Origin of the sequence: Pseudarthrobacter polychromogenes (assembly GCF_014644495.1) — a bacterium.
Taxonomy (GTDB): domain Bacteria; phylum Actinomycetota; class Actinomycetes; order Actinomycetales; family Micrococcaceae; genus Arthrobacter; species Arthrobacter polychromogenes.
In genome coordinates this window covers 1-113,421 of sequence record NZ_BMKU01000003.1, presented here as the reverse complement: position 1 = coordinate 113,421, position 113,421 = coordinate 1, and the positions used below count along the sequence as shown (strand labels likewise).

Annotated in this window: 105 protein-coding genes (1 of these 105 only partly in view); 46 read left to right on the top strand and 59 right to left on the bottom strand. The window is 66.6% G+C overall.

The genetic code is table 11. From position 1 onward, the window contains the following. The 3 genes from IEX43_RS06055 to IEX43_RS06045 form a co-directional block, all read right to left on the bottom strand. Nucleotides 1-940, bottom strand: partial view of a helix-turn-helix domain-containing protein gene (locus tag IEX43_RS06055; protein WP_188809531.1) — the 5' portion only. The gene continues 416 nt to the left of window position 1, outside the view; the window shows 940 of its 1,356 coding nt (coding positions 1-940); it begins with the start codon at nt 938-940; its stop codon lies off the left edge, out of view. Nucleotides 941-1,128: 188 nt separating this feature from the next. After that, on the bottom strand, nt 1,129-2,589 hold the full coding sequence (locus tag IEX43_RS06050; RefSeq protein WP_377102815.1) for an FAD-dependent oxidoreductase: 1,461 nt from the start codon (nt 2,587-2,589) through the stop codon (nt 1,129-1,131). Between the two features lie 53 nt (nt 2,590-2,642). Continuing rightward, nucleotides 2,643-3,641 carry a DNA topoisomerase IB gene (locus IEX43_RS06045; RefSeq protein WP_188809530.1) on the bottom strand — a complete coding sequence of 333 codons (999 nt, stop codon included), beginning with the start codon at nt 3,639-3,641 and terminating at the stop codon, nt 2,643-2,645. 105 nt (nt 3,642-3,746) lie between these two features. On the opposite strand from IEX43_RS06045, the gene rarD reads away from it, so the two are divergent. Together rarD and IEX43_RS06035 are read left to right on the top strand one after the other, a co-directional pair. Further along, the gene (gene rarD, locus IEX43_RS06040; RefSeq protein WP_188809529.1) at nt 3,747-4,793 is read left to right on the top strand and encodes an EamA family transporter RarD; all 1,047 of its coding nucleotides are present in this window, start codon (nt 3,747-3,749) and stop codon (nt 4,791-4,793) included. Next, nucleotides 4,790-5,935, top strand: a complete 1,146-nt coding sequence (locus IEX43_RS06035) for a phytase (protein ID WP_188809528.1) — start codon at nt 4,790-4,792, stop codon at nt 5,933-5,935. Before rarD ends, IEX43_RS06035 begins: the two co-directional genes overlap by 4 nt. A gap of 83 nt (nt 5,936-6,018) precedes the next feature. Here the strand turns inward: IEX43_RS06035 and gabT are convergent, their stop codons facing one another. Both gabT and IEX43_RS06025 read right to left on the bottom strand, forming a co-directional pair. Continuing rightward, nucleotides 6,019-7,389, bottom strand: coding sequence for a 4-aminobutyrate--2-oxoglutarate transaminase (gene gabT / locus IEX43_RS06030; protein ID WP_188809527.1), 1,371 nt, complete (start codon nt 7,387-7,389; stop codon nt 6,019-6,021). A 44-nt stretch (nt 7,390-7,433) separates the two neighbouring features. After that, nucleotides 7,434-8,864: a gamma-aminobutyraldehyde dehydrogenase gene (locus IEX43_RS06025; protein WP_188809526.1), complete on the bottom strand. Its 1,431-nt coding sequence runs from the start codon at nt 8,862-8,864 to the stop codon at nt 7,434-7,436. A 168-nt stretch (nt 8,865-9,032) separates the two neighbouring features. On the opposite strand from IEX43_RS06025, the gene IEX43_RS06020 reads away from it, so the two are divergent. Next, a complete protein-coding gene (locus IEX43_RS06020) occupies nt 9,033-10,469 on the top strand; it encodes a PucR family transcriptional regulator (RefSeq protein WP_188809525.1) in 1,437 nt (478 codons plus the stop codon). Nucleotides 10,470-10,494: 25 nt separating this feature from the next. Here IEX43_RS06020 and IEX43_RS06015 read toward each other — a convergent pair whose 3' ends face one another. After that, a complete protein-coding gene (locus IEX43_RS06015) occupies nt 10,495-12,090 on the bottom strand; it encodes a CYTH and CHAD domain-containing protein (RefSeq protein ID WP_188809524.1) in 1,596 nt (531 codons plus the stop codon). A gap of 143 nt (nt 12,091-12,233) precedes the next feature. Between IEX43_RS06015 and IEX43_RS06010 the strand changes: the two genes are divergently transcribed. From IEX43_RS06010 to IEX43_RS06000, 3 genes are all read left to right on the top strand, one after another. Then, on the top strand, nt 12,234-13,508 hold the full coding sequence (locus tag IEX43_RS06010; protein ID WP_188809523.1) for an MFS transporter: 1,275 nt from the start codon (nt 12,234-12,236) through the stop codon (nt 13,506-13,508). Nucleotides 13,509-13,513: 5 nt separating this feature from the next. Beyond that, nucleotides 13,514-14,194 (top strand): FadR/GntR family transcriptional regulator, encoded by a 681-nt coding sequence (locus IEX43_RS06005; protein WP_188809522.1) that lies wholly within the window; start codon nt 13,514-13,516, stop codon nt 14,192-14,194. A 117-nt stretch (nt 14,195-14,311) separates the two neighbouring features. Then, nucleotides 14,312-15,544, top strand: a complete 1,233-nt coding sequence (locus tag IEX43_RS06000; protein WP_188809521.1) for an AI-2E family transporter — start codon at nt 14,312-14,314, stop codon at nt 15,542-15,544. Nucleotides 15,545-15,707: 163 nt separating this feature from the next. On the opposite strand, the gene IEX43_RS05995 is transcribed toward IEX43_RS06000, so the two are convergent. Continuing rightward, a complete protein-coding gene (locus IEX43_RS05995) occupies nt 15,708-16,244 on the bottom strand; it encodes a hypothetical protein (RefSeq protein ID WP_188809520.1) in 537 nt (178 codons plus the stop codon). 153 nt (nt 16,245-16,397) lie between these two features. Here IEX43_RS05995 and IEX43_RS05990 point away from each other — a divergent pair, with 153 nt between their 5' ends. Genes IEX43_RS05990 through IEX43_RS20210 form a run of 3 tightly spaced genes read left to right on the top strand, consistent with a single transcriptional unit; the run spans nt 16,398 to nt 18,818 of the window. Next, nucleotides 16,398-16,688, top strand: coding sequence for a hypothetical protein (locus IEX43_RS05990; protein ID WP_188809519.1), 291 nt, complete (start codon nt 16,398-16,400; stop codon nt 16,686-16,688). A 3-nt stretch (nt 16,689-16,691) separates the two neighbouring features. Further along, on the top strand, nt 16,692-17,519 hold the full coding sequence (locus tag IEX43_RS05985) for a DUF1206 domain-containing protein (RefSeq protein ID WP_188809518.1): 828 nt from the start codon (nt 16,692-16,694) through the stop codon (nt 17,517-17,519). Nucleotides 17,520-17,549: 30 nt separating this feature from the next. Further along, nucleotides 17,550-18,818, top strand: coding sequence for an SRPBCC family protein (locus tag IEX43_RS20210; RefSeq protein ID WP_229666337.1), 1,269 nt, complete (start codon nt 17,550-17,552; stop codon nt 18,816-18,818). Nucleotides 18,819-18,938: 120 nt separating this feature from the next. Here the strand turns inward: IEX43_RS20210 and IEX43_RS05975 are convergent, their stop codons facing one another. From IEX43_RS05975 to IEX43_RS05945, 7 genes are all read right to left on the bottom strand, one after another. Next, nucleotides 18,939-20,405 (bottom strand): FAD-dependent oxidoreductase, encoded by a 1,467-nt coding sequence (locus IEX43_RS05975; RefSeq protein ID WP_188809517.1) that lies wholly within the window; start codon nt 20,403-20,405, stop codon nt 18,939-18,941. A gap of 99 nt (nt 20,406-20,504) precedes the next feature. Next, nucleotides 20,505-21,776: a uroporphyrinogen-III C-methyltransferase gene (gene cobA / locus IEX43_RS05970; protein WP_188809516.1), complete on the bottom strand. Its 1,272-nt coding sequence runs from the start codon at nt 21,774-21,776 to the stop codon at nt 20,505-20,507. 91 nt (nt 21,777-21,867) lie between these two features. After that, nucleotides 21,868-22,314 carry an SRPBCC family protein gene (locus IEX43_RS05965; protein WP_188809515.1) on the bottom strand — a complete coding sequence of 149 codons (447 nt, stop codon included), beginning with the start codon at nt 22,312-22,314 and terminating at the stop codon, nt 21,868-21,870. 219 nt (nt 22,315-22,533) lie between these two features. Next, nucleotides 22,534-23,481 carry an ABC transporter permease gene (locus IEX43_RS05960; protein WP_188809514.1) on the bottom strand — a complete coding sequence of 316 codons (948 nt, stop codon included), beginning with the start codon at nt 23,479-23,481 and terminating at the stop codon, nt 22,534-22,536. After that, the gene (locus IEX43_RS05955) at nt 23,471-24,196 is read right to left on the bottom strand and encodes an ABC transporter ATP-binding protein (protein ID WP_188809513.1); all 726 of its coding nucleotides are present in this window, start codon (nt 24,194-24,196) and stop codon (nt 23,471-23,473) included. Before IEX43_RS05955 ends, IEX43_RS05960 begins: the two co-directional genes overlap by 11 nt. Nucleotides 24,197-24,223: 27 nt before the next feature. After that, a complete protein-coding gene (locus IEX43_RS05950; RefSeq protein ID WP_188809744.1) occupies nt 24,224-25,348 on the bottom strand; it encodes an ABC transporter substrate-binding protein in 1,125 nt (374 codons plus the stop codon). A 201-nt stretch (nt 25,349-25,549) separates the two neighbouring features. Beyond that, a complete protein-coding gene (locus IEX43_RS05945; protein WP_188809512.1) occupies nt 25,550-26,716 on the bottom strand; it encodes an RtcB family protein in 1,167 nt (388 codons plus the stop codon). 97 nt (nt 26,717-26,813) lie between these two features. Here IEX43_RS05945 and IEX43_RS05940 point away from each other — a divergent pair, with 97 nt between their 5' ends. After that, the gene (locus IEX43_RS05940) at nt 26,814-27,245 is read left to right on the top strand and encodes an SRPBCC family protein (protein ID WP_188809511.1); all 432 of its coding nucleotides are present in this window, start codon (nt 26,814-26,816) and stop codon (nt 27,243-27,245) included. Between the two features lie 13 nt (nt 27,246-27,258). On the opposite strand, the gene IEX43_RS05935 is transcribed toward IEX43_RS05940, so the two are convergent. The 6 genes from IEX43_RS05935 to IEX43_RS05910 form a co-directional block, all read right to left on the bottom strand. Further along, nucleotides 27,259-28,038 (bottom strand): hypothetical protein, encoded by a 780-nt coding sequence (locus IEX43_RS05935; protein WP_188809510.1) that lies wholly within the window; start codon nt 28,036-28,038, stop codon nt 27,259-27,261. A gap of 231 nt (nt 28,039-28,269) precedes the next feature. Continuing rightward, the gene (locus tag IEX43_RS05930) at nt 28,270-29,679 is read right to left on the bottom strand and encodes a sulfate adenylyltransferase subunit 1 (RefSeq protein ID WP_188809509.1); all 1,410 of its coding nucleotides are present in this window, start codon (nt 29,677-29,679) and stop codon (nt 28,270-28,272) included. Continuing rightward, a complete protein-coding gene (gene cysD, locus IEX43_RS05925; protein WP_104184443.1) occupies nt 29,679-30,626 on the bottom strand; it encodes a sulfate adenylyltransferase subunit CysD in 948 nt (315 codons plus the stop codon). Before cysD ends, IEX43_RS05930 begins: the two co-directional genes overlap by 1 nt. Next, the gene (locus tag IEX43_RS05920; RefSeq protein WP_188809508.1) at nt 30,623-31,336 is read right to left on the bottom strand and encodes a phosphoadenylyl-sulfate reductase; all 714 of its coding nucleotides are present in this window, start codon (nt 31,334-31,336) and stop codon (nt 30,623-30,625) included. Before IEX43_RS05920 ends, cysD begins: the two co-directional genes overlap by 4 nt. Before the next feature lie 134 nt (nt 31,337-31,470). After that, on the bottom strand, nt 31,471-33,216 hold the full coding sequence (locus IEX43_RS05915; RefSeq protein WP_188809507.1) for a nitrite/sulfite reductase: 1,746 nt from the start codon (nt 33,214-33,216) through the stop codon (nt 31,471-31,473). Between the two features lie 54 nt (nt 33,217-33,270). After that, nucleotides 33,271-34,152: a sirohydrochlorin chelatase gene (locus IEX43_RS05910; protein ID WP_188809506.1), complete on the bottom strand. Its 882-nt coding sequence runs from the start codon at nt 34,150-34,152 to the stop codon at nt 33,271-33,273. 61 nt (nt 34,153-34,213) lie between these two features. Between IEX43_RS05910 and IEX43_RS05905 the strand changes: the two genes are divergently transcribed. Together IEX43_RS05905 and IEX43_RS05900 are read left to right on the top strand one after the other, a co-directional pair. Next, a complete protein-coding gene (locus tag IEX43_RS05905; RefSeq protein ID WP_188809505.1) occupies nt 34,214-34,870 on the top strand; it encodes a trimeric intracellular cation channel family protein in 657 nt (218 codons plus the stop codon). Nucleotides 34,871-34,933: 63 nt separating this feature from the next. After that, entirely contained in the window at nt 34,934-35,359 is a 426-nt protein-coding gene (locus IEX43_RS05900; RefSeq protein WP_066278208.1) for a hypothetical protein, read from the top strand. 140 nt (nt 35,360-35,499) lie between these two features. On the opposite strand, the gene IEX43_RS05895 is transcribed toward IEX43_RS05900, so the two are convergent. From IEX43_RS05895 to IEX43_RS05880, 4 genes are all read right to left on the bottom strand, one after another. Then, entirely contained in the window at nt 35,500-36,321 is an 822-nt protein-coding gene (locus IEX43_RS05895; RefSeq protein WP_188809504.1) for an endonuclease domain-containing protein, read from the bottom strand. Between the two features lie 461 nt (nt 36,322-36,782). Beyond that, complete coding sequence (locus IEX43_RS05890; protein ID WP_188809503.1) at nt 36,783-37,883, bottom strand: polyprenyl synthetase family protein; 1,101 nt, start codon at nt 37,881-37,883, stop codon at nt 36,783-36,785. Further along, nucleotides 37,880-39,211, bottom strand: coding sequence for a geranylgeranyl reductase family protein (locus IEX43_RS05885; protein WP_188809502.1), 1,332 nt, complete (start codon nt 39,209-39,211; stop codon nt 37,880-37,882). Before IEX43_RS05885 ends, IEX43_RS05890 begins: the two co-directional genes overlap by 4 nt. 3 nt (nt 39,212-39,214) lie before the next feature. Next, nucleotides 39,215-39,991: a demethylmenaquinone methyltransferase gene (locus IEX43_RS05880; RefSeq protein WP_229666336.1), complete on the bottom strand. Its 777-nt coding sequence runs from the start codon at nt 39,989-39,991 to the stop codon at nt 39,215-39,217. 137 nt (nt 39,992-40,128) lie between these two features. Between IEX43_RS05880 and IEX43_RS05875 the strand changes: the two genes are divergently transcribed. The 6 genes from IEX43_RS05875 to IEX43_RS05850 all read left to right on the top strand — a co-directional run bounded on the left by IEX43_RS05875 (nt 40,129) and on the right by IEX43_RS05850 (nt 46,645). Next, on the top strand, nt 40,129-41,532 hold the full coding sequence (locus IEX43_RS05875) for an isochorismate synthase (RefSeq protein WP_188809500.1): 1,404 nt from the start codon (nt 40,129-40,131) through the stop codon (nt 41,530-41,532). 245 nt (nt 41,533-41,777) lie between these two features. Further along, on the top strand, nt 41,778-42,578 hold the full coding sequence (locus tag IEX43_RS05870; protein WP_188809499.1) for an ABC transporter substrate-binding protein: 801 nt from the start codon (nt 41,778-41,780) through the stop codon (nt 42,576-42,578). A gap of 150 nt (nt 42,579-42,728) precedes the next feature. Continuing rightward, a complete protein-coding gene (locus tag IEX43_RS05865; RefSeq protein ID WP_188809498.1) occupies nt 42,729-43,520 on the top strand; it encodes an amino acid ABC transporter permease in 792 nt (263 codons plus the stop codon). 12 nt (nt 43,521-43,532) lie between these two features. Next, entirely contained in the window at nt 43,533-44,336 is an 804-nt protein-coding gene (locus IEX43_RS05860) for an amino acid ABC transporter ATP-binding protein (RefSeq protein WP_188809497.1), read from the top strand. Between the two features lie 414 nt (nt 44,337-44,750). Then, nucleotides 44,751-45,800, top strand: a complete 1,050-nt coding sequence (locus IEX43_RS05855; RefSeq protein ID WP_229666335.1) for an aminotransferase class I/II-fold pyridoxal phosphate-dependent enzyme — start codon at nt 44,751-44,753, stop codon at nt 45,798-45,800. Further along, nucleotides 45,797-46,645, top strand: a complete 849-nt coding sequence (locus IEX43_RS05850) for a VOC family protein (RefSeq protein ID WP_188809496.1) — start codon at nt 45,797-45,799, stop codon at nt 46,643-46,645. The genes IEX43_RS05855 and IEX43_RS05850 overlap by 4 nt, the downstream gene beginning before the upstream one ends. 19 nt (nt 46,646-46,664) lie before the next feature. On the opposite strand, the gene menD is transcribed toward IEX43_RS05850, so the two are convergent. The 3 genes from menD to IEX43_RS05835 all read right to left on the bottom strand — a co-directional run bounded on the left by menD (nt 46,665) and on the right by IEX43_RS05835 (nt 51,977). After that, nucleotides 46,665-48,515: a 2-succinyl-5-enolpyruvyl-6-hydroxy-3-cyclohexene-1-carboxylic-acid synthase gene (gene menD, locus IEX43_RS05845; protein ID WP_188809495.1), complete on the bottom strand. Its 1,851-nt coding sequence runs from the start codon at nt 48,513-48,515 to the stop codon at nt 46,665-46,667. 170 nt (nt 48,516-48,685) lie between these two features. Next, nucleotides 48,686-50,755: a PhoX family protein gene (locus IEX43_RS05840; protein WP_188809494.1), complete on the bottom strand. Its 2,070-nt coding sequence runs from the start codon at nt 50,753-50,755 to the stop codon at nt 48,686-48,688. Between the two features lie 220 nt (nt 50,756-50,975). Continuing rightward, nucleotides 50,976-51,977, bottom strand: coding sequence for an o-succinylbenzoate synthase (locus IEX43_RS05835; RefSeq protein WP_188809493.1), 1,002 nt, complete (start codon nt 51,975-51,977; stop codon nt 50,976-50,978). A 134-nt stretch (nt 51,978-52,111) separates the two neighbouring features. On the opposite strand from IEX43_RS05835, the gene IEX43_RS05830 reads away from it, so the two are divergent. From IEX43_RS05830 to IEX43_RS05820, 3 genes are all read left to right on the top strand, one after another. Then, the gene (locus tag IEX43_RS05830) at nt 52,112-52,465 is read left to right on the top strand and encodes an ArsR/SmtB family transcription factor (RefSeq protein WP_188809492.1); all 354 of its coding nucleotides are present in this window, start codon (nt 52,112-52,114) and stop codon (nt 52,463-52,465) included. After that, the gene (locus IEX43_RS05825; protein WP_229666333.1) at nt 52,462-52,962 is read left to right on the top strand and encodes an SRPBCC family protein; all 501 of its coding nucleotides are present in this window, start codon (nt 52,462-52,464) and stop codon (nt 52,960-52,962) included. Before IEX43_RS05830 ends, IEX43_RS05825 begins: the two co-directional genes overlap by 4 nt. A 75-nt stretch (nt 52,963-53,037) precedes the next feature. Further along, a complete protein-coding gene (locus tag IEX43_RS05820) occupies nt 53,038-53,943 on the top strand; it encodes a phosphatase PAP2 family protein (RefSeq protein WP_188809491.1) in 906 nt (301 codons plus the stop codon). A 337-nt stretch (nt 53,944-54,280) separates the two neighbouring features. Here the strand turns inward: IEX43_RS05820 and IEX43_RS05815 are convergent, their stop codons facing one another. The 8 genes from IEX43_RS05815 to IEX43_RS05780 all read right to left on the bottom strand — a co-directional run bounded on the left by IEX43_RS05815 (nt 54,281) and on the right by IEX43_RS05780 (nt 59,790). Next, entirely contained in the window at nt 54,281-54,973 is a 693-nt protein-coding gene (locus IEX43_RS05815) for a class I SAM-dependent methyltransferase (protein WP_229666332.1), read from the bottom strand. A 5-nt stretch (nt 54,974-54,978) separates the two neighbouring features. After that, entirely contained in the window at nt 54,979-55,422 is a 444-nt protein-coding gene (locus IEX43_RS05810) for a DUF302 domain-containing protein (RefSeq protein WP_188809490.1), read from the bottom strand. Nucleotides 55,423-55,526: 104 nt separating this feature from the next. Beyond that, on the bottom strand, nt 55,527-56,012 hold the full coding sequence (locus IEX43_RS05805) for a hypothetical protein (protein WP_188809489.1): 486 nt from the start codon (nt 56,010-56,012) through the stop codon (nt 55,527-55,529). Beyond that, on the bottom strand, nt 56,012-56,656 hold the full coding sequence (locus IEX43_RS05800; protein WP_377102809.1) for a signal peptidase I: 645 nt from the start codon (nt 56,654-56,656) through the stop codon (nt 56,012-56,014). Before IEX43_RS05800 ends, IEX43_RS05805 begins: the two co-directional genes overlap by 1 nt. Next, nucleotides 56,646-57,254 (bottom strand): hypothetical protein, encoded by a 609-nt coding sequence (locus IEX43_RS05795; RefSeq protein ID WP_188809488.1) that lies wholly within the window; start codon nt 57,252-57,254, stop codon nt 56,646-56,648. Before IEX43_RS05795 ends, IEX43_RS05800 begins: the two co-directional genes overlap by 11 nt. 42 nt (nt 57,255-57,296) lie before the next feature. Beyond that, the gene (locus IEX43_RS05790) at nt 57,297-57,860 is read right to left on the bottom strand and encodes an alternate-type signal peptide domain-containing protein (RefSeq protein WP_188809487.1); all 564 of its coding nucleotides are present in this window, start codon (nt 57,858-57,860) and stop codon (nt 57,297-57,299) included. Nucleotides 57,861-58,082: 222 nt separating this feature from the next. Then, the gene (locus IEX43_RS05785) at nt 58,083-58,985 is read right to left on the bottom strand and encodes an LssY C-terminal domain-containing protein (RefSeq protein WP_188809486.1); all 903 of its coding nucleotides are present in this window, start codon (nt 58,983-58,985) and stop codon (nt 58,083-58,085) included. A 157-nt stretch (nt 58,986-59,142) separates the two neighbouring features. Next, on the bottom strand, nt 59,143-59,790 hold the full coding sequence (locus IEX43_RS05780; protein WP_188809485.1) for a TetR/AcrR family transcriptional regulator: 648 nt from the start codon (nt 59,788-59,790) through the stop codon (nt 59,143-59,145). 142 nt (nt 59,791-59,932) lie between these two features. Here IEX43_RS05780 and IEX43_RS05775 point away from each other — a divergent pair, with 142 nt between their 5' ends. After that, complete coding sequence (locus tag IEX43_RS05775; RefSeq protein WP_188809484.1) at nt 59,933-61,045, top strand: flavin-containing monooxygenase; 1,113 nt, start codon at nt 59,933-59,935, stop codon at nt 61,043-61,045. Here the strand turns inward: IEX43_RS05775 and IEX43_RS05770 are convergent. From IEX43_RS05770 to IEX43_RS05760, 3 genes are all read right to left on the bottom strand, one after another. After that, nucleotides 61,011-61,715 carry an esterase/lipase family protein gene (locus IEX43_RS05770; protein WP_188809483.1) on the bottom strand — a complete coding sequence of 235 codons (705 nt, stop codon included), beginning with the start codon at nt 61,713-61,715 and terminating at the stop codon, nt 61,011-61,013. The genes IEX43_RS05775 and IEX43_RS05770 overlap by 35 nt on opposite strands. Nucleotides 61,716-61,730: 15 nt before the next feature. Continuing rightward, entirely contained in the window at nt 61,731-62,948 is a 1,218-nt protein-coding gene (locus tag IEX43_RS05765; RefSeq protein WP_188809482.1) for an MFS transporter, read from the bottom strand. 108 nt (nt 62,949-63,056) lie between these two features. Further along, entirely contained in the window at nt 63,057-63,491 is a 435-nt protein-coding gene (locus IEX43_RS05760) for a hypothetical protein (protein WP_188809481.1), read from the bottom strand. A 321-nt stretch (nt 63,492-63,812) separates the two neighbouring features. Here IEX43_RS05760 and IEX43_RS05755 point away from each other — a divergent pair, with 321 nt between their 5' ends. Then, the gene (locus IEX43_RS05755; RefSeq protein WP_188809480.1) at nt 63,813-64,157 is read left to right on the top strand and encodes a hypothetical protein; all 345 of its coding nucleotides are present in this window, start codon (nt 63,813-63,815) and stop codon (nt 64,155-64,157) included. Here the strand turns inward: IEX43_RS05755 and IEX43_RS05750 are convergent. After that, nucleotides 64,079-66,043 (bottom strand): hypothetical protein, encoded by a 1,965-nt coding sequence (locus IEX43_RS05750; protein ID WP_188809479.1) that lies wholly within the window; start codon nt 66,041-66,043, stop codon nt 64,079-64,081. The genes IEX43_RS05755 and IEX43_RS05750 overlap by 79 nt on opposite strands. 180 nt (nt 66,044-66,223) lie before the next feature. On the opposite strand from IEX43_RS05750, the gene IEX43_RS05745 reads away from it, so the two are divergent. The 3 genes from IEX43_RS05745 to IEX43_RS05735 all read left to right on the top strand — a co-directional run bounded on the left by IEX43_RS05745 (nt 66,224) and on the right by IEX43_RS05735 (nt 67,821). Then, entirely contained in the window at nt 66,224-66,553 is a 330-nt protein-coding gene (locus IEX43_RS05745; protein ID WP_066280925.1) for a hypothetical protein, read from the top strand. A gap of 210 nt (nt 66,554-66,763) precedes the next feature. Next, nucleotides 66,764-67,090 (top strand): ArsR/SmtB family transcription factor, encoded by a 327-nt coding sequence (locus IEX43_RS05740; protein WP_188809478.1) that lies wholly within the window; start codon nt 66,764-66,766, stop codon nt 67,088-67,090. Then, nucleotides 67,078-67,821, top strand: coding sequence for a cation transporter (locus IEX43_RS05735; protein WP_188809477.1), 744 nt, complete (start codon nt 67,078-67,080; stop codon nt 67,819-67,821). The genes IEX43_RS05740 and IEX43_RS05735 overlap by 13 nt, the downstream gene beginning before the upstream one ends. Here IEX43_RS05735 and IEX43_RS05730 read toward each other — a convergent pair whose 3' ends face one another. The 5 genes from IEX43_RS05730 to IEX43_RS05710 form a co-directional block, all read right to left on the bottom strand. Continuing rightward, entirely contained in the window at nt 67,822-68,043 is a 222-nt protein-coding gene (locus IEX43_RS05730; RefSeq protein WP_188809476.1) for a hypothetical protein, read from the bottom strand. A gap of 133 nt (nt 68,044-68,176) precedes the next feature. After that, nucleotides 68,177-68,389, bottom strand: coding sequence for a helix-turn-helix domain-containing protein (locus IEX43_RS05725; RefSeq protein WP_188809475.1), 213 nt, complete (start codon nt 68,387-68,389; stop codon nt 68,177-68,179). Further along, nucleotides 68,389-68,868: a DUF2975 domain-containing protein gene (locus tag IEX43_RS05720; RefSeq protein ID WP_188809474.1), complete on the bottom strand. Its 480-nt coding sequence runs from the start codon at nt 68,866-68,868 to the stop codon at nt 68,389-68,391. The genes IEX43_RS05725 and IEX43_RS05720 overlap by 1 nt, the downstream gene beginning before the upstream one ends. Before the next feature lie 77 nt (nt 68,869-68,945). Beyond that, nucleotides 68,946-70,136, bottom strand: a complete 1,191-nt coding sequence (locus IEX43_RS05715) for a type II toxin-antitoxin system HipA family toxin (RefSeq protein ID WP_188809473.1) — start codon at nt 70,134-70,136, stop codon at nt 68,946-68,948. After that, complete coding sequence (locus IEX43_RS05710) at nt 70,129-70,335, bottom strand: helix-turn-helix transcriptional regulator (protein ID WP_409372347.1); 207 nt, start codon at nt 70,333-70,335, stop codon at nt 70,129-70,131. The genes IEX43_RS05715 and IEX43_RS05710 overlap by 8 nt, the downstream gene beginning before the upstream one ends. Nucleotides 70,336-70,850: 515 nt before the next feature. On the opposite strand from IEX43_RS05710, the gene IEX43_RS05705 reads away from it, so the two are divergent. Genes IEX43_RS05705 through IEX43_RS05690 form a run of 4 tightly spaced genes read left to right on the top strand, consistent with a single transcriptional unit; the run spans nt 70,851 to nt 75,551 of the window. Next, a complete protein-coding gene (locus IEX43_RS05705) occupies nt 70,851-71,786 on the top strand; it encodes an ABC transporter ATP-binding protein (protein WP_188809472.1) in 936 nt (311 codons plus the stop codon). A 5-nt stretch (nt 71,787-71,791) separates the two neighbouring features. Then, a complete protein-coding gene (locus IEX43_RS05700) occupies nt 71,792-73,045 on the top strand; it encodes an ABC transporter permease (RefSeq protein WP_188809471.1) in 1,254 nt (417 codons plus the stop codon). A gap of 34 nt (nt 73,046-73,079) precedes the next feature. Then, nucleotides 73,080-73,844: an SDR family oxidoreductase gene (locus IEX43_RS05695; RefSeq protein WP_188809470.1), complete on the top strand. Its 765-nt coding sequence runs from the start codon at nt 73,080-73,082 to the stop codon at nt 73,842-73,844. Between the two features lie 42 nt (nt 73,845-73,886). Beyond that, entirely contained in the window at nt 73,887-75,551 is a 1,665-nt protein-coding gene (locus tag IEX43_RS05690) for a sensor histidine kinase (protein ID WP_188809469.1), read from the top strand. A gap of 62 nt (nt 75,552-75,613) precedes the next feature. Here IEX43_RS05690 and IEX43_RS05685 read toward each other — a convergent pair whose 3' ends face one another. Beyond that, entirely contained in the window at nt 75,614-75,853 is a 240-nt protein-coding gene (locus IEX43_RS05685; protein ID WP_188809468.1) for a hypothetical protein, read from the bottom strand. A 274-nt stretch (nt 75,854-76,127) separates the two neighbouring features. Between IEX43_RS05685 and IEX43_RS20435 the strand changes: the two genes are divergently transcribed. Next, on the top strand, nt 76,128-76,262 hold the full coding sequence (locus tag IEX43_RS20435) for a hypothetical protein (RefSeq protein ID WP_268238362.1): 135 nt from the start codon (nt 76,128-76,130) through the stop codon (nt 76,260-76,262). Nucleotides 76,263-76,285: 23 nt separating this feature from the next. On the opposite strand, the gene IEX43_RS05680 is transcribed toward IEX43_RS20435, so the two are convergent. Beyond that, the gene (locus tag IEX43_RS05680) at nt 76,286-77,077 is read right to left on the bottom strand and encodes a TIM barrel protein (RefSeq protein WP_188809467.1); all 792 of its coding nucleotides are present in this window, start codon (nt 77,075-77,077) and stop codon (nt 76,286-76,288) included. Further along, a complete protein-coding gene (locus IEX43_RS05675; RefSeq protein WP_188809466.1) occupies nt 77,074-78,195 on the bottom strand; it encodes a Gfo/Idh/MocA family oxidoreductase in 1,122 nt (373 codons plus the stop codon). The genes IEX43_RS05680 and IEX43_RS05675 overlap by 4 nt, the downstream gene beginning before the upstream one ends. A gap of 106 nt (nt 78,196-78,301) precedes the next feature. Between IEX43_RS05675 and IEX43_RS05670 the strand changes: the two genes are divergently transcribed. The 3 genes from IEX43_RS05670 to IEX43_RS05660 all read left to right on the top strand — a co-directional run bounded on the left by IEX43_RS05670 (nt 78,302) and on the right by IEX43_RS05660 (nt 81,609). Continuing rightward, nucleotides 78,302-79,312, top strand: coding sequence for a LacI family DNA-binding transcriptional regulator (locus tag IEX43_RS05670; protein WP_188809465.1), 1,011 nt, complete (start codon nt 78,302-78,304; stop codon nt 79,310-79,312). Between the two features lie 156 nt (nt 79,313-79,468). After that, nucleotides 79,469-80,725 (top strand): glycoside hydrolase family 26 protein, encoded by a 1,257-nt coding sequence (locus IEX43_RS05665; protein ID WP_229666353.1) that lies wholly within the window; start codon nt 79,469-79,471, stop codon nt 80,723-80,725. A 137-nt stretch (nt 80,726-80,862) separates the two neighbouring features. Then, nucleotides 80,863-81,609 carry an ANTAR domain-containing protein gene (locus IEX43_RS05660; RefSeq protein ID WP_229666331.1) on the top strand — a complete coding sequence of 249 codons (747 nt, stop codon included), beginning with the start codon at nt 80,863-80,865 and terminating at the stop codon, nt 81,607-81,609. Between the two features lies 1 nt (nt 81,610). On the opposite strand, the gene IEX43_RS05655 is transcribed toward IEX43_RS05660, so the two are convergent. Beyond that, nucleotides 81,611-83,305 carry a S8 family peptidase gene (locus tag IEX43_RS05655; RefSeq protein WP_188809464.1) on the bottom strand — a complete coding sequence of 565 codons (1,695 nt, stop codon included), beginning with the start codon at nt 83,303-83,305 and terminating at the stop codon, nt 81,611-81,613. Between the two features lie 792 nt (nt 83,306-84,097). Between IEX43_RS05655 and IEX43_RS05650 the strand changes: the two genes are divergently transcribed. After that, the gene (locus IEX43_RS05650; protein WP_229666330.1) at nt 84,098-85,897 is read left to right on the top strand and encodes an S-layer homology domain-containing protein; all 1,800 of its coding nucleotides are present in this window, start codon (nt 84,098-84,100) and stop codon (nt 85,895-85,897) included. Between the two features lie 202 nt (nt 85,898-86,099). Beyond that, nucleotides 86,100-88,628 (top strand): polysaccharide pyruvyl transferase family protein, encoded by a 2,529-nt coding sequence (locus IEX43_RS05645; protein WP_188809463.1) that lies wholly within the window; start codon nt 86,100-86,102, stop codon nt 88,626-88,628. A gap of 17 nt (nt 88,629-88,645) precedes the next feature. Here IEX43_RS05645 and IEX43_RS05640 read toward each other — a convergent pair whose 3' ends face one another. Further along, nucleotides 88,646-90,673: a S8 family peptidase gene (locus tag IEX43_RS05640; RefSeq protein WP_229666329.1), complete on the bottom strand. Its 2,028-nt coding sequence runs from the start codon at nt 90,671-90,673 to the stop codon at nt 88,646-88,648. 336 nt (nt 90,674-91,009) lie between these two features. Here IEX43_RS05640 and IEX43_RS05635 point away from each other — a divergent pair, with 336 nt between their 5' ends. The 3 genes from IEX43_RS05635 (at nt 91,010) to IEX43_RS05625 (ending at nt 94,252) form a co-directional block, all read left to right on the top strand. Then, the gene (locus tag IEX43_RS05635; protein WP_172801451.1) at nt 91,010-91,186 is read left to right on the top strand and encodes a hypothetical protein; all 177 of its coding nucleotides are present in this window, start codon (nt 91,010-91,012) and stop codon (nt 91,184-91,186) included. Then, on the top strand, nt 91,186-92,088 hold the full coding sequence (locus IEX43_RS05630) for a F510_1955 family glycosylhydrolase (RefSeq protein ID WP_188809461.1): 903 nt from the start codon (nt 91,186-91,188) through the stop codon (nt 92,086-92,088). Before IEX43_RS05635 ends, IEX43_RS05630 begins: the two co-directional genes overlap by 1 nt. Before the next feature lie 388 nt (nt 92,089-92,476). After that, complete coding sequence (locus tag IEX43_RS05625) at nt 92,477-94,252, top strand: EAL domain-containing protein (RefSeq protein WP_188809460.1); 1,776 nt, start codon at nt 92,477-92,479, stop codon at nt 94,250-94,252. Here IEX43_RS05625 and IEX43_RS05620 read toward each other — a convergent pair. Next, a complete protein-coding gene (locus tag IEX43_RS05620; protein WP_188809459.1) occupies nt 94,230-94,562 on the bottom strand; it encodes a hypothetical protein in 333 nt (110 codons plus the stop codon). The genes IEX43_RS05625 and IEX43_RS05620 overlap by 23 nt on opposite strands. A 316-nt stretch (nt 94,563-94,878) precedes the next feature. On the opposite strand from IEX43_RS05620, the gene IEX43_RS05615 reads away from it, so the two are divergent. Then, nucleotides 94,879-95,583 (top strand): TetR/AcrR family transcriptional regulator C-terminal domain-containing protein, encoded by a 705-nt coding sequence (locus IEX43_RS05615; protein WP_188809458.1) that lies wholly within the window; start codon nt 94,879-94,881, stop codon nt 95,581-95,583. 181 nt (nt 95,584-95,764) lie between these two features. Here IEX43_RS05615 and IEX43_RS05610 read toward each other — a convergent pair whose 3' ends face one another. Further along, nucleotides 95,765-97,009, bottom strand: a complete 1,245-nt coding sequence (locus tag IEX43_RS05610; protein WP_188809457.1) for an acyltransferase family protein — start codon at nt 97,007-97,009, stop codon at nt 95,765-95,767. Nucleotides 97,010-97,332: 323 nt separating this feature from the next. Between IEX43_RS05610 and IEX43_RS05605 the strand changes: the two genes are divergently transcribed. After that, nucleotides 97,333-98,226: an App1 family protein gene (locus IEX43_RS05605; protein WP_188809456.1), complete on the top strand. Its 894-nt coding sequence runs from the start codon at nt 97,333-97,335 to the stop codon at nt 98,224-98,226. Between the two features lie 87 nt (nt 98,227-98,313). Here the strand turns inward: IEX43_RS05605 and IEX43_RS05600 are convergent, their stop codons facing one another. Together IEX43_RS05600 and IEX43_RS05595 are read right to left on the bottom strand one after the other, a co-directional pair. Then, nucleotides 98,314-98,871 (bottom strand): ANTAR domain-containing protein, encoded by a 558-nt coding sequence (locus tag IEX43_RS05600; RefSeq protein WP_188809455.1) that lies wholly within the window; start codon nt 98,869-98,871, stop codon nt 98,314-98,316. 182 nt (nt 98,872-99,053) lie between these two features. Continuing rightward, nucleotides 99,054-99,191 carry a hypothetical protein gene (locus tag IEX43_RS05595; RefSeq protein WP_188727134.1) on the bottom strand — a complete coding sequence of 46 codons (138 nt, stop codon included), beginning with the start codon at nt 99,189-99,191 and terminating at the stop codon, nt 99,054-99,056. A gap of 226 nt (nt 99,192-99,417) precedes the next feature. On the opposite strand from IEX43_RS05595, the gene IEX43_RS05590 reads away from it, so the two are divergent. The 3 genes from IEX43_RS05590 (at nt 99,418) to IEX43_RS05580 (ending at nt 102,154) form a co-directional block, all read left to right on the top strand. Continuing rightward, complete coding sequence (locus IEX43_RS05590; protein WP_229666327.1) at nt 99,418-99,645, top strand: three-helix bundle dimerization domain-containing protein; 228 nt, start codon at nt 99,418-99,420, stop codon at nt 99,643-99,645. Nucleotides 99,646-99,708: 63 nt separating this feature from the next. Continuing rightward, nucleotides 99,709-100,092, top strand: coding sequence for a hypothetical protein (locus tag IEX43_RS05585; RefSeq protein ID WP_188809454.1), 384 nt, complete (start codon nt 99,709-99,711; stop codon nt 100,090-100,092). Next, the gene (locus IEX43_RS05580; RefSeq protein ID WP_188809453.1) at nt 100,085-102,154 is read left to right on the top strand and encodes a matrixin family metalloprotease; all 2,070 of its coding nucleotides are present in this window, start codon (nt 100,085-100,087) and stop codon (nt 102,152-102,154) included. The genes IEX43_RS05585 and IEX43_RS05580 overlap by 8 nt, the downstream gene beginning before the upstream one ends. 63 nt (nt 102,155-102,217) lie before the next feature. On the opposite strand, the gene IEX43_RS05575 is transcribed toward IEX43_RS05580, so the two are convergent. The 3 genes from IEX43_RS05575 to IEX43_RS05565 form a co-directional block, all read right to left on the bottom strand. Then, complete coding sequence (locus IEX43_RS05575) at nt 102,218-103,150, bottom strand: lipid kinase (RefSeq protein ID WP_188809452.1); 933 nt, start codon at nt 103,148-103,150, stop codon at nt 102,218-102,220. A gap of 163 nt (nt 103,151-103,313) precedes the next feature. Continuing rightward, the gene (locus IEX43_RS05570) at nt 103,314-104,252 is read right to left on the bottom strand and encodes an alkaline phosphatase family protein (RefSeq protein WP_229666326.1); all 939 of its coding nucleotides are present in this window, start codon (nt 104,250-104,252) and stop codon (nt 103,314-103,316) included. Between the two features lie 322 nt (nt 104,253-104,574). After that, a complete protein-coding gene (locus tag IEX43_RS05565; RefSeq protein WP_188727126.1) occupies nt 104,575-104,712 on the bottom strand; it encodes a hypothetical protein in 138 nt (45 codons plus the stop codon). Between the two features lie 148 nt (nt 104,713-104,860). On the opposite strand from IEX43_RS05565, the gene IEX43_RS05560 reads away from it, so the two are divergent. Further along, complete coding sequence (locus tag IEX43_RS05560; RefSeq protein ID WP_188809450.1) at nt 104,861-105,598, top strand: GAF and ANTAR domain-containing protein; 738 nt, start codon at nt 104,861-104,863, stop codon at nt 105,596-105,598. 14 nt (nt 105,599-105,612) lie between these two features. Here IEX43_RS05560 and IEX43_RS05555 read toward each other — a convergent pair whose 3' ends face one another. Continuing rightward, nucleotides 105,613-106,428 carry an MBL fold metallo-hydrolase gene (locus IEX43_RS05555; protein WP_188809449.1) on the bottom strand — a complete coding sequence of 272 codons (816 nt, stop codon included), beginning with the start codon at nt 106,426-106,428 and terminating at the stop codon, nt 105,613-105,615. Between the two features lie 207 nt (nt 106,429-106,635). Here IEX43_RS05555 and IEX43_RS05550 point away from each other — a divergent pair, with 207 nt between their 5' ends. After that, nucleotides 106,636-107,169, top strand: coding sequence for a hypothetical protein (locus IEX43_RS05550; protein ID WP_188809448.1), 534 nt, complete (start codon nt 106,636-106,638; stop codon nt 107,167-107,169). 219 nt (nt 107,170-107,388) lie between these two features. Here IEX43_RS05550 and IEX43_RS05545 read toward each other — a convergent pair whose 3' ends face one another. Beyond that, on the bottom strand, nt 107,389-109,122 hold the full coding sequence (locus IEX43_RS05545) for an S-layer homology domain-containing protein (RefSeq protein ID WP_188809447.1): 1,734 nt from the start codon (nt 109,120-109,122) through the stop codon (nt 107,389-107,391). Nucleotides 109,123-109,314: 192 nt separating this feature from the next. Continuing rightward, nucleotides 109,315-113,130 carry an S-layer homology domain-containing protein gene (locus IEX43_RS05540; RefSeq protein ID WP_229666325.1) on the bottom strand — a complete coding sequence of 1,272 codons (3,816 nt, stop codon included), beginning with the start codon at nt 113,128-113,130 and terminating at the stop codon, nt 109,315-109,317. Nucleotides 113,131-113,421: the final 291 nt, after the last annotated feature.

Genomic DNA, 113,421 nt, shown 5'->3' with positions numbered 1-113,421 from the left:
GGGTCATGGTGGAGCCGTCGCCCGGGTACAGGAGGACGCTGAGTTCCTCGGCGCTCAGTCCTTCGGGGTGCGAGCTCAGCAGGGCGAGGATTTCGCTGTGCCGGGCGGACAGCACCACGGTTTTGCCTTCGATGCTGAGGAGGGCCTGGTCGCGGCCCAGCAGCTGGAGGCTGTTGCGGTACAGGCTGCCTTCCTTCGCCCCTGCCCCCGGTGACCGGGAAGCGCTGCCCTGGCTCCGCCGTCGCGCGGGCCTGCTGGCCAGCGAGGCAGCCAGCTGCAGCCGTTCAACGCGCAGCTGCGCCTGCGCGGCGGCCACGGTCGCCTCGACGAGCGACAACGTGTGGGGTGCCACCGCCGTGGCCGTACCGGTAATGTCCACCACACCCAGGACGGCACCGGAATCCGGATCGTGGAAGGGAACAGCGGTGCAGCTCCACGGATGGACCGTCCGCTGGTAGTGCTCGGCACCGGAAATCTGGATGCCGCGGCCCAGGGCCAGGGCGGTACCAGGCGCGCTGGTGCCAACGGTGGCTTCGGACCAGTCGGCGCCCGGGACGAACATCATGCCCTCGGCCCGGCGCTGCAGCGCGGGGTCCCCGTCAACCCACAGCAGCCTGCCCACTTCGTCGCCCACCGCCACCAGCAGGCCGCTGTCATGGCTTGGCTGCACCAGGAGTTTATTGATCACCGGCATGATGGCGGCCAGGGGGTGCTGCCTGCGGTAGTCGTCCAGTTCGTCCAGGTCCATGGCCAGCGGGGCCGCCGGGTTGTCCGGATTCGCCTTGAAGCCTGCCGACCGCTGCCAGGATTCGCGGATCAGTGTACGCAGGCCGGGCAGCTCAGGCGCATCGGCGAACGTGCCGCCGTCGAGCTGCTCGTGCGCGGCCAGGGCGCGGAGCTGCAGCGACTCGCCGCCGCCGGGCTGGGTGAGGTTCGTCATCGAACTCCTGGTTGCTGCAATCCGTCTGCAAGGGGCATGGCCGCATGCTGCCGGCCAAGGGGTGGTGGCCATTCTAGCGCGGCCCCCCTCCCCCACCTAGCCCTCGAGTTTTTGTCCACTTATGCAGGGTTAAAGGGCCTTTAACCCTGCATAAGTGGACAAAAACTCCAGCTGGGGGGCGGGGTGGGTCAGCCGCGCGAGATGCGGATCATCTCCTCGCGCGGCACCACCTTGATGCGTTCCCGGACCACGTGGTCCAGGCCCTCCGGACCGGTCCAGGCCGCGCCGAGCTGTGCCTCGTGGGCGTCCAGCCTGTTCCAGCCCTCCCACGTGGTGTATTCGATGCCACGCTCTTCCAGCAGGTCGATGATGGCCTGGGGATCGGGATTCTGGGCCGGCGGCAGGGAAAGCCTGTCCTCAAGCAGGAAGCCGATGGTCTCCAGGGCGTCGCCCTTGGTGTGGCCGATCAGGCCCACCGGTCCGCGCTTGATCCATCCGGTGGCGTAGATGCCCGGCACCGGGTTACCCGCGGCGTCGAGCACGCGTCCGCCTTCGTTGGGGATGACGCCCCGCTTGGCGTCATACTCCAGCTCATCCAGGGCGGACCCGTGGTAGCCGATGGCCCGGTAAACCGCCTGGACGGGGTACTCGATGTACTCCCCGGTGCCTTTCACATTGCCGGTGCCGTCAAGCTGCATGCGCTCGAACTTGATGCCGCCCACTTTGCCCGGCGCCTCGGCGTCGGCAAATATTTCCACCGGGCTGTGCAGGAAATGCAGGTGCAGCCGCCGGGATGAGGGGTTCTCCGACTCGGTGTGTTCCTCAACCAGCCAGTTGGTGAGGGTGTTCACCATGGTCTTGATCTGGTTGTTGCTGCGGATGGCTTCATCGGAGGCTTCGTCGAATTCGAAGTCTTCGGGGTAGAGCACAATGTCCACGTCGTTCATGTGGCTCAGTTCGCGCAGCTCCAGCGGCGTGAACTTCACCTGGGCTGGGCCTCGCCGACCGAACACGTGCACGTCCGTGACCGGGGAAGACTTCAGGCCGGCGTAGACGTTGTCCGGGATCTCGGTGCTCAGCAGCTCTTCGGGGTGCTTGACCAGCATCCGCGCCACGTCCAGGGCCACGTTGCCGTTGCCGATCACGGCGATTTCCCTGGCGTCCAGCGGCCATTCGCGGGGCACGTCCGGGTGGCCGTCATACCAGGAGACGAAGTCCGCGCCGCCGAACGAGCCCTGCAGGTCGATGCCGGGGATGTCCAGGTCCGCGTCCTTGATGGCGCCGGTGGAGAAGATCACGGCGTCGTAGAAGGCGCGGAAGTCGTGGAGGGTGAGGTCACGGCCGTAGGTTACGTTGCCCAGGAACCGGTTGTCGCCGCGGTCCAGGACCTTGTGCAGGGCATTGACGATGCCCTTGATGCGGGGGTGGTCCGGAGCCACGCCGTAACGGATCAAGCCGTAAGGCGCCGGGTAGGCCTCGAAGAGGTCGATGCTGACCTCGAAGTCGCCGTCCTTGACCCCGCTGGACTTGGTCAGGATATCCGCAGCGTAGACGCCCGCCGGTCCCGCGCCCACTATGGCAACGCGGAGGGGGCGGGAAGAGGTGGTTTCGCTGTGGTTGGACACCGGAAGCCCTTCTGAACTGATCATCTGATGCATGACGTCGCGCCGAACAGGTAGCGCACAGTCCCTTATTCTAGGCCTCAGCCGCTTTTCGCCAGCGGAACCACGTCGCCTTCCCGGTACAGCAGCGCCCGGAGCTCGGCTTCGGCGGAGTCCGGGCGTTTGGGGTCGATGGTTTCGCCCTCGTGGTAGTGGTCCAGCACGCGCGGGTCCACGTAGCTCTTGCGGGCGATGGACGGGGTGTTGCCCAGCACCTCGGACGCGTCAATCATGGCCCGGCTGATGGCGCGCTTGCGCTTGGCGGCCGTCCGCTGCGGGCCGGTCCGTGCCAAGCTGGCGGCCGCAGCCGCGGTTCCGCGCAGGGTCCGGAAGTCCTTGGCGGTGAAGTCCGAGCCGGTCCGCTCCTTCACGTAGGCGTTGATGTCCGCGCTGGTGACGGGACGCCAGCGCCGGCCCTCCTTGTACGCCAGGAGCCTGGCGTTCCCCCCGCGGCGCTTGAGCAGGCGCAGCAGGGCGGCGAGGTCAGCGTCGCGGATTTCCGATTCCCAGTCCTTGCCGCTCTTGGCCGGGAAACTCAGGTGGACCCGGTCCTTGCGTACCTGCGCATGGGCACACAGCAGGGTGGCCAGCCCGTGGCTGCCGTTCTCGTTCGTGTACCGTTCGGACCCCACCCGCAGGGACCCGCTGTCCAGCATCCTGAAAGCGCCGGCGAGGACCCGCTCGCGCGGGAACCCCTCCCCGCGCAGGTCCATGGTGACCCGGCGCCGTGCGGCGGGCAGCGATTCGGCCAGCTGCAGGGCGCGGTCGAACTTGACCCGGTCCTTCCGCTCCCTCCATTCCGGATGGTAGATGTACTGGCGCCGGCCCACGGCGTCCAGCCCGGTGGCCTGGATGTGCCCGTTCTCAAACGGGGCAATCCAGACGTCGGTCCAGGCGGGCGGGATGCCAATGCTCTCCAGCCGGTCCCGGACAGGGCCGGCTGGCAGCGTTGAACCGTCGAGGTCCCGGTAGCTGAAGCCCTTGCCGGCGGCGACACGGCGGTAGCCCCGGCCTGCGGCGTTGCTGCGGCGGAGCCTCACAGGGCCGTGCCCGGCCGCTTCACGAAAGTCATGAAAGCAAGCCTACTGACTATTTCCCGGATTGCATGTCCTGCCGGCTGGAATACCTGCCACTGAGGTGGTGTTATGGGTTTCGTGCCCTCTCCCGACGGATCGTCCTCCCCCAGCGCCCCGGCTCCCGCGGCTGCCGCCGGCGCTTCTTCCCCGGCAGCGGGCCCCAAGGCAGTGGGCCGCAAGGCAGCGGGCCCCAAGGCAGTGGACAAGGAGACGACGGCGGGAGTCCTCTTTGGCATCGCCGCCTACGGGCTGTGGGGGCTGCTCCCGCTGTACTTCTTTGTGCTCATGCCGGCCGGCGCCGTCGAGATCGTGGCCAACCGGGTGGTGTGGTCGCTGCTGTTCTGCGCACTCCTCATCACAGTTACCCGCGCCTGGTCCGCCCTGGCCCAGGCCCTCCGGAACCGCGCCGTGTTCGGTTCCCTGGCGCTGGCCGCCCTCCTGATCGCCGTCAACTGGCTCACCTACACCTACGGAGTCACCACGGGACAGGCTGTTGAGGCGTCCCTGGGCTACTTCATCAACCCTCTGGTGTCCGTGCTGCTTGGCGTGTTTGTCCTGAAGGAGAAGCTGCGGCCGCTGCAGTGGGCCGCCGTCGGCATCGGGTTTGTGGCGGTGGGCGTCCTGACCTATTCCTACGGCAAGCTCCCGTGGATCGCACTGACCCTGGCGTTCAGCTTTGGCCTTTACGGTTTCGTCAAGAAACGGGTGGGGCCGCGGGTGGACGCCGTCACGAGCCTCAGCGTGGAAACCATGGTGCTGGCCCCCTTCGCAGCGGCCACCATGATCTTCCTGGCCGCGACCGGAACCGACACCCTCACCACGCAGGGTCCCGGCCATTTCTGGCTCCTGGTGGCGTCCGGGGTGATCACCGCGGTTCCGCTGCTGTTCTTCGGCGCTTCCGCCCGCAGGCTGCCCATGACCACCATCGGCCTGCTCCAGTACTGCGCTCCCGTCCTGCAGTTCATCATTGCCCTCGTGGTGTTCAGGGAAGCGATGACCGTGGACCGCTGGATCGGGTTCGGCGTGGTGTGGCTGGCCCTGGCCGTCCTGACCGTGGACATGCTGGGGACGGCGCGCAGGAACTCGGTGGCCAAACGCGCAAAGCGGGGCACATGACATCTCCTTCCGCGGGAAACACCAGGCGTACTCGCATCCGGATCGCCGTCGCCGCGCTCCTCGCGCTTGCCGTCCTGGCGGCGCTGGTACTGATCACCAGCCTCCCGTCCGGGGACCAGCCGCCCGGACCTGCCAGCCCTGAACCTTCCCCGCCCACCACATCGGCACCGGCCCCGGCTGCAGGGGGACCCGCGGTAGAGACGTCCAGCTTCTCGGGGTCAGGAGACGTGGCGGATGACGCGGCCATCTGGGTGGACCCTGCCAATCCGGCCAACAGCGTGGTGATCGCGGACAACAAGGCAGACACGGGCGGGGGAATCGGTGTCTTTGGGATGGACGGCACAATGATCCATTTCCGTCCGGACGGGAAGATCGGCAACGTCGACCTGAGGACAGGGTTCCCGCTGTCCGGGGAAGCGGCCGTGCTGGTGGGCGGGAACAACCGGACGGACGACACCCTGGCCCTGTGGACACTGGACCCACAGACCCGGGAACTTACACCCGTTGGGGCGGGCAGCATCAGGACGTTCGCGCCCAACTACGGCTTCTGCATGTACCGCAGCAGCGCCAGCGGCAAGTTCTACGCCTTTGTCACCCCGAACGAGGAAGGGCCCATCCAACAGTTCGAGTTGGTTGACGACGGCGAAGGCCGGGTGGAGGCGGAGCTCGTCAGGGAGCTTCCGGTCAGCAGCATCACGGAAAGCTGCGTGGCGGACGACGAGCTGGGGCACCTCTACGTCGCGCAGGAGGACGTCGGCGTGTGGAAGTACAACGCCGAACCCGATGCTGGTAAGCAACGGACCGCCGTGGACAAAGCAGGCGCAGGGCGGCTCGTGGCAGACGTGGAGGGGATGGGCATCAGCTACGGCCCCGGCGGATCAGGCCACCTCTTCGTGTCCAGCCAGGGCGACTCCACCATCGCCGTCTATGAGCGCTCCGGCGACAACAAGTTCGTCAAAAAGTTCAACGTCGGCGGGAACGGGGATATCGACGGCGTGTCCGGAACCGACGGCCTGGACGTGACGGCGCTGGACGCAGGACCGCAGTTCGAGCAGGGACTTCTGGTGGTCCACGACGAAGCGAACAGCGGCGGGACAACGTCCAACCTGAAGTACATTCCGCTTGCATCGGTTTTGGAGTAACAAAAACCCCAGGCCCCGGAAGCATGCGCTCCGGGGCCTGGGGCTGTGTGCGCCCTTGCGGGGGCGCTGGTTCCCTATGGCTGTTACGCGTTGGCCCTGATGGCGGCGGCGAGGACGTCCAGGCCGTCGTTGAGCAGGTCATCGGTGATGACCAGCGGCGGCAGCAGACGGATCACGTTGCCGTAGGTTCCGCAGGTCAGGATGATGACGCCTTCCTTGAGGCAGGCAGCGGCAACGGCCTTGGTCAGTTCCGGGTTGGGTTCCTTGGAGCCGGCCTGGACCAGTTCAATGGCCAGCATGGCGCCGCGGCCGCGGATGTCACCGATCACCGAGGAGCCGGCACCGCCGAGCTCGGACTGGAGCTCGCGGAGCCGGCCGGTGGCGAGTTCCTCGATGTGGCGGGCACGCCCGTTGAGGTTGTACTCCTCCATGGAGCCGATGGACGCAAGGGCAGCGGCGCAGGCAACCGGGTTGCCGCCGTAGGTGCCGCCCAGGCCGCCCGGGTGGACGGCGTCCAGCAGGTCTGCCCGGCCGGTGATGGCGGACAGCGGCATGCCGCCGGCGATGCCCTTGGCCATGGTCAGGATGTCCGGGACAACGCCCTCGTGGTTGACGGCGAACCATTCACCGGTGCGGCAGAAGCCGGACTGGACCTCGTCCGCGATGAAGACGATGCCCTTTTCCTTGGCCCAGGCGGCCAGTGCAGGGAGGAAGCCCTCGGCCGGGACGATGAAGCCGCCCTCGCCCTGGATGGGTTCGATGATGATCGCGGCAACCTGGTCCCCGCCGATCTGCTTTTCGATCATGGTGATGGCGCGCTTGGCGGCCTCGGCACCGGTGATCTCCGGGTTTTCCTCGCGGTAGGGGTAGCTCATGGGCATGCGGTAGACCTCGGGCGCGAACGGGCCGAAGTTGGTCTTGTACGGCATAGCCTTGGCGGTGAGCGCCATGGTGAGGTTGGTCCGGCCGTGGTAGGCGTGGTCGAAAGCCACGACGGCGTCGCGTCCGGTGGCGAGGCGGGCCACCTTGACGGCGTTCTCCACGGCCTCGGCGCCGGAGTTGAAGAGGACGGTGCGCTTCTCGTGGCTGCCCGGGGTGAGGCGGTTCAGCTGCTCGGCCACGGCCACGTAGCCCTCGTAGGGGGTGACCATGAAGCAGGTGTGCGTGAAGTGCTCCACGGCTTCCTTGACGGCCCCGACGACGGCGGGATCGGACGCGCCCACGCTCGTCACGGCGATGCCCGAGCCGAGGTCGATGAAGGAGTTGCCGTCGACGTCGTGGATGATCCCGCCGTCGGCGTCCGCAACGTAGACGGGGACGCTGGAGGCGACGCCGGCGGCGACGACTGCCTTGCGGCGTTCCGTCAGTGCCACGGACTTGGGGCCGGGGAAGTCAGCCTGGACCCGGCGCTTCTGCTCCAGGCGGAAGGTGATGTCTGATGCTGTGGTGGTCATGGGAAGGCCTTTCTTTGAAGCCTGGGGTTTGCTGCGGTGGGGAATTAGGAGTCGAGGGCGGACATCACGTGCTTGATGCGCGTGTAGTCCTCCACGCCGTACATGGAGAGGTCCTTGCCGTAGCCGGACTGCTTGAAGCCGCCGTGCGGCATCTCGGCGGTGAGGAGGATGTGGGTGTTGATCCAGACGGCACCGAAGTCGAGGTCCCGGCTGAGCCGCATGGCCGTGCCGTGGTTGCTGGTCCAGACGCTCGAGGCCAGGGCGTAGTCCACGTCGTTCGCCAGCTCAACGGCCTCTTCCTCGGTGCTGAACTTCTGCACCGTGATGACGGGTCCAAAGGTTTCTTTCTGCACGATGTCGTCGGTCTGTTTGGCGCCGGTGACGATGGTGGGTTCGAAGAAGTAGCCCTTCTCCCCCGCCCGGTGGCCGCCGGTGACAATCTTGCAGTTGTCCGGAAGGTTCTCCACCACGGAGCTGACGGCGTTGAAGTGGTTGATGTTGTTGAGCGGGCCGAAATAGTTGTCCTCGTCGTTCTGCGAGCCCGTGTGCAGGGTCCTGGTGTGCTCCACCATGGCCGCCACGACGTCGTCGTGCACGGAATCCTCCACCAGCACCCGTGTGATGGCAGTGCAGTCCTGCCCGGCGTTGAAGAACGCGAATTCGGCAATCGCCGCCGCGCTCTTCTTGATGTCGGCGTCCTTGAACACAATGGCCGGCGCCTTGCCGCCCAGCTCCAGGTGCGCGCGCTTGAGGCCCTTGGCCGCCCCCGAGGCCACCGCGATGCCGGCGCGGACGGAGCCGGTGATGGACACCAGGCCGGGGACCTTGTGGTCCACCATCATGGCGCCGGTCTCGCCGGTGCCCAGCACTACGTTCAGGACGCCGGCCGGGAAGATTTCACCGGCCAGGCGGGCCAGCACCAGGGTGGATTCAGGCGTGGTGTCCGAGGGCTTCAGCACCACGGTGTTGCCGGCGGCCAGGGCGGGTCCGATCTTCCAGATGGCCATCAGGAACGGGTAGTTCCAGGGTGCCACCTGGGCCACGACGCCGATGGGCTCGCGGCGCACGTAGGAGGTGTGGCCTTCGAAGTATTCACCGGCGGACTTGCCCTCGAGGATGCGGGCCGCGCCGGCAAAGAACCGGAGCTGGTCGGCGCCGGCGGCCACTTCCTCCGAAGCGATCAGCGAACGCACCTGTCCGGTGTTGCGGTGCTGGGCCTCCACGAGTTCATCGCTGTTGGACTCGACGGCGTCGGCGAGCTTGAGGAGCATGAGCTGCCGCTGGCCCGGGGTGACGTGCTTCCAGGTTTTGAAGGCGTCCTTCGCCGCGGTCATGGCAGCGTCCACATCGGCCTGCACCGAGACGGGCGACTGCGCCACGACCTCGCCGTTGGTGGGGTTCACGATGTCCAGCAGGGCGGTGCCGGCAGGAGTGACGAACTTCCCGTTGATGAAGTTCTGCAAGGTTTGGACCACGGTGTGCAACCTCTTTCGTTGGGGCCGTCCGCGCCCGGGCTGAATTCAGGGCGGAGGGATGGAACTGCCTAGAGCCTATGCCAGCACCCCTGCCCAGTGAATAGCCACCTGCACACCCTTCCTGAACCTGTTTAGTGCGGTTGCCCAGCACCCCTTTATCCTTGATCCATGGCCATTTCCCTCGCCGCCCTCCTGGGTGTGAACTCCCTGAAGCTGACCAAAGCCGGGCTCGCGGAAACCACCTGGCACCAGGACATCAACTGGGTGGCAGTGACCGAACTGGAGGATCCGCACCGCTTCATCAACGGCGGCGAACTCATCCTCACCACCGGCCTGCGCCTGCGGTCCGCCCCGGAACAGCGGCGCTTTGTCCGGCAGGTGCAGCGGGCCGGCGCGGTGGGCATCGGCTTCGGCGTGGGGCTCTCCCACGAGACGGTCCCCCCGGCCCTGCTGGCGGAAGCCAACCGCTGGGGACTGCCCGTGGTGGAGGTCCCCTACGAGACGCCCTTCATCGCCATCGGCAAGCTCGTGGCCGATGCCCAGTCTGCGGACCACTACGCAAAACTTGAACGGCTGATCGCCGGGCACCAGGTGCTGGCACGGGCGCTGCTCACCGGCGGCGGGCTCGCCGAACTCCTCAAGCACCTGGGCGGCATGCTGCGCACCGACGTTGCCCTGACCCAGTTCACGGCACAGCTCTACAACAGCAGCAGCGAACCTCCCTCAGCGGACACCTGGTCCTCCTACCCCGTCCCCACCGGCCGGCGGGACGCCTGCACCCTGTGGGTCCGCCAGCCATTCGAGGATTCAGGCATCATCGGCTACGCCCAGAACCTGATCAGCGTGGAGCTGAACAACATGGTCAAGCAGCGCCAGGCCCAGCGGGCATTGTGCGGCCAGGTCCTCGAGGACGTGATCCACGGGGCCCTGGAAACCAGCGAGGCCCAGCGGCGCCTGGCGGGCGTGGGCGTGAACAGCACCCGCAAGAACGTGGTGCTGCTGGCCGTCTCCGCCGCACACAACAAAGCCCTGGTGAGCACCTCGGTGCCGCGCGAACTGGAGAACGCCGTGGCCGCCGTCGTGGGCAAGGACCTGGTGCTGGTAATTAATGACGACGGCGGCGGCGCACCTGCGCTGGCCCGCAAGCTGAGCGACCACCTCGCCGAGGCGGGCCTCCATGCGACCATCGGAATCGGCGGGGCGTACACCAAGCCGAACGGCCTGCGCTGGAGCTACTTCGAGGCCCGGGATGCCGCCAGCCACGGTTTGCCCGTCAACGAACCCGAGCGGCTGAGCCTCACGTCGCTGCTGCTGGCCAGCGAGGACGTGCCGCTGGCTGACATGGCCAACGAGTCCCTGAACCCGCTGCGTACCTTCGATGCCGCACACGGTTCGGAACTGATGACCACTCTGGAGAGCTACCTCAACAACAACGGCTCGGTGGCCGCCGTCGCGGAGGAACTCACGCTGCACCGGAACACGGTCCGCTACCGGCTGGCGCAGATCACCGAGCTGACCGGGTACGACCCCGCCGTCACCACGGACCGGGTCCAGCTCTGGCTGGCCCTGGCCGTGGCCCGGCTGGGCGCGCGGCAGGGCAAGTAGCCTCGGCGCCGGGAGCGCCCGGGGCCTAGAGAACCCCGCGCCGCAGCAGCTCGCGGGATTTCCTGCGCACTTTCAGGTACTTGGCCTCGGCCGCGGCCATCTCTTCGGCCTGGAGCGTGCGCAGCGCGGTCAGCGCCGCCGCCTCCGGGGCGGCCATTTCAGTGTCCGAACCGATGGCGCCCAGCAGGTCGCGGGCTATCACGGCGTCGTGGAAGTCGCCCAGGATCTTTTGCTGCCGTTGCGCCGCCTTGGCCACTTTCCGGGCGCGCTTGCCGCGGACCAGGGCCGCCGTTTCCGCCACGTGCCGGAGCCGCTTGGCATCCTTGCGTACCTGGTGGAGGGCGTTTTCGTGGTCCGTCCCACGCCTGGCACGCGTTGCCGCCTTGTGCGAGCGCCGCAGCCGCCTGGCGGACTTGTCCACTGCTTTCGCGGACTCCCGGCGGCCCCGCGCCACGGCCTCCGACCGGACCGGTGGGGCGTCCCGGAAGGCCTCGAGGTCGTCCAGAAGCCGGAAGTAGCGGTCCGAACGCAGTGCCTCCTGCAGATGCCGGTACCCGTCGTCGAACGCGCCGCCCACCTTGCGCTCCACCCGGTCACTGGCGGCGGCAACCCCATGGGACGGCGGCAGTTCACCCAGGTGCCCGCGGAGCCTGTCCAGCAGGACCTCGGCGTCCCGCGGGCCGCCCAGCACCTGGCCCAGCCACTTCAGTTCGTCCCGCATATGCCGCACCGGGCGGGCGGAGTAGAGCTTGCGGTAGGCCGCGAGCGCGGAACGGATCCGCCGGACCGCTGAGCGCATGTTGTGCACGGACTCGGGTTCCTCCAGCCGGACCCCCGGATCCTGGGCCAGGATTTCATGGATCTGCGCGGCGACATACACGGTGACGACGGCGGCCGCTGGCGCTTTCTTGCCGGCAGCAAGGTCCGGGGTGCTTCCGTCCGGGGTGCCGCCCTGCTGGGTGCTTTGGCCGCCCGCTTCGCCCCCGAGGGCGCGGGCCAGCTTGGAGGCGTGGCCCGCAGGGCGGGCGCCGGCCTGCACCAGCAGTTCCTCAGCCGGGGCAAAGAGCCCGGGCCCGCCGTGGACAAGTTCCAGTTCCCACTCGCGCCACTGCTGCTGCCCGCCGGGCCCGGCGCCTTCTCCTTGTCCCGGGTGCAGGCGCTCCGCCGTCACGCGGTCATCGGCCAGGTCCGCCAGGTGCACGCCGTCCTCGCCGTAGAGGGCGTGGGTGGTGCGCCGGGTCTCGAGCCGGACCACCGGTGCCACGGCCGCTCCGCGGAGGTACGCCTGGATGTGGACCAGCAGGCTGTCCGGCACCACGCCGGGCTGTCCCAGCGGGGCATGCAGTTCCCGCCGCTGCTGGGGTTCTGTTGCGGTGCCGCCGGATTCCAGCGGCGGCAGCTTCAAGTGCCAGCCTGCGTCGGTTCCGCCCGTGCGGCGGCGAAGGGTGATCCGCCGGGACGCGAGGATGTGCCGGGCGGTGTCGAAGTACACGGCTTCCAGGACGGCGGTGTGGGGTGCCCCCGTCCTGGCCACGCCGGTAACTCTGTCCAGCGCGGGCACGGCGGCGGCGTCGTCGACGTCGTACTTCTTTTCGATCTCAAGTCCCTGCGAAGCCTTCACAAGCTGTCCCTTCCGCATCCGCGCACGGGTCCGGACCATGGCGTCCGGGCTCCCGCTGGCAGTCTATTGCCCTCCGCCGCGGAGCCGGGAGAGCTTGGCCACAGAACTGTAAACATCAAACGTCTAACCTTTAGGCTTGAGGGATGTCCGCCCCGCACCCTCCCGCCGCCCAAGCGCCGTCGGCCCCTGTCCCGGCCGCCGCAGCACCCGTCCCCGCCCTGGCAACGGGCCACGCCAAGCCCCGGTCCGCCGTCGTGTTCGGCGTCATTGCGCTGGTGCTCATCGGGCTGAACCTGCGGGCGGGCATCACCGGAGCGTCGGCACTGCTGCACGACCTGCAGTCGGTGCTGGGTTACGGCACGCTGGTGGCTGCCATCATCCCGTCCATTCCAACGCTGTGCTTCGCGCTTGCCGGGGCAGGCACGTCCTGGCTGACGGGCCGGCTGGGTGTGGAGAAGGCGATCCTGGTGGCCCTTGCCATGCTGGCAGGCGGACTCCTCCTGCGCGGCATTCCCGCCACCGGCATGCTGGTGGCCGGCAGCGTGCTGGGCATGTCCGGCCTGGCCGTCTGCAACGTGGCCATGCCCTCCTTCATCCGGGAACACTTTGCCCACCGGACGTCCCTGATGACCGCCGTCTACACGGTGACCATGACCACGGGCGCCACCGTCACCGCCGTCGCGGTGGTACCCCTGGCGCAGGCACTCGGCTCGCCCTCGGCCGCCGTCGGCGCCATTGGCATCACCGCCGTGGCGGCGCTCCTGGGCTTCCTTCCCGTGGCGCTGCACGCGCACCGGCACAGTCCCCGGGCAACAGGGCGCCGGATCTCCCCCTGGCCGCTGCTGCGGACCCGCAAGGGACTGCTCCTCACCGCGATCTTCACGCTCCAGGCCCTGCTCGCCTACGCCCTGCTGAGCTGGTTCCCGTACATGCTGACCACCATGGGCCTGAGCGCCGCGGACAGCGGGCTCATGTTCGGGCTGATGCAGCTTGTCTCCGTCCCGGCGGGCATGGTGCTGATCGCCATCGGTTCCCGGCCGCGGATGCTGCGGCCTGCGTTCTACCTGGTCAGCATCACCATGGTGGCCGGGCTGGCATCGCTGCTGGCCCTGCCGGTGGGGCTGGCCGCTGTTCCTGCCGCCCTGCTGGGGTTTGGCCTGGGCATCTTCCCTCTGGTGATGGTGATGATCAGCCGCAGCGGGGTGAGCACCGCGGAAACCACGGCGCTGTCCACGCTGGCGCAGTCCACGGGCTACCTGCTGGCCACCCTGGGGCCGTTCGGCATGGGGCTGCTGCACAGTGCCACCGGCGGCTGGACCCTTCCCCTCCTGCTCCTCCTTGCCCTGGCGCTGGCCCAGATCGTGGTGGCGCACCTGATCACGGGCAAGGCCATGACCAACGCGGTGGGAAGGAAGTAGCAGCCATGGCACTGAGTCCTTCCGCCCGCCCCCCGCTCGCCGACGAGGTCACTGCCAAACTGCGCGCCATGGTGCAGTCCGGCGAATGGCCCCTTCACCAGCGCATCCCGTCCGAACCTGAGCTGATGGCCGGCCTGGGGGTCTCGCGCGGCACCCTCCGCGAAGGCATCAAGGCCCTCGCCCACAGCGGGATGCTGGAGGTGCGGCGCGGCGACGGCACCTATGTCCGTGCCACCAGCGAACTGTCCGGCGCCGCCCGGCGCATGTACCAGGACCACACCGAGCAGCACATCCTGGAAGTCCGGCTGGGCCTGGACACCCAGGCTGCCCGCCTGGCGGCCCGCCATGCCACGGCCGACGACGTCACGGCCCTGCGTGCCCTGCTCACCGCCCGGGACCAGGCCTGGACGCGGGGAGACTATGAGGCGTGGGCGCGGGCGGACTGGGGGTTCCACGAACGGGTGGCGCAGGCCTCCGGCAATCCCCTGCTGCACGAGCTGTACCTCAGTTTCGGCAGCGCCTTCCACCAGGACCTCCTTAAGCAGCAGCGCAGGCCCGGCTTCGACGGCCGGCCGCACGAGGGCCACGACCTCCTGGCGGATGCCATCGAAGCGCGGGACGAGGACGCCGCCGTCGCCACCGTTGACCGGAACCTGAACTCCTGCGCGGAGTGGCTGGCCGGATAGTGCGGCTTTGGGGTTTCTTCAGGGCTTAATCGGTCAGTAGGCTTACTATCTGAAGAAGGTAGTCCTGCGCGCCACCCATCACGGCGCTGCAGGCACCGCTGACGATGAGGAGTTTCCATGGCGCGATCATCACGCCTGACCGACCACCAGTTGGGCAAAGAGCCCGCGCAACCGGCAGGAACGGATTCACCCGGGACGGACTTGGCAGGGACTCCGCACGCGAAGCGGCCGGCCACCAGGGTCCCGCGGGACATCAAGTCCCCCTCCCAGCTGTGGGGCGACGGTCTGGGCAGGGTGGGCATCCGTTCGGCCCAGATACTGCTGATCCTCACCGTGGCGGTGGTCTCCGTTTACGCCTTGATGCAGATCAAGCTCCTGGTGATTCCCATCCTGATAGCGCTGATCCTGGCCGCCGCGATCGGCCCGTTCGTGAACATGCTCCGCCGCCGGGGAATGCGCGGCGGACTGGCCACGGGCATCGCGTTCATCGGGCTTTTGCTCGTATTGGGAGGCGTTGGCACGGTGATCTACTTCTCGGTCCGCAGCCAGTGGGCCGAGCTGGCGCAGCAGGCGTCGTCGGGACTGGACGAGTTCGAACGGTTCCTGCTGACAGGCCCGATTCCCATCGATCAGCAGCAGCTTGCCGAGGCACGGCAGGGGATCATCGACTTTGCCACCAGCAGCCAGGTGCGCTCCGGCGCCATCACCGGCCTGTCCATGGTCACGGAGTTCATTGCGGGCGCCAGCCTCATGGTCATCATCCTGTTCTTCTTCCTCAAGGACGGGGCCAAGATCTGGAACTTCTTCCTGCGCCCCTTCAATGGTGCCCGCGAAGCGAAGCTGCGCCGGGTGGGCAGCCGCACCCTTGAGGTCCTGGGCGGCTACGTCCGCGGCACCGCCATCGTGGCCCTGGTGGATACCGTTGCCATTGGCACGGCACTGCTGATCATGCAGGTGCCGCTGGCCTTCCCGCTGGCCATCATCGTTTTCCTCGGCGCCTTTATTCCGCTGGTGGGTGCAACGGTGGCGGGCATCCTCGCCGCCCTCGTGGCCCTGGTGGCGAACGGGCCCGTGGTGGCCCTGATCGTGGTGGCCGTGGTGATCGCGGTCAACCAGCTGGAGGGCGACCTCCTCCAGCCGGTGGTCATGGGCAAGTCGCTCCAGCTCCACGCCCTGGTAATCCTGATGGCCCTGACGGCCGGCACCATCCTGGCGGGCATCGTCGGCGCGGTCCTGTCCGTGCCACTGGCGGCCGTCACTTGGGCCATCATCCAGGTGTGGACGGCCGAAGACCCGCACCTCGAGGACATGAACCCGGACCTCCCGCCGGCCGGCACCAAACCGATCTAGCCTCCGGAGTTTTTGTCCAGATATGCAGGGTTGAAGTGCGTTTTGGCCTGCATATCTGGACAAAAACTCAAGCGCAGGGACAGAGTACGACGACGGTCCGGCACCTGGGTGCCGGACCGTCGTCGTGCGTCTGTTGCTTCGGCTGCGGGGCAGCCCTGCGGCGTTAGGAGCGGAGGCCCGCGAACACGTTCTTGGGCCGCTGCATCTCGCCGTGCTTGGCGCCAAGGACGATCACGGCGCCGGCGAAGGCCGGGATGGCCCACTGGAGCATCTTCAGCTGCTGCTGGGCGGCCTTCAGTTCGTCGGAAGCGTCCGGCCGGGGTTCAGTGGCACCCTCGGCCCCTTCGGCAGCCAGCTTCTCCACCTTCTTGCCCAGGATGCCGGAGTACAGGGTCACCGCGGCGCCCACCACGGTGACCGCGGTCTTGATGACGGTGTCCCTCGCCACGCCTTCCTGCTTGGCGATGCGGCCCTTGTTCTCCCAGGCGATGGCGAGGTCCGCCACCAGGTGCGAGGCAAATGCTGCCGTCTGGAACGGCGCCCACTTCATCCAGCCGGCGCTGGAGAGCCGCGTCCGCTCGGACGGGTCCTTCGCCTCCGCTGCCGCACCGTTCAAGCCGACGGCGCCCATAAGGGACCCGCCAAACCAGGCTGCTGCCGTGAGATCGTGAACTGAACGGGCAATAAGATTTCCTGCCATGGTGTGCATTCCTATCGTTGAGCTGCCTAAGATCCCGCGCCTGCGGACTTCACTTGCCGTGTCCCATCAAGGTCATGGTCCGCCTATGGTAAGCACACTTACTAATGTTACGAAAGCCCGTCTTCCACGGGCGGAACGCGTAATATCGTGGCCATGGGAAACACAGGGACGCTGTTCGGCTGGGCATTTGGTGATCCGGCGCGGGAACAAGAAGACGCATACGTAGGAAACCTGCAGGACGAGGCGTTGGCCAATGCCCGGGAAACCGCAAAGGCCAGAGGGGTTTCCGTCGTGGCTGACTCCCAGGTGTTTACGGTCCTCAGTGCCGACGACTCCCTCGTGGAACTGGACAACGCGCCGGGCAAGCTTGTGGTCCGCTGCACCGTGCACGTGGAGGGACCGGGTGCTGACAAGCTGCGTGCCGAAGGGCCCATGAACGGCTGACGGATGTCGGACGGGGATTCCACCATCAGCCAGGCCGCCGACGCCGTCGAGCAGGCCTCCAACCACCCCGCCCTGGACGTCCTGGCCCGGGCCGGCTTCGCCGTCATGGCCCTGCTGCACGTGATCATCGGCGCCATCGCCATCGCCGTAGCGTTCGGACAGCCCGGGGAAGCGGAACCTACGGGCGCCATCGAGCAGCTGGCCGCGAACCCATGGGGCCCGGCGGTGATGTGGTCCTGCGTGCTGGCATGCTTCGGCCTGGGGTTGTGGCAGGCGAGCGAGGCAACCCTCCGCGCACGCCCGCTGCCGCGGAAGGAGCGGCTGTCCAAGCTCATCTCCTCGGGCTTCCTGGCCATCGCCTACACCAGCGTGGGGCTCAGCTTCGCGGGCTTCGCCGTGGGGATGCGCGGGGACTCCGGCGAAAGCACCCGGGATTTCAGCGCCTCGTTGATGGCGACGCCGGTGGGGCTCTGGGCACTCGTGGCCCTGGGCCTGACCATCATCGGCATCGCCATCTACTTTGTGGTCAAGGGGGTCCGGCGCGGATTCAAGGAGGAGCTCTTCCACTTTGACGGCACCCGGCGCGGCAGGCTGATCGACACCCTTGGCGTTGCCGGCCACATCGCCAAAGGGGTAGCACTGTTCCTCACCGGACTGCTCTTCGTGATCGCCGCCGCCAAGCACAACGCCGAGGAGTCCACCGGGCTGGACGGCAGCCTCAAGGCTTTGCGAGACCACCCGTTCGGCCCGACCCTGCTGGTGGCCATTGGTGCCGGATTCATCGCCTACGGAATCTTCGCCCTGATCCGGTCACGGTTCGGCCGAATGTAGTTCCGGCCCGTTTCGGGGTACGAAGGAACCATGACCCACTCCGCAGCGAAAGACCAAACCCCCGGCGGCCATGGTGCCGCACCGGGAGACGCAACCCCCGCCGTCACGGAGGCGGCCGGCCGCGCCTTCGCCGCCATGTTCCGGGTGCTGAAGCTGGCCCGGCCGGACCGTCCCATCCACCCGCAGGGCATCGGGCTGGCAGGACACCTGACCAGGGCCGGCAGCTCCGGGGCAACAAGCGGACTGGAGTGGCTCGATACGCCCGGCATCGACTCTGTCAGGGCCCGGTTCTCCCGATCCGTTGGGCTGCCGCAGCAGCTTCCGGACGTCCTGGGCCTGGCCCTCCGCGTCACGCCGTCCTCCGGTGTCATCACCGACGTACTGTTTGCCTCCACCGGCTGGCTGCTTCCCGGCAGGTTCCTGCTCCAGCCGAAACTGGACGTTGCCAGCGCCACCTTCACAACACTCATGCCGTACCGGGGCGGCAAAGGACCGGTGCTGCTGGGGCTGCGGACCAGCGAGCTGCCGGCCGGGCCACTCACATCCGGGGAATGGGTGCTGGTCCTCTATTGGGCCAAACCCACGGGACCCTGGCGCGAATGCGGCGAACTCCGCCTGCGGGCAGAACCGGAACCGGCGGATACTCCCCTTCGATTCAATCCCCTCGAGAACCAGCCGCCGGGAGCCCAGACCTACGCCTGGACCCGCCGCCTGAGGGAACACTCCTACCGGGCAGCGCAGCGGCCGGCACCTCCCGCCGTCGTACATTCCGCCGCTGCCTCATCCGCAACCGCATCATCCCCACCCGCAGGCCATACGCCGGGCGGGACGAGCCTCGCCGCTACAGAAAGGAACACCATGTCCACCGTGTCCCAGCTGTTCAACTCCCCCGCCGCCGATGTGTGGAGGGTCATCGCCGACGGCTGGCTCTACTCCGGCTGGGTAGTGGGCACCTCCCGGATCCGTGCCGTGGACGACCGGTGGCCGGAAGCAGGCTCACGCCTCCACCACTCCGTGGGCGGCTGGCCGCTGGTGATCGACGACAGCTCCCAGGTGACCGCCGTCGAGCCGGGCCGCCGGCTGGAAGTGGTGGCCCGGGGCTGGCCGATGGGCGAGGCGAAGGTCGTCATCACGCTGGAGGACCGTGGCGGGCAATGCCAGGTCACCATCTCCGAGGACGCCGTCCGCGGTCCGGGAAAGCTGATGCCCAAGTTCCTGCGCGATCCCCTGATCGCTGTGCGGAACCGGGAAACCCTGCGGCGGCTCGAGCTGATGGCAGCAGGCGGGGCCGGGAAATAGCCCGGCAGGGTTAACGAAGACCCCAGTGTCAAAGCCCACCTCAGGGTTAACTCACTCCGGGGCCCTGCGTGCCGGTCCATCAAAGGACTGGCACGCAGGGCCCCGGGGGTGTGAGTCTGCCTAGACCTGCGCGGCCACGCCGTCGCGGGAGATGTCCACCATGTCCTCGCGCGGCACCACCTTGATGCGCTCACGCTTGACCTCAACGCCGTGCGAGCCGCCGGCCTCGGTGGCGGCTGCGCCGAGGGCCAGTTCGTGGGCATCCAGCGCCAGCCAGCCTTCCCAGCTGGTGAACTGCACGCCGCGGGCGTCGAGGAGTTCCACCACAGCCTCGGCGTCGGGAACAGCGGCAACCGGCAGGTTTTTACGGTCCTCCAGCAGGTACGTCACGGTCTCCAGGGCGTCGCCCTTGGTGTGGCCGATGAGGCCCACGGGGCCGCGCTTGATCCAGCCGGTGGCGTAGATGCCCGGCACGTGGGTGCCGGCGGCGTCCAGGACGCGGCCGCCGTCGTTAGGGATGACACCCTTGGTGTGGTCGAATTCGATCTCCGGCAGGGCCGAACCGAAGTAGCCGATGGCGCGGTACACGGCCTGGACCGGGTAGTCCACGAACTCGCCGGTGCCGCGGGCGTTGCCGGTGCCGTCAAGTTCAGTGCGCTCAAACCGCATGCCGGCTACCTTGCCCGGGGTCTCGGCGTCGTCATAGATCTCCACCGGGCTGTGCAGGAAGTGCAGGTGCAGGCGGCGGGAAGCCTTCAGCTCGGAGAGGTCCTCGGGCTGCTCGGCGATCCAGTTGGTGAGCGTGCCCACCATGGTCTTGGTCTGGTTGTTGGACTGGATCTGACGGTCGGATTCCTCGTCGAACTCGAAGTCCTCCGGGTACAGGATGATGTCCACGTCCTTGGAGTGGGACAGCTCGCGCAGCTCCAGCGGGGTGAACTTCACCTGGGCGGGGCCACGGCGGCCGAACACGTGCACGTCCGTGACGGGCGAAGCCTTCAGGCCGGCGTAGACGTTGTCCGGGATTTCTGAGACCAGCAGGTCGTCGGCGTGCTTGGAGAGGACACGGGCCACGTCCAGGGCCACGTTGCCGTTGCCGATTACGGCGATTTCCTTGGCGTCCAGCGGCCATTCGCGGGGTACGTCCGGGTGGCCGTCGTACCAGGAGACGAAGTCGGCGCCGCCGAAGGAGCCTTCCAGCTCGATGCCGGGGATGTTCAGGTCCGCGTCCTTGATGGCGCCGGTGGCGAAGATGACGGCGTCGTAGTGGGTGCGGAGGTCCTCGATGGTGAGGTCTGTGCCGTAGTCCACGTTGCCGAAGAACCGGATGTCGCCGCGGTCCAGGACCTTATGCAGGGCGTTGACGATGCCCTTGATGCGGGGGTGGTCCGGGGCCACGCCGTAGCGGATCAGGCCGTAGGGTGCCGGGTAGCGGTCAAAGAGGTCGATGCTCACGGTCAGCTCGCCGCTCTTGACGGCTTCGCTCTTGGTGAGGATGTCGGCGGCGTAGACGCCTGCCGGGCCGGAGCCCACGACGGCGACGCGCAGCGGACGTTCGGCAGAACCTACGGTGGTGCTTGATGACACGGCTGTGTTCCTTTTTCTTCGTTCCGTCCCAACTGGGTAGCGCTAAGTGTCGTTTTAGGGGCTCATAACGACACTTGGCGCTACCTAGTTGGGTGGTGGCTAGGTGGTGAGGACTCGGGGCTTGCTGGTGCGGGGGCTGTTCGGGGTGGTGGTGCTGTAGTCAGCGGTTTTGAAGTGCGACGGCGCGAAAGGGCTCACGCGCACAACGTCGCCGATGACAATGACTGCGGGATTTGCGACGCCGGCGGCTTCCGCCTGGTCCGCAATGGAACCAAGCGTGCCAATCGTCACGCGCTGGTCCGGCAAATAGCCGTTTTCCACGATACCAACTGGCGTCCCGTCAGGCAGCCCGGCTTTGCCCAGGGCGGCCGCGGATTCGCGCAGCTGGCCAACGCCCATCAGCAGGACAATCGTGTGGTCGGCCCGGGCGGGGACCTCGGAGAGCTCCTCGTGCCCGGTCACTACGCTGAAGCCCTTGGCCAGGCCGCGGTGCGTGACGGGTATTCCTGCGGCCGCGGGGACTGAGATTGCGGACGTGACGCCGGAAACCACCTCAACCTCTACGCCGTGCTGCCGGCAGTATTCGGCCTCTTCGCCTCCGCGGCCCAGGACGTAGGGGTCGCCGCCCTTGAGCCGGACCACGCGGTGGCCGTTCTGGGCTTCCTCGACGAGGATGCGGTTGATTTCGGCCTGCGGCACGGGATGGTGGCCGGGGGTCTTGCCCACTTCGATGATGCGGACGTCCGGTGCCAGCTCGTTGAGCAGTTCACGGGGCCCCAGACGGTCGGCCACTACGACGTCGGCCTGGCCCAGCAGCCGGCGGCCGCGGACGGTGATCAGGCCGGTGTCGCCGGGTCCGCCGCCCACCAGCGCTACAGAACCGCGGTGGGCCCGGCGGCGGCGCAGTGGAAGGTCGCCCGTTTCCAGGGCGGTGGCAACGGCGTCGCGAACGGCCATGGCGCGCCGCGGGTCTCCCCCTGCATTCACTGCGATCTTGACGTCGTCCACGTCGGCAACAGCGGGAGTCCAGGCTGCGGACGCTTCATGGTCGGAGGCGTTGACGCACCAGATGCGCTGCGCCTCGGCGTCGGCCGATACCTGCGCGTCCACGGCGGAATCGCCAGTGGCCGTCTGGACGAACCAGGCGCCGTCGACGTCGGAGGGAAGGTAGGTGCGCGGCTCCCAGGTGAGGAGGCCGGCGTCGGCCAGTTCCTTGAGCGCGGCAGAGGCAACGGGAGCCACGACGGTGACCCGTGCACCGGCGTCCAGCAGCCCCTTGGCGCGGCGGGCCGCAACGGGGCCGCCGCCCACCACCAGCACGGGGCGGCCAAGGAGGCGCAGCGCCGTGGGGTAGATATCCTGAATTGCCATGAATCAACGGTAGGGCGGCGTCACATATGCCAACAACGGCGCAGCAACACCAGTTCACGTAAGGTAACGCTGCGTCACATACTGCGGGCCGTCACTCCAGGCTCGCCAGGAACCGCCCCCGGTCGCGGATGAGCCGCTGCAGGTATGGGCGCAGGACCAGCTTCCCGGCCGCGCGGCCCAGGAGCCCGAACGGCGCCGTGAACACCACCCGGTCCGTCATGATGCAGCCGCCGGGCGTGGCCTCGAATTCGTGGATGTGGCGGAAGGACCTGAACGGGCCGCGGACCTGCTCGTCCGTGAAGCTGCGGGGGATGTCCACATGGGTGACGCGGCTGGTCATGGTGAGCGGAATCCCGAAGTGCCGTGCCCGCCAGGTGACCTCCTGCCCCGCACCGATCAGCCCTGACGTCACCCCGGCCACCGCCCGCTCCCCAGAGCCCTTCTGGGACTCCACGTGGGCGTCGACGCTGCGGGCCAGGTCGAACAGCCGCTCCGGGGGCATGGCTGACGCGGTTCGGCAGACAAAGCTGGTGGTCATGGGGCCAGTCTGCCACTCGGGCCCTGACCATCCGGGTCCCCACCACCCGGATCCGCCGCAAATGCGCAACTTTTGGGCCTCGTGCAGGATGGTGCCCGCGAAACCGCGCGGCGGGGCAGCCCCGGGCGGTCAGAAGTTACGCATTTGCGGCGGCGGACACGGCAAAGCCCGACGGCGGGAGGCGGCGTCGGGCTTTGCGGGGTGCGTAAGGCGGGGCTGCTAGCGGGTGCTGCCGGCCAGGAGCCCGCGGCTGCGGAGGAGGCGCTTCTCGATGGGCCCGAAGACCAGCAGTTCGATCAGGATGCCCACGGCGAGGATCAGCAGGATCGCTGACATCACCACGGCCATGTCGGACAGCTGCCTTCCCTGGTCCAGCAGGGAGCCGAGGCCGAAGCCGATGGTGCCGCCCACGGCGATGATTTCCGCCGCCATGAGGGACCGCCAGGAGAAGGCCCACCCCTGCTTCAGGCCGCCGAGGTAGCCGGGCAACGCTGCGGGGAGGATGATCTGCAGCGCCATCTCCAGGCGGGACGCGCCCAGGACGGTACCAACGCGCCGGTACTGCGGCGGGATCTGGTCCACGCCGGAGATCAGGCCGTTGATGATGGACGGGATGGCGCCCATGAACACCACGAAGTACACGGTGGCATCGGTGAGGCCGAACCAGATGATGGCCGCCGGGACCCAGGCAACCGACGGCAGCACCTGAAGCCCGGAAATCAGCGGACCAAAGGCCCGGCGCAGCGGTGCGACCTGTGCCAGCAGGAGGCCCACGGGCGTGGCGATGGCCACCGAAATGATGAAGCCAACCAGCCCGCGCTGCAGTGACGTCCATACGGATTCCTGCACTTTGCCCTCGCTCCAGAGGACACCCATTTGGCCCAGCACGTCCATCGGGCCCGGCACCTGGTCGCGGCGCTTCAGGCCGAGCGAGACGTAGAACTGCCAGATCAGGACCAGTATTACGAGCGCGGCGATGGGCAGCAGGATGCGGCTCCAGTCGATGCGGTTCTTGCGTGCGGCGTCGGACTGCAGGGAGTCCAGCCCGGATTCGAGTTCCCGCAGGTCCTCATTGCCGGTGGAGGTCCGGGTGAGTGCGGCGTGGATGTGCCGGGGTTCGGCGGGTTCGGCGGAAGCTTCAGCCAGGGGCGTTGGGTTACTTGGCATGGCGGCGGATCTCCTCCCGGAGCCGGGCGGTGATGACCCCGGTCAGCTGGCCGGCGAGTCCGGCGTCGGTGCGGTGTTCCTCGGTGACGGCCCATTCCTGGACCACGCGGCCGGGGCGGGAGGACAGCAGCAGCACGCGCTGGCCCAGCCGGACGGCTTCGCGGACGTTGTGGGTCACAAAGACGATGGTGCGCCCGGTTTCCTTCCAGATCCGCTCCAGCTCATCGTGCAGCAGGTCGCGGGTGATGGCGTCCAGGGCGGCGAAGGGCTCGTCCATCAGGAGCAGTTGCCGGTCCTGCGCGAGTGACCTCGCCAGGGACACGCGCTGCCGCATGCCGCCGGAAAGCTCGTGCGGGCGCTTGTCCCCTGCCGCGCCCAGGTGCACCAGTTCCAGGAGCTCCTGGGCCTTGGTTTTGCGGTCGGCCTTGCCCACGCCGCGAAGTTTCAGTGCCAGTTCGATGTTCTCCCGGGCGGTGAGCCAGGGGAACAGTGCGGCGTCCTGGAACATAAAGGCGGCACCGTCGCTGGGCACCTCCAGGGCGCCCGACGACGGCGGCTCCAGTCCCGCGATGATGTTCAGCAGGGTGGATTTGCCGCAGCCGGAGGCACCGAGGAGGGCAACGAACTCGCCCTGCCCGATGGTGGCGTTGACGTCGTCCAGTACCGGGGCGCCGTCGCCGAAGCGCTTGCCCAGGTGTTCCAGTACGACTGGCATGGTGCCGTCCTTAAGTTGGTGGGTGGATCAGTCCTGGCCGAGGCCGGCTGCTGAAATCTTGGTTGCTGAGACTCCGTTGAGCGGCCGGAGGTCGAAGAGGCCGGTGATGTCGGCCTGCTTGGTGGTGCCGGCCTCGACGCCGTCCTCGAGCAGCCGCGGGTAGCTTCCGGCCAGCGGGTCCAGGGTGAAGGTGATGTTGGCCAGGGACCGGGCCAGGACATCATCTGCCAGGGCTGCCCCGGCCGATTCCTGCAGTGCCGAGTTGATGACGCTTGCCTTTTCCGCGGCGGGGGCCTCGTTCAGCCAGGCCACCGACTCCGCGTGGCCGGCCAGGAGTGCCTTGACGGTGTCCGGGTGGTCGGCGGCGAACTTCTGGTTCACGATCAGGACGGTGGTGGGGAACTCGCCGGGCTTGCCCGTGGCGGTCCCGTCCCAGAGGTCCTTTTCGTCCACCAGCACCTTCGCTCCGGCCTGGAGCACCAGCCGCGAGGCCCATGGCTCAGGCAACCACGCGCCGTCGAGCTTTCCGTCCTGGAAGAGCTTGAGCGTCTGCGCGTTCTCCGTGGGGTTGATGGCCACGTCGCCGCTGCCGTCCACGTTGGTCTGGTACCCCTCGGAGGCAAGCCAGGAGCGGAGGGCCACGTCCTGGGTGCCGCCGAGCTGCGGGGAGGCGAGGGTCCTGCCCTTGAGGTCCGCGGCGGAGTTGATCTCCGGCTTGACCACCAGCTGTGCACCGCCTGCGGCGGCGCCGGCGATGATGCGCACGGACTGGCCCTGGCTCTTGACGAAGGAGTTGATGGCCGGGTTGGGGCCGATGTAGGCGGCGTCGATGGCACCGGCGTTCAAGGCCTCGATGGCCGCGGGCCCGGCATTGAACGTCTCGGTGCTGAGCGCGGTGCTGCCCAGGGCTTCGGCCAGAAAGCCCTGCTTGATGCCCACCAGCGCGGGGGCGTGGGTGACGTTGCCGAAGTAGCCCAGTTTGAGCTCGGCGGCGGGGGTGGGTTCGGCGGCCTGCGCCTCCGTGTTGCGTGAAACGGTGGAGGCCACCAGGGCGCCGACGGCGATCAGCAGGACCAGCCCGATGGCCAGGGCAGCCTCGATGGCACGCTTGCGCTTGGGTACCGCGCTTTCGCCTGCCACGATGCGGGTCATCCCGGGCTTGGAACTAGTCATTGTTTCACCATAGGGAGTGCCCCAAACCCGTTCAATGACGCGGAAACGGGGGGTCACGCGGGTTCATCTAGCGTCATATTCGGACACTGTTCGCCGGGGTCGCCGGAACGGTACCTGCTCGCCGTTCCGCTCCGGCGCCGTGGCACCGTTCCGGCGAACGCGCGCGCTCCAGGTACCGGCTCAGTTTCCCTTGACGTTGACCAGCTGCCGCAGCTTGTGCCGGACGGTGACCAGGTCCGCCGCGTCCTGCATCACGACGTCTATGGGTTTGTAGGCCGCGGGTATCTCATCGATGAACGCCTCCGAGGCCCGGAACTCGATCCCCCGCATGGCCTTCTTCAGTTCGTCGAGGGAGAAAGTTTTTCGGGCGGCGTTGCGGGAGTACTCCCGGCCTGCCCCGTGCGGCGAGGAGTTCAGGGACGCCGCGTTGCCGAGTCCTTCCACCACGTACGACGACGTCCCCATGGACCCCGGAATAAGTCCGGGATCGCCGTGGGCGGCTTTGATGGCGCCCTTGCGGGACACCCAGACGGACTTGCCGTAGTGGACCTCCTGCCGGGTGAAGTTGTGGTGGCAGTTGACCCGCTCAAGTTCCTGCACCGTCCCGCCCACCCAGCGGCCGAACTGGGTACTGACGCGGTCCATCATTTCTTCGCGGTTCAGGAGGGCGAAGTGCTGGGCCCAGTGCAGCTCTGCCATGTACCGGTCGAACTGCGGCGTGCCCTCCTCCAGGTAGGCGAGGTCCGGGTCCGGCAGGTGGATCTGTTTCTTGGCCATCACGTGCTGCGCGACGCCGATGTGATGCTGGGCGATCTTGTTGCCGATGCCGCGGGAACCGGAATGCAGGAACAGCCACACGGCGTCGGCCTCATCGGCGCAGACTTCAATGAAGTGGTTGCCGGATCCGAGCGAGCCCAGCTGGAGGTCCCACTTCTCCACGTACTGTGCCGGGTTGAAGCCGGCTCTCGCGGCCAACTGCTTCAGCTCGGCAATCCGCGGCTCCGCCGTGGCCTGCACCGTCCTGTTGTTGTGGCCGGCAGACAGCGGGATGGCCCGCTCGATGTCCTCGCGCAACCTCTTCCGGTCCTTGGGCAGGTCCTTTAGTGCGTACTGGGTCCGGACGGCGATCATGCCGCAGCCGATATCCACCCCCACGGCCGCCGGCATGATCGCGTGCAGGGTGGGGATGACCGAGCCCACCGTGGCGCCCTTTCCCAGGTGCGCGTCGGGCATGAGGGCCAGGTGCGGGTAGATAAATGGCAGCTGTGAGGTCTTCACCGCCTGCTCACGCGTCTTGTCATCCAGGATCGACGCCCAGTTCAGCAGCTTGCTGTTGATGGCTTCCATGCGGGGCCTCCCACGGGACGGCTGGGGACTAACGTGGTTCCTAGGCTAACCCCGGGCAGACCGCCTGGCCGGTCCACCCTGACAAGGAGACGCACGTATGGTGAACGTCCAGACCTGCATCCTCATCCGCAGGCCGCGCGCGGAGGTGGCGGACTATGCGGCCAACCCGGACAACGCCCCCACGTGGTACGCCAACATCCACAGGTCGCAGCGCCTGACCGCCGGACCGCTGGGCACCGGCTCCAAGGTGGCCTTCACGGCAAAGTTCCTGGGCCGCGAGCTCAACTACACCTATGAGTTCGTGGACTATGTCCCCGGCGAGCGGCTCGTCATGCGGACGGCGCAGGGCCCGTTCCCCATGCAGACCACCTACACCTGGACGGACGACGACGGCGGGACGCGCATGACGCTTGGCAACACCGGGAGCCCCTCGGGTTTCTCGAAGCTGGCGGGGCTGTTCATGGCACCGATGATCCGCCGGGAAACCCGCAAGGACCTGCAGAAACTCAAGACCATCCTGGAGCCATGAGGGGTCTGGAACCCTACGCCGCCTTGCGGTGCAGGCCCCGGGTCTGGTTCCGGCCAGGCCCCGCCTGCGGCTCACGCAGCAGGCGCAGGTTGTACCAACAGAACATGGCGAGCCCCAGGTAGAGGGACAGCTCCATCGCCTCGGCATACTCCGAGATGACGAACGTGGGCTCCGGCCAGATCAGCAGGCGGAACAGGCGGTAGCCGGCGGCCAGCGCGAAGGCGGGCACCAGGCACAGCGGCGGGACCAGCAGGCGCCTGTTCTTCAGATGCTTCCACCGTTTTCCAACGGCAGTCCATACCAGCGGGGCACAGGCGCCGTAGAGGCTCGCAAGGAGCATGGCCGCGGGGACCAGTTCCTGCACGCCGCGGATGTTGTGCACTGTGGTTTCGCCCTGGCGGTTGACCTCGTTGAGGGACTCGGGTGTGGCCCAGCCGAAGATTCGCTGGCCCCAGGAGATCTCCTCGCCCGTCAGGAACCAGACCCCCAGCGTGACAACCCCATAGAGCACAGCCATGCCCCAGCGTTTGGCACGGACCAGGTACACGGTGATGAGGGGCAGGAAGATGCTTGCCGCCAGCAGGCACGCGAACTGCAGCCATTCGACAACGGAGTCCTCGTTAACCAGCCAGAGGTAGAAGTCCTTGAACGGAAGGGTTGCCGCCACCACCACGGCGATGATGAACGGGATCAGTATGAGAAGCCGCTCATGGCGGGGTTCGATCCTCCAGTCCTCGGAGTCTCGCCGGAGATGCTCAGCCGCCCGGGTTTTCCACTCTTTAATGGCCGGCATTATGCCTCCTGAGGTGTTGCGTCCAGATCCAAAGGAAGCTCGTGCCCCCCGTTGACCATTAAGTCGTGGTGGCGCAGCCGCCCGCACGAGTAGCGAGTACTTGCATTTGAACAGGGCAGCACTGATGGCTGCTGCCGGTACTCACCGCCGAAGACAACAAAACCGCGGCCTGTTCGCGGATCCGAACCATCAAGGCCAGGATCTGCGAACAAGCCGCGGTATCAGGGGAAATCAGATGCTGTAGCGCTCGTCCTCGTGGTCGCCCGGGTGGTCCTTGACCAGTCCGGCGGCGAGGGTGTTGCCGTCCAGCGGGTCGATCACCAGGAACGCTCCGGTGCGGCGGTGGTGGAGGTAGTTCTCCAGCGGCAGCGGCGCGGCGAGCCGGAGCTGCGCGTTGCCAATGTCGTTGAGTTCCAGGGTGGACGCCGGTTCCAGCTTGAAGGAGGCAAGGTCAAGCTTGCCGCCGACGTTGCGGACCAAGGCCTGGACGGTGCGGGTGCCGTGCTTGACCAGCACCTTCTGGCCCTCCCGGAGCGGCTTCGGGGACAGCCAGCACAGCGACGCGTACAAATCGGCTGAGGCTTCGCGGACGGTGCCTGCGGCGGCGATGGTGTCGCCGCGGGCCACGTCGAACTCCTCGGCCAGGCGGATTGCCACGGACTGCGGGGCGGCGGCTTCCTCCAGCGAGGAGCCGGCGAAGTCGATGCCCACCACCGTGGTGGTGCGGGGGTCCTGGCCGGGAGTCAGGACGGAGACCTTGTCCCCCACCTTGACGGAGCCTTCGGTGATCTGGCCGGCGTACGCGCGGTAGTCACGGTAGGCCTCCACATCCAGGCCGCCGGCGACGGCGTCCGGAGCCAGGGCGCCCTGCGGCCGGATGACCAGCTGCACCGGGAAGCGGAAGCTCTCCAGGTGGCTTTCCAGTTCATCCGCTGCGGGCAGGGTCTCGAGGACCTCGAGCAGCGCGGGTCCGGTGTACCAGGGGGTACGCTCGGAGCGCTCCACCACGTTGTCGCCGTCGAGGGCGGAAACGGGGACCACCAACAGGTCGGTAATGCCATCGGAACCCAGGCCCAGTTCGCGGCCCACCTGCTGCACGTCGGCTTCGATCTCGCGGAACACGTCCTCGCTGAAGTCCACCAGGTCGATTTTGTTCACGGCCACGATCACGTGTGCAACGCGCAGGAGCTGCAGCACGGACAGGTGCCGGCGGGTCTGCTCCAGCACGCCCTTGCGGGCGTCAATGAGTACGACGACGGCATCCGCGGTGGACGCGCCTGTCACCGTGTTCTTGGTGTACTGCACGTGCCCGGGGCAGTCGGCCAGGATGAAGCTTCGGCGGTCGGTGGCGAAATAGCGGTAGGCCACGTCGATGGTGATGCCCTGCTCGCGCTCGGCACGCAGGCCGTCGGTCAGCAGGGCCAGGTCAATCCCGCCCTTTTCCCCGCCGAAGCCGCGGTCCGCAGAGGTGCGGGCAACGGCGTCGAGCGTGTCAGCCAGGATGGCCTTGGAATCGTGAAGGAGGCGGCCTACCAAAGTGGACTTGCCGTCGTCGACCGATCCTGCGGTGGCGAACCGGAAGAGCGTCGTGGGCAGGCCTTCGGTGAGTGAGCCTGGCGAAATCTCGGAAATCGTGCTCATTAGAAATACCCGTCCTTCTTGCGGTCTTCCATGGCGGCCTCGGAGATGCGGTCATCTGCACGGGTGGCGCCACGTTCGGTCAGGGTGGAGGCAGCGACTTCAACCACAACGTCGGCCACGGTGTACGCGTCGGACTCGACGGCGCCGGTGCAGGACATATCCCCCACAGTGCGGTAGCGGACGGTCTTGGTGATGACATCCTCGTGCGGCAGCGGCTGGGACACCTCGCCCACAGCCCGCCACATGCCGTCGCGGGCAAACACCTGGCGCTCGTGGGCGTAGTACAGGCCGGGCAGCTCGATGTTCTCGCGCTCGATGTAGCGCCAGATGTCCAGCTCGGTCCAGTTGCTGATGGGGAACGCACGGACGTGCTGGCCCACGGTGTGGCGGCCGTTGTAAAGGTTCCACAGCTCGGGGCGCTGGTTGCGCGGGTCCCACTGGCCGAACTCGTCGCGGAGGCTCAGGATGCGCTCCTTGGCGCGGGCCTTGTCCTCGTCGCGGCGGCCGCCGCCAAAGACGGCGTCGAACTTGTTCTGCTGGATGGCGTCCAGCAACGGGACGGTCTGCAGCGGGTTGCGGGTGCCGTCGGCGCGCTCGGCGAGCTCGCCGCGGTCGATGAATTCCTGGACGGAGCCCACCACGAGCTTCAGGCCCAGGCGCTCCACGGTGCGGTCCCGGAAGTCGATGACCTCGGGGAAGTTGTGGCCGGTGTCCACGTGCAGCACGGGGAACGGAACCTTGCCGGGCCAGAAGGCCTTGGTGGCCAGGTGCAGCATCACCACGGAGTCCTTGCCGCCGGAGAACAGCAGGGCGGGCTTTTCGAACTCGGCGACAACCTCGCGGATGATGTGGATGGCCTCGGACTCCAGGGTATCCAGGCTGCTCAGGCGCGTGGAAACGGCAGCGTCAGTCACCTGGGTGGTCTCCTCGGTTAGGTAAGTGCTCATACGTGTAGTCCGCATTCTGTCTTGTCGGTCCCTGCCCAGCGGCCGGCGCGGGGGTCGTCGCCCGGCGCCACCTTCCGGGTGCAGGGCTGGCAGCCAATGGAGGGGTACCCCTGGGAAAGCAGCGGGTTGACGGGCAGGAGGTTGTCGTCCGAGTACTGGACCAGTTGGTCGAACGTCCACGCAGCCACCGGGTTCACCTTGACCAGGCCGTTGGCCTCATCCCAGGTGACCAGCGGGGTGTTGGTGCGGGTGGGGGCCTCGTCGCGGCGCACGCCGGTGAACCACAGTTCGTAGCCGGACAGGGTGCGGCGCAGCGGGGCCACCTTGCGGAGGGCGCAGCACTGGGCGGCGTCGCGGGCGAACAGGTCCTTGCCCAGGAGCCGGTCCTGCTGTTCCACGGTGTTCTCGGGAAGCACGTCCACCACGTTGACGCGGAGGTTCGCGGCCACTTCGTCGCGCGTGGCGTAGGTTTCCGGGAAGTGGTAGCCGGTCTCCAGGAACAGGACGTCGACGCCGGGCATCTGGTCCGCGACCAGCGCCGGGAGGACGGCGTCGGCCATGGAGCAGGCGACGGCGACGGCGGGCAGCTCGAAGTTGCGCTCCACCCAGGCGATGACGTCGCGGGCGGGGGCGTCCCAGCCGAGTTCGGCGGCACCGGCTTCGGCGATGGCCTTCAGCTCTTCGTGCGAGCGGATAGCAGGAACAGGCATGGCGTGTTTGGCAGGCGATGCCGCCCCCGCCCCTCCGCCGCGCGGCTGATCTTCGATCAGCCCAGCGCGCGGCTCCGACAGGCCCGATGCCACTCCCTGGGCGGCATCGCCTGCCAACGGTAGCGCGTGCTTACTCACTGGAGTGCCTCCTCGTCTGCTGCGTGGGCCCATTCGGCGAAGGTCTGGCCCTCGGCGCGCTGGGCAACGAAGGTGCGGACAACGCGCTCCACGTAATCGGGGAGGTCATCGACGTAGACCTTGAGGCCGCGGACGGTGCGGCCCAGGCCTGCTTCCTCGCGCTCGTTGGAAGCCAGCCCGCCGCCCAGGTGGACCTGGAAACCCGGGGAGGGGTCGCCGTCGGGCGTTGGCAGCATCATGCCCTTGAGGCCGATGTCCGCGGTCTGGATGCGGGCGCAGGAGTTGGGGCAGCCGTTGATGTGCAGGGACAGCGCGTGGGGCAGCTGGCCGCTCCCGGCGAGGTCGGCCAGGCGGCGTTCCAGCTCTGCCACTGCCGTGGCGGCGGTGTACTTGGTCTCCACGATGGCCAGCTTGCAGTACTCGATGCCGGTGCAGGCGATGGTGCCGCGGCGGAACACGGACGGCCGGGCGGACAGGCCCAGTGCGTCCAGTTCGGCCACGAGGGGCTCCACCTGGTCCTTCTCCACGTCCAGGACCACGAGCTTCTGGTGCGGGGTGGTCCGCAGCCGGTAGGAGCCGCGGGCCTCGAGGGTGTCCGCGAGCTTGACCAGCGCGGCACCGGACAGGCGGCCGGCCAGCGGGGTAGCGCCGATGAAGAACTTGCCGTCCTTCTGCTCGTGCACGCCGATGTGGTCTCCCGGGGTGGTGGGCTTGGGCGCGGCGGGGCCATCAGCCAGCTTGTAGCCGAGGTATTCGTCCTCGAGGATCTGGCGGAACTTCTCCGGCCCCCAGTCGGCCATCAGGAACTTCAGGCGGGCCTTGGTGCGCATGCGCCGGTAGCCGTAGTCGCGGAAGATGCTGGTGACGCCGAGCCACACGTCGGCGGCCTGCTCAGGGGTCACGAACGCACCGAGGCGCTTGCCGAGCATCGGGTTGGTGGACAGCGCGCCGCCGGCCCAGAGGTCGTAGCCGACGCCGAGTTCCGGGTGGCGAACACCCACCAGGGCGAAGTCGTTGATCTCGTGGACCACGTCCTGGCTGGGGTGGCCGGTGATGGCGGTCTTGTACTTGCGCGGCAGGTTGGACAGCAGCGGGTTGCCGATGAACCGCTCACCCAGCTCCTCGATGAGCGGGGTGGGGTCGATGATCTCGTCCTTGGCAATGCCGGCCACGGGCGATCCCAGGATCACGCGGGGAACGTCGCCGCAGGCCTCGGTGGTGGACAGGCCAACACCCTCCAGGCGGGTCCAGATCTCGGGGATGTCCTCCACGCGGATCCAGTGCAGCTGGATGTTCTGGCGGTCGGTCAGGTCGGCGGAGTCGCGGGCGAAGTCCACGGAGATCTGGCCGATGACGCGAAGCTGTTCGGTGGTGAGGGCGCCGCCGTCGATGCGGACGCGGAGCATGAAGTACTTGTCCTCGAGCTCGTGCGGCTCAAGCGTGGCCGTCTTGCCGCCGTCGATCCCGGGCTTGCGCTGGGTGTAGAGGCCCCACCAGCGGAACCGGCCGTGGAGGTCCTGGCCGGGAATGGCGTCGAAGCCTTCCTTGGAGTAGATGGTCTCGATACGCTCGCGCACGTTCAGGCCGTCGTCTTCCTGTTTCCAGGTTTCGTTGGCGTTCAGCGGCGTTTTGCCGTCCACTTTCCACTGCCCGTGCGGCTTCGCGGCGGGACGGGACGTGCGGGCCGGGCGCTTCGCGGCAGCGGAATCCGCCGACGCTCCAGCTAGAGCTGTATCAGTCATGCATCGACTGTAGGTCCCGCCCGAAGAGCGTCACAAAGGCCCGGAAACGCTAAGTCACCTAGGGAAATATTTCGTCACGAAACGCCGGACAGCCTTGAACAAGCCACCCTGCTGTGCATTTGCGCCCGGTTCCGCGGGCGCCTTTTGGGGGGCCTGTGCGGGCGCGTGCGCGGCTTTTTCAAGTGGCGCGTGGGCGGCGGCTTCGCGGGCTTTTGCGACGGCGGCGTCATACCTGTCCAGCGCAATCTCGGCGAGCACCGGGGACGGCAGCAGCGGTTCGGTCACGACGTCGGCCCCGGCCTTGGCCAGCTGGTCGTGGAAGAAGCCCGGCGCCAGGAGGTAGGAGGCAATCACCACGCGTCCGCCGACGTCGACCGCCCCGGCGGACTCACCCGCCCCGGCACCGCCTTCCAGCTCCTCGCGAAGCATCGCGACGGCGTCGGGCACGGAAGGTTTTGCAGAGGCACCATAGGCGGCCACCATCCGGTTGGACCGCAGCTCCCGGAGCTGGCCCAGCAGCTCCTCGACGCTGACGGCGGCATTGGGGTTGGACGAGCCTGCCGCGGCCAGCACGATTACGTCGTTGTCCGTCACGCCGGCTTCGCGCAGCCGCTGGTCGAGCAGCGCGGCCAGGCGCGGATCGGGCCCCAGCGGCGCGGCTGCCGCACTGCCCGGCCTGCTCTTCACGGCCCGCGCGATGTCCACCTTCACGTGGTAACCCACGCTGAGCAGCAGCGGCACCACCACGGCGGCCTCCCCCTCGGGCAGGCCCGCCACCACGTCCACCAGGTCAGGCTGCTGGACGTCCACATAGGCCTCCCGGACGTCAAGACCGGGGCGGAGTTCGGCGATGGCGGCGCGCAGGGCGTTGACCTCCGCGGCTCCCTGTGTGTTGGACGTCCCATGGGCGCAGGCGATCATGATGGGGCTGTTCATACGGGCTAGCGTAACGTTGGAGCCGCCCTGTCCGCCCTCTTTTGAATTGCCGGGACGCTCCATGACATTCGCCTTTGACAACTCGCCGGTGTGGCTGGATCTGCTGGGCGTCTTCTTCTTTGCGGTGTCCGGGTCCCTGCTGGCGGCCCGAAAGCACATCGATATTGTGGGCTCCCTGCTGCTGGCTTCCCTTGTGGGACTCGGCGGCGGCGTAATCCGGGACATCATCCTCAACAGCGGGCCGCCCGCGGCGTTCACCAACCCGGCCTACCTGGTGCCGCCGGTGCTGGCCACGCTCCTGGTGTACTTCCTGTTCCCCAGCGTCCAGCGCTATACGTCCCTGCTAACCCTCTTCGATGCCGGCGGCCTTGCACTGTTCTGCATGACCGGCACGCTCAAGGCCCTGGCTGCCGGGATGAACCCGGTGGCGTCGGTGCTGCTGGGAGTCACCACGGCGGTGGGCGGCGGGCTGCTGCGCGACATCACCGCCAACGAGGTTCCTGAACTTTTCAACCCCAAGGACATCTACGCGCTGCCGGCCTTCGTGGGCGCCGCGATGACCGCCGGGCTGTGGGTCCTGGGCGTCTTCAATGTGCTGACGGCGACGGCCATCGCGGCTGTGGTTTTCACTTTCCGCATCCTGGCATGGCGGCGCTCCTGGCAGGCGCCGCTGGCCGTTCACGGGTGGCACCGGCGGGGCAGCAATCCCGCGGCCTGACGACGCCTTCGGTGGTGCTCCGCCGTCACTTTGCAGGGCCCGGGATTAGCTAGGATATGAAGCATGACTGACATGTTCCTCGAGAAATTCCGTGCGCTTGTTCCGAAGTATCTCGAAGACGAATGGCAGGCAGAGGACGGGCTGGATCCGGACGAGCTGGACAAGGCCCTGGCCGACCACCAATTCCAGATTCCCCTGGTGCTCCGCGAGTTCTACCTGGCCGTTGGCGGCTGCGAGGACCTGATGGAGGCGTACCACTACTTCTGGGATCCCGACGAGCTCGAGGTTGACGACGAAGGCTTCCTGATGTTCCTCGAGGACGAGGAAGAGGAATACACCTGGGGCTTCCGGGTGGGCGACCTCAGCGTCCCCGACCCCATTGTGTACCGGCGCAACAACGCCCGCGGGCAGTGGAAGTCCGAGGAAGGCACGTTCTCCGAGTTTGTGTTCGACATGTTCGAGTGGGCCTTCGAGGACGACGACAACTAGGGCTTTCCTCTCTTCCGTTTCAGTGTGGCTTCGAGATCCTCCGGCGCCCGCTGAGTTTCCTCACCTTTTGGGGTGCGCGACGGCGTGTCCCCCTCTGATGACGGCGTTTCCCCCGGTTCGCCAGCAAAAACTGGGGAATCTCAGCGGATAACCCGGCCCCGGAGGACCTGCCACACCTCCGCCATGATTCTTTCCGGGTGATGAACCACATCGGCGTACCCGTAGCGTAGTACCGCATATCCGGTGAGGGTGCTGGCGTTGTTCCTGGCACGGTCCTTCTTTACCTGCCGGGGCTCAAGGTGGGTGGCGCCGTCGAGCTCGACGATCAGGAATCCTTCCAGCAGGAAGTCCACGATGCCGATGCCGGGAAGCTCCACCTGTGTCTCCGTGAAAATGCCCGCCGCGCGGAAGAGAATCCGGGCAACCACCTCAATGGGCGAATCGGCGGTACCGTCAACGAGCTCCAGCACGCGCCTGGCTGCACCGTTCCGCTTACCGGGCAGCCGCCCCCGCAGGTAGCCGAGGGTGGTTATCCCCTGCCGCGCTGCACTCTCGACCATGACGGCAGCTTCCATGGCCGGCAGGCAGCGGAGGCTGTGGATCAACACGTCAGTGGTGCTCGCCACCGGCTTTGGTGAATCGGGAGGAATCAGGGAGCCGCGGTGCACCACGGCGTCCGCCGGGCCACGGTGCCGGCACAGGAGGTGGACTTTTGACGGTTCCCTCAACAACCAAAGACGGCGATGTACTGCCGCAGAGGCACAGGTCAGCAGGCCATTGCCCATGACAGCCGCAGTCATGTCGGCCGGGGCGCCAGGCAGTGCCACCACCCCGTGCCGAAGGCGGCGGATGTCACCCACCGCCACCGCATTGCGAACGCTCCGGTCGGTGAATCCAGCCTGCAGCAGTGTGGACGTGCGCGCCACTGAGCCTGCGTACGTGAGAAAGCGGGTGAGGTCCATGGAGCCAGCAGACCCAATCTTCGATGGGGAAGGCAGTGCCTGGAAGGCCTATGTGGACAAAAAATCCTGCTGGATTTCCCCGTCTTTCGAGCTGCCTGTCAGCGGGTCACGGCAACTCGCCGGGTGTTCAGCCGGTTCCCGGCCGAAAGGTGGGGAAACTCAGCGCCGACAAGTCCGTGACACCACCAGTAAATTAGTAGTTGCATCTTGTGACAAAGCTGTCATAGACTATTCACGGATCCGCTAAACGCCTCCGGCGGGTCTGATGCGAACGGAGAGATAGCCTCGGTTCAAAGCAACGTATGACTCGTATCGTTGCTGCGGACCGGGGCTATCCCGTTTTAACGCGACCCATCGACTGCTCCATACCGGTCGTTTTGGCGGGTCAAAAGGGCAGGTACGGAGCAATCGACGCAAAGAAGAAGCCCGGCCCCTTGCATGGAGCCGGGCTGCACGTTGAGTCAGCTGGCGCGGTCCACCACAGCCAGCGCGAAGCTGGACAGCGAATCCTTGACTACGCCTTCGGGCAGCGGCGCGAGGGCGTCGATCGCCTCGTCGGCCCACCGGCGTGCCACCACCCAGGATTCGGCCGTGACGGGATGCTCGCGCAGGCCGGCGACGGCCTCGGCAAGGGCCTCGTCGGAGGTCAGGTCGCCGTCAATAAGCCGGAGAAGTTCGACGGCGGACTGGTCACCGTCAGCAGCGGCCTTGCGCAGGAGCAGCACCGGCAGGGTGGGAACCCCTTCGCGCAGGTCCGTGCCGGGTGACTTGCCGGATTTGACCTTGATGCCCGTGACATCGATGACGTCGTCGGCAAGCTGGAAGGCCACGCCCACCTTTTCGCCGTACTCCACCAGCACGGATTCGTACGCGGGATCGGCACCTGCGAAGATGGCGCCGAGCTGGCCGGAGGCAGCCACGAGTGAACCCGTCTTGTCCGCAATCACCGAAAGATAGTGCTCCACGGGATCCTCATCCGGACGGGGACCCACGGTTTCGTGCAGCTGGCCCAGGCACAGCCGCTCGAATGTGCGTGCCTGGATGCCGAGCGCCCGGGAACCGAGTTCGGACACCAGGATTGAGGCGCGGGCGAAAATCAGGTCGCCGGTGAGGACCGCCACGGAGTTGCCCCAGACCTCGTGGGCGGTGGGTGCACCGCGGCGGAATGGGGCCGAGTCCATGACGTCATCGTGATAGAGCGTTGCGAGGTGCGTCAGTTCCACCACGACGGCGGCCTGCACCACGGCGGGCAGCGACGCGTCGCCAAGGTGTGCACAGAGCAGGGTCAGCAGCGGCCGTATGCGCTTGCCGCCCGCTTCCACCAGGTGGCGCGACGTGGCGTCAGCGAGCGGATCCGAGTTGGCGATGGCTTCGCGGAGTTTCTTCTCCACCCGGGCCAGGTTGGTGGTGATGGCCGGCCCCAGTTCGGCATCTCCGGCGATGGCCGCGAAACCCGCGGGCAGCTGCAGGCCCGTTGCGATGGCGGTGGTATTGAGGCTGGGTTCGGAGTCCGGCAGGCCGTGTCCGGCGTGCGTCCAGCTGTGGTCTGCGGGGTTGGTCACGGGTTAACCCTAACTTTTTGTTGCGGATACCGCTGATTCGAGGCCGCCAGCGTATTGGATGTGGCCGGAACCAGCGATTCCAGGACACGGATCACCCGGTCCTCAAAGCCCTTCGCGGACGGGTCCGTGAGGTTGGCCAGGAGCCGGACCACGAACCGCATCAACACCGGGATGGGCATGCCGGTCCGGAGTGCGAGCTTCATGACCGCAGGCTTGCCGATCAGCACGGCGAACGCCCGGCCCAGGGTGAAGTGGGAGCCCCACTGTTCGCGCACATAGTCCGCGTACCGCGCTAAATGCGCATCGGCGTCGTACGTTCCGCCGGCCGCCACTGAGCGGGAGGAGGCGTCAATGATGAACTCGGCAGCGAACCGCGCGGACTCCATGGCGTAGGAGATGCCCTCGCCGTTGAACGGGGAGACCATGCCGCCGGCGTCGCCCAGCAGCAGCAGGCCCGGCGAGTAGTGCGGCGTGCGGTTGAAGCCCATGGGCAGCGCCGCGCCGCGGATCTCGCCCACCTGGTTTTCCGGCGTGAAGCCCCATTCGGCGGGCATGCCGGCGGTCCATTCGCGCAGGACCTGCTTGTAGTCGAGCTTGCCGAACTCCTTTGACGAGTTCAGGATGCCCAGGCCCACGTTGGAGGTGCCGTCGCCCACACCGAACACCCAGCCGTAACCGGGAAGCAGCTTGCCGTCGCGGCCGGGAAGCTCCAGCCAGCCTTCCATCCAGTCGTCGTCCGTGCGGGGCGAGGTGAAGTAGGTGCGGACGGCGACGCCGAGCGGGCGGTCGTCGCGTTTATGCATTCCGAGGGATACAGCGGTGCGCGTGGAATTGCCGTCGGCGGCGAGGACGACGTCGGCGCTGAACTCGCGTGTCTCCCCCGTCTTGCGTCCGGACTCGTCAAGGAGCGCTGCGCGGACACCGGTGACGCGGCCGTCGTCGTTCCGTATGGCATCCGTGACACTGTGCCGCTCAAGGATGGCGGCACCTGCGGATTGGGCGTGCCGGGCCAGTTCCTCGTCGAAGCCGAGCCGGGTGCGGATCAGCCCGTACTGGGGGAAATCGGAAACCTCGGGCCAGGGCAGTTCGATGGTGCGCCCGCCGGCAATAAGGCGCAGGCCCTTGTTCCGGCGCCAGCCGTCGTTCTCCGGGTGCGGCAGGCCGAGCTTCTGGATCTCGCGTACGGCGCGGGGGGTCAGCCCGTCACCGCAGACCTTTTCGCGCGGGAAGCTGGTCTTCTCCAGGACGGTCACATCCAGCCCGGCCCTGGCGAGGTAGTACGCGGCGGTGGATCCGGCGGGACCGGCGCCGACAATCAGTACCTTCACAGGTCAGCGGACGATGTTGCGGCGCAGTTTGGCCACGGGGCCCTTGTGCGCGGCGATGGCGGCAGCGGCGCTGTCCGGCGTCGATTCTTCGGCTTTGAACGCGCGGTGCACGGCCACGATTCCGCCGGTGAGGTTGCGGTAGGTGACCTTTTCCCAGCCGGACTCCTGCAGCCAGGCGGCAAGGTGGTCCTGGTCCGGCCACGCGCGGATGGACTCGGCGAGGTAGACGTATGCGTCCGGGTTGGACGCAACCTTCGTGGCAATGGCCGGCAGGGCCCGCATGAGGTATTCGGTGTACATGGTGCGCCAGAGCGGAACCACGGGCTGGGAAAACTCGGCAATGACGAGCCGGCCGCCGGGCTTGGTGACGCGGAGCATCTCCTCCAGTGCCTTCTTGGGCTCGTTGACGTTCCGCAGGCCGAAGGAAATGGTGGTGGCGTCGAAGGAGTTGTCAGCGAACGGCAGGTTGGTGGCATCGCCGGCAACAAAGTTGATGTCCGGGCGGCGGCGCTTGCCCACCTTGAGCATCCCGAGGGAGAAGTCGCAGGCCACAACGTCTATGCCCGCATCGGCATACGGCTCGCTGGAGGTGCCGGTGCCCGCGGCCAGGTCCAGGACGCGTTGGCCCTTGCTGGCCTCCATGGCATCCACCACAACCTTGCGCCAGCGGCGCGTCTGCCACAGGGACAGGACGTCATTGACGACGTCGTATTTCGGTGCGACGTCGTCAAACATCGTGGCTACTTCGTCCGGACGCTTATCCAAGGATGCTCGGTTCACCATGTCATTGTCTCAAATGTTCAGGAGCGTCCCGACCAGCCACGGCTCCGGTCCCGCTGAGCCGACGCCCCACCGTCGGAGCCACCTCCACGGCCGCTCCCGGGCCAGTGCACGCGCGGGAGTAGTGTTGTCTCATCATGACGAGCACGTTCCGCACCCTCACAGTCCCCCTGGATGGAAAAGATTTCCCCGGGGGGCTTCCTGCGTTTTTGGTACGGGACGATGTCCTCTGCTGGACCCGGAGGGAAGCCGGGCTGGCTGGCTTCGGCGAGATTGCGCGCTTCACGGCCACCGGCCCCGACCGGTTCCTCGAGGCAGACATCTGGTGGCGGCACCTTGTCCTTGAGGCCGAGGTCGCCGATTCCGTTGAGCTCCCCGGGACGGGCCCCGTGGCCTTCGGCTCCTTCGCCTTCTCCAAGACGTCCGCCCACGAGTCCCGGCTGATCGTGCCGGAGATCGCGGTGGGCGTACGGGACGGGCAGGTCTGGCTGACCCAGTTGACGTTCGACGACGGCCCCCTCACCGAGGACACCGCCCGCGCCGCGCTGGACCGATGGCTTCGGAGCGTTGCGGCTCCTTCGGCAGCGCCTCCAGGAAGGACGACGGCGGCAGCGGACCCTGCCGGGGACGGCACCTTGGGCGCCGTGGCCACGAAGGGGGGCGGCGCCGTCGTACGCCCCCTCCCCCTGGCCGCAGGGGCCACCCTGCATACCGGGTCGCTGAGCGAGGAAGCCTGGATGGCAGCCGTCGAGGCGGGCGTGGCCGAGATCCGGACCGGCGCGCTGGAGAAGCTGGTGCTGGCGCGGGACGTGGTGGCGACTATTCCATCTGGCGTACATGCCGCAGATGTACTGCGCGAACTCGCCGCACGCTACCGGGAGTGCTGGACGTACGGGGTGGACGGGCTGGTGGGGGCCACGCCGGAGATGCTGATCCAGGTGGAAGGACGCACAGCCCAGGCGCGCGTGCTGGCCGGAACGCTGGACCGCCGGGACGCCCACGGCGAGGACGGCCTCCCGATGGATTACGCCACCCGGGTGTTGGCCGGCTCGGAAAAGCAGAGGCACGAGCACGAGATCGCCATCCAGTCCCTGACCACTCAGCTGGCGCCGTTCTCGGAAGCGATGAATGCGCACGACGAGCCTTTCATCCTGGAACTCCCGAATGTGTGGCACCTGGCTTCGGACGTCAAGGCTGAGCTGGCCGAAATCGAGGGCCACGTGCCTACCTGCCTGGCGCTCATCAACGCCCTGCACCCTACGGCCGCCGTCTGCGGAACCCCCACGCAGGTCGCCGGGGCCCTGATCCGGAAGCTGGAACACCTGGACCGGGGGCCTTATGCAGGCCCCGTGGGCTGGCTGGACGCAGCGGGGAACGGCGAGTGGGGCATCGCACTGCGGGGAGCGGTCATCGAGTCCCCGGACACCGTCCGGCTGTATGCCGGATGCGGAATAGTCGACGGCTCCCAGCCCGAGGCTGAGCTCGCGGAAACCTGGGCGAAGTTCCGCCCGATGCTGGAGTCGCTTGGAATCAGCAGCTGACTTCCTCTCTCCCCAACTAGGTAGCGCTAAGTGTCGTTTTGGGGCCTCAAAACGACACTTAGCGCTACCTAGTTGGGCGGGAGTCCGGGATAGGAGACAAATTGTGCCCGTGCGGGCTTGCTTTCCCCTGTGATTTAGTTATCCAATAGTGAAACTTAGTTTCCTGTGATGCACATCTCATAATCGGCGCTACACTATGAACCGATTTAGTACCGCATACTCCCCGCAACAAAAGGTAAGAAAACATGCAGCTCAAGTCCCTGGCCACGGCCAAAATGACCGCCAAGGCAGCAGCAGTCTTCGCCGCCGGCGCCCTCACCCTCACGGCCTGCGGCGGCAGTTCCACCCCCGCAGCCTCCGAAGGCGGCATCCAGCTCATCAACGCCGGCAAGCTCACGGTCTGCTCGGACATCCCTTACGAGCCGTTCGAGTTCGAGAAGGACGGCGAGACGGTCGGCTTCGATGTGGACATCGCCAAGGAGCTCGCCAAGGACTTCGGCGCCGAACTGAGCATCGTTGACAGCTCCTTCGAAGCGATCGAGACCGGCACCGCCCTGACCCAGTGCGACCTGGGCATCTCCTCGATCTCCATCACGGACACCCGCAAGTCCGTCATGGACTTCTCCAGCCCGTACCTCGACGACGACCTGGCCCTGGTGGCCAGCGAGGACTCCGGCATCACCGGCCTGGAGGACGCCAAGGGCAAGAAGGTCGGCGTGCAGCAGGCCACCACCGGCGCCGACTACGCCCAGGAGCAGGGCATCGACGCGCAGCAGTTCGAGGACACCGGCCTCCTGGTACAGGCCCTTGAAGCCGGCACCATCGACGCTGCCCTGGGCAACCAGTCCGTCCTTGGCTACGCCATCAAGGACCAGCCCAAGATCAAGAGCGTTGAGGACTTCGCAACCGGCGAGCAGCTGGGCATCTCCGTCAAGAAGGGCAACACCGAAATGCTGGAGAAGGTCAACGGCACGCTTGAGCGCCTGACCGAGGACGGCTCCCTGGAGACGTTCAAGACCACCTGGTTCGGCGAGACCGCCAAGTAGCCAACAACCGCCAAGTAGTCGCCGTGCAGGCCCGGGGCTCCCCCGCCCCGGCCCCGCCGCGGCCCTGAGAACTACGCAGCCGGGGCCCCGGACGAGCTGTACCGCAGTCCGTCCGGGGCCTCTGCCACGCACAACGAATGTGAGCAACCCATGGCAATGACCGCACGTCAGCGAGCCAGAGTAAGCCTGTATGTCCAGGCCGGAATCTTTGTGGTGGCCATCGCCGCGCTGATACTGGCCACCGACTGGGAGACCATCGGCATCAGCGTCTTCAACTTCGGCAAGATCGGGCCCATGTTCCCGGGCATCTTCGTCACCGGCCTGACGAACACCCTGATCTACACGTTCCTCGGCTTCATCGTGGGCCTCTCCGGCGGCCTGCTTTTGGCCCTGATGAAGCTCTCCAGCTTCCCCCTGTACCGCTGGATCGCCTCCGGCTACATCGAGTTCTTCCGCGGCATCCCGGCGCTGCTGGTGTTCATCGCCTTCGGCTACGGCGTGCCGCTGGCCTTCGGCGTTTCCTGGAACATCACCGTGATCGTCATGGTTTCCCTGGGCATGGTGGCCTCGGCCTACATCGCCGAAACCCTCCGCGCAGGCCTGCAGGCCGTGCCCAAGGGCCAGCTGGAAGCCGCCCGCTCGCTGGGCATGCCGCAGTGGCGGGCCATGATCACCATCGTTATCCCCCAGGCCTTCAAGATCGTCCTGCCGCCCCTGACCAACGAGGTCATCCTGCTCACCAAGGACTCCTCGCTGATCTACGTCCTGGGCCTCACCGCCTCGCAGTACGAGCTCACCAAGTTCGGCCGCGACGGCATCTCCAGCCTGGGCGCAGGCCTCACGCCCCTTCTGGTGGCCGGCGCCTTCTACCTGGTGATCACCATCCCCCTGAGCTTCCTGGCCCGGAAGTTCGAAAGCCGCACCGCGCGGAACAATCGATAGGCAGGGAAGACCATGAACGACGTCGTAAACAACTCCCGCGGCGGAGCTGCCACCATCCAGGCCGCCGGCGTGGCCATCAAGGACCTGCGCAAGTCCTACGGTTCCAACGAGGTCCTCAAGGGCATCAGCCTGGACGTGGCGCCCGGCGAAGTGGTGTGCCTGATCGGACCGTCCGGATCCGGCAAGTCCACCCTGCTGCGCTGCGTCAACCTGCTGGAGCAGCCCAACGAGGGCACCATCCACGTGGGCGGCTTCGAGGCCACCGATCCCGATGTGGACATCGACAAGATGCGCCGCAAGGTGGGCATGGTGTTCCAGCAGTTCAACCTGTTCCCGCACCTGGACGCCAAGCGCAACTGCTCCATCGCCCAGACCAAGGTCCTCAAGCGTTCGCAGGCCGAGGCGGACAAGGTGTCCATGCACAACCTGGAACGTGTGGGGCTCGGACACCTCGCGGACCGTTTCCCGGACCAGCTCTCCGGCGGCCAGCAGCAGCGCGTGGCCATCGCCCGCGCGCTCAGCATGGACCCCGAGCTGATGCTCTTCGACGAGCCCACCTCCGCGCTTGACCCCGAGACCGTGGGCGACGTCCTCTCCGTCATGCGGAACCTCGCCAAGGAGGGCATGACCATGCTGGTGGTCACCCACGAGATGGGCTTCGCCCGCGAAGTGGCGGACCGTGTGGTGTTCATGGACGGCGGCGTTGTGGTGGAGGAAGGCGTGGCCGAGCAGGTCATCTCCTCCCCCACGCAGCCCCGCACCAAGGAGTTCCTGCGCCGCGTCCTGGATCCGACGCACATCGACATCGAGGAGTAGGGCCTCTTCGCTTTCACTTCGCGCAATCCCCGGCGCTGCGGATTCTCCGCAGCGCCGGGGATTTTGTGCGTCACGGGGCAATCTGCGCCTCGCTTTTGAAGGAGGCGTACGACGGCGGCACGCGCCTCCTGTGCAAGCATTTACTTCCGCGGTGGCTGGGAACACAATAGGTCCCATCACAGCCCTGGCTCAGCAGCGCGCTGCCCGTCCGGCCGCCGTCCCGCGCGGTGGCGCACCCAGGAGCGCAGAGATGAATTTCCAGGCCCCACCACCGCAGGCGGCAGTATCCGAACGCGCCGCGCGGCTGGCATCAGTACCCTCGTTCCAGCGCGTTGACTCCTTCATCCGGCGGTACCTCAACGGGGGACAGGACCAGCGCACCGTCTCGACTTCACGTTCGGCAACCCCCACCAGATGCCGCCGGACCGCTACGTCACCACTTTGCGGGATGCCCTGGTTCCCCGTGATGACCAGTGGTTTGCCTACAAAACCAACGTTGGGACGGCGCAGGAAGCGGCCGCGCAATCCCTTGAACGGCTGCTGGATGTGCCCTTCAGGACCGAGGACATCTTCCTTACCACCGGTGGGTTTGCCGCGATTGCGCTGGCGCTCAAGACCGTGGCGGACCCAGGCGACGAGGTAATCTACAGCCTGCCGCCGTGGTTCCTGTACGAGCCGCTGATCCTCGAAGCCGGCCTGGTACCGGTGAAGGTAAAGGTCCATACCGCCACGTTCGACCTGGACCTCGCCGCAATCGACGCGGCCATCACGGAGCGGACGCGGGTTGTGATCGTCAATTCGCCCAACAACCCCACCGGACGGATCTATCCCCCGGAGCTGCTGATCCGGCTCGCCGGCCTGCTGGAAACTGCGTCTGCAAGGATTGGACGGCGCATCTACCTCATCTCGGACGAGGCCTACAACCGCATTGTGTTCGACGGCGCGCGGTTCCACAGCCCGGCGGAGTACTACCCGTACACGCTGCTGGCGTACTCCTATGGCAAGACCCACCTTTCCCCCGGCCAGCGGGTGGGGTATCTGGCCCTGCCGCCGTCCATGCCGCGCAGGGAGGAGATGGCGCCGGCCATCAGCGGCCTGCAGGTGGCGATGGGCTGGGTGTACCCCAACGCGCTGCTGCAGCACGCGCTACCCGAGCTGGAGAAGTTCTCCATCGACGTCGGACAGCTGGAGCGGCGCAGGGACCGCCTGGTGGACGCGCTCGGCAGCATGGGCTACCGCATGCTGCCGCCTGAGGGCACGTTCTACCTGTTCGTCAGCACCCCCGGCCCGGACGATGACGCCTTTACCGAGTCCCTCGCCCGCCGCGGCGTCTTCGTCTTCCCGGGCACGCTGTTCGAGACGCCCGGGTTCTTCCGGATTTCCCTGACAGCCAACGAGGACATGATCGAGCGGAGCCTGCCCACCTTCGAAGCAGCGATCAAGGAAAGCAGGAAAGGAACATGAACGGACGGACGTACCCTCCGGGGGTGCCGTGCTGGATCGACACAACCCAGCCTGACATCGACGCGGCAGCAAACTTCTATGCCGGACTCTTTGGCTGGACGTTCAGGGACGCAGCCCCGGGCGGCGGCGCGGACGGCTACCTGGTGGCCCAGCTGGACGGCGCGGACGTGGCAGGTATCGCCGGCGGCCGCGAAGATACAACGGCCTGGAGCACCTACATTGCCGTCGAGGACGCGGACGCCGCGGTGGACCGGCTGGTTGCTGCCGGTGCCGTGCTGAGGGCACCGGCAACGGATGCCGGAGAGGACGGCCGCAGCGCGGCCCTGGCTGATCCGGAGGGCGTGGAATTCCGTCTCTGGCAGCCGAAGCGGCAGGGCGGGGCACAGTCCGTCAACCAGCCCGGGACCTGGAACTTCAGCGACCTCCATACACGCAGCCCCGAGGACGCCGTGGGTTTCTACCAGGGCGCGTTCGGCTGGCATGTGGACAAGGTGGGCTTCGGGGCGGACGACGCCGGCTTCGGCCTGATGGTCCGCCTGCCCGGGTATGGCGACCATCTTGAAGCGACCGTCGATCCGGAGATCAGGGCACGGCAGTCCGAGTTCGCGGCACCGCCGGGCTTCGCGGACGCCGTCGCCTGGATCGTGCCCATTGGAACCGGCCGGACGCCGCACTGGCATGTCACCTTCGCTGTCGCCGACCGGGACCGGACGGCCCTTAATGCCGAGCGTCTTGGCGGGCGGGTCCTGAGGAATGCAGACACGTGGTGGACCCGCGAGGCCCTGATCCAGGACCCGCAGGGGGCGGTCTTCACCGCCAGCCAGTTCACTCCGCCAACACGCTGACCGGCCAAGGCGCAGGGGCCTACGGCGCCAGCACTCCCCCGACGGCGGCCGCCACGGCTTCCCTGATGCGTTTATGGAGCTGCCGCAGCGAACGGCGGTCCGTGCGGACTTCAACAATGCTGCGCCCCTCGATCGGCCGCGCGAGCGCCTCGGCGAGTGCCGCCGTCGTACTGACCGTGCAATGCCCGACGCCGTACGCTGCGGCAAGTGCCGCAATGTCCACGGAGTGCGGGGTGCCGAAAAGCCGTTCGACGGCGTCGCCGTAGGTTCCGGCCTCACGCACGGCCCCGTGTTCCAGCAGGTCGAAGATGGCCCCGCCGGCGTCGTTGAGGACGACTATCCGCAACGACGGCTGCTCCTCGCCGGAGCCGAGGAGTAGGCCGCCGACGTCGTGGAGGAAGGTGACGTCCCCCAGCAGGACTGTGGTGTCCTGCCGGCCGCCAATGGCGATGCCCGTGGCGGTGGAAATGGTGCCGTCGATCCCGGCGAGGCCGCGGTTGGCGTACACGGTGGCGGCAGGTTCCGGGGCGGGCAGGCCGGCGAGGTCCACGTCCCGGATGCCGTTGGACGAGCCCAGGAGGAGCTGCCCGCGGGCGTGCTTCCACACCAGCGAGCCCACTGCCGGACCACTCGCGGCAGCCTCTGCGGAAAGTATTCCGTCCAGGGAATGCTGGGCAGCTGATCCCGCGAGCAGCCAGGTATCCAGCCATTCCGGTGTACCGCGGCCGGCAAAGTCTGCCAGGTCGGCGAGGCTTTCCAGCGGCAGCTCGATGCGGCGGCCGGGCTCGTACCAGGCCACCGGCACGGGCTGGTAGAGGGCAGCCTGGACATCAGCCCTGGCCAGAAGCGCGGCGACGGGGCGGGACAGGGTGGGCCGTCCGAATAGGACCACGCGTTCAATCGGCATGCCCGAACCGGGACCAAAGTGCTCCAGCAGCAGCCGGTAGGGACCAACCGCGTTGGGACCGAAGCGGGCGTTGGAGGACGGCTCGGCCAGCAGCGGCAGGCCATGGGCCCGGGCGAACGCCTCGGCGACGGGCCCGGCGTCGTGCCCGGCGAGCACGACGGTGCGCCGCTCAGGCAGGTCGGCTGACGCCGGCGGCAGGTTCATGATGAGCGGCTCGGTGCCGATCCGGTAGCGCTGCCGTTCGGCCGCGGGCGGCAGCTCCTCCCCCTTTGACGGCACCAGCGGATCGCGGAACGCGAGGTTCAGCTGGACGGGGCCGGGCGGCAGGTCGGGGAACGCACCGGTGGCGGCGGACAAGCCTGTCTGCATGGCGCGCCGGGGGTCGGTGCCGGCGGCGATATCGACGGCGAAGCGCACCTGCTCGCCGAAGAGGTCAGGCTGGACGGTGGTCTGGTTGGCGCCGGTTCCGCGGAGTTCGTCGGGGCGGTCGGCGGACAGCACCACCAGGGGAACCGCAGCGTGGTTGGCCTCCATCACTGCGGGCATCAGGTTCCCGACGGCGGTCCCGGACGTTGTGAGCACGGCGGCGGGTGATCCCGTGGCCAGTGCCAGGCCCAGGGCCGTGAACCCGGCCGAGCGCTCGTCGATCCGGACCAGCAGGTCCACCCTGCCCTCGGCGGACGCCTCGGCAAGGGCATACGCCATGGGGGCCGAGCGGGATCCCGGCGAGACCACCACGTGCTGCACGCCGCCGTCGACCAACACCCCGACGGCGATCCGCGCCGCGGCCAAGGCACCCAGCCCAGCCCCGGCGTCAGGTGTGGCGCCGTCAGGCGTGGCGCCGGGCGTGGTGTCCGGAGTAGTGCCGGAATCGGTGTCAGGCGTGGCGTCGGGCGTGGTGTCCGGGGAAGGGTCGTTCAGCGAAGTCACCAAACCAGTCTGCCACCCCGGACGCTCTCTCATTTGATGTGGGTTTTACCGGAACGCTCTATCAGCTGATGCGGGTAAACCGGAACGCTCTATCACCTTCCGCCCAGAGCCGGACGTAAAGGTGATAGAGCGTCGCCGAAAAACCGGTGATAAGTGCTAGAGCGTTGGGCCAAACCCGGCGGTAAGTGAGAGAGCGTCGCAGGCTAGCCGCGGAACACCTGGATCACGGATGGGCGCGGTGCGCGTGCCTGGCCGGGTGCCGGCGTCGTGCCTTCCGCTACGTAGTCCGGGAAGAAGGAAACCTGTGCGTCGAAGGTGCCGTCCTCGCCGGGGTGCTGCACCGCAACAAAGACAGAACGCTCCTCGTCGTGGATGATGGGGCCGCAGGTCTCGGCGTCGCGCGGAACGGCCAGGAACTGCTCCACCTTGCCGCGTTCGGCGCCGTCCAGGGTGACCTTGAACAGGCCGTCCGCCCGGCCGATGCCGGAGGGGGCGCCGTCCGTGGAGATCCAGAGGTTGCCCACGGAGTCGAATGCCAGGTTGTCCGGGCAGGAGATAGGCGAGACTTTGTCCACCGGGAAGCCGGAGAAGTAGGTGACATCGCCCTGGGCCGGATCGCCGCAGACCATCAGCAGGTTCCAGGCGAAGGTGGTGGAGGTCTGGCCGCCGGTTTCGGTGATCTCCACGATGTGGCCGTCGCGGTTCTGGTTGCGCGGGTTGACCTCAGTGGCGCCCTCGTTGGACCCAACGCCGCGGTTGGAGTTGTTGGTGCAGGCCACGTAGACCTTGCCGGTGTGCAGGCTGGGTTCCACGTCCTCACAGCGGTCCATCTTGGTGGGGCCAACCTTGTCGGCGGCCAGGCGGGTGTACACCAGAACCTCCTCGACGGTCATGCCCGGAACGGCGGAAGCCCCGTCCACCACCAGCGGCAGCCACTCGCCGATGCCGTCGAAGGCGCCGTCGGCGGGCACAGCCCCGGTTCCGGTGATGTCGGCAGCCGGCGAGTTGCCCGTGAACCTGGCGACGTAGAGGTTGCCCGCGGACAGCAGGGTCATGTTGTGCTTGCGGTCGCCCTCGCGGTACTTGTCCTTCGAGACGAACTTATACAGGTAATCGAAGCGCTCGTCATCGCCGGAGTAGGCCACAACGTGCCCGGACTCGGCGATGATCACGTTGGCGCCCTCGTGCTTGAAGCGGCCCAGCATGGAGTGCTTCTTGGGCATGGAGGTGGGGTCGAACGGGTCAACTTCCACGATCCAGCCGAAGCGGTTCGCCTCGTTCTCGTAACCGGGGTTGCGGGTATCCCATCGCGGCTCATCCAACTCCCACTGGCGGGCAGTCGGCTTGTTGGTGATGCCGTACCGCTTGTCCCCGGCGGAGGTTCCCGGCGCCACGAAGTAGCTCTGGAAGTTTTCTTCGCCGGAGAGGATGGTGCCCCACGGGGTGGTGCCGCCGGCGCAGTTGCCCAGCGTGCCCTTGATGAAGCGGCCGTCAGGGTCCGCAACAGTCTTGAGAAGCGGGGAGCCCGCGGCCGGGCCGGTCAGTTCGTACACCGTGTTGTTGAGGAAGCGGCGGTTGAGCGGCGCACCCTTCACGTAGGTCCACGGCTTGTTCTTGTTCTTGCGCTCCAGCTCAACCACGGACAGCCCGTGCGCGGCAGCCCCCACAGCGCGCATCTGATCTGCAGGCATGGTGGCCGGGAACATGATGTTCTCGTTGGTGTACTCGTGGTTGGCGAAGAGCACCGCGCGGCGGCCCTTGCTGCCCGGGATCTCCAGGATGTCCGTGTAGTCGTTGTTGTAGCCGAACTGCTTTTCCTGCGCGGCGGCCGTCTGGTTGTACAGGTCAAACTCCGGCGCGCCGTTGAAGATCGGGTCACCCCAGCGGATGACCGGCTGCCAGGTGAAGCCCTCCGGGACGGTCACGGCGTCCACGGCGGCATCGATCGACGGGATGGCTGTGAACTGCAGCTTGGACTTGCCGAAGCCTTCCTTCGCTGCCTTGGACAGGCCAGCGGCGTTTGCAGATTCAGGCGAGGTTGCGGCGGATCCCAGGACGACGGCGAGCGCACCGGCGGCGCCGAAGCCAAGGGCGGCGCGGCGGGACATGGTGGCGGAGGCGATGTCACGGAAGTAGCTGTTGGAGCTGGTGTTGCAGACATCGCCGGCGCAGGCGTTGTCGCACTTCAGCGCGCAGGTGACGGCGCTGCGCTTGCCCTTGGTATGGCCGAGCATCGGCAGCAGGGTGAACTTGCGGGCAGTCGTTTCAGACATGGGGGCCTTCCAAGGAATTTCTACGAGGTCCCGCCCACCCTTTCAGCCGGTTTCTACGCGCAGTAGTATGCCGGGTGAAATTCCGGTTAACCGCGCGTGACCTGCAGAAACGTGAGAGAGGGTTTCAGGAAAGCCTGCGTTAAGTGAGAGAGCGTGCCACAAAAACCCGCATCAACAGAGAGAGGGTGCCAGGAAAAGCCGCATCAACAGAGAGAGGGTTTCAGGGGGCCAGGAGCGCGTGGACGCGGCGCAGGCGTGCCAGCCACCAGTCCCGGCGCTCCGGAGAAGCCGCATACCGCTCAAGCAGCCAGGCGTCGGCGGCCGCATCGCGGAGGCGGATGGCGCCGTCGTCGGCCACCAGGGGATCCGTGGTGATGTCCGATTCAAACAGGGACACCGTCCCCAGCCCGCAGGCGTACGGCAACTCGGGCAGGGCGGCCGCCAAGGCCAGGCCAGCGCGGATGCCCACAGAGGTGTCCAGCGCAGAGCTGACGACGGCGGGCAGCCCGGCCTGCGCAACGATGTCCAGTGCGCGCCGCACTCCCCCGAGCGGCGCCACCTTGACCACCAGGAGGTCGGCCGCACCGGCCCGCGCCACGCGCAGGGGGTCGGACTCCTTACGAACGCTCTCGTCCGCAGCGATCAGCACCGGGGTGCCCGCGGCCCGCAACCGGCGGCGGACCTCGGCCAGTCCGTCGATCGTGGGGACGGGCTGCTCGGCGTATTCAAGCCCGACGCCGGCAAGCCGGGTGAGTGCCGAGACCGCCCCGGGCACGTCCCAGCCCCCGTTGGAATCCACGCGGATGGCGGCGGCCGGCAGCGCGGCCCGCACGGCGGCAACCCGGGCGGCGTCGTCGTCGAGGGTTTGGCCGCGCTCGGCAACCTTGACCTTCACGGCGTCCACCCGGCCAAACCGCGCCAGCACCTCCGGCACCCGTCCGGCAGGCACGGCAGGAACGGTGGCGTTCACCGGAATATCGGAACGCAGCGGCACGGGGAACCCCTCCCAGGCAGCCTCGATGGCGGCGGCAAGCCAGCGGGACGCCTCGGCGTCGCCGTACTCGGGGAACGGGCAGAACTCGCCCCACCCGGCCGGGCCCTGCAGCAGCAGCGACTCGCGCTCCGTGATGCCGCGGAACTTGACCCGCATGGGCAGGGACACCACGTGCGCGCCGGCCAGCAGTTCCTCGAGCGCAGGCACCTGGGGCGGGTCGGTTGGCATGGATTCAACTGTACAAGCGGGGGCCGCCGCCCCGGCGAACAGGAAGCCGACGAACAGAAAGCCGGCGAACCCCGCGGAACCTCCAATCGCTGGCGGCCTTCCAATACATATCCATATGGATATACAATGCGACCATGGCACGGGCAGCAACAACCACGGACGCGTTCAACGCGGTAGCTGAGCCCCGCCGCCGGGAGATCCTGGACGCCCTCAGCCTTGGTGAGAGGCCCGTGAACGAACTGGTGGACCTGCTTGGCCTGGCTCAGCCGCACGTCTCGCGCCATTTGCGGGTGCTGCGGGAGGTGGGCGTTGTGGATGTCCGGGATGAAGGCCGGCAGCGGCTGTACCGGCTCAATCCGCAGGCCCTCAAGCCCATCCACACCTGGATTTCCAGATATGAGCACCTCTGGGCGGAGCGCTTCGGCCTGCTGGATGACGTGCTCGCCGGCCTCCAGGAAGATACCCCGCAAGAAGGAGCAGGGCAATGACACAGACAAGCACCATGGACGTGAGCTATCCCGGGGATCGGGAAATCCTCATCACCAGGACCGTGGAAGCGCCCCGGCACCTTGTGTACAGGGCATGGACAACACCCGGCCTCGTCCGGAAATGGTGGGCCGGGCGCCGCGGCGAGATGACGGTGGTGAAAATGGACGTCCGGGAGGGCGGCGCCTGGCGGTACGTCATGGCGGCGAGCGGCGGGTTTGAGGTGGCCTTCCACGGCACGTACCGGGAGATCGTGCCGAACGAGCGCATCGTCCACACGGAGGTCATGGAGACGGCGGGTGTGGGACCGGACAGCGAGGAAGGGGCCGTGGTCAATACGGTCACCTTCAGCGATGCCGACGGCGGCGCCACTTTGGTCAGCATCCGCACCGATGCGGGCAGCAAGGAAGTCCGGGACATGATTGCGCAGTCCGGCATGGAGGGCGGGGTGCGGGAGCAGTTTGAACTCATCGAGGCACTCGCCCAGGCCCTGGAATAGCGATCGCGGCCGCCTCGATGTGCCGGGCCCGCCACGTGCGGCGGGATCCCAGCTTTCTGTGACACCCTTTAAGCGATGACTTTTCAACGGCAGGCAATGAGCAGGGCCGCAGCCCGACCCGCAACGGGGTCGGGCTTCCTGTTCGTGCTGGCCACGCTGGCGTGTGTGGCCGGGCTGGTGGCCACCTACTACTACTTCGTCCAGACCACCACGGGCCAGTTCATCGACGAGTCAGCACTCGTGGAAGCCGTGGAACTCCATGGGCCCGCCGGCAAGGCAACCACCAAGTTCCTGGACCTGCTGCCCACCGTCTCCCTGGTGATGGCCGCCGTCGTGGTCCTGTTCGTGACCGTGATCCGCAAGCACTGGGCTGAGGCAGGGATTGCCGTGGCCGCCTGCATCGGCGCGAACATCGCCACGCAGGTGCTGAAGGACCTCCTGCCGGCCCGCCCGGACAAAGGGGTGGTCACCCTGGAGCTGAACTCGCTGCCCTCCGGCCACACCACGTTGGCGGCGTCGGCGGCGGCTGCGGTGTTCCTGATGGCCTCGCCCCGCTGGCGTCCGATGGCCGGCTTCGTCGGCGGCACGTTCGCCATCGCATCCGGGGTGTCCACGCTGATCAACCAGTGGCACCGGCCGGCGGACGTGGTGGCGGCATTCCTGCTGGTGGGTGCCTTCATGATTCCCGCGGGCTGGCTCATCATCCGGCGGGGGTCCTGGAATGCGTGGGACGGGTTTGGCGGGCACATCGGTTCGGCCCGGCTCTGGCTGACGCTTCCGGTTGCCATCGGACTGGCCTCGGCCGCGGTGGCGTTGTACTCGCTGGCGCGCATCGCCCCGAGCCCGTGGCAGGAGGCCAGCACCACCCACTATTTCTGGGCCGGGATCTCCCTGATTGTGATCGCCGGCTACCTGGCCACGGTTGCCACGACGTCCCTGTTCGCGTACGCAGCACGACGACGTGTCCCGGCAAGGCGCTGAGCCCCCGCAGGCCAGGGAAACCTTGACCAAACCTTGACGCATTACTGGTGAGTATTTTGATGGGCCCGGTGGATAGTAGTGGCTGTCAGGAGACGGGCGGCGGCAGCAGGCAAGCAGCAGGCCATCCAGCCGGATTGGCTTCGCAGCCCATCACTCTCCTGGCGGCGTCTTGAAGTGGGCTCCGCCAGGTAACAACGGCCCCTCGCCCGGCTCCTGGCGGCCGTGAGACGGCGAGCACTTTAGTCCCCCTGCAAGCGGACGCGTGCTCCTCAAACATCCCGGCGCCGCCCTTCCCCCCAATGGCGGCGCCGGGATTTCCACGCTCTCTTGTCCCGGGTCAGGCCCCGGCGGTTGGCCCGGGGTTGACGGCCGTGCCCAGCACATGGGCCAAGGCGGGCGACAACGGAAGGACGGCGAAATTGAAGCGGCGGCTGCCTACCGGAACAAAGCCAGCCTCCCCGATGGCCGCCACTGTGTCCCGGTTTGGATGGCATCCGCCGGCGAACAGCTGCCATGCAGGCGCCAGCAGGTCCTCCACTGCCGCAAGCAGCCTGCTGTCCGAGCGGACGTGCTCGTAGAAAGCGAGGATCCCCCCGGGACGCAGGACGCGCCGGATCTCGGCCAGCACCGGCGCCTGCTCGCTGACGCTGCACAGAACCAGGCTGGACACAACGGCATCCACGCTGGCATCTGCTGCCGGAATCTGTTCGGCTGCTCCGGCACAGACAGTCACGGGCACCGGAGCCGAGACGGCTTTGGCGGCGGCGATGCGCCTGAGGTCGTCGTCCGGCTCGATAGCCAGCACGTGGGTGACGGCCGGCGGGTACAGCGCGAAACCGGAACCGTCGCCGGCGCCGATTTCGACGACGGACCCGTGCAGCCCGGCCAGCAGCTCACGGCGATGTTCGGTAGCGCCGCGGCGGTTCATCTCCTCGACAGCGCGGGCGTAGGCCCGGGCGAAGCGCGGGTGCTGCAGTTCCGCCGGCCCGCGCTCCCCCGCGGGGTCGCTTCGCTGGCCGCCGCCGGTCACGCGTCTCAGTTCGCCGGGCCGGCGCTGCCGCCCGCGCTGACGCTGCCACCAAGGCTGGCGAGGGCCGCGCGGAGACGCGTGTCGGCGTCGTCCGCTACTTCCTTGACCGCCGGGTTGTCACTGAGCTGCACCATGGTTTGCGGATCGATCGCCTGAATGGTGGTTTCGCCGGCGTCGGTGCTGCGGCGGACCACAACGTTGCAGGGCAGCAGGGCACCCATGTCCGGCTCGGCTGCGAGGGCACGGCTGGCCAGATTGGGGTTGCAGGCGCCGAGGATGATGTAGTCGCCAACGGCTGCGGCCGCGTCAGCACCCAGCTTCGCCTCAAAGGTGGCGCGGACGTTGATCTCCGAAAGGATGCCAAAACCCTGTTCGGCCAGGGCGTCCTTGGTCTGCTGCAGCGCCTCGTCCCAGGCAAGCGGAACGGTGATGGTGTGCGTGTAGCTCATGGTGCCTCCTCAGGCGGTTGCTCCTGCTGGTGGGTACTTCGCCATCGTATACCCCCGGGGGTGTTTATGGCTACGGGCAAGGACCGCCTGGGACGCGCCGATGGCTACGCGCAGTAGATCTTGCCGTTGTTAGTGCCGACATCCAGCCTCAAAGCTACTTCAGCGGACGCCGCTGTGCCGTTTGAAAAGGTCGCCGTTGCCCTCACCATCAGCAGGCTCATCGCACGGTTCTCCGCGATGATTTGTGAGTTCTCAGTGAGGATGATGCTTCCCGAAGCACCGGCGCCCGCCACCGTATAGGGCGGTCCGTATGACCCGTCCGGCCTCTTGGCGGAAAGGGTGAGGGACGCGGGAGCGTCGGGCAGGACATAGTTGAGGGCAACCGTTTTATCCGCGTTGTCCATCCTTGAGCAGGCGAACTGCTGGAACGCAGAACCGGGCCAGTTCGCTGCCGCGGTGACGGTCATGGTCGCCGTCGCGCTTTGTTGCCACAGCGCAGACGCTGTAGGCACGCCAAAGCCCAGCAGCACCGTGACTACAAAAGCTCCTACGGCGGCGGACGCGCCCGGCAGGCCGAGAAAACGCCGCATTACCCGGCCTCAGCCACTGCGGCCTGCTTGCGCGATCCGCGCACAGACTTGAAGACCAGGATGGTGCCGTACCCGATTAGTCCTATGGCGGCAAGCGTGGTCCATAGTCCACGGTCGGCGTTGCCAAGTGCGTTGGCAACGAACCCCACCTGGGGAACGGCGTAAAACAGCTTGCCCTTGACCTGGATCTCCCGGACCGGAGCGGCATCGTTGGCGCCGTTGTTGTCGCCCCTGGTGATAAGTGTCTTCTCACCGGCCTGGGTGGCCCCGAAGCCCACAATCCGGTGGGTTTCCACCTCCGGCCTTCCGGAGTAGAGCTGGAACGTGATGACGTCCCCGTACTTGAGCTCCCCGAAAGGCGCCGGCTTCATCACCAGGAAGGTGCCGGGCGGAAATTTGGGTGCCATGGAGTTGGTGAGCACGGTATACGTGTGCGATCCCGTCGCCACCGGCACCACGATCAGGACCAATGCCGCGAACAGCGCAATGAGCATTGCAGCCATGCTTGCCAGGCGTCCCACAAAGGCAAGCGCCTGGGCGCCGGCGCTCCCTTTCTTCGAGTACGACGGCGATGCAGCCTTGGGCGCGTCCGGAACCGCAGCGGCGGCGTGGGCCAGCGGGCGTTCAGTCAGGTCAGCAGCCACCGGGGACCCCGCAGAGTTGGCGAACGGTGAGCGGAAGGGTGATGGCCACTGCTTGTCCTTTCACGGCGGACGGGGCTGATGGGCTGAGGGTCACCTGGAAACACAACACGGTGGAACCGGACTTGGGAACTGCTGATGATGCGAGTCCGGAGGCGCCCAACGGTGCGTATCCGCTGGCGGTGCTGCAGTCTGCTGCCGAGGCTGCGGCCTTCCCGCTGACGGTCACGTACTGGGAGAGTGTCCCGCCGGACAGATTCGCCACTGCGGGCTGCCCTACCGTGGCGACCGTGTTGAACGTTCCGCCGGCATCGGTGCTGTTGGTGACAACCACCCCGCCGTAGACGGAGGTTCCGGGCAGCAGGGCCGCGGCCGGCGTCAGAATCAGGTTGGCCGGCTTGCCGTCCGGGAGGGTCATGGTGGTGGCCTGCCCGGACGGCGTAGCAGTGAGATTGACCGTGAAGGAAGCGGAGGAGACGGTCCCCGGCGCCGCTACTGCGGTAGCGCTCCAGAGGGCGTACGTCCCCTGGACGGTCAGGAGGCCCAGGATCACTGCCGCGCCGATAATGCCCGCCGCCTGCAGTGTGCGCTTGATGCGCATGAGTCCTCCTGGTCATCTTCTGCCTTTGTGGCGGATGGCGGGTTATGCGCCCGCGGGCTTTGGAACCAGTCCGTCGCCTGCTACTACCTGCTGCAGCGTAAAGCCTATGTTGCCGAAGTCGTAGGTTTTGTTGACGTCAGACTGTCCCGAAGTGCCTGAGAGGAACTCGAACGTAATCGTGGCAGTGACCTTCTGGACGTTTGCCGATTGGGTCAGATTGTTCGCGATCGCGGTCCCACCGACCGTGAGGCTCGGTCCGGTGATGGACACATTGTTTGAGGTAAAGCCGTTGGACTCGCCGGTACCGAGGGCCGTGATGCTGGCCGCCATCTTATCGCCGGTCAGCGTGACGTCCACGTCCTGGGTAAAGGTGAGCTTGTCACCTGGGACCACACGGTAGGCGCTAATGTCAGCGATGGTGTTGTTGGCGCGGTCCTTCCATACTCCTGCGGCAGTCTTTGCCACATCCAAGGTTCCGGCCGTGATGGTTCCGGGGGCAGCCGAGACGGAGTCGTTCCAGGCGGCCAGAGTTCCGCTGCCGCCCAGCAGCAGTGCTGCGCCTACTGCGATGGCTGCGGTGCCTTTGATCAGAGTGCTGTTCTTCATGGTGTGTCCCCTCAGACTTTGCGTGTGTGTTTGTGGATCTGAGGACCACTCTGCAAGGCAAATCTCAGGACCTGATAAGGGATTCGATCAAGGTTCGCGCAAGAATAAAGCAGCAGGTCAGACGCCGGTAAGCGCTATCCCACAGCCTGCGTTAAGCCGTAAGCCGACGCCATATAAACGTGTGACTCGGGGTCAAATAGGAAAGTCCTATTCGGACGCACACTAGGACCCCACCACGCCCGGCCGCCCTGGCTCGTACAAATCAATGATGGGCAGGTGCCCGTCGGTTCGGATGGCGTCGCCGCCGCCGTTGCGGTGGTGGTATCCGCTGGAGTAGTTGAGGATGACGTGGACCGACTCCACCGCGTCGGCTGCCTGCAGCGTGGCGATAATGAAATCGCGCTCCTCGTCCGTGCGGTCGGCGATCTTGTGCGTGATCTGGAAGGTGAACAGGGACAGGCCGACGCTCCGGTCGTACGTTCCGGCGCCCACCCAGTCCACGGACAGGCCGCCGGGCAGCATCCATCCGGGCGGGCACTTCCAGAACCGGACGTGGTGCCGCTTGCGCGGATTCCCGTCGATCTCGCGCTGAAATGCGAGGTCCTGCCGGTTGCCGAACACGTAGAGCGAGCTGACGGGGGCGGCCGGATAGCTGCGGCCCAGCACAGTGGAGGTGAGGGTGTGCCAGGCCGTGGCCGGGGTGATGGGGTCGGCCTCCACCCAGCCGGCGGTGCGCATGGCCCGGCGCAGCTCCTCCTGCGTCCCCACCACGGCGAGGTTCACGGGATCGCCAAGGACGCCGTCGCCCGTCCTGGCCCTGCCAATGAAGTAGTCCGGGATGTAGAGGCTGCTCAGGATTTTATGGACGCGCGGCAGCAGCGCGTAGGCCAGGATCAGCCAGACCGGCAGGAATACCCACGCCTGGTCAGGGCCGCGGGAGAGCCGCGACAGAAGGAAAAAGTACATAGCCCAGCCGACCGCGACAGTCACCACCAGGTACAGCACCCGCTGCAGCACCGCCAGGACGGTGGCCCACCGGCTTTGCCGCCGTTCCACCGCGTTGCTGGAGGGTGAGTGGTCGGGCTCCGCCGGAACGGCTGGGTTGCCCTCCAGGCGTGGCGTCATAAAGATGCGTCCTTCCGTTCTTCTGCCGCATACCGCACAAGGCCATCCCGGCAGGCGTGGCCGGTCCTGCATCGAGGATATCGAGCGCATCTCCCCGAGGAAAAACCCCGCGGGGTCAGCAGAACCGGCATATGTGTCCGCGTAACGCGTCGTCCATTCATTCCAGCAGCAGACGGCCCCATGCGTCCGCGAGCCATGCGGCGAACTGCGCCGGGGTCCATCCGCGCTGGTCCACCAGGAGCAGCCAGTACTCAGGCCCGTTCATGCTCCAGACCACATCCGCGAGCTCGGCTGCCGGCCGGTCGTTCCGCAACTCGCCGGTCGACGCGAGATCATCGATGAACTTCCGCATGTTGGCGGCCCGCCGCTCAGAGATCTGCTTCCAGAGCGCATCGCAGTCCCCGTCGGTGACCGCCGCGTCCCGAAGGGCGGCATAGACGGGAGCCAGCCGAGGCTGAATACGGACCAGGGCGTCGGCATAGATGCTGATCTTCTCCGCCGCCGTTGCCGCCCGGCGAAGGCGGCGAACGTAGTCGCGCTCCTCGGCCGGCACAGCCTGCCCCGTGCCCGAAATTGCAGATTCCACCACTGCGCGCAGCAGGTCCGGCTTCCTGCCGACGGCGGCATAGATCGTATCGACGGCGACGCCCGCCCTCCTGCCGATGTCCGCCACAGTGGTCCGGGCGTACCCCTCCGTCACGAACATTTCGTGGGCAGCGGCGAGTATCGCGTCACGTGTTGCGGCCGCTTGTTCCCGCCGCCGGGGCGAGTGGTAGCGGCGTGCTGGGGCATTGACTTCACTCATCGCCAGGCCTAGCCTTAATTCATCCGAATACTCTTCGGATGAATTCTAGCAGGAAGCCCCAGAACCGCGGCGCTGCCGAACAACAAGGCGGCACGCGGCAGGAGGTGCAGCTCAGCGGCAGAGGGCGGAAGGGCAGGGCACCATGTCAGAGCACTTCGATACCGTCGTCATCGGCGGAGGCCAGGCAGGTTTGGCCATGGGCTACCACCTGTCCCGCTTGAAGCGTCCCTTCGTCATCCTGGATGAGAACGCCAGGCCCGGAGACAGCTGGCGCAGCCGCTGGGACTCCCTCCGGCTCTTCACTCCGGCCCGGTACGATGCCCTTCCCGGCAGCCGCTACCCAGGACCACCGTGGTCCTACCCGTCCCGGGAAGAATTCGCTGACTACCTGGACAGCTACGCAGAGAAGTTCCAGCTCCCGGTAACGAACCGCGTCCGGGTCACCAGCCTCAGCCATAACGGGCACAACTTTGTCATTGACGCAGGCGGTCGGGTCTTTGAGGCGGACAACGTGGTAGTTGCATCCGGATGGGACCGGAGGCCCAAAGTGCCGTCATTCGCAGATCTTCTCAGCCCGAACATCCGGCAACTGACGGCGGCAAGCTACAAGAACCCCAACGACCTTGCCCCGGGGTCCGTTTTGGTGGTCGGGGCGGGAAACTCCGGCGCGGACATCGCCCTGGAACTTGCAGTAGCCCGCAAGACCTACCTCTCCGGCAGGCACCCCGGGGAGATCCCCTGGCCCATCGACGCCGTGGCCGCCCGCCCGCTCACCCTCGCCGCCTTCTTCGCCTTCTCGCACATCCTTACCCTCAACACGCCTGCCGGCCGGAAAGCCCGCCCGCAGATCCTTGCCCACAGCGGACCACTTGTCAGAGTAAAGAACCGCGATCTGGTGCACGCCGGCGTCGAACGCGTCCCTAGAACGGAGGGCAGCAAGGACGGCCTGCCGATGCTGGCGGACGGCAGAACGCTGGATGTGGTCAACGTGATCTGGTGCACCGGCTTCCAGCCGGAACTGGAGTGGCTTCATTTGCCTGTTTTCGGCCCCGACGGCGAGCCGGTACACAACCGTGGCGTCGCCCAGGCGCAGGCCGGGCTGTACTTCCTGGGCGCCACCTTCCAGCAGTCGCTGGCGTCATCCATGGTCCACGGCGTAGGCAGGGACGCGGCATTCATTGCCCGGGACATCGCAGCCCCAACGCACCCACGCACGGGCGTCACGGCTCGTCGGGGTTCAGCTGCTCAACGATGATCCGCGCCGTCTCAGGATCACCCAAGATCATGAAGTGCCCGGCAGCGGGCAGCTCGATGTTGGTGGCGCCGGGAAGGACGCTGCCCTCCGGGATGTGCGGATCGAACGGGCCGTAGATGGAGGTGATGCGGCTGTTGATGGCCTCTTCGCGGGCGAGCTCCAGCGTCAGGGCGTTGCGGGGCGAGAAGATCCTCAGGGTGGGCAGCAGCATGTACCTGGCGTAGCGCGATCCCGAAAACGGCGTGCACACGGTGACCATCCGGTCGATCCGCTCCTCGGGGTCCAGCATCAGCATGGTGTACTTGCCGATCAGGCCTCCCTTGCTGTGCGCCACGATCGCAGCGTCCTGCAGCCCCGCTTCCTCGATGTGTTGGGCCACCATCCGCGCCGCCACGGGCACCTCAAGTTTGTTCCGCTGCAGCACCGTGACCACGTGGACGGGATGGCCGGCGTCGTGGATGCACTGGATCAGCGGCATCATGAACTGCCAGTTTTCGTAGACACCCGGAATGATCACCACAGGCCGCCGGTGGCCCTGGTGGAAGGATCCTGGCTGGACCCGCGACAACACTCCGCGGACCTGCCATCCCGCGGCATATAGGTAGTCCTGCAGCCACCACATGGCTTTCCGCAACGGACTTGTCCGAGCGCTCACGCCCCGTTCACTCATCTGTCGAGGATATCCCTAGTAGTTGCGTCGGTGCTTCAGGCGGGGAATAACGACGGCGAACACGGCCGCCGCCGCAAAGCCCAGGATGCCGGTGGCTGAGACCCCCGCGCCCAGGGTGGCAACGGCGGTCACCCCGGAGAGGAGCACTGGACCGGCGGTGGACCCGGCATCAGCCATGAACCGCCACAGCCCCAGGAACTGACCGCGGCCACGGTCCGGCGAAAAGTCCGCCCCGAGGGTCATCACCAGCCCGGAACTGATCCCGTTGCCAAACCCGATCAGGAGCGCAGCCAGCAGCAGCCCCACAAAGGATCCCGTGAGAGGGATCAGCAGCAGCGCTATCCCCATGATCAGCGTGGAGGGGACGGCCACAAACTGCCGGCCTCTCCGGTCCATGAGCTTGCCCGCGGGATAGAACACCAACATGTCGATGGCCCCGGAAAGCCCGTAGATCAGGGAGGCCGAGGTGGCGTCCATGCCCAGGTGGTCCGCCCACAGCGGGATGACCACCTGCCGGGACGAGCGCAGCGCGCTGAGCAGCAGGATGCCCACTCCCAGGCTGAGGAATACGCCCGCGTGGGACGCCGCGACGCTCCGCAGCGTGGGCTCCGGACCCTTGTGTCCGCCGTCGGGCGCTGGAGCAACGGCCAGGTCCGGAATGGTGAGTGACAACAGCGCGGCAGCCGCCATGGCCACCACCCCCACCCAGTAGGCGCCGCTGATGCCGGCGAACTGCATCACGGCCGCGCCCAGGAATGGCCCGATGAACACGCCGATCCGGTTCACCCCGCCCAGGGTGGACAGCGCCCGCGCCCGGAACTCCACGGGCACGGCCTCGGTGAGGTACTTCTGCCGGGCCAGGCCAAACACGGCACCGGACATTCCGACGACGGCCATCGCCGCAGCGAGCAGCCACAGCCCGTCGGGAACCAGCGACGTCAGCCCGGCGGCCGCGAGCGCGAGGCCGGCCGCGACGGCGGCGCCCACGATTGACCAGCGCTCCCCGAATTTGAGCGTGACCAGAGAGGCGGGCAGGTTGAAGAACCAGGAACCCAGCCCGATCAGGGTGACGATCAGGGCGGCCACAGCCACCGACGCTCCCAGATCCCGGGCGGTCAGGGCCACCACCGGGAGGATGGCGCCAGTGCCGATTCCGTAGAGCAGCGTGGGCCCGAACGCTGCCACCGCGATGCCGCGCAGGCTGAAGGGCTGGGGGTCATCGGGGGAAGTCATCAGATTTATTTTATGGCCGGGCCCGTGACGCCATCGACGTCCGGTCCACGGTGTCGGCGTCCACCCCGCGCAGCAGCCAGGTGCAGCCTGCCTCGGCTTAGCAGGGATCTACCTGCGGGCCCTCTGCCGGGAGCCTGACAGGGAACTGAACAGGGCCGCGATTTCCACGATCGCACCAATGATCGAACCCACGATTCCCAGCCCCAGCAGCACCCGCACCACCACGGGCCAACCCGACCAGCTGTCCCCGAAGTCGAAGGGGAAGACCTCCCACAGGCCAAGGGTGGCGGCAAGCCCTATTCCCAGGACCACCAGGTTCCCCAAGGCCATGACGCCCCTGTTGCGGATCACCACGAAGACGAGGTTCGCCACGATGCCTGCGGTCAGTGACGCGTTGATGATGCCGAGCACGCGGTTCATATCCGAGGTCAGGAAGGGCACCACCTGCCAACCCGGCCAGAAGTTGATTCCCCACATCATCGCGGCGTTAACCAGGACAGAGCCAACATTGCCGCCGCGGCTCGTCACCGTCTTGTCAGCCATGCAATCTCCCGGAGCCAGTAAACGGCCGGCACAGTTGAATCCTGCGGCCTGCGCTCAGGGTGCCGCAGCCCAACGCCGCAGGGAAGTGCCGAAGGTCCCCGGCCGCCAAGGCAGCACGCCGTCCCGGCGGACTGAGGCCCCGTGTCAGTGCGCAGGGACTGCTGCTGCGCGCTGACTCCGGGCGTCATTACGCAGCGCCGTACGTGCCCGCGCTGCGGGTTCGGGAGCACGCAAATCCGGGGGTCACAAACGCCCCGCGGAAGAGTAGCGTTCGCCTTATGGGGCGCTGATCCGCGCCCGTACGAAAGGGGAGGTCATTCGATGGGTGAAGTGTGGATCCGAACGCTCGGCAACGGGCTGGTCCGGGCAGACAGAGTCACCGAAATTTCATCCACCCGCGGGTCCCTCCAGGAGGACCAGGGCTATTCGCTGAAGGTCATCGTGGACGGCAAGGGCCACGTGCTTATTGACGACGACGAGCTGCGGGGCTCGCTGGCGGAGCGGCTGGAATTCGCCCGGCATGTGGAGGACGCTTTACTGCTTGCCATGGACGAAGCCCGGGACAGCGACACCGCCGTCGTCATCTCCTATGAGCCGGAGCGCGAGCGCTGGTCAGCGGCGCCGGTCACGGTGTTAGCCGGAAGGCTTTCCGAAGCAGTGGGGTGAGCCATTGGCTGTTCGCCGCGTTCGACGGCGGGCGGTAAGTTGCGTACGACGTCAACCGCCGGCCCGGGTGCCACGGGCTGCGCGGGTGCCACAGGCTGCGCCTCCTGGAGAACGGTCCGTGCGGGCAGTCCGGTGATGCTTGTGCGCGTGAAGCACAAGGCCCACAGCGCCGCCACCAGTACAACAACCACCACCCACGGCAGGTCCGGCCATGCCAGCAGGAAGGGCACGGCCACGGCCACCACGGTGACGATCAGCAGGTACCACGCCACGTACCACCACGGGTTGGCGGGCGGGTTGCCGGTGGGATCGCTCGATTGCGTGAAGGACGGACGGCGCATCCGCTGGAGCCGGTTGTGCAGCACTCCCCACACCGGCCCGTTCAGGAGCCCCACCAGTACGCCGGCAAACACCGCCGTCGCCGCAGCCAGCACGCCCCAGTCCTGCCAGTGCGCCCAATGGTAGGTGGGACCGGAGCACAGCCAGGCGGACCACCACGGGTCCGGACCTTCCCCGGGCGCCCCGCACGCGGCCAGGTTCCGTGCCCATTCCTGCGATCCCAGCCAGGCCAGCGCAGCCGGCGCGCTGAGTCCCGAGGTGAGGACTGCCAGCAGCCGCGTCACTCCCAGGCTCTTTACCATGACGCGGTGCGGGCGGAGCCGCCGGTCGCCGTCGAGCATCCTCAAGGCGAGCCCGGCGGAAGCTGGCTGCGGCGGATCCAGGATCAGCCGTGCCAGCGGGTCCAGCACCTCCACTCGGTTCTTGGAGTAGACAATGTGGTCATAGATGAGGGCGGACCTGTTGTACACGGGATGTTCCTCGGGTCCCGGGCCGCCGTCACCCTCGCTGTCCCGGGCGTAGATCTTGCCGAAGACCGGAAGCGGCCCGTTGGCGTGGGTGGAGATGGGCCCGGCAGGCACAAAATCGAACTTCCCCCAGACGTTGATCCAGCGCGGCCGCTGAGGGTTGGCCAGCCAGTCCGTCACGGGGTCCTCGCCCGTTCCCACGCCCCATTGCGCGTACCCCAGCAGGTCCAGCCCGCTGCCCACGCTGACGAAGTTGGTGGCGCGGGCCTGGTTCTGGAACAGGACCTGCCCGGTGATGGCGGCACCCTGGCTGTGCGCCACCACGGTGACCTCTGTTTCCGGGCAGTTGTCCCAGCGCTGGAGCGTGTCCACCACCCGCTGCCGCATCGCCGCCGCCTGCAGGGGCTTGCGCTTCCACACCTGCGGATCGCCCAGGAAGTCGGCAAACAGGGAAACGAGCTTGCCGATCCACCGGCCCGGACCCGGAATCCATGCCAGGCCGATGATCAGCAGCAGCACCACCAGCACCGCCAGAAGGATGAAGAACCCGGCAAAGGCGGCCAGCGAGGTCAGGACCAGTTGCCGCAGCCAGGCCCCGAACCACCTGAAGTTCCTTTGCCGGCCGGGATACAGGTTCCACTTGATCAGCTGGAGGGAGCGCAGGTACACGCGCAGGGCGGTCCGCAGTGCCCAGGAGTACGTGGACGCGGCCGACGCCGGCTCGAAGTCCCTGCCCCAGGACGCCTCTGTCATCAGCACAGTGAGATAGTCCGGGGTGCCGCCCGCGGCGCCCCGGAGGACCTTGACCAGCACCTCCGGCGGGTCGCCCACCGCGTTCGCCTGGGTGATGACCAGGTGCGGCTGGGTGGTGTCGGGGACCAGGTCCAGGGAGAGATCGTGCAGGCTCAGCATCAGCGGCTGGGCCCATTCCTGGAGGGTGCCGCCTTTGAGGGCGCGGCCCATGCCGTGGACGAACACCACCACATGGTCCGGCTGGCCCGGTGGCTCCGGCTGTTCCCGCCGGCCCGTGGCGTTGACGCCGCCGGCGTCGCCAAGGCTTCCACCTGCGCGCTTGCCCATGGCTACATGATCCACCCGCCCGGCCTCGGGGGAAAGGAAGTTCGGGAACCCCAAACGGTGTAATAAATACCTTCATGTTGCGTGGATCACATTCAGTCCCTACTCTGGATGAGGCTGATGCAAACGGCCATAAGCAAGAAGCTGCAGCGTCGCAGCCAATGCCGGGGAAGGCTTTACAACTTGAATTCCAAGCTGAACATTGTTGTCCGTGTAGATCTCGACCACGCCAGGGCACAGGTGATTGCAAAGGGGCATGTCACCGTCCACAGCGTCAACGCACTGTATGTAGTAGTCAAGCGCGCCAATTCCTTACGTGAAGGCCTGGGCGTGGAATTGGATATCTCGCATGCGCGGGTGGACCAGGAAGCGCTGGAAATGCTCCATGCGTCATCCGAAACGCACCACCTGCCGGCCAAGATCGATCCGCAGCAGGCGCCCTGCACCATCAGCGTCCTGGCTCCGCGCACCGCTGCCCGCAGGGCACACGCACCGGCACTGATCGCCGCATAGGCGCACCAGGCAACGGCACCCGAAGAGCCCAATCGTCGGGCCAGGGAGCCAGCCGCACACTTTTCTTTCTTCCTGATGTCCACGGACTGCGAGTGCAGCTGTATCCGAATAGACGGGTAGCTGCACTCACGGTTTGTTGGCAGTCCATGACGGGCCATACCCGGAAGTACAGCTTCTCCTGAATACAGGGGACGCTGTACTCTGGGGTCCATGGAGACCCTCACGCATGCACCGGTCCTGGCCCGGTTCGGCTACGCGGTGTCAGACCCGACCCGTGCCCGGATCCTCCTCGCCCTGGCCGACGGCGGCACATACCCTTCAGACCTGGCCGACGCCCTGGGCGTGTCCCGGCAGAGCATGTCCAACCACCTGGCATGCCTGCGCGGCTGCGGCCTGGTGGTGGCAGTGCCGGACGGCAGGCGGACCAGGTACGAACTGGCGGACGAACGGCTGGGGCACGCCATCCGCGACCTGCTGGGCGTAGTGCTGGCCGTCGATCCGGCGTGCTGCGCACCGGACGGGACATGCCAGGCGTGACGGGCCTCCAGATTTCGCCGGCCCCGGAACGCCGCGCGGTCCTCTCCCGCCGCATCCGCTTCTTCGCCGCCGCCACCATCACCTACAACGTCATTGAGGCGGTGGTTGCCCTCTGGGCCGGTGGCGTGGCCGGCTCGGCAGCCCTGATCGGTTTCGGCCTGGACTCGGTGATCGAGGTTGCCTCCGCCGTCGCGCTGTCCTGGCAGTTCGCCTCGAAGGATCCGGAACGGCGCGAGCACCTGACACTGAGAATCATCGCCCTGTCCTTCTTTGCCCTCGCCGCCTTTGTTTCCGCCGAGGCCATCCGGTCCCTGGCCGTCGGGGAAGGGGCCGGGCATTCAGTGCCGGGCATCGTCATCGCAGCCTTAAGCCTGGCCATCATGCCGGTATTGTCCTGGCTGCAGCGCCGGGCCGGCCGCGAACTGGGGTCCAAAACTGCGGTGGCCGACTCCAAGCAGACGCTGCTTTGCACCTACCTGTCGGCCGTGCTCCTGGCCGGACTGCTGCTGAACGCCACGGTGGGCTGGTGGTGGGCAGACGCTGCCGCCGCGCTGGTGATCGCCGCCCTCGCCGTCCGGGAAGGCATCGGGGCCTGGCGCGGCGATGTATGCTGCACGGTTCCGGCCAGGGACGGCTCCGATGCCGGGCTGCCGAGCAGTCGGGTTGCCGGCGGCTGCTGCGCAGGCTGCAAGGACAACCGTGGCGCGCCGCCGGCGGGCAGCGGACCCTGATCAGTACTTGGGCCAGTAGTCAGGATTGAAGCCGCTGGGGTTCGGGGGCCTGGGCGGGTCCTCCCATTGGCCGGCAGGAATTTCGCCCGGCTCAGGCTCCGGCTCCTCAGGCTGTGGCTCGAACTCCTGCTCCGGCGCCGGTTCGGGTTCACGTTCGGGTTCCCGCTCGGGCGCAGGTTCAGGTCCGGTACTTTCCTGGGGTTGGTTCTTGTCGTGTGCCATGTGGCTCCCTTGGGACCGGGATAGCCCACTGCCTGAGCACTTCCAGAGTAGGTTCCGGACCGCCCGCCATGTCAAGGTTTCCAGCTCCCCCACTTGCCCCCTGCCCGGCACGAGCACGCCTGGTCACTGGCACCTAACGTTCGTCCTCCACGAACTCGAGGAGGTCACCGGGCTGGCAGTTCAGCACCCGGCACATGGCTTCGAGGGTGCTGAAGCGTACCGCCTTGCCGCGGCCGTTTTTCAGCACGGCCACATTGGCGGGCGTCAGGCCCACACGCTCGGCGAACTCCCCCACACTCATCTTCTGCCTGGCCAGTTCGACGTCGATGCGCACCACAATGGGCATCAGATCACCGCTTCCATGTCCGCCCGGAGGTCGGCGGCCTGCCGGAGCAGGGCGCGCAGCACTACCACCACCAGGCCCAGGGCGGCACCGGCCACTAGGATCAGGAACAGCAGGAGCGGGAGTCCGGGATCATCGGCATTGAGGACGACGACGGCGGAGAGCGCCGCGAGCATCGTCCAGCCGGCGGCGATGGCCCAGACAATGGCATCCACCCACACCAGGGCTCCGTTACTGAAGATCCGGTCGTGCTTGACCAGCGTCAGCAGCTTCCAGGTGCCCACGATCACCACCTGGACGCAGGCCACCTCCAGGATGAAGAAGATGGTGAGGGGCCACTGAAGATTGGCACGGTCCGGATTCTCCTGCGCCATGTGCGCGAACTGGCCGGGGATGGACATGACCTGGAACAGGAGCAGCAGGAGGAAGGCCACCACAAGGACCATCCGGAGGGCGGTGACTGCCAGGCGGGTTATTTTCATATATCGAGTTTCAGCTACTACCTATCGAAAGTCAATCGATGCTGTGAGCCTTGTTTTGAAGCGAAGCGCCGGCGAAGTCAGGACGTCAGCTGGTCCCGGCGGAACCGCAGCTCCCGCCGGGTGCCGTTGAGGGGTGATCCCGTGAAGGGCAGGGCGTCCAGCCGGATGCCCTCGGCGGCGGTGAGGGCCAGGACGTTGGCTGCCGCCGCTGCCCGGGGAAGCAGCCCAATGGCGGCCGCGAACTCCTGCCAGTGCCTGGCCTTCAGACCCTTGACCTTGCCCGCGAGGGGAAGCGCCATGGTGTCATCACCGTAAAGCAGGGTGCAGGGGATGTCGTACATCGGGGCCACGGCCCAGCTTCCGTTCCGGCCGGCGAGGACTGCGGCGTTCTTGGCGTGCAGGTCCCCGTTGCCGGTGAGCCAGGCGAAAACGAACTGCAGGTAGAGGTTGCGCACGGCCACGGCCCTTGCCTTGCACAGTCCAGCCAGCGCCAGGACCAGCTGCTCTGAACTGACGGCGTATTTCGACGCCGGCGGCAGGTTCATCACCTGCGCTCCGTCCTCGAGGGCCAGGCGCACCAGGCCGTCGGAGTGGGCTCGGTCGAACCGCTCCACCAGCAGCCCGGGCATGCCGCGCTTGTCGGTAACCACGCTGTGCCTGGCCACAGGAATCTTCAGGGCCTTGGCTCCGGTGAGGTGGGCTGCCTCGTTCAGGACAAGATGCGGATAGCTGGGCGGATCCAGCTTGAGCAGGTAGCGGCGGTTGGCAAGCGCCAGCGGTGTGGTCATCATTGAGGCGCTTGCCTTGTGCTGCACGCCCGGCAGTCCGTGCGGATCCACCGCGTCTGCAAGGTAGGCGAAATCCAGGTCTTCGGGGCGGGACGTATCCGCCAGCGGCCGCTGCTCCACCAAGAGTTCGCCGGCCGGGACCACCTGCACGTCGCCCGGCATGTCTGCGCCTACGGCCAGAAGGAGGCTTAGCTCATCACCCAGGCTCGTCTTCACGGCGTCCTTGAGCACGGTGAGCCGGTGGCCCTCCGGCAAGAGTCCCGCAAAGAAGGCCGGCAGCGCACCGCTGGGTGACTCCACGGGGTCCCCGGCAAGGGGCAGTGTTGTTGCCACCGGGCCGGCGCCGGCCGCAAGGTATTCGGCAGTGTAGGAGAAGGCCACGTTGCCGCGGTCCATGCGGGAGAGGCGCCCGGCCAGGACGCCCGCCTTGTACACGTCTGCGCCGCGGACGAACTTCAGGCGCTGCAGGTCCTCAGTCATCAGCAGCCCGGAGGTGGAGTCCAACCGCGTTGGCCGCGGCGGCCACTGTGCCCAGTGACGGGTTGCCCGTCCCGGTTTCAATGGCATGGATGGTGCGCGAGGACGTGCCGATCAGGTCGGCCAGCGTGCCCTGGGTAACGCCGGCCTCTTTACGGGCGCGCCGGATGCTGGCTCCGATGGCCTGAACGTCGTCCATCATTTTCCTTCCGCAAAATATTGCTGATTCATACGCTCCTCTAGGAGAGGATGCCCCACCATTCGTAAAATCGCAATATATTGCGGAAAAGCGGGCGAGGGTCCGTCCAGCGGCCGCCCGGTCCCGCTATCGGAAGTATTTTTCAGTTTTGTTGCGATTCGACGGCGAAGGACCGCACCCAGGGGCAGGTTTCGCGAGGAAACAGAGCCGGTCCTTGGTTGATCTTGAGGCAATCCTCGCCGGTCCTTGATCCGTCCGCCGCACACTGGTGGGAGAGGGGCCTGAAGCGTAAGGCAGCAGCAGCTGGGGTCTGGGCCCGGCAACAGGCCAGGGCCGGCGGCGGAGGCGGCGGAACAGCGTGGTTCCGCAAAATAGCCGCCGGCCCTCCTCTCTCACCGGCCGCGGGGCCGACCAGGCAGCGACATCCCTGCCCCGAGTGTCATCCTTGAGAGCGATCCTCATTCGGTACCCCTCGATAAACTCGGAAGACACGTACCGGCACTTTTGGGGAAACAGCCATGAGCGAAGCACTCGTCCATATCGATCAGTTCAGGATGGATTTCGGGGACAAGACTGTCATCCGCGATCTGTCCTTCGACGTGGAGCGGGGCGAGACGTTCGGCTTCCTGGGCAGCAACGGGTCTGGCAAAACCACCACCATCCGGGCCCTCTTGGGCATCTACCAGCCCACGGCGGGAACCCTGCACATAGACGGCAAGCCATTCCGGCCCGAGGACGGAGGCCGGCTCGGCTACCTCCCGGAGGAGCGCGGCCTGTACAAGAAGGAAAAGGTCATCGACGTCATGACCTACTTCGGCCGGCTCAAGGGCCTGGACCGGCACGCTGCCAAAACCTGGTCCCTGGAGTACCTCGAGCGGGTCGCCCTGGCGGACAAGGCAGGCGTACAGCTGGACAAGCTGTCCGGCGGCCAGCAGCAGAAAGTTCAGCTGGGCGTCACCATCATGAATGATCCCGAGCTGCTGATCCTGGATGAACCCACCAAGGGCTTTGACCCCGTCAACAGGCGCCTCCTGATGGACATCATCGACGGGCAAAAGACCAAGGGTGCCACCGTGATGATGGTCACCCACCAGATGGAGGAGGTGGAACGCCTCTGCGACCGGGTCATCCTGCTCAAGAACGGAACCGCCGAAGCCTACGGAACCATCGACGACATCCAGAACCAGTACGGCGGCCGAATCGTCCGGCTGAAACACTCCGGCCCGGTCCCTTCTTCGCCGCGGTATACGGTCACCGTGAATGAGACGAACTACTCCGAGCTGTCCATCGCCGACGACGCGGACGAGGCAGACATCCTCCGGGAACTGGTTGCCGCCGGTGTGTCTGTCCGGTCCTTCACCACCACCAAGATCTCCCTGGAGGAGATCTTCATCCGCGTTTACGGCGACCAGAACAGGGCCGACGCGGCCGCGCTCCAGATGGCAGAGGCATAACAGGCATGGCACAGCACAACCTCAGCACCGTGGTTACCTTCGAGTTCTTCCGCACCATCGGCAAGAAGCGCTTCTGGGCCGGCACCCTTGCCGTCCCGTTCATCATGGCAGTGGTGTTCGGCCTCCTTTTTGCGTCCAACACCGCTACCGATACCGCGGCCAACGCCCAGAAAAGCGCCGAATTCACCATCTCCTACACAGACGCGTCAGGGCTCATCAGTCCCGGGCAGGCTGCGGTGTTTGGGGCAACGACGGCGGCTTCCGCGGACGAGGGCGTGGCCGCGGTCCAGTCCGGCAGCATTGATGCCTTCTTCGACTTTCCCGCAGACCCTGCCAGCGACACCGTCAAGGTCTACGGGGCAGACCAGGGCATGTTCGAGAACAACAAGTACTCTGCCGTCGCGCAGGCCATGCTGACGCAGGCGGTCAACACCCGCATCGGCTCCGCCGAACTCTCCGCCCTGGCCAGCACTGACGCCACCATCGATATGAAGACCTACCGCGACGGCGTGGAATCCGGCGGCTTCAACTCGGCCGTGCCGCCGCTGTTTTTCCTGGTCATTTTTTACGGGCTGATCATTCTTCTCGGCGGGCAGATGTTGAGCTCCACGCTGGAGGAAAAGGAGAACCGGGTGACCGAAATGATCCTGACCACCTTGAAGCCCACCACACTCATCAGCGGCAAGGTTCTTGCACTCTTCGCCATTGGCCTGCTGCAGATGGTGATCTTCGCCTCGCCGGTGGTCATCGGCTACCTCTTCTTCCGCGAGCAGATCAACATCCCGGACCTGGACCTCAAGGCACTTGTGTTCGAACCGGCACCCATGATCACCGGCTTCCTGATCCTGGTGGGCGGCTTCGCCCTGTTCACCAACACACTGGTTGCGATCGGGGCCATTATGCCCACGGTCAAGGAGGCCGGTAACTACATGGCCGTAATGATCGCGCTGATCTTCATCCCCTTCTACGCAGTGTCACTGATTTTCTCCAACCCGCAGTCACTGATCGTGCAGGTCTTCACCTACTTCCCGTTCTCCGCCCCCGTCACCGCGCTCCTCCGCAATGGACTGGGATCCCTGTCAGTAGTGGAAACAGCTATCGTCCTGGCCATCCTCTACATCGGAGCAGTACTGATGTTCTTCCTGGCAGTCCGGCTTTTCCAGTACGGCTCCATCTCCTACGCCTCAAAGGTCAACATCAAGACGGCGCTCAGCAGCGGCCGCCGCATACCGGCAGCCACCGGTACCACGCCACGCTGAAACTCCTGCCCCTAACGGGCATAGGATTTGCTGCATGAGGATTGCCGTCGCAGGGGGAACCGGTACTGTTGGCCGCCACGTGGTGGAGGTGGCAAAAGCACGCGGCCATGAGGTGTCCAGCATGAGCCGGGCGGAAGGCGTGGACCTGGTGAACGGCCGCGGCCTCGCCCAGGCCCTCCAGGGGGTGGAAGCAGTCATCGACGTCTCCGGCATCCAGACCACGTCCACCAAGAAGGCCGTCGACTTCTTCACCAACGCCACCCAGAACCTGCTGGCAGCCGAAAAGCAGGCGGGGGTCAAGCACCACGTGGCGCTCTCCATTGTGGGGATCGACGGTTCAACGTCCGGCCTCTACGCCGGGAAGTTGGTGCAGGAAGACGAGGTCCGGCACGGCGGCATTCCATGGACCCTGCTGCGGTCCACACAGTTCCACGAGTTCGTGCCCCTGGCGGTGAAGATCGGGACTGTGGGTCCAGTGGTCAGCGTTCCCAAGATGTTCACCCAGCCCGTGGCTGCCCGGGAGGTGGCTGAGGCCTTGGTGACCGCAGCAGAGTCAGGACCCCAGGGAAGGGTCCCAGACCTGGGCGGGCCCCGGACCGAACAACTCGCGGACCTGGTCCGCGCCTACCTCGCCAAAACCGGCCAGCGCAAAAGGATCCTTGAGGCAGTGATGCCCGGCTCGATGGGGAAGGCAATGCGCAGCGGTGCGCTGGTCCCGGCGCCAGGTGCCGCCGTCGGACGCCAGACGTTCAGCGAGTGGCTGGCAACTGCTGATTCCGACGGCGGCCGGGAACACTAACGGGGCGCAGGCAGCAGTCTGGCCATTGGCTTGGGGGGAACCATGCTTTTCGAATCGACGGACCGGTACTTCCGGACGCTGGGCCCCCGCGGCCGGACAGTGATGTTCCAGCTTCCGCTATCGGTCACGGTGCTGCTTGTGACGGTCCTGGTGGCCCTCCTGCACCCCGGGTTCGAGTGGCCCGGGCCGTTCCTCTACAGCCTGGCGGCGCACTTGGTGCTGCTCACGGCCAGCGCCGTGGTGCCCTGGGAACGCCTTCCGGCACGGGCCGTCTTCGTGATTCCGTTCCTGGACTGCCTTGCCATCGGGTTGTCCCGCGAAGCGGGCGGCCAACACCTCACCGTCCTGAGCTTCCTGCTTGTTTTTCCGGTCGTCTGGCTGGCTGTGGGCCTGCGCCGGACAGGTGTTGCCATGGCCGTTCTTGCCACCATCCTCAGCGTGGCGGTGCCGCCCGTCCTCCTCGGCACCGGATTCACCAGCGCCTCCTCCATCCGGGTGGTGCTCCTGCCGGTCATCCTGGGGGCGATCGCGCTCACCGCGTTCGGGGTTGCCAACGGGATCGCCATGCAGCGGCGCCTGCTGCAAAAGCAGGAAGCGGACCTCCGGGACCTGCTGGCGGCCAGTGAGGACCGCGAACAGCTGCTGAACACGGTGATGGACACTGTCAGCGTGGGTGTGTGCGCCCTCGACGGCCAAGGCCAGGCAGTACTGGTGAACCGGCACCTTGGCAGCCGCCTCGCGGATGCCATCGGCAGTGAACCCACTCCCGGCAACGTGACGGACCTGCCTGTCTACGGCGTGGACAGGAAACACCGGCTTCCCCCCGAACGGCACCCCCGCACGCGCGCCGCCCGGGGTGAACCTTTCACGGACGAACTGGTCTGGGTGGGCAGCGGAACCACCCAGCGTGCCTACTCCGTGACCTGCCGTCTCACAAAGACGTCCGCCGGAGGGAACTCAGGCGCGGTCCTGGCGTTCACGGACGTTACAGCCCTAGTGACGGCGCTCTCCGCGAAGGACGAATTCCTGGCCAACGTCTCCCACGAGCTGAGGACGCCGCTGACGTCCATCCTGGGTTACCTGGATCTGGCCCTTGACGACGACGGCCTTGAACCTGGACTGGAAGAGTGCCTGACCGTTGCCAAACGGAACGCCCGGCGGCTGCTGACCCTCGTCGGTGACCTGCTGACCATCGCGTCCGGATCGTTGACCATCGCTCCCCGTCCGGCGGACCTCAACGACGTTGCCGCCACCAGCATCGAGGCGGCACAGCCGCATGCCACGGCCGCCGGCATCACCCTTGAACTGGAATCATCCGGTCCTGCCACAGGCCGGTTCGACCCCGACCGCCTTGGCCAGGCGATCGACAACCTGGTGTCCAACGCCATCAAGTACACGCCGGAGGGCGGAACCGTCACCGTCCGGATCGGCGCCACCGGACAAAGCCTCAGGTGCGAAGTCACTGACACCGGGATCGGAATGACCGAGGATGATCTGGCCCAGGCTTTCACCCGTTTCTTCCGGGCAGCCAATGCCCACTCCTCCGTTATTCCCGGTGCGGGCCTGGGGCTGGCGATCACCAAATCCATCGTCGAGAACCATCGGGGAACCATAATCCTGTCCAGCAGCCGCGGCAAGGGGACCACAGCCGTCCTGACCCTTCCGGATGCGGACGCCTCGCTCCCGTCCCCCGCCGCCGCACGGTAACAGGATCCCGGCGCCGGGCGCCGCCGTCGGACGCCGCACGTTTGGTGAGTGGCCGGAAAACGCTACCCGCGGGCCTTCCCGCCCCTGTGCCGCCCTGCCGGGGCGCTGCCCGTGAGCGGGTGGGCGAGCCGCCAGTGCTTGCGGGAGTGGGTGCCGGCACTGCCGGCGGGAGGGGCGGCGGCCGTGGCCACCAGCGACGATCCCCTCCGGCGGCGGCGCAACCGGAGGAGGACGATCACCGTCAAACCCAGCCACACGAAAGCTACACCGAAGACCAGGACCAGGGACGGAATCGCATCCATGATCAAGCTTAGGCTCTGAACCGCCGGTAGCTGTTACCCGTTTACCTGGGCGCTGGCTACGCGCCCCGGGGATGAGTACCTCCCCGGGCGGCACTGGCTGCCAGCACCGCCGCCGGGCGGTTCAAACCGCTGCATCCGCTCGGGTAGGCTCAGTGCACCAAAGCCTGAGGGGGCAGCGCTCTGAAACGGCAAGCCATCATCATTACCGCAATCGGCACTGCGCTGGCAGCCGGGGTGCTGCTCAGTCCGCCGCCAGGAGCTCGTCAGGACGGGAGTGTCAGGCGTGGTCGCTGCCGTCCTCATCCCGGACAACTACGACCCGTCCCGCCTCCTCGCCGAGGGATTCAGCCGCGTCCACGAAAACATCTACTCGGTCAGCACTAACAGGATCCCAGGCTCAGCCGGCTGATTCCTGAGAGGCAATGAGCCTGGCTAGCTTTCAAAGGCCGCGCGGAAAGCCGCAAGGGCGGCATCCCCCGCTTCCAGGCCCGCTCCCCCGGCGGCAGACGCTTCGAGGCCGACCACTCCTGTGTAGCCGGCTTCGCGGAGGGCGGCTGCAACTGCGCGGTAGTTGATTTCCCCGGTGCCGGGCTCACAACGGCCCGGGACGTCGGCCACCTGGATCTCCCCCACCCAGGGCAGTGCCGCCCGGATAAGTTCGATCAGGTTCCCCTCGCCGATCTGGGCATGGTAGAGGTCCAGCATCATCCTGGCGTTGGGGTGGTCAACCGCCGAGACCAGCGCCAGGGTGTCTTTGGCCCGGGCCAAGGGAATGCCGGGGTGGTCCAGGACGGTGTTCAGGTTCTCCAGCGCGAAGGTCACACCGTACTTTTCGCCCAGGACTGCCAGGCGTTCGAGGGTGCTCCGGCCGGTCATCCACATGTCACCTGTTGACCGGTGTACGGGGCGGACAGCCCGGCCGCCCTCCCCGAGCTCCGCCGGATGCACCACCATCCTCTCGACACCGAGTTCCAGCGCGGCAGGGATCAGCTTCTCCGCAGACGCCAGCACCTCGCCGGCGCTGCGGGGATCGGTAAGGCTGCCGCCAAAATAGCCGGTCATCGAGGAGAACCGTGCTCCCGTAGCTGCCAGGGCCGCGATGTCCCGGCCCCGGGTATCCCACAGCTCCACCTCGAACCCCTGCCCATGGATCCTCCTGACCCGCTCGAGCAACGGCAGTTCGCCGTAGACCATCTCGGCGCACACGGCCAGCCGGAAGCTCATGCGTTATTCCCCACGAGGTGCTGTGCAGGTTCTGCCGGAGTGAGGACGGCAACGGATGCGACGTCCACCGGCAGGCCCGTTTCAGCCGAACGGAAGGCGGCAAGGGCCACCGCCAGGGCGTTCCGGGCATCGGTGCCACCGGGTGCGTGGGCGGCGGGAGCCTCCGTGCCGTCACGGCCGGCCTTGACGGCGTCCACAAAGTGGGCGAGTTCGGCCGTGTAGGCGTCGTGGAACAGATCCACGTTCCGCCGGACCGTGGCCGAGCCGATGCCGGCAGCGGTGTAGCTGGTGGCGCTGGTTTCCTGCGGCCCTCCCGCCGTCACCATCCCCGCGGAGCCGAAAGCTTCCCCCCGCACGTCATAGCCATACAGCGCATTGAAGTTCGCCTCGGCCACGGCGATGGCCCCGTTGCTGTACGTCACGGTGACCACTGCGGTATCCAGCAATCCACCGTCTTTTGCCCCCGGAGCCACCAGCGCGTCAGCCACGGCATACACGCTGACCGGAACAGCGCCAGGGTTGAGCCAGTTGAGGGTGTCGAAATCGTGGATGAGGGTTTCCAGGAAGATGGTGCCGGGCGGAATCCGCCCCGGATCGGCAATCCCGTCCGCGGTGCCCGGATCGCGGGTCAGGGACCGCAACAGCTGCGGCGTTCCCACGGCGCCGTCGTCGATCAGCTTGCGGGCAGCGGCGAAGCCGTCCGCAAAGCGCCGGTTGAAGCCGAACTGGACCACCACGCCCGCGGCATCGGCTGCCTTCAGGGCCTCATCGAGCTCCTCCACCGTGCGGCCGCCCGGTTTTTCGCAGAAGACGTGCTTCCCTGCCCGGGCTGCCGCCGCGATGAGCCCGGAATGAAACCGGGCCGGCGCGGAAATCAGGACAGCGTCGACGTCGGGATCCTCCAGCACGTCTGCGGGGTCCGTACTGATCTTGACAACGCCCAGGCGGCCAGCCAGTGCTTCAACAGCGGGCAGGGCCGGGTCAGCGATTGCCTCCAGCCGGGCGCCGGGGATGCGCAGCGCTACCGACTCGGCATGGAAACTTCCAATCCAGCCCGCGCCGATCAAGCCGATACGGACCGGACGGTCTTCACTGACCGGATGCTGAAGGTAACCCATAATTACTCCTGACGTCGTCGTCTAGATCGTTCTAGTCGAACTATGATGACACGCGGTTCACGTCAGGTCTAGATCGTTCTATAGACTGTTACTCCCAGGAGGAGATATGACGGAACTGCAGCGCCGCCCCACCCTGATGGACGTTGCCAAGGCGGCAGGTGTTTCCCGCGCCCTGGTGTCCATCGTGATGCGGGGTGCACCCGGCGCCGCAGAATCAACCCGGCAAAAAGTCCTGGAGGCGGCCCGCGAGCTGGGCTACCGCGCGGACTCCCGGGCCCGGCTCCTCCGGAGCAGCCGGACCAAGCTCCTGGGCCTCATCTTCTCCAGTTCACAGCCCTTCCATGCGGAAATTGTGGATGCCGCGTACGCCGAAGCCTCGGCCAGGGGTTATGAGATAGCGCTGAGCGCCGTGGCCACCGGCAGGCCCGAGGCCAGGGCCATCGAAACACTGCTGGACGTCGGCGCCGAAGCCCTGATCATCATCGCCCCGACCCTCAGCCCCGAGGACCTGGCACTGCACGCGCGCCGGGTGCCGGTGGTGAGCCTCCTGCGCGAGGATGTGGGCGACCTCGTGGATTCGGTCAGCAGCGACGATTACGCCGGCATCCGGATAGCCGTTGAGCACCTGGCCAGCCTGGGCCACTGCCGGATCACCCACGTGGACGGCGGCACAGCCGTGTCCTCGGACCAGCGCCGGGAGGCGTACCGCACAGAAATGCTCCGGCACGGCCTGGAGCCCGTGATTGTTCCCGGCGGCCCGGATGAGGAAACCGGCATGCGGGCCGGGCAGGTTCTCCAGGCGGACCTGCCCACGGCCGTGATCGCCTTCAATGACAGATCGGCCCTCGGAATCATGGAGAGCTTCCGCGCTGCGGGCATCAGCATTCCGGCGGACATCTCCGTGCTCGGCTACGACGACAGCCACTTCGCCAGGCTGAGCTACGTCCAGCTTTCCTCCATCAGCCAGGACGCCCCGCTCCTTGCGGCCGCAGCCGTTGACCGCGCCGTGGACCGGGTGGAAGGGACGCTGCCACCGGGGCGCGTTGTCCGGACGCCCCACCTGGTCCTCCGCAGGACCACCGGACACGCTGGTGCGCAAAAAGTGGGTCAAAACTAGGCGGATCCTGAGCCGGAATCTCCACTGCGCTGCCCAGGCGGCATTCAGACTGGAAAAGGGGGATCACTCCGGTCACCTCCTTCTTTGTGCGCCCGTCCCCGCCGTCGCCCTTTCCACCCAAGGTGCGGCAGCACACCACCTGGAGGTCCAGTGAAGCTGTTCAGATACATCCTGTGTTTCGCCCTGCTGCTGGCCTGGGCGCTGCCCGCCGGCGCGGCCCCGGCGCACGCCGCGATGGCAGCCATCACCCTCAGCCCGAACACCGGCCCTGCCGGCACCTCCGTGACCGTCACCGGAACCGGGTTCCCCAAGAAGACCTCTGGGACAGTCAGCGCGGGAACCACCAGCGCCGCTTTCAAAACCAGCGCCTCCGGCTACTTCACGGCTGAACTGGTGATGCCTGAATCAGCCGAGCCCACCGTCACCGTCCGGGCCGCAACGGCGACGGCGAGCGCCTCCGCACCGTTCACCGTCACCTACAGCTCCCCCTCCATCGTCGAAGAGGAACCTGCCGAGCCGGCCCCGACTCCCGCGCCCACCAGCCCGGCGGCGCCCGCCCCCGCAACCCTGCGCTTCGGCGTCGGCACTCCCGGCGGCCCGCTCGCGGCGGCCGAACTGAACGAGGTCACCGCCCTTGCGGGCGAGGCGCCGTCCATCATCCTGTCCTACAAGGACTTCAACCAGGCTCCCCCCATCACGGAACTGGAGGCAGTCCGCACCCGCGGCGCCCTCACCCTGCTGACCTGGGAACCCTGGGCGTGGGGCGGCGGGACAGCGCAGCCCGCGTACTCCCTGGACCGGATCGCCGCCGGGGACTTCGACCCCTACCTGCGCCAGTGGGGCCAGGCGCTGGCCGGCTGGGGCCACCCGGTGATGCTGCGCTTCGGGCACGAAATGAACGGCAACTGGTACCCATGGTCGGAGCAGGTCAACGGAAACGGGTCCGGCGACTACGTGGCCGCGTGGCAGCACGTGCACGGCGTGGTGACGGCGGCCGGTGCCACCAACATCACCTGGGTGTGGAACCCCAACGTGCCGTACTGGGGGTCGGTGCCGCTGGCCGGCCTGTACCCCGGCGCGGCGTACGTGGATGCCGTGGCGCTGGACGGCTACAACTGGGGCACCTCCGCCTCCTGGAGCTCCTGGGTGTCCCCGTCCCAGCTCTTCGGCGACGGCCTGTCCCAGCTCCGGACCCTGGCCCCTGGCAAGCAGATCCTCATCGCCGAAACATCCTCGGCCGAGCAGGGCGGCTCCAAGGCAGACTGGATCACCGCCCTGGTCAGCTACCTCTCCGCCCAGCCGGACATCACCGCAGTGACCTGGTTCCACTACAACAAGGAAACCGACTGGCGGATCAACAGCAGCACCTCGTCCGCCCACGCCTTCAAACAGGCACTGGCCGCCCGCCGGTAACGCAAAAGCAAGTGGTCCCCCCGCCGCGCCGGAAAAGTAGAGTACCGGCTACTCGTGCCCTCCGCGGGCTGTACTCATAGATTCGGGGAAAGCCCGCGCGGGTGCGGGGCGGGACCGAAGCTTACGGGGGACGAAGCGTGGCACTACAACCGGCGGACGGAACCATGCGGACAGAGCGCCCGGGGTTCCTGCTGGACCTCATCACGGGTGCGGACACTGACCTGGGTTCGGTGCGGCGGCTGGCGGAGGCCGGCGCGCAGGCCCTCGCCGGGTCCGCGGACTGCGCTGCCCTGCTGATCCGGCCCGGCAGCCCGCCCGTCATTGCCGGCAACAGCACTGCCGCCGAGGCCCTAGCCACCTCCGAGGACCGGAACGGCGACGGGCCCCTGACCCATACCGTCGGCACGGCCGAAGTGGTGAAGGTGGACCGCACAACATCCACCAGGTGGCAGGTATACCGACGGCGGCTCTCGGCTTCCGGATTCGGCGCAGCGTTGGCTCTTCCGCTGGAGCTGGAGGACCGCACGTCCTGCGCGCTGCTGTTCCTTGTCCGCGGCACCACCGGGCTGACGCCGGACCTGGTGGCCGAGGCCCGGTGGTTCGCGGAAGTGGCCGCCCAGAGCATGAAGCTGGCCCTCGAGGTGCGCAGCGTCCGCTCAGCCGGGGACAACCTGAAGACCGTCCTGGAGAGCCGCACCTCCATCGATGTAGCGTGCGGCGTGATCATGGCCCAGAACAGCTGCACTTATGCCGAGGCGTTCAGCAAGCTGGCGGGCGCGTCACGCCAGCGGAACCTGAAGGTGCGCAGCGTTGCCGAGAACGTGGTGAAGTCACTGGCCGCCGGCGCCCCCGCAGCGCGGCTCGATCCGCCGGCCCAGGCGTAGCCTATCCCGCAGGTGCGCTGTCCGGTGAGAACGTGTACGTCCACTGGTTGGTGGCCCCCGCCGCCAGCGAGTACTTGGGAAGGGCACGCGCGGAAACAGCGACTGTGCCGGAGCCTTGATACTCGCCGGCCTTGACGGCTGCTCCGTCCCGCACGTATTCAACGCCCCTGGAGGATGGGACGGTGAAGGTGTCCTTCTTGGTACCGTCCTTGTCCGTGAACTTCACGGCTTTGGGCAGCACAACGCCGGCCGGCAAATCCTCATTGGAGAGGTCCAGGGCCTCCGCTGCGTCCACCAGTCCGTGGCCGCAGCCTTCGGGGCAGTCAACGGCCAGCGGCCGGGCCGTAGCCTCGAGCCTCTTCTCCACCATCTCGGGCGTGTAGCTGCTGCCCACCTCGGACATCAGCAGGGCGGCGATCCCGGAAACGTGGGGGGCCGCCATGGACGTGCCCTGCATAAAGGCGTAGGCCTCGAGCCCGGGGGTGGTGGCACCGAAGTTGGAGGTGGAGAGGATGCCTTCGGTGAACTGGCTGGTGATGTCGCCGCCCGGTGCCGTTACATCGACGTCGTCTCCGTAGTTTGAGTAGGAGGCGCGGGCGCCGGTGCGTCCGGAGGCAGCCACCGTAATGACCTTCTTGCAGTTTGCCGGACTCATGCCGGAGGCCGGGCGGTTTGAGTTTCCGGCGGCCACCACCACTGCGGCGCCGGCCTTATGGGCGAGGTTGATGGCGTTCTGCAGCGTGACGGAGCAGGGGCCGTCCCCGCCCACGCTGAGGTTGATCACGCGGGCGGGGTTGGGGTTGACCGGCAGGCCGGCCACCTGCCCGCCGGCGGCCCAGATGATGGAATCGGCCACGTCCGATTCGTAGCCGCCGCAGGCCCCGAGGGCGCGGACGGGAAGCAGCCTTGCTTCGGGCGCCACTCCAGCGACGCCGTCCTTGTTGTTGGCTACGGCGGCGATGGTCCCGGCCACGTGGGTCCCGTGCCAGGAGGACGTACCGCTCTCGCCGCCGATGCCGCACAGTTCCCCGGCGAACCAGTCCCCCTCGTCCTGCGGGTTGGCGTCACGCCCGTCGCCGTCCCGCGCGTTGGCGGCGTCAACGATCATGTCGTAGCCGGGCAGCACCCGGGAATTCAGTTCGGAATGGCTGGTGATTCCGGTGTCCACCACAGCCACCACTGTCCCCTCGCCGCGGTTCACGTCCCAGGCGCCGGGGAGCCGGATGCCGGCGGCGTCATCCCACAGGTTCCACTGGACCGGGTACCCGGGATCGTTGGGGGCCTCGGCTGCCGGGTGCATGATGATGTCCGGCTCAGCGTAGGCCACGCCCGGGGCGGATCGCAGTGCTGCCAGGAAAGCCTCGGCTTCGGCGCCCGGAAGGGGGCGGCTGGTTTTCACCACCTGCGCGCCGGCGGCGGTGCCTTTGACGTTTTGGGCAGCGATGCCCACCCGGCCCGCTGCCGTCCGCGCGGCCTCGGAGGTTGCCGCGGCTTCGGACCCGATGCCTGGACCGCCCTGGATCCCCACAATGAACTGGTCGGTGGCGGGGGACGCAGCAGGCGCCGCACGCTGCGGGGTTGGCCGGATGTTGTCCAGTCCGCCGTCGGCCCGGGCAGGAAGGGCCAGGGTTGTGTTCGCCAGGACAGCAGCCACGGCGAGGGCGACGGCGGTGCGGGGGCTGAAGCGGTGGGTCATGGGCGGGCATCCTTCAAGGACAGGCGCCAAGCGCTGGGTGCCGGCGCGCGGACAGACTCACCCCCGCCCCGATTCTAGCCACAAGCAGGAGGGGGAAGAAGGGGCAGCGGCAAATATCCCGGACCCGCGCAAATGGTCGGCAGCGCGGCAGGGTCCATCTCAGCCGCGGTCCCGAATCGCTCCGGACAGGGATTGGCACATAATGCCTGCGGGCACCCACATATTTCCAGTGTTTTGCCTTTTTTGGGGAGCGGCTCTCCATAGGATTCCTCCATGTGGACCAAACAGAGCCAGAGCTTCTGCCCCGCATGCGGCAGGACTACCCATCACGTGACTCACTTTCACAAGGACGACGCCGGCACGCTTGTTGCCAGCGCACGTTGTGCTGAGTGCCCGCAACCGGGTATTCCCGCCGAAAACCACATGCCCGCCCCGCTATGGAAATCCCACGGCGTTCCGGCGGTCTGACGTGAGTACCGGAAGCATGATCTCAGTGCCCTACCTGGCAAAGGCGAGTAACGGGTACTCGGGCGGCATGTGTTGCACAAGAGGTTAATAAATCAGCGGGGGCACCAGCTTCCTCAGGGACCTGGACGCGACAGCGTTGGGGCGGAACGTTTAAGGAGTACCGTGAAGAAATCGATCAAACGAGCCCTGGGCCAAGGGCTGGCAACAGTCCTTGTCGTCGCCGGGCTAGGAGCATTTGGGGGACCTGCGAGCGCCACGGTGCCGCCACCGCCCCCGCCGCCGCCAGCGCCAATTTTTGGCACCGCCGGCTCCGATTACACAGGTGTGGGAAATCCCCCCACCGCCGACAAGCCGCAGAGCAAGCTGTGGTGGAACGATGGCGCCTGGTGGGCCGATATGTGGACCTCAGGAGGTTGGAAGATCCACAAGCTGGACAGGGCCGCCAAAAAGTGGGTGGATACCGGCGTGGGGGTGGACAACCGTGCCAACACGTCTGCGGACACCCTCTGGGACGGCACCTACCTCTACATAGCCCACCATGTGGTCACCATCTCTACTGAAGACGGGCCAAAGGCGTCCCGCCCGGATTCCCCGGCCAGGCTGTACCGCTACAGCTATGCCGACGGAAAATACACGCGGAGCAGCGGGTTTCCCACCACTATCACCACGAACAGCAGCGAATCGATGACCATCGACAAGGACAGCACCGGCGCAATCTGGGCCACCTGGACCCAGGTGTCCGGAGTCCAGACCGGTGGCTACGCCAGCAAGGTAATGGTCAACAACTCGTCAGAGGGCGGAAAGTCTTGGGGCACGCCGCAGTCCCTGACTGGTGTGGACGCCACCGTTGCTCCGGATGACATTTCGTCCCTCGTTGCCTTTGGCAAGAACAAGATTGGCGTCATGTGGTCTGACCATGTAACGGGTTCCGTCTGGTGGGCCAGCCGCACCGACGGCCAGTCCCCCACCTCGTGGAAGGTCCAGTCCGCCGTCCGCGGGCCAAACCAGGCTGACGACCACCTCAACATCAAGTCGCTGCAGGCAGACACCACCGGCCGCGTCTTCGCCGCGGTCAAGACGAGCTTCGACATGAACTCCACGGCAAAGAAGTCGGACCCGCAGTTGCAGCTGCTGGTGTTCAAGCCGGCCACGGGAGCCTTCGACAAGTTCACCATCTCCACGATCGGCGACTGCCACACCCGTCCGCAGATTGTGCTCGACCCGGAAAACAACAAGATCCATGCCTTCCAGTCGGGTCCGGCAACAACGGTGTCGGGTTGCCCCTACAGCGGGACGTCCGGCGCCATTTACCAAAAGACGGCTTCCATGGATGACCCCGTTTTCGCCGCCGGCCGCGGCACCCCCGTTATCCAGGACTCCACCCCCAGCGTCAACAACGTGACCACCAGCAAGCAGCCTGTTACCAGCAAGAGCGGCATGGTGGTCCTGGCCAGCGACGACGACGACAAGCGCTACTGGTTCGCTGACTTTGGCATCGAGGGTGACGGCGATGACGGTGGCGAGTATGTACCGCCGGCAGTTTCACCCTTCGCTGATGTGGTGACAACACAGCAGTTCTACAAGGAAATCTGCTGGCTCTTCGAGAATGAGATCTCCACCGGCTGGACAGAAAACGGCACCAGGACCTACCGGGCGCTTGAGCCGGTAAACCGTGATGCGATGGCAGCATTCATGTACCGCCTTGCCGGCGAGCCTGCCTATACTCCGCCGGCAGTGTCGCCCTTCACTGACGTTCCTCCCGGGACCGCCTACTACAAGGAAATCAACTGGCTGGCTGCCCAGGAGATCTCCACAGGGTGGGATGAGGGCAACGGCATCCGGACCTTCCGGCCGCTTTCACCCGTGAACCGTGACGCGATGGCAGCATTCATGTACCGCCTTGCCGGCGAGCCATCCTTCACTCCGCCCGTCGCGTCCCCCTTCACCGATGTTCTTCCCGGCACAGCCTTCTACAAGGAGATCACGTGGCTGGCCGCCCAAGGAATCTCCGAAGGGTGGACAGAAGAGGACGGCAGCAAGACCTACCGGGCCCTGCAGCCGGTGAACCGTGATGCGATGGCAGCGTTCATGTACCGGTTCAACGAAAAGCTGGACTTCATCTAGCACCTGCCTTACCGGGCTGCTCCCCGGAATTTGGACGGATTCCGTTCGAATTCCGGGGAGCAGCCTTTTGCGTTCCCGAACACTGCCGGGCGGGCTACGGACGGCATGGGACGCCCGGTACCCCTACTATGGAGGGGTGTCTCGGCCCGCCGCCAAGCCCAGCGCCCTATTGAGTCTGTAAGTCATTCAAGGAGTCTTCACCTTGTTTTCCCGCGTCGCCGTCATCATTCGTACCAAGGACCGGGGGCGGCTGCTCGGCCGGGCTTTGGACAGCGTCCTCGCCCAGACCTACACCGACTGGCGGATCGTCCTTGTCAACGACGGCGGGAGCCGGGCACAGGTGGATGAAGCGCTGGAACCGCGCATTGCAGACTTCGGGGACAGGCTTCTGCGGCTCGACAACCAGGCCAGCCTGGGCATGGAAGCGGCTTCCAACCTTGGTATCAGGGCCGTGGACTCTGAGTTCATTGTTGTCCATGATGACGACGATGAGTGGGCTCCTGACTTCCTGGCCATCACTGTCGCCCACTTGGAACAGCATCCCGGTGACGGCGGCGTAAGCGTTGAAACGGAAATTGTCTACGAGCGCCTCACCGCCGAGGGCCGGGACATTGAAGACCGCGTCATCTTCGAGCCGGATCTGCGCGAGATTACGCTGGTGGACCTGCTCCACTACAACCGGTTCGTCCCCATCTCCTTCCTCTTCCGCCGCTCGGTGTACAACGAACTGGGAGGTTTCGACGAGAACCTTCCAGTGGTGGGTGACTGGGAGTTCCACCTCCGTTTCCTAGTGCACCACCACATCGGCCTGATCAAGGGGCGGCCCCTCGCTTTCTGGAACCAGCGCCGGTCTGCCCTCAGCAGCGAGGCCAACAGCTTCATAGCACGCACGGAGGAGCACCAGCTTTTTTCCTTGAAGATCCGGGACCGCCTGGTCCGCGAACATGCCCGGGAGTTTGGACTCGGCCCCCTCCTGTACCAGCGTGAACTCCTTGCAGTGGAAACGGGCCGCCTCCACCACCGGCTGGAGGAGATCAGCCGCCAGCAGGCCGAGGGGACGGAGCAACTGGCCCGGCTGGTGGGGGACGTCGAGCAGATCCAACGCAACGTCCGGGCCGCATCCCAGCCGCTGCCCCTCCGTGCTCTCCGCTCGGTCCGCCGGCGGCTGCGGGAACGGGAAGAGCGCCAGCGCTCGCTGGAACTGCACGCGTCGCGGCAGCACGCCGTCGTACATTCCCCGGCGTCCCTCGGCAAGGACCAACGCGTTGCCGTCTTCGGTGACGTAGGCCAGCCCGAGTACCACGTGGGTGATGAGGCGATGACGCACGCGGCCATCGCAGCCCTCCGGAAGCGCGGCTACGAAAACTTTGTGGTGCTGACGCATGACGCCGGGCAGACGTCCGGCCTGTATGGCCTGCCAGCTGCCCCAAGGCCGGAGGTCCCGTGGAACCCCTTCGAAAGGCACCAGCTCCTGCAGGAGGTCAAACACTTTCTCGACGGCGGGCCGGCCACCGACCGCGCCGCGGACGTTGTCCGTTTATTCCAGGACGCCTTCAGTGGCTGCAGCACCCTGCTCCTGGCTGGCGGAGGCAACCTCACGTCGCAGTACGGCGGACTCCTTTTTGAGCGCCTGGCCGCCATCCGGGTGGCCCACTCCATGGGCCTCAAAGTGGCGGTGTCCGGGCAAACCGTAGGTCCGGTCCTCACAGGACCGGACCGTGCCGAAGCCGCGGAAGCACTGCGCCTGTGCAATGTAGTCGGTTCCCGCGAGCGGCACACGCATGACCTGCTGACATCCATGGATGTGGAGTCGGTCCTGGTTTTGGACGATGCAGCGTTCCTCGCCCAGGGCGTTGGCTTGGACGCCTCGGCGCTGCCGCCGTCCGGCTATATTGCTGCCACGTTTGCTCCAGGCTCGGGCGCCATGCCCCGCAACGATTACCACCGGCACATGGCACGCTTGCTCGACCTCGCCTATGAGCAGCTGCAGCTTCCCATCCTGCTTCTCCCCCACGTCTCCACCTTCGGAGCACAGGACGGGGACCAGGAGTGCCATGCCGCTATTGCACGTCTCTCCACGGCACCGGATGTCAGGGTGCTGGACCAAAGGTCGGCTGAGGAAACGGCGGCCCTGACGGCCAACGCTGAACTGGTCATCTCCAGCCGCTACCACCCCGTTATTTTTGGTCTTTCCGCCGGCGTCCCTGTGCTGCCCGTTGCCGTTGACTACTACGGTGAAGTGCGGATCGGCGGAGCGCTGGAAAGCTGGGGCTTGCGGCGCCTGCTGCGCTCACTGCGCCACCTGGGGGACGGAGACGACGCCAAGTGGGTCACGTCCGTCATCGGACAACGGACGGAGATCCGGGACCACCTCCAGCAGCAGGGGAAGACGCTGAACGCCTTCCATGAGGGCTGGTGGGATGCGGTGGCGGCCGTCCTGGACGCAGGATCCACACCCGGACCGCTTATCCCTCTTCCTGTGGTGGACAGCAACCCGTCGCTGATCCTGGAACAGGCCGAAAGCCCGGAAGCCGCCCGTCTGAACGCCAGCAACGAGATAGCCATCGGTAACCTCGCTCAGCACACCGAATGGCTGCAGGGTGAGCTGAACGCCCGGCCGGCCCGTCTTGGGGGAAGCATCGCCGGGATGGCCCGGTCCGGTCAGAAGCTGCTCAGCCGGACGCCGTTGCAGGCGGCCGCCGAGCGCTTCCGAACGCGGATCTCGCGGTAGGGGTTCTGGAACCGGCGTCACTCCATAACGATGTTCAGGCGGAACAGGAAGGCTGCCATCGCATCACGGCTGATTGCCTGCAGCGGCCGGTACAGCCGGCGGCCTTCCTCCACCCAGCCCGTCGAAATACCCTTGTCCGCGAGCCACGCCATCTCCTTGTAGAACTGCTGCCCGGTCACAACATCAGCAAAAGGGGACCCAGCGGGGGCCGTATAGTCCGGTGACCCTGCCATCCGGTACAGGAACGCGGCCATCGCGTCACGGCTGATCGACTGCAGCGGCCGGTATAGCCGGCGTCCATCCTCCACCCAGCCCTTCGAAATGCCGCTCTCGGCGAGCCAGGCCATCTCCTTGTAGAACTGCTGCCCGGTCACAACATCAGCAAAAGGCGATTTAGCGGGCGCCGTATACTCTGGCGACCCTGCCATCCGGTACAGGAACGCGGCCATCGCGTCACGGTTGATCGACTGCAGCGGCCGGTACAGCCGGCGGCCATCCTCCACCCAGCCCGTCGAAATGCCCCGTTGGGCAAGCCACGCCATCTCCCGGTAAAACTGCTGCCCGGTGGAAACGTCATGGAAGGCCGAGACCGAAGGCGGCGTGTAGGCGGCGGACGTCAGGGCTGTTGCTGCATCCACCACTCCCGCACCACAGCCCTCGGCGCAGGCTACAGGCAGCGGCCGGGCTGTGGCCTTGAGCCGTTCCTCCACCATGTCGGGTGTGTAGGTGCTGCCCTTCTGGGACATCAGCAGGGCGGCGACCCCAGCTATGTGGGGTGCCGCCATGGATGTGCCCTCGAGTAGTGCATAGGCTTCCTGTTCCGGGCCGGCGGAGCCAAAGTTGGAGGTGGAAAGGATGCCTTCGGCGTATGGGTTGGGTATGTCGCCTTGGTTGCTTGTGTCGCCGCCCGGGGCAGTCACGTCCACGGCATTCCCGTAGTTTGAGTAGGACGCACGGCCGCCGTCGCGGTCGGCGGCAGCCACCGTGATGACGTTCTGGCAGTTCGCTGGGCTTGTGCCGGCTGCATCTTCGCCGGAGTTTCCGGCGGCAACCACCACGGCCGCGCCCGCCTTGTGGGCGAAGTTGATGGCGTTCTGCTGCGTGACGGAGCACATGGGCTCTTCGCCGCCGACACTGACGTTGATCACACGCGCGGGGTTGGGGTTCACCGGCGTGCCGGCAACCTGCCCGCCGGCCGCCCAGATGATCGAATCGGCCACATCTGATGCGTAGCCGCCGCAGGCACCGATGGCGCGGACGGGGAGCAATTTGGCTTCCGGGGCCACACCGATGATGCCGTTGTTGTTGTTGCCGACGGCCGCGATTGTTCCCGCCACGTGGGTTCCGTGCCAGGAAGAGAACGGGTTCTCGCCGACGCACCAGTCCCCTTCGTCCTGCGGGTTGGCGTCGCGTCCGTTACCGTCCCTGGCCGTTTCAACGTCGGAGACCATGTCATAACCGGGCAGGACCCGGGAGTTCAACTCCGAGTGGCTGGTGATTCCCGTGTCCACCACCGCCACCACTGCGCCTTCACCGCGGTTGATTTCCCAGGCTTGCGGGGCACGGATCCCCGCGGTTTCCTCCCAGAGGTTCCACTGCGCGGGGTACCAGGGATCGTTGGGAGCGACGGAGGACGGGTACATAATAATGTCCGGCTCGGCGTAGGCCACGCCGGGGCTGGAGCGCAGCGAGGCCAGGAAAGCAGCGGCTTCGGCGGCCGGCAGGGCCCGGCTGGTTTTCACCACCTGCCCGCCGGCGGCGGTGCCCTTGATGTTCCGCGCCGCGATGCCCAGCTTGCCCGCGGCCTTGCCGGCAGCCTCGGAGGTGGCCGCCGCCTCGGACGCAATACCGGGACCGCCCTTAATCCCAACAATGAACTGGTCTGTAGCGGGGGCCACCGCAGGAGCAGCCGCCCGCGGCGGCGTCCTCCGGATATCGTCCAGGTGGTCATCGGCCTGGGCGGGGAGAGCTGCCAGGGTTGTGCTCGCCAGGACAGCGGCCAAGGAAATGGCGACGGCGGCGAAGGGCCGGAAGTGGTGGGTCATTGGCGGGCTTCCTTTAAGGACAGGCGCCATGCACTCGAAGCTGGCGCGGTCAGCCGGGAATCACCGGACTGACCCCCCTCGGCGATTCTAGCGATAAGCAGGAAGCAGGTGAACGGTGCCCGCGGTAGATGACCTGCTTTCCCGGAGAAGGCAGCGTTTGTGACGGCGCGGAGGCAGCCGGGCGACGCCGGCGGCGCCCGCCATTTCCGCGGGTCCGCACGGGTGCCGTAACCTTGTAGGGATTCCTGCTTCGCTGGCGGACACACACCTGGGAGGGTTCTGTCCGGGCACCAGGGCAGGCATCCGTTTCCCATCGGTCTCACATAAGGCGCAGTCGTGAACACTACTTCTCCCCAGGGGAGCACCCTTGGCCCGCTCGAGGACCTGGGCTGGACCGCTCTCTCCGTCAGCGTGGCGCTGGTCCTGCTGCCCGCGATCGGCCTGAAGGCGCTGGGCCAGTCCTTCTTCCCGAAGACTCCCAAAGCTGAAGAACGCCACTACCTGATCCAGTAATGGCCCGTAAGCACGCCAGCAGTACCAAACATAGTGCAGTGCTCTCCGCCGCGGCGGCCGCGCTGCTCGCCCTTGCAGGCTGCGCTCCCGCCTCAAGCCCGGCACCGGACACCAACGGCACTGCCACTGGCACTGGCACTGGCAGCGCCCCTAGCCCGCTGCCCGGCTCCCACGTCCATGGGATCGCAGTCAGCGGCGAAACCAGCCAGGTGCTCCTGGCCACCCACGACGGACTGTTCGACGTCACCACCGCCCCGGCCACCAAAATCGGCGGAACCAACGACCTCATGGGCTTCACCCCCGGCCCCTCAGACGGCGTCTTCTACGCCTCCGGCCACCCCGGACCGGGCTCGGACCTCCCCAACCCGCTGGGCCTGCTGAAAACGTCCGACGGCGGCAAAACCTGGGAGCCGCTCTCACGGCAGGGCGAATCCGACTTCCACGCACTGACCGCCACCCAGTCGGGAATCGTTGCCTTCGACGGTGTACTGCGGACCAGCCCGGACGGCAAAACCTGGACCACCGTCGCCGCAGACTTCGCCCCGGCCGTCCTCGCCAGTCACCCTGACAGCACCACCGTCCTGGCCACCACCCAGGACGGGATCCAGCGCTCAACGGACTCAGGCAACACCTGGACCCAGCTGGAGAACGGCCCGGTGATCCAGTTCGCTGCGTTCGCCCACCCGGCGGAAGCCGTGGGTGTAGAGCCGGACGGCACTGTCCACTACTCCGCAGACGCGGGCGAAACGTGGACCGAACACGGCCGCATCGACGCCGAAGTCATGGCAATCGCCGCCCTCAAGGGCGAGGACGGCCGCCCCTGGATCTGGGCGGCCACGGCGGACGGGGTCATGGTGTCCACGGACGGTGGCATGATTTTCCGGCCCGCAGACGCGGACTGAGCAGCCGCCCGCGGACTGAGCAGCCGCCCGCGGCCGCCCGACTAGTGGCGCGCCCTGAACCGGATCAGTCCCGCCGCCAGGAGGCCCGCTCCGCCAAGAGAGGCCAGCATCCCGCCAAGGGCTGCAACGTATTCGGTGATGGTCATTGTCTCCACTCCCCTTCCGTACTGCCTGGGTGCCCAAACTATGCCCGGATGCTCAGGATTGCGTGCAGGATCGCCCGCGTGTTTGGTCAAGATCTGTGCAGTTCCCTGCCACGGACTCCAGGCGGGAATGCACGACGGCGGTGCGCGCCGCCGTCGTACACCTCGCCTTAATGTTCACCTTCCGTTAGCTTTCGCTTGATATGCAGGACGCGTGGCCTCCTCCCCTCCGTCCCGTCTCCGCTGTGAAGCCGTCCACGCCCACGCTGGGTGACCTCGGTTCCGAGGCGATGGTCCTGAGCGGCGATACGCCCTCGGGAGAGATCGAGGCGCTGTTCCGTGAGGACCGCGGGCTCCGGGCCGTGGTGGTTGAGGTCCGGGGAATCCCCGCCCTGCTGACGCGGGACCAGCTGGACCACCAGTTGACCGGGCGGCTGGGCTACGGGCGCGCGCTGAACGCCCGCGTGACGGCCGAGGCGCTGGTGCCCTGCACCACCTTCACCCTGCCGCCGTCCCTGGACCTTCGGGCGGCCGCCGCCGCGCTGCTGGACCGGCCTGAGGAGAGCAGGTACCAGGATGTGCTCGTGATTCCCGCCTCGGGGACCCCGCGCGTGGTGCCCGTCTCGCAGGTCCTGGAGGGCCTTTCGGATGTGTTCCGGCATGCCGCGTTCCATGACCCGCTCACGGGCCTGGCCAACAGGCTGGGACTGGAAGAGTCGGGGCAGGCCCTGCTGGCCGGCTCCGGTTCTGCCCGGACGGCGGCGCTTTACGTGGACCTGGACGATTTCAAGGTCATCAACAACACGTTCGGGCACAGGGCCGGGGACGGTGTGCTCACGGCCTTCGCGGCGCGGCTTAAGGCCTGCACCAGGGCTGCGGACAGGGTGGCCCGGCTGGGCGGGGACGAGTTCGCCGTGCTGCTGGCCGACGTCGATGAAGCCAGTGCCCGCGCCCTCGCGGACCGGATCCTCCGTGTCCTGGATGAGCCGTTCGTCCATGACGGACACCTGCTCCACGTCTCCGCCACCCTGGGTCTGGCCATGGCCGCGGATGTCGGGGCAGGCGATACTGGGGCACGCGATACGGGGGCACGCGACGGCGGGGCAAGTGTCAGGGCCGGCGGGCGGGCGCCCGGGACGCAGCTCGAAGACCTGCTGCGCCAGGCGGATGCGGCGATGCTGCAGGCCAAGCACGAGGGCAAGCGCAGGCTGGGCCGCATCGATCCCTCCCGGCCGGAAAGCCGCTTCGCCCGCCAGGCCCTGATTCGCCGCCGGCTGCCCCACGCGCTCAGCAGCGCAGCGTTCAGCCTCCACTACCAGCCGCTGATGGACATTCCCACCGGCGACTGCCCCGCGGTGGAGGCTCTGCTGCGCTGGCACGACCCTGAACTGGGCGCCGTCTCCCCCACCGAGTTCATCCACGTGGCCGAGCACACCGGCATGATCCACGCGTTGGGCCAGTGGGTGATAGACCAGGCCTGCGCGCAGGCCCGGCTATGGGCGGACGCCGGCACGCCGCGGGCCATTTCGGTAAATATTTCGCCGTTGCAGCTGGCCGCCGGAAACCTGGCCACGGTCATCCACAGATCCCTGCAACGGCACGGGGTACCGCCCTCGCTGCTGAACGTCGAGATCACGGAGAGCGCCGCCATCGTGGATCTTTCATCTGCGGCGGCCCAGCTGCGCACGCTGATCGGGGCGGGCATTGGGGTGGCCCTGGACGACTACGGGACGGCGTATTCGTCCCTCTCACTGCTCAGGGAGCTTCCCCTCACCGGGCTGAAGCTGGACAAGTCCTTTATCGACACCATCGACACCGATCCCACCTCGGCTGTCCTGGTGGCCAACGTCATGGCGTCCGCCAGGGCCCTGGGCCTTCGAACCACCGCCGAGGGCGTGGAGCGGGAAACGCAGCTGGCGGTCCTGCGCGAGCTGCGCTGCGACACCGCCCAGGGGTACCTCATCGCGCGGCCGCTGCCTCCGGCTGAGCTCGCTCTGCTCAGCCGGCGGCCAGTGCCCTGATGCCGGCGGCCGTGCCCTCCGCTGCGCCGGCCGCGTCCTCCGCTGCGCCGGTCTTGGCTTCACTGGGCGGGGCCGGGTACAACCGGGAGGGAAGGGCTGCGACGTGGTCCAGGGTGGTGTCCAGGACCCGCGAGATGCTGCACTGCGAGCAGTGGACGGCGACGGCGATCGAGCCGGCCTTCCTGCCGGTAATGCCGGGGAACTCGACCACCAGGTGGAGGTCGGTATCGCAGTTTGCGCACCAGGGGCGCTTTCCGCGCGGCTGGTGCATTTCCCGGGGCACGTAACTGGTGGCGGCGGGAGTGGTCACAGCGTCAGGCCGCGGCATGCGAGCTGGCGTCCCTGGGCAAACGGTAGAGTGTGCTGCTGCCATGGTGGCTCTTCTCAACGAGGGTGCAAACAAAAAAGGGGGAACGGGATGATGTTTGCGCAGCACCGGCAAGGTGCAGCGCCAGGATCCCGGGATGGCGTGAGCGGCCGTGGCGGCCATGCAAACTCTGATCCCTCTTCTGAAACCATGTTGACACATTCTCTACGCTGTAGACTTTATGCGTAGACTAGATGATAAGCAAGCTGAGGAATCGTCCACCCAGGGACCGCCCGGCGCCCAGCGGAAGGGATTTCTTATGGCCGACAGTGCCGGCAATCAAACAGGTTCCCGGAAGGCGCCCCTCAGCAAAGAGCTTGTGCTCTCAACGGCACTTGCCCTGGTGGACGCTGAAGGCCTGGATGCCCTGACCATGCGGCGCCTGGGGCAGGAGCTGGACCGGGATCCGATGAGCCTGTACCGCTACGCGGCCAACCGCGCGGCCCTGCTGGACGGCGTTTCCGAACTGGTCCTGGACGAGCTGGCGATCTTCCCTGACGATCCGGACTGGCAGGCCCAGCTCCGCAAAATCGCCCACGATCTGCGACTCCTGGCACTGCGGCACCCCAACGTGGTGCCGCTGCTGGTTACCCGCCCGCTCTCCACACCCCTTGGACTGCGGCCGCTGGGAACACTGCGCCCCCTGGAGCAGATCCTTGCACTGCTGATCGAGGCAGGCTTCTCGCCGGCCGCGGCCCTGCACGTCTACCGCGCCTACTACGGCTTCCTGTACGGCCACATCCTGAACGAACTGCAGGAATACATCGTAGACCCGGAGGAAAATGAGGCCATCCTCCGCCTTGGCCTGCACCGCCTGCCCGCGAAAAGCTTTCCGCACCTCCGGGCGCTCGGCCCGGTCCTTGCCGACTACGACGGCGCCGCCGAACTGGACCAGGGGCTCGCCATCCTGCTCTCCGGCCTGGCCGGCCAGCTCTACGCCGGACAAAGGGAAAGCCCCTCCTAGGAGGGGCCTTCAACGTAGTGGTCAATTGTCTTTCGGTCTAGGTCAGCGGTGATGCACTCCCCCTTCCCGGACGCCCCCTGGCGCCCATCCGGACTATGACAAGAACTGACTTTAGTAACTGGGTTCCGTCAAGTAAAGGGGTTCGGGCCAAGTAAATTACCCAACCCATCCACCCGCACTGTCATGCCTGGTCACCGGCGGGCGGGTGGCCGGCTGCCACAAGGTCACGCCCGCGTTCCGAGGAGCGTTCGCCGGTGCGTTCCGCGGAGCCTACAGCGGCGCGTCCGGGGGAAGAAGGCACGACGGCGGGCTCCAGCCTTGCGTTGGCCCAGCGGCGGACGGGCGTTTCCACCAGGCGGTGGGACGCGCAGGCCAGCAGCACCGTCAGCGCCGCAGCCAGCGCCACCCGGAGCCACAGCGAGGGAAAGAGCGGCATCAGCAGCAGGTAGACCGGCAGGTGCCAGAGGTAGATCGCGTAGGACAGGTCCCGGCCCGGCCCGGCAAGCCACGGGTGACTGAGGACCCGTCCCGCAAACCCGGCCGGCTGCAGGACGAGCGATCCGATCAGCACTGCGGACAGCAGGGACAGCACCGTGGGCCCGGCCGTCCAGAAGGCGCTGAACCAGAGGCCGGGGGTGTCCGGTTCCTTCAGCAGGAACACGGCGGCCAGGAGGGCGGTTCCGGCAAGCGGCCCGGCCCACCGCGCAGCGTTCCGGAGGGATTCGTGGGGCCGGGATCCGGGGGTGACGGTGGTGAAGGCGAGGGCCAGGGTGCACCCGATCAGCAGCTCGTCGGCCCGGGTGTCCGGGCCGTTGTAGAGGCGGTTCAGCGGGGCCCCGAGCAGCACCAGGAAGAACCGTTCCAGCAGGAACGCCACAGCCAGCCCGGCGGTGATCCAGGCGACTGTCGGGACCTTCCAGAACCGCAGCAGCACCAGCAGGAGCACCGGCCACACCAGGTAGAACTGCTCCTCGACGGCCAGGGTCCAGGCGGGGCCGAGGGTTTCACCGGCGATGGACTCGCCGAACAGCCCGATCCGCACCAGGTTCATCACGTAGCCGGCGGCCGGGAGGACATAGCCTTCCTGGCCGGCCCACTTGGACGCCGGGAACACCACTCCCACCGTGACGATCACGCCGCAAAGCGCCAGCAGCGCCGGCCAGAGCCTGGCCAGCCGCTTGGCGTAGAAGATCCCCAGCCGCAGCCGCCCCGTGGCCAGGTACTCCTTCATGATCAGGAGGGTGATCACAAAGCCGCTGAGGGTGAAGAACACGTCCACGCCGATGGATCCGCCCGGGACCAGTTCGGTGACGGTATGGAAGAAGAAGACCCCCGCCACGGCGATGGTCCGGAGCCCGTCCAGGGCGTGCTTTCGTCCGGAGATGAGCCCGCCGCCGGGCGCGGCCGGGCGTTCCGGAGCTGACATATTTCCACTGCTTGACCTAAAAACCACCCATCCAGCATATATAACGTTTCGGTAACTGCGCTGGGCGGTAGCTGGACGTAAGCTCCACGCACCCAAGGCAACGCGCACGGCGGCGGCGCGTGCCGCCGTCGTACGCAGTTGCGGCTTCCGGCTCCAGATGCCTGGAGGAGCCCGTCTCCTGCGGATAGCATGTCCGGATGCGCCTACCCAAGTTTTTAGCGAGCCGCTTCTCCCAAAGTGCCGTTTCCGTCGCCTACAGGACGGAAACGGGCGTCCGGGACCTGCTGGCCCGCCGAGCAGCGGCTCAAGGGTGGACCCCAGCGGTGATTCCGTATTCCGGATACGCCAGCGCACACCAGGCCCGAGTGCTGGGGCGGGTGGTCCTCGCCCCGGCGTCAGTGGACCCCGCTGCCGCCCGCGGCATCCCCGGATGGCGGCGCCTGCTCACCTTGGAAAGTCCCGGAACCGAAGTGAAGATCGAGCTCGGTGGCACTACCACCACCGTCTCGAGTGACTCCGCAGGCATCGTCGACGCACGGCTCCCTCTGGACAGTCCCCTGGAGCCCGGACTCACGCAAGCTCAGTTGCATGTGGATGGCCGCAGCCCGGTTCCTGCGAATGTGCATGTCATGAGCGCCGAACCGGTGCGCGGCCTGGTCTGCGATATCGATGACACGGTGTGGGTCACCGGCATCGCCCATCCGGCCCGCGCGGTCTGGCGCACCCTCAGCGGCTCCAGTTCAACCAGGCAGTCAGTGCCCGGCATGGCGCGCCTCCTGCAGACCGCCGTCGAGGGCCAGGACCATCCTGGAGTGGTATATCTGAGCAACGGACCGTGGAACTTTGTTGGTCCGGTATCCCGGTTCCTCGAACGGCATGACTTTCCGGCCGGCGCGGTGCTGATGACCGACTGGGGCGTCACTCCACAGCGATGGTTCCGCGACGGGCGGGAACATAAGTCGTCCTCCCTTGCCCGCCTGATGGAGGACATGCCCCATGTGACGTGGGTACTCGTCGGAGACGACGGGGAACACGACCCAACAATCTACAGCGACCTGGCCAAGGCCCACCCCCACCGCGTAGCGGCCATCGCCCTGCGCCAGGTCCGGCCGGCCCGGAACGGCCAGGAAGCGGACTCCGTCAACGGCGTGCCTGTTCTGCGGGGCGCCGACGGGGACAAGCTCCTGCCCCTCCTGCGCGAGTCGCTGCGTAGGTGAGACGTACGACGGCGGCGCTTGCCGCCGTCGTACGCCTCACCTTTGGCCTGGGCCTGGTCCCAGCAGGTGCAGCCGAAGCCCGCCACCTTATCGGCGGGTGGCGCGTTCCACGATCTCGTGGGCGATTGCGTAAACCTTCCTGTTTGTCTCCTGGCTTTGCTGGCTCATCAGTTCATAGGCCTCGTCTGCCGTGACACCCAGGCGTCCCATCAGGACGCCCTTGGCCTGTTCGATGACGGCCCGGTTGATAGCCGACGCAGCCACGGCCTCGGTTGCGAGCTGGTGGCGGTCGGAATGGATTGACTGGGTGAGGTCAACCACCACGCCCCACACGCCCACAGGCGCGCCACCCTCAAGGATGTAGTCCGCAGAGTAAAGCAGTTTGTGCTGACGGTCCTTGCGGTCGCGGATGGACACATAGATGGACGACGGGCCGCCGACCGCTGCGACGCGGTCCCAGTAGGCCTGGACAGCGGGCCGGTCTGCAGGCTCGATGTGGGCGAAGGCCATGTCCATGGAAGGGACAACGTCGCCGCGTTCGTATCCATAGATGCGGTACAGGCCTTCCGACCAGTGGAAGATGCCCTCTGCGAAGTAGTACTCGACAAGTCCCGTGGGACAGTCCAGAAAGTCATCGTGGGGCATTCTTGCTGACGAAAGTGCGGGGGAATTATTGCTGGATGTCACTGCGGGCCATTCGGTGTGCTCTGTCCTGGCTTCCCCCGGCCCGGAAACTTAAAGGATGAGAACATCCTAAACGAGGGAACACTCCGCCCGGGCAGCCGCAGCATCATCGCAGGTCAGCCGCCGGCGTGTGCCACACCTGCCTACCGCGTCAGGGCGAAGGCGGCCACCGCCAGGACCACCAGGACAAAGATGCCAAGGACGGCAAGCTGCCGCCTGCTGCCCTTCGCGGGCCCCGGCCCTCTTCTGCGGCCGTGCTTCCGGTTCATTGCATCTGCCATGCGCCGACTCTACGGAGCCCCGTACACAGGCGCCCGCGTAATCCCTACTTGTCCCCTGAGAGTCCGCTACTGGCTTCCGCGGGCCGGCACCAAAGCTGGCTGCGGATATCCGCAGACTTCCAATTAGTGGTTTCCCTCGGGGACCCGCGTTCGTATGATTCATCCATGCACGTCCGGCCCAGGAACGTACAGGTGGTAGCCAGTTCTCCTTCCAGCAGGAACGGTGATGATGCTCAAGAAGACCGAAACGCAGGCACTCACGGACGTGGTGGACCGGCTCGCCGCGCACTTCCCCGGCCAGCCGCGCTCCGTGATCGAGGACGTGGTTGCCCATGAACACAGCCTGTTTGATGAGGGCCGCGTCCGGGACTACATCCCCATCCTGGTTGAACGCGCCGCGAAGCTCCGGCTGGCCCGCCAGCACCTTTTGGTCCCGGCACCGGTAAGGCAGTAACGGCGCAGTAACGCGCGTCTGGTCAACTCGATCCTGTGTTCCCTCGCATGTGAGGACGGGGTCATGGAACAGGGGTGGAGTTCCCTCCGGGTGGCGGGCCTGGCGCTGGACGTTCCCAGCGCGCTGGCCCCCTCGCCTGAGCGCGGCATCGAGGGCAGCGCCGCTGTCCTGGAAGGTGCCGGCATGCGCCTGACCGTTGATGCGAGCCTCTTCGCCGATCCCCTCACCCGCTATGCAGCCAAACCCGGCTATGAACACTGGCGGGAAACCGTAGGCAGCAGCATCGCTGACTTTGTCGTGTTCGAGGAAGGCGGCACCCGCACCGTTGCCGCCACCATCCCTGGCCGCGCCACCGCCGTCGTCCATCTGCCTGCCGACGCCCAACGGGACGTCGCCCTGCAGATCCTGCGAAGCATCAGAACAGATCAAGGAGAATCCAATGCCTGAAGAGCAGTACCGCGGCGCCCCGTACCTGGCCGCCGTCGAAAACACCTCCCCCGGCGAGCGCCATGCCGGCTTCAGCAAAGTGCAGACGTACCTCGAGCGGTTCGGCTACCTGGGGCCGGCCACGCCCCGGGAACTGGGCGTCCTGGACGACCCCACCGAAGGCGCCCTCCGGAGTTTCCAGGAGTTCTTCCACCTGCCGGTCACGGGAAATTTCGACGACGCCACCCGCGAAGCCATGATGCGGCCACGCTGCGGGCTTCCGGACGTGCGGCCGGGCGAACTCGCCTTTTCCACCACGTGTGCGTGGGCGGACAGGACACTGACGTACGCCTTTGACACCGGCACGGACGACGTCGCCGGCAACGCCGAGTTCGACGCGATCCGGCGCGCCATCCAGACCTGGCAGGCCGTGGGCGGGCTGACCTTCACCGAGGTGGCCGTGGGTTCCAGCCCGGACATCCGCATCGGGTGGCGGCCGGCCGCGGACCCGGACCATTCCATGGTGGGCGGCGTCCTGGCCCACGCGGATTTCCCGCCGGGCTGCAGCGTCATCACCACCACGCTGCCCAAGCCGGTCCACTTCGATGACAGCGAGCACGTGTGGAGTGTCGGCGCCGTGGCCAGCGCCTTCGACATCGAGACGGTGGCTCTGCACGAGTTCGGCCACATTGTGGGGCTCGCGCACACCAGCGTGGCGAACGCCGTGATGGCCCCCACCGTATCCTCCAACTTCACCAAACGTGCCCTCACCCAGGACGACATTGACGGTTTCAGGGCCCTGTATCCGGCTGCCCCCGCGGCCTGGTCCGGCTGGAACTCCCTGGGCGGCGTCATCACCTCGGACGTGACCGTGGCCAACAACAAGGACGGCCGGATGGAGGCCTTCGCCCGGGGAACCGATGGCGCCGTGTGGCACCGCTGGCAGACCACCCCCAGCGGCGACTGGTCCGGCTGGAACTCCCTGGGCGGGGTGATCACCTCCGAGATCGCCGCGGCCAACAACCAGGACGGCCGGCTGGAGATCTTTGCCCGCGGCACGGACAACGCCCTCTGGCACCGGTGGCAGACCGCACCCAACGGTAACTGGGCGGGCTGGAACTCCCTGGGCGGCGGCATCACCGGGCCCGCGGCGGCCGGGCGCAATGCGGACGGCCGGCTGGAAGTTTTCGCCAGGGGCAACGACGGCGCCGTGTGGCACCGCTGGCAGACCGCGCCGAACGGCAACTGGGCCGGCTGGCGCTCCCTGGGCGGGGTGATCACCTCCGAGATTGCGGTGGGCAGGAACGCGGACGGCCGGCTGGAGATTTTCGCCAGGGGCACGGACAACGCCCTCTGGCACAAATGGCAGACCGCACCCAACGGCAACTGGTCCGACTGGCGCTCCCTGGGCGGCATCCTCACCTCCAACATCACCACCGGCAGCAACGCCGACGGCCGCCTGGAGGTCTTCGTCCGCGGCACAGACAACGCCCTCTGGCACAAATGGCAGACCGCACCCAACAGCGGCTGGTCCGACTGGCGCTCCCTGGGCGGGCTGCTGACGTCGGACATCGCCGCGGGCAGGAACGCGAGCGGCCGCCTGGAGGTCTTCGTCCGGGGCACCGACAACGCGCTCTGGCACAAATGGCAGACCGCACCGAACAGCGGCTGGTCCGACTGGCATTCCCTGGGCGGCATCCTCACGTCCAACATCGCGGTGGGCACCAACGCCGACGGCCGCCTGGAAGTCTTTGTCCGTGGCACGGACAACGCCCTCTGGCACAAGTGGCAGACCAGGCCGTTCCTGACCGAGGAGTCCACAGGGGCGTCCGGCGCCGCTTCCATGACCGGGGAGGGCGGCGGGGACACCGCCGGTGCCCTCGGGCAGAAAGTGGAGATGCCGGCCGGCGCCATGGAGGAGAGCGTCACCCATAACGGCCATCAGCAGCCCGCCGCCGCTTCCATGCCGGACGGGAGCATGGACGGCGGTTCACAGGACGGTGACGCCAAGAAGTCCGCGGGCAGCAGCGGCACCTCCGTCAAGGAGCAGGAGAAGATGCCGGCGGGAAGCATGGGCGCCTGACCACCTCCAGGACTGAAGCGTACGACGGCGGCGCGCGGCCGCCGTCGTGCGCTCACCAGGGAATTACCCGTCGAACCGGGCGCTGGTGCTGCCGTGCGGCACCACCACGTGCACGGCGTTGCGCTCGATGGTGAAGTCGGCGGGCGTGGCGGTGGCGATCTCGCCGTCGAGGTTCACCGGCATGGGCGGCTCGGTGACCAGCCGGACGCGCTGGCAGGTCAGGTGGTACACGCCGTCGCGCTCCACAAAGCTGCCGTTCTTGAGCATCCGGGCGATCCTGATGTGCTCCCGGAGCGGCGCCCCGGGGATGGCGTAGACATCCAGCAGGTGGTCGTCGATGCCGGCCGTGGGTGAGACCGCGTTGCCGCCGCCGTAGTGCCGGCCGTTGCCAACCGCCACCTGCAGCAGGTTGTCCAGTTCCAGCGTTTCGTGGTCCCCGTCCGGGAACTCGAGGCGGGCACGGAACGGCTGGTGCCGGGCATAGGCGCGCACGGCGGCAACGGCGTAGGCCACCGGGCCGAGATACCGCTTCAGGCGTGGGCTGAGGGTTTCGGTGACACCCACCGAGAGGCCCACGGACGCAACGTTCAGGAACGGCTGGCCGTTCACGCGCCCCATGTCGATGTCAACCACCTTCCCGCTGGCCAGGGCAGCGCACGCCCCGGGAAGATCGGCCGGGATCTCCAGGGTGCGGGCAAGGTCGTTCGCCGTCCCCAGCGGAAGGACCCCCAGCACGATTCGTGTCCCGGCGAGCCGGCCGGCGGCGAAGGACACCGTCCCGTCACCGCCGCCAACAACCACGAGGTCGTGCCCCTCGGCAACCACCCGGTCCAGGGTCCCGGCGAGCTCGGTGCCGGACAGGATCTGGTGGACGGCGGAGATGGGCAGGCCCGCACTGCGCAGGGTATCCACTGCCAGCACCGGCCCCGCCGCTCCCAGGCGCGCCCCGGCGTTGATCACCACGGCAGCGGACTTCGCCTCTTGGGCAAGCATCATGGGGAACATCCTAGGCCGGGCGGGCTGGGAACTCCCTGAGTACGCCGCCTCAGCACGTGCGGGGCGGACGGTGCGCCCTGCGAGAGGGAAGGCGTACGACGGCGGCGCGCGGCCGCCGTCGTACTGGTCACCTGTGGTGCCGCGCGATTGTGGTGCCGAACAGTCAGGAACGGTTGGTGTAGACGTCGGCGCTGAAGCGGTTCAGCCCCGGGGCGGCGGCGTAGCCGAGGTGGGGCAGGCCGAAGATGTCCTCGATGCTTCCCAGCAGGCTGTAGTGGTTGTAGGCCCGCTGTGATGTTGTGCCGCCCTTGACCTGCGGGGACAGGACCAGCGCACCCACGCGGCCGCCGCCGGCCCCTCCGGGCAGCGAGGACGCGGCGCTTTCCTTGCCTTTGGCCTCGTCGAACGTGATGACCAGGACCCCGTCCTTCTTGAACGCCGCGGAGGCCAGGATGTCCGGGACGTGCTTCTTCAGCCATGCGTCGGCCCGGGGCAGGCCGCCCTTTGACCCGTCGTGGCAGGGATCGTCATGGCCGTCGTTGCACAGGTTGGGGCTGATGTAGGACAGGTTGGGCGTGGTGTCCAGGGAGGTGAGGTCAGCGTCCAGGTTGCTGAAGTCCACCACGTTCTCCTGGCATTCGGGCGAGGACGTGATGGCTGTGAAGTACACGAACGGATTGTGCCGGGTGGCGTACTGGGTCTCGGCGCTGGCGTTCTGGTTGGGGTCCTTCGCGCCGATTTCGGGGTGCCGGCACGGTGTTCCCATGTCCTCCATGTAGCCCTTCCAGGACTTCCCTGCCGCGCTGAGCTGGCCGGCCAGGGTGGGCACCGAATCCGGGTAGACGCAGCCGCTGCCCTGCACCTGGCCCGGGCTGGCCGTCCCGGTGACGGTGAAGGCCTCGTAGGTGTGGCAGTCGCTGCTGGTCACCGGGTTGGGGCCCTGCCCGGAGAGCTGCGCGATGTAGTTGGGCAGGGACGCATGGCCGATTGCGTAGTACTCCGTCAGCAGCGCCCCCTGGGCCCGCAGGGTCCTGGAGAGGTACGGCGCCGGCGACTCCTGGCCCCACACCTTGGCGTAGGACTTGTTCTCGAGGTTGATCACAAAGACGTGCCCCAGTTTTCCGTCCGCGAACTTACCGTCTGCAGTCCCGGAGGCCGGTGGGCCGGGTGCCGGGCTTGGAGCGGACTGGCACGCTGCAAGGAGAACCGCCGTGATGCAGGCCAGCGTGATTGAAACGGGCCGGCGCCCGAATGCGGGCCCGGTTGCGGGCCCGGCTCGGCGCCCGCTTGTGCGGGGCCGTTTCCGGGGATTGTCAGCCGCCATCAATTCCTGCCTCCCGGGAGGACGGCCGCAGTACCGCCCACCTGGGGGTTATCCTGCCACTCCGGCGCTGCCAAAAGATGGGCCCAAAGCCCCGCTCCGCCTACCGAGTCAGGGCGAACGCGGCGATGGCCAGGCCAACCGCCAGGACAACGTTGACGATCACGTACGGCTGGATGCCGCGTTTGGGTTCCTTGGCCATCCTGCGGCGGCCGTGCTTGCGGTTGATAACTTCTGCCATGCATCGAACCTAGGCAGCAGCAGGAGCTGAGGGCCCGAGTAATCGCTACTCGTTTTACTAATCCCCACCACTGGGGCGCCGCTTACACACCCTATCCAGTGCAGCAGCACTCATTGCTTCCAGGTGGCCAGATTCCTATGGTGTTCCCATGGCCTTCAACCAAGTTCAGAGCGATTACGATCAGCTCCAGGGGCTCCTGTCCGGGGTTGGGGACCTCAAGAGTTTCCTGGACGGCCTGACCCGCCTCGCGTCCGGGGTGATGACGGAAGCGGCGGGCGCAAGCGTTGAGTGTGCGGTCACCTTGCTCAGGCAGAAACGCCCGGTCACCATCGCAGGCAGCAGCGAGCTTGCCGTTCGCCTGGACGAGATTGAGCAGGCTGTTGGCGGCGGGCCGTGTATTGAGGCCTTGCGGATCGGCAGGCCGGTGCTGCTGGCGGACGTCTCCACCGACTCCCGCTGGCCCACGTACAGCAAGGCGCTGGCGGCGGCCGGATGCGGCAGCTGCCTGGGTGTTCCGCTGGATCCCGGAGAAAACGCGGCGGCGGCGCTGAACTTTTTTGCCTCCCCCGCCGGCCCCATCACCGAACGGATGGTCCCCCGGGCCACAGTCTTCGCTGAATCGGCGGGCCACGCGATGGCTCTGGCGGTGAGGATGGCGGCCAAGGACGAGCTGACCAATGACCTGCGGGCTGCCATGGAAAAGCGGACCGTCATTGACCTGGCCGCGGGCATCATCATGGGACAGAACCGGTGCACGCAGGATGAGGCCATGAAGATCCTCATGGCGGTGTCCAGCAACCGCAACCAGAAACTGGCTGCGGTTGCCGAGGAAGTGGTGGCAGGCGTCTCGGGGAGCCGCAACGTGCGCACGCACTTCGATGATTGAGCGCACGTCCCCGGCTACTGCTCCCGGCGGGTCTCCTGCAGCCGCTTGATGAACCAGCGGGACTGTTCCGGCCCGTACGGCAGGACGGGGATGGCCTTGGTGGCATCGTCCGGGGTGTCCCGGATGGACTGGCGTGCCTGGCGGACCGCGGTGCTCAGTGTGTTCGCCATGGTCTTGACGAACTCGTCGCTGCAGGGCTTGCCGTGCCCGGGGATCAGGAACTCGTAGCGGTGGCGCAGCGCTGAGATGTGCCGGAGCGCATCCGCCCACTCCTCAGGGTAGGAGTCCTCGAAGGACGGGTGGGCGCCCTGCTCCACGAGATCGCCAACGAACAGGGTGGTGGGGGTGCCCACCACCAGGTCGCCGTCGGTGTGGCCGCGGCCCAGGTAGAACAGGGTGGCGGTCATCCCGCCCAGGTCCACCAGCACAGGCTGGTCTTTGACGATTGCGTTGGGGACTACGAGTTCCACGTTCTGGCCTTCGCCTACGGACATTTCCGGTTCCAACGTCCCCACGAAGCGGCGCTGAAGGTCCCCGCGCTCCTCGATTTCGGTGGCGCAGTTCTGGTGCGCCCAGAACTCGGTGACGCCGGCTTCGGCGAACACCGCGTTGCCGAAGAAGTGGTCGTAATGGGCGTGGGTGTTCACCACCACGAGCGGCAGCTGGGTTTTTTCCCGCACGGCGTCCAGGATCTCCCGCCCCTGCCGGGGCCCGCAGCCGGTATCGATCACCATGGCCCGCTCGGACCCCACCACCAGCCCGGTGTTGAGCAGCGATCCTTCGGTGACCAGCACATAGTTGTCAGCGCCGACTTCGAGCCATTCCTGCATTGTTTCTCCGTACCTCCGGCAAAAGCAGTGTTCGTTTAGTGGTCGATTGTACCCAGCACTGCTTGGAGTTCCCGGGAGGCCGGGCACGGGCGACGGCAGCTTCCTTCCTGCCCCTCGGGTTAAGGGCGGGAGGTCAATGCGTTTAGATTGGGACAGGGAGCGCAGCCGGCCTTGTCAGTAGCCGCCACGCTAAAGGGGGAACGGTCCATGACTCGTCATGACGCTGGCCAAGGGGACAGCAACACATCACCGCCGCACCAGCCCTACATCTCGGTTGTCGAAGCGGACTCCACTGCGAAGGTGATCATCCGGGGCGCCGGGATCCTGGCGCTGGGCTCCGCGCTGCTGGGTTGCCTGCTAACCCCGGAGCCGCCGGCGGCAGGCGCGGGAGGATCATGGGTGTACCTCGCCGCGGCCATGACGGCAGCTCTGGGTGCCTTATTGGTCTTTTGGGGTCCCAGATGGCTCAGGACAACTGCCAAGGTGGGGCCTGCCCAGGTCACCCTCTCAACATCCGGAATTCGGGCACACTTTCCGCTGCAGGACATTGCCTCAGTGACTGATTCCTATTTTCCAAGCGGAGGATACGGCTACCGCTACCTGGGCCGAAATCACCGAGGCTTTATCAGCGGAGGCGGCCAAGTGGACATCAAGCTGAAAGACGGCAGGGAGTACACCGTGAGTGTCCAATCCGTCTCCGTGTTCTGCTCGGCAGTAGGAGCCGGGGGCCAGCCAGGCTGACAAGGCTTGTCTCACGCGTACGACGGCGGCGCGCGGCCGCCATCGTACTGGTCACCTTCCGCTTACCAGCGTGAATTTTTGTCCAGATACGCAGGCTTTCTGTGGTCGGAAGCCTGCATATCTGGACAAAAACTCCGGACGAGGGGCGAGGCGCAGTCAGGAGCGGCCGCTTCGAGTTCCGCAGCCCGGAGACCGGGGCTGCGTCCCATCCTTTCGCGCCTAGCTCAGTCCCGATGCATGTACGGCCTTCTCCGACCAGCGCTTAAGGAATGCCGCCATTGCGTCCCGTCGCACCGGCTCAGTGGGCCGGTAGGTTCCGTCCGGGAACCCTGTGGAGATGCCGAAGCAGGACATCCAGGCGATGTCCTCAGCAAATTGCGCGGTGGCAGGATTATCCGTGAAGACCGGTACTTCTTCCCTGGGCCGGATACAGGAAACGTTGTTGCTGTACCTACGAAGGAAGGCCGCCATCGCGTCCCGGTTCACCGCGTTCTGGGGACGGAAGGTGCCGTCGTCGTAACCCCTGGTGATACCTGCCGCATGGAACCAAGTGATTTCCTTGTAGAACGCCGTATTAGGGGTCACATCGTGGAAAGGTGACTGGGCCGGAGGCACAAACTCCGGCCTGCCGGCTGCCCTGTACAGGAAAGCTGCCATCGCGTCGCGGTGAATGGTTTCCAGGGGCTTGTAGGTATTGTCCGGAAAACCTTCAGTCACTCCCCGCGCTGCCAGCCACCGTATGTCTTCAGAGAACTGGAGACCGTCGGCGACATCAGAAAAAGCCGGCGCTACTTTCAAGGACATGTTGATGCCGCGGGTTGTTTCCTCTGACCCGACAGAAACGCTGGTGGCGGAGCCTGCCGAGCTCCCGTCTGTGAACCACTGATCAACCATGCCGCTGGCTCCTGCGGATACTTTGATCCGGTAGCTGCCCGGGAGCAGAGCGGTGATGCGGTACGAAGAGCCCGGTCCCACCGTGCCGTGACCCACCAGGTTGTTGTCCAGGCTTCTTGCCGTGACGCGCACGCCATCCATGGTGGCGCCTTCAGGCAGTGTCAGTGTCCCTTCAATCACAGACGCTTTGGGAAGATATGCGTCAATGCCTGTCACTGCTTCGGGTCCGGATATCGTAAACGGTGTGGGCAGCTTCGACGGTTCCCGGCCGTAGTCGACGGGTTGAAGGTCGGGATTTTGGGGATAAAAGTAGAGGGTGTAGGTTCCTGGGGCCAATCCCTTTATCAGGTAATTACCCTGGGCGTCCACCCATGCGAAGGGGCCGTTTTGGTTGGATTCCAGCCGGTAACTGTGCACGGTGATCTTATCGAAAGTGAATCCTCCCGGGACGGTCACCTTTCCGGAGATTGTTCCGCCTAGGGGGAGTTCGATGTCTATCCCAATAGCATCCTGGGCTGAAGCTAATTGCACGGGTGTAGCGAGTTCGCGTGTAATTCCGCCATACCAGGTGTCATGCCCGCCGCTGCTGACGCCGCTGACCCGGACCACGTAGGAGCCTGCCGGCAATCCGGTGACCTTATAGGAACCATCGGCCGCCGTTCGGGTCCAGCCCCAGTGCTCGCCATCAGCGGCACCAATTACCGTCACAGGAAGCCAATCGACGCTGATACCGGCACTGGTGGTGACGGTGCCACTAATGGAACCTGTCCCTTCCGCTTCTGCTTGTGCAGGAGCGCCAAACAGGGACATCGTCACGGCCAGAATTAGTGCCGGCAGGACCCGCGTGAGGGCGTGAAAGGCCCAAGTCCGAAGCATAGTTTCCCCCAAGATAGAAAAGTGAACGCTGGATAGCGGCGAGCGTGCAATCACCGCACTCTGGCCGGGCGCTACGCGCAATAGGCGAATCGTATCGCATTGCTCACAAATTCTGGATGTGAAACAAAATGGGTCACCGGATGCCGGCAAAGTGTAGATCGCGGGAAGCAATTCAGGGAGCATTTTTTAGGTCTTTTGGCTTCAACGAACTCGGCCAAAAAGCGCTGCCCCAGCCAGGCTCAAGAGAAAGGCGTACGACGGCGGCATACGGCCGCCGTCGTACTGCTCACCTTTCAGCTTGGGGTACAGGCGTTATGGACGCGAAAGGCCCCGGCACTTTCGTGCCGGGGCCCCTAGATCGGATGCCTCACTGGATTAGGCGGTAAGTCCGTCCAAGCGGAACAGGAAGGCCGCCATCGCGTCCCGATTAATCGCCTGCAAGGGCCGATACGTCCGGACGCTGTTACCCTCGTCCCAGCCAGTTGAGATTTTTTGCTCAGCCAGCCACGCCATCTCCTTGTAGAACTGCTGTCCGGTGGACACGTCCGCGAACGGCGACACGGCAGGAACGGCGTACTCAGGCGAGCCAGCCATCCGGTACAGGAACGCGGCCATCGCATCACGGTTTATCGCCTGCAAGGGACGGTACGTCCTGACGCCGTTACCTTCATCCCAGCCGGTCGAGATCTTTTGCTCAGCCAGCCACGCCATCTCCTTGTAGAACTGCTGTCCGGTGGACACATCCTCGAAAGGCGAAACGGCCGGCGCGGCGTACTCGGGCGAGCCAGCCATCCGGTACAGGAACGCGGCCATCGCATCACGATTAATCGCCTGCAGCGGACGGTACGCCCGGACCCCGTTGCCCTCGTCCCAGCCAGTCGAGATCTTTCGCTCAGCCAGCCACGCCATCTCCCTGTAGAACTGCTGTCCCGTGGACACATCTACAAAAGGCGAAACGGCCGGCGGGACGTAGGCTGCAGACGTGGTCTTGAACGTGTAACTCCACTCCGTCACGGCGCCTTCAGCGAGGACATAGTCAGTCTTGGCACGGGCGGTCACTGCGATTGTCCCCGTGCCCGGATAGGTGCCGGCGGCGGTCACCTTGTCCCCGACCAGGTACTCAACACCCTCAGTGACCGGAACCGTGAAGGTGTCATCCTTCGTCCCATCCTGGTCCGTGAACACGACGGCGGCAGGATCTACCGGATACGGAGTCGCTTTGAATTCGTGCAACCACTCCGCGGAGGCGCCTGGGGCCAGCACGTAATCCGTCTTCGCCCGAGCCGTCACAGTCACTGTCCCCGACCCCGGATAGGTTCCGGCGGCAGTCACCTTGTCCCCAACCAGGTACTCAACACCCTCAGTCACCGGAACCGTGAACGTGTCCTCGGCGGTGCTGTCCTTGTCCATGAACACCACGGCGGCCGGTGTTACCGGAAACGGAGTCGCTTTGAACTCGTGCGACCACTCAGCCGACGCGCCCGGAGCCAGCACGTAATCCGTCTTCGCCCGAGCCGTCACAGTCACTGTCCCCGACCCCGGATAGGTTCCGGCGGCAGTGGACTTGTCCCCAACCAGGTACTCCACACCCTCAGTGACCGGAACCGTGAACGTGTCCTCGGCGGTGCCGTCCTTGTCCATGAACACCACGGCGGCCGGTGTTACCGGAAACGGAGTCGCTTTGAACTCGTGCGACCACTCAGCCGACGCGCCCGGAGCCAGCACGTAATCCGTCTTCGCCCGAGCCGTCACAGTCACTGTCCCCGACCCCGGATAGGTTCCGGCGGCAGTCACCTTGTCCCCAACCAGGTACTCAACGCCTTCAGTGACCGGAACCGTGTACGTATCCTGCGTAGTGCCGTCCTTATCACTGAAGATGACGGCGGCAGGTGTCACCTGGTACGGCGTTGCTTTGAACTCGCGCGACCACTCAGCCGACGCGCCCGGAGCCAGCACGTAATCCGTCTTCGCCCGAGCCGTCACAGTCACTGTCCCCGACCCCGGATAGGTTCCGGCGGCAGTCACCTTGTCCCCAACCAGGTACTCAACGCCTTCAGTGACCGGAACCGTGTACGTATCCTGCGCAGTGCCGTCCTTATCACTGAAGATGACGGCGGCAGGTGTCACCTGGTACGGCGTTGCTTTGAACTCGCGCGACCACTCAGCCGACGCGCCCGGAGCCAGCACGTAATCCGTCTTCGCCCGAGCCGTCACAGTCACTGTCCCCGACCCCGGATAGGTTCCGGCGGCAGTGGACTTGTCCCCAACCAGGTACTCCACACCCTCCGTCGCCGGAACCGTGTACGTATCCTGCGCAGTGCCGTCCTCATCCGTGAAGATCACGGCGGCAGGTGTCACCTGGTACGGCGTCGCCTTGAACTCATGCGACCACTCAGCCGCCGCGCCTGGCGCGAGCACGTAATCCGTCACAGCGCGGGCCGTCACAGTGACCGTCCCGGACCCGCGGTACGCTCCGGGAGCAGTCACCTCGCCGCCCACAAGATATTCCACCCCTTCAGACACCGGGACGGTGAAGCTGTCATCCTTCGTTCCGTCCAGATCGCTAAACACGACGCCGGCAGCTGTCACCTTATGCGGGGTTACCTTGAACTCGTGCGACCACTCGGCGGCAGCACCCTGAGCCAGGACGAAATCAGCCAAGGCACGCGCTGTGACCTGCACGGTCCCTGTACCCGGGTACGTGCCAGCGGCAGTGGCGTTGTCACCGACCACGTACTCCACGCCTTCGGTCGCCGGAACGGTGTACGTATCCTTCGCGGTGCCATCCTCATCCGTGAAGACCACGGCTGCAGGCGTCACCGCATACGGGGTCACCTTGAACTCGTGCGACCACTCAGCAGCCGCACCCTCAGCCAGGACATAGTCGTCCAAAGCACGAGCTCGCACTACGACCTTCCCGGATCCCGGGTAGGTGCCAGCGGCAGTGACCTCGTCACCGACCACATACTCCACACCCTCCGTCGCCGGAACGGTGTACGTATCCTTCGCGGTGCCATCCTCATCCGTGAAGACCACGGCTGCAGGCGTCACCGCATACGGGGTCGCCTTGAACTCATGCGACCACTCAGCCGACGCGCCTTCAGCGAGGACATAGTCAGCCTTGGCACGGGCGATCACTGCGATTGTCCCCGACCCCGGATACGTCCCGGCAGCAGTCACCTTGTCGCCGACCAGGTACTCAACACCCTCAGTGACAGGAACCGTGAACTTATCCCCAGCAGTGCCGTCCTCGTCCATGAAGACGACCGCGGCAGGAGTCACCGGATACGGGGTCGCCTTGAACTCGTGCGACCACTCAGCCGACGCGCCTTCAGCGAGGACATAGTCAGCCTTGGCATGGGCGATCACTGCGATTGTCCCCGACCCCGGATACGTCCCGGCAACCATCACCTTGTCCCCGACCAAATACTCAACACCCTCAGTGACCGGAATCGTGAACGTGTCCCCAGCAGTGCCGTCCTTCTCAGTGAACGACACGGCGTCCGGCGTTACCTGATACGGCGTCTCCTTGAATGAGTGCGACCACTCAGCCGCCGCACCCGGAGCCAGCACGTAATCCGTCTTCGCCCGGGCGGTCACTGCGATTGTCCCCGAGCCTGGATACGTTCCGGCCGCGGTCAACTTGTCCCCGACCAGATACTCAACACCTTCAGAGACCGGAACCGTGAACGTGTCCCTAACAGTGCCATCCTCGTCCGTGAAGACGACCACGGCAGGAATCACCTGATACGGCGTCTCCTTGAATGAGTGCGACCACTCAGCCGACGCACCCGGAGCCAGCACGTAATCCGTCTTCGCCCGGGCGGTCACTGCGATTGTCCCCGAGCCTGGATACGTTCCGGCCGCGGTCAACTTGTCCCCGACCAGATACTCAACACCTTCAGAGACCGGAACCGTGAACGTGTCCCTAACAGTGCCATCCTCGTCCGTGAAGACGACCACGGCAGGAATCACCTGATACGGCGTCTCCTTGAATGAGTGCGACCACTCAGCCGACGCGCCTGGCGCGAGCACGTAATCCGTCACAGCGCGGGCCGTCACGCTCACTGTCCCCGACCCTGGATACGTCCCAGCAGCAGTCACCGTGTCACCGACCAGATACTCAACACCTTCAGAGACCGGAACCGTGAACGTATCCTCAGCAGTGCCATCCTCGTCAGCGAATGTCACGCCCTTTGGCGTAGTCCTCCAAGCTTCAACTGCGAACCGTGTTGCTTGAACATCTAGGCTGAACGGACGGGGAGCCTCCATCCCCGGAGGATTCGGATGAACACCGCCGTCCGCATCGTAATAAACACTCGAAGTCGCATTCTTAACAAGAATGCGGTCAATCTCAACCGCCCCCGGGGCCCACCAATCATCAACAGTGGTCGACAAGGTTCCCGAGAAGCCCCCACCGCCAGACAGGTAATGCTGACGCCCCAGCGCGTCAACAAGAGTGACCTCCATGTACTCCAAAGA

Bases quoted from the DNA above. Each gene is read 5' to 3' on its own strand.
- IEX43_RS05905 (WP_188809505.1), top strand. From the start codon at position 34,214: ATGACATTCGCCTTTGACAACTCGCCGGTGTGGCTGGATCTGCTGGGC.
- IEX43_RS05750 (WP_188809479.1), bottom strand. From the start codon at position 66,043: ATGGGCAAGCGCGCAGGTGGAAGCCTTGGCGACGCCGGCGGCGTCAAC.
- IEX43_RS05870 (WP_188809499.1), top strand. From the start codon at position 41,778: ATGCAGCTCAAGTCCCTGGCCACGGCCAAAATGACCGCCAAGGCAGCA.
- IEX43_RS05935 (WP_188809510.1), bottom strand. From the start codon at position 28,038: ATGCCGGCCATTAAAGAGTGGAAAACCCGGGCGGCTGAGCATCTCCGG.
- IEX43_RS05965 (WP_188809515.1), bottom strand. From the start codon at position 22,314: ATGACCACCAGCTTTGTCTGCCGAACCGCGTCAGCCATGCCCCCGGAG.
- cobA (WP_188809516.1), bottom strand. From the start codon at position 21,776: ATGGCAATTCAGGATATCTACCCCACGGCGCTGCGCCTCCTTGGCCGC.
- IEX43_RS05675 (WP_188809466.1), bottom strand. From the start codon at position 78,195: ATGGGTTACCTTCAGCATCCGGTCAGTGAAGACCGTCCGGTCCGTATC.
- IEX43_RS05720 (WP_188809474.1), bottom strand. From the start codon at position 68,868: ATGAAAATAACCCGCCTGGCAGTCACCGCCCTCCGGATGGTCCTTGTG.
- IEX43_RS06000 (WP_188809521.1), top strand. From the start codon at position 14,312: ATGGCGCGATCATCACGCCTGACCGACCACCAGTTGGGCAAAGAGCCC.
- IEX43_RS05920 (WP_188809508.1), bottom strand. From the start codon at position 31,336: ATGCCTGTTCCTGCTATCCGCTCGCACGAAGAGCTGAAGGCCATCGCC.
- IEX43_RS05780 (WP_188809485.1), bottom strand. From the start codon at position 59,790: ATGAGTGAAGTCAATGCCCCAGCACGCCGCTACCACTCGCCCCGGCGG.
- IEX43_RS05740 (WP_188809478.1), top strand. From the start codon at position 66,764: ATGGAGACCCTCACGCATGCACCGGTCCTGGCCCGGTTCGGCTACGCG.
- IEX43_RS05930 (WP_188809509.1), bottom strand. From the start codon at position 29,679: ATGAGCACGATTTCCGAGATTTCGCCAGGCTCACTCACCGAAGGCCTG.
- IEX43_RS06005 (WP_188809522.1), top strand. From the start codon at position 13,514: ATGGCACTGAGTCCTTCCGCCCGCCCCCCGCTCGCCGACGAGGTCACT.
- IEX43_RS05840 (WP_188809494.1), bottom strand. From the start codon at position 50,755: ATGTCTGAAACGACTGCCCGCAAGTTCACCCTGCTGCCGATGCTCGGC.
- IEX43_RS05950 (WP_188809744.1), bottom strand. From the start codon at position 25,348: ATGACCCGCATCGTGGCAGGCGAAAGCGCGGTACCCAAGCGCAAGCGT.
- IEX43_RS05735 (WP_188809477.1), top strand. From the start codon at position 67,078: ATGCCAGGCGTGACGGGCCTCCAGATTTCGCCGGCCCCGGAACGCCGC.
- IEX43_RS05575 (WP_188809452.1), bottom strand. From the start codon at position 103,150: ATGATGCTTGCCCAAGAGGCGAAGTCCGCTGCCGTGGTGATCAACGCC.
- IEX43_RS05860 (WP_188809497.1), top strand. From the start codon at position 43,533: ATGAACGACGTCGTAAACAACTCCCGCGGCGGAGCTGCCACCATCCAG.
- IEX43_RS05795 (WP_188809488.1), bottom strand. From the start codon at position 57,254: ATGCGCATCAAGCGCACACTGCAGGCGGCGGGCATTATCGGCGCGGCA.
- rarD (WP_188809529.1), top strand. From the start codon at position 3,747: ATGGGTTTCGTGCCCTCTCCCGACGGATCGTCCTCCCCCAGCGCCCCG.
- IEX43_RS05710 (WP_409372347.1), bottom strand. From the start codon at position 70,335: ATGATGGACGACGTTCAGGCCATCGGAGCCAGCATCCGGCGCGCCCGT.
- cysD (WP_104184443.1), bottom strand. From the start codon at position 30,626: ATGAGCACTTACCTAACCGAGGAGACCACCCAGGTGACTGACGCTGCC.
- IEX43_RS06010 (WP_188809523.1), top strand. From the start codon at position 12,234: ATGTCCGCCCCGCACCCTCCCGCCGCCCAAGCGCCGTCGGCCCCTGTC.
- IEX43_RS20210 (WP_229666337.1), top strand. From the start codon at position 17,550: ATGACCCACTCCGCAGCGAAAGACCAAACCCCCGGCGGCCATGGTGCC.
- IEX43_RS05700 (WP_188809471.1), top strand. From the start codon at position 71,792: ATGGCACAGCACAACCTCAGCACCGTGGTTACCTTCGAGTTCTTCCGC.
- IEX43_RS06050 (WP_377102815.1), bottom strand. From the start codon at position 2,589: ATGATCAGTTCAGAAGGGCTTCCGGTGTCCAACCACAGCGAAACCACC.
- IEX43_RS05825 (WP_229666333.1), top strand. From the start codon at position 52,462: ATGACACAGACAAGCACCATGGACGTGAGCTATCCCGGGGATCGGGAA.
- IEX43_RS05895 (WP_188809504.1), bottom strand. From the start codon at position 36,321: ATGGACCTCACCCGCTTTCTCACGTACGCAGGCTCAGTGGCGCGCACG.
- IEX43_RS05995 (WP_188809520.1), bottom strand. From the start codon at position 16,244: ATGGCAGGAAATCTTATTGCCCGTTCAGTTCACGATCTCACGGCAGCA.
- IEX43_RS05550 (WP_188809448.1), top strand. From the start codon at position 106,636: ATGACTCGTCATGACGCTGGCCAAGGGGACAGCAACACATCACCGCCG.
- IEX43_RS05805 (WP_188809489.1), bottom strand. From the start codon at position 56,012: ATGCGGCGTTTTCTCGGCCTGCCGGGCGCGTCCGCCGCCGTAGGAGCT.
- IEX43_RS05910 (WP_188809506.1), bottom strand. From the start codon at position 34,152: ATGAACAGCCCCATCATGATCGCCTGCGCCCATGGGACGTCCAACACA.
- IEX43_RS05985 (WP_188809518.1), top strand. From the start codon at position 16,692: ATGTCGGACGGGGATTCCACCATCAGCCAGGCCGCCGACGCCGTCGAG.
- IEX43_RS05730 (WP_188809476.1), bottom strand. From the start codon at position 68,043: ATGGCACACGACAAGAACCAACCCCAGGAAAGTACCGGACCTGAACCT.
- IEX43_RS05770 (WP_188809483.1), bottom strand. From the start codon at position 61,715: ATGAGTGAACGGGGCGTGAGCGCTCGGACAAGTCCGTTGCGGAAAGCC.
- IEX43_RS05990 (WP_188809519.1), top strand. From the start codon at position 16,398: ATGGGAAACACAGGGACGCTGTTCGGCTGGGCATTTGGTGATCCGGCG.
- IEX43_RS05820 (WP_188809491.1), top strand. From the start codon at position 53,038: ATGACTTTTCAACGGCAGGCAATGAGCAGGGCCGCAGCCCGACCCGCA.
- IEX43_RS05865 (WP_188809498.1), top strand. From the start codon at position 42,729: ATGGCAATGACCGCACGTCAGCGAGCCAGAGTAAGCCTGTATGTCCAG.
- IEX43_RS05790 (WP_188809487.1), bottom strand. From the start codon at position 57,860: ATGAAGAACAGCACTCTGATCAAAGGCACCGCAGCCATCGCAGTAGGC.
- IEX43_RS06035 (WP_188809528.1), top strand. From the start codon at position 4,790: ATGACATCTCCTTCCGCGGGAAACACCAGGCGTACTCGCATCCGGATC.
- IEX43_RS05640 (WP_229666329.1), bottom strand. From the start codon at position 90,673: ATGACCCACCACTTCCGGCCCTTCGCCGCCGTCGCCATTTCCTTGGCC.
- IEX43_RS05600 (WP_188809455.1), bottom strand. From the start codon at position 98,871: ATGCCCCACGATGACTTTCTGGACTGTCCCACGGGACTTGTCGAGTAC.
- gabT (WP_188809527.1), bottom strand. From the start codon at position 7,389: ATGACCACCACAGCATCAGACATCACCTTCCGCCTGGAGCAGAAGCGC.
- IEX43_RS05670 (WP_188809465.1), top strand. From the start codon at position 78,302: ATGACGGAACTGCAGCGCCGCCCCACCCTGATGGACGTTGCCAAGGCG.
- IEX43_RS05705 (WP_188809472.1), top strand. From the start codon at position 70,851: ATGAGCGAAGCACTCGTCCATATCGATCAGTTCAGGATGGATTTCGGG.
- IEX43_RS05680 (WP_188809467.1), bottom strand. From the start codon at position 77,077: ATGAGCTTCCGGCTGGCCGTGTGCGCCGAGATGGTCTACGGCGAACTG.
- IEX43_RS05855 (WP_229666335.1), top strand. From the start codon at position 44,751: ATGCCGCCGGACCGCTACGTCACCACTTTGCGGGATGCCCTGGTTCCC.
- IEX43_RS05580 (WP_188809453.1), top strand. From the start codon at position 100,085: ATGCCTGAAGAGCAGTACCGCGGCGCCCCGTACCTGGCCGCCGTCGAA.
- IEX43_RS05830 (WP_188809492.1), top strand. From the start codon at position 52,112: ATGGCACGGGCAGCAACAACCACGGACGCGTTCAACGCGGTAGCTGAG.
- IEX43_RS05945 (WP_188809512.1), bottom strand. From the start codon at position 26,716: ATGGAAGCCATCAACAGCAAGCTGCTGAACTGGGCGTCGATCCTGGAT.
- IEX43_RS05595 (WP_188727134.1), bottom strand. From the start codon at position 99,191: ATGGCAGATGCAATGAACCGGAAGCACGGCCGCAGAAGAGGGCCGGGG.
- IEX43_RS05655 (WP_188809464.1), bottom strand. From the start codon at position 83,305: ATGACCCACCGCTTCAGCCCCCGCACCGCCGTCGCCCTCGCCGTGGCT.
- IEX43_RS06020 (WP_188809525.1), top strand. From the start codon at position 9,033: ATGGCCATTTCCCTCGCCGCCCTCCTGGGTGTGAACTCCCTGAAGCTG.
- IEX43_RS05590 (WP_229666327.1), top strand. From the start codon at position 99,418: ATGATGCTCAAGAAGACCGAAACGCAGGCACTCACGGACGTGGTGGAC.
- IEX43_RS05555 (WP_188809449.1), bottom strand. From the start codon at position 106,428: ATGCAGGAATGGCTCGAAGTCGGCGCTGACAACTATGTGCTGGTCACC.
- IEX43_RS05755 (WP_188809480.1), top strand. From the start codon at position 63,813: ATGGGTGAAGTGTGGATCCGAACGCTCGGCAACGGGCTGGTCCGGGCA.
- IEX43_RS05960 (WP_188809514.1), bottom strand. From the start codon at position 23,481: ATGCCAAGTAACCCAACGCCCCTGGCTGAAGCTTCCGCCGAACCCGCC.
- IEX43_RS05760 (WP_188809481.1), bottom strand. From the start codon at position 63,491: ATGGCTGACAAGACGGTGACGAGCCGCGGCGGCAATGTTGGCTCTGTC.
- IEX43_RS05900 (WP_066278208.1), top strand. From the start codon at position 34,934: ATGACTGACATGTTCCTCGAGAAATTCCGTGCGCTTGTTCCGAAGTAT.
- IEX43_RS05940 (WP_188809511.1), top strand. From the start codon at position 26,814: ATGGTGAACGTCCAGACCTGCATCCTCATCCGCAGGCCGCGCGCGGAG.
- IEX43_RS05765 (WP_188809482.1), bottom strand. From the start codon at position 62,948: ATGACTTCCCCCGATGACCCCCAGCCCTTCAGCCTGCGCGGCATCGCG.
- IEX43_RS05585 (WP_188809454.1), top strand. From the start codon at position 99,709: ATGGAACAGGGGTGGAGTTCCCTCCGGGTGGCGGGCCTGGCGCTGGAC.
- IEX43_RS05875 (WP_188809500.1), top strand. From the start codon at position 40,129: ATGACGAGCACGTTCCGCACCCTCACAGTCCCCCTGGATGGAAAAGAT.
- IEX43_RS05695 (WP_188809470.1), top strand. From the start codon at position 73,080: ATGAGGATTGCCGTCGCAGGGGGAACCGGTACTGTTGGCCGCCACGTG.
- IEX43_RS05685 (WP_188809468.1), bottom strand. From the start codon at position 75,853: ATGGATGCGATTCCGTCCCTGGTCCTGGTCTTCGGTGTAGCTTTCGTG.
- IEX43_RS05615 (WP_188809458.1), top strand. From the start codon at position 94,879: ATGGCCGACAGTGCCGGCAATCAAACAGGTTCCCGGAAGGCGCCCCTC.
- IEX43_RS05835 (WP_188809493.1), bottom strand. From the start codon at position 51,977: ATGCCAACCGACCCGCCCCAGGTGCCTGCGCTCGAGGAACTGCTGGCC.
- IEX43_RS05915 (WP_188809507.1), bottom strand. From the start codon at position 33,216: ATGACTGATACAGCTCTAGCTGGAGCGTCGGCGGATTCCGCTGCCGCG.
- IEX43_RS05715 (WP_188809473.1), bottom strand. From the start codon at position 70,136: ATGACTGAGGACCTGCAGCGCCTGAAGTTCGTCCGCGGCGCAGACGTG.
- IEX43_RS05850 (WP_188809496.1), top strand. From the start codon at position 45,797: ATGAACGGACGGACGTACCCTCCGGGGGTGCCGTGCTGGATCGACACA.
- IEX43_RS05775 (WP_188809484.1), top strand. From the start codon at position 59,933: ATGTCAGAGCACTTCGATACCGTCGTCATCGGCGGAGGCCAGGCAGGT.
- IEX43_RS05545 (WP_188809447.1), bottom strand. From the start codon at position 109,122: ATGCTCCCTGAATTGCTTCCCGCGATCTACACTTTGCCGGCATCCGGT.
- IEX43_RS05810 (WP_188809490.1), bottom strand. From the start codon at position 55,422: ATGAGCTACACGCACACCATCACCGTTCCGCTTGCCTGGGACGAGGCG.
- IEX43_RS05630 (WP_188809461.1), top strand. From the start codon at position 91,186: ATGGCCCGTAAGCACGCCAGCAGTACCAAACATAGTGCAGTGCTCTCC.
- IEX43_RS05725 (WP_188809475.1), bottom strand. From the start codon at position 68,389: ATGCCCATTGTGGTGCGCATCGACGTCGAACTGGCCAGGCAGAAGATG.
- IEX43_RS05565 (WP_188727126.1), bottom strand. From the start codon at position 104,712: ATGGCAGAAGTTATCAACCGCAAGCACGGCCGCCGCAGGATGGCCAAG.
- IEX43_RS05785 (WP_188809486.1), bottom strand. From the start codon at position 58,985: ATGACGCCACGCCTGGAGGGCAACCCAGCCGTTCCGGCGGAGCCCGAC.
- IEX43_RS05610 (WP_188809457.1), bottom strand. From the start codon at position 97,009: ATGTCAGCTCCGGAACGCCCGGCCGCGCCCGGCGGCGGGCTCATCTCC.
- IEX43_RS05955 (WP_188809513.1), bottom strand. From the start codon at position 24,196: ATGCCAGTCGTACTGGAACACCTGGGCAAGCGCTTCGGCGACGGCGCC.
- IEX43_RS05690 (WP_188809469.1), top strand. From the start codon at position 73,887: ATGCTTTTCGAATCGACGGACCGGTACTTCCGGACGCTGGGCCCCCGC.
- menD (WP_188809495.1), bottom strand. From the start codon at position 48,515: ATGAGAGAGCGTCCGGGGTGGCAGACTGGTTTGGTGACTTCGCTGAAC.
- IEX43_RS05560 (WP_188809450.1), top strand. From the start codon at position 104,861: ATGGCCTTCAACCAAGTTCAGAGCGATTACGATCAGCTCCAGGGGCTC.